Below are 115343 nucleotides of genomic sequence, written 5' to 3' on the forward strand. Positions count from 1 at the left end.
TGTAAGAGCGAAACCGCCAGCTGCCGCTACCGAAGAAACGGATATGTACACCATCCCATCAAGTCTAAGTGAACAGCATTAGGTTCAACACCGGGCTTTTCTATTTTCCACTCGTCAGGCGCTTGGTACCTTTTTTCCTCGCCAATCTTCCAAAGCAATCCCCCCTTCGCCAGCAAGACTCAAACTCCGGTGCCCATTCGCAAACCAAGGGGATCGCGACACCGATGGCTGAGCATTACCACCGCGCGCCCCAGCCCTTATAATCTGCAATGCGCACCCGTTTTTCTCTCGCCCGCGATTTGATGGGTAACCCTCCCCGCGCATCCTGGGCTAGTCTTTCCAGTCTTGGATAGAATCTTACGACCATTCCTTTTTCCCTTGCCTTTTGAGGATACGTGAACGTGAAAGGCAAATTGATTGGCACGACCGTCATCGTGACCCTTTTGGCTGCCGTGACTTACGGGTTCAGCACGTGGGAGGCCAGCAAGAATCGACGGCAGGAAGAGTTATGCAAAGTGGCGCAAGAGCATCTCAAGACCGTGGAGATCGAGGCACGCGCCATGGCAACCGGTTTGTCCGTCGAAGGCTACGCCGAAGCGGAAAAGGCCGAGGTGGGCAAACTCATCAATGCGCTGGATACCGCTAAAACCAATGAGGAAGTGGAGGCTGTCATCACCGAGCACTCCGCCACGGTCCAGGCGCAGGTGGCCGCCACGGATGCGGAAGTAAAATCCCGGGGCGAACAGCCCTTCCTTGGGCAACAGATGAAGGAGCAGCGGATAACGACTGACGTGAAACTGGAAATCCAGCGCGCCGAGAAAGCCGTCAGCACTGCGTGTGAATGAGGTAGGCCGAACCTTAAAATGTGAAACAACGAAGCCGGATCAAACCGGACGCTCGGATTACTTGAAAACCGGCACGCTCGCTGACGGGTTTGGTTTTTTCAGGTAGTCACGCAGCCGCGCACCAATCTCGGCAATTTTCGCCTCCCCCGCACGCAAGGCTTGCGGGTTGGTATGCACCGAGTAGTTACCCAACGCGAGATCATAAGGATGAGGCTGCGCGGAGCCGATCACGAAGACAGTATCGTTGTGCATGGCCTTGAGCGTAACGGTGCCGCTACCGGGTTCGAAAATGACCATTTCTCCCGCCAGGACCCTGTCCGGAGCGCAAAGGGATCCGCGACTGACACTCAACCACAACGACTCGTGCCCTTCGGGCGGAACATAACTCCAGGATTCTCCGGCAGGTAGCGTGACCAGCAGATAGTTCATGCCAGCGGGAGCACGGACCGGGCTTTGGACACCCAGATAGGAACCCAGAATCACACGTGCCGGCCCCACTTGCGGCATCACGCTTGACTCCAAGTACTGGCTGTCGACGGTGGCGTTTTCCAACGCAGGTGGCAGTGCCACCCACAGTTGAAAACCTTGAATGCGCCTTGAGGTACCGACCGACATTTCCTTGCCATGCCAGACCCCGCCACCCGCGCGCATCCATTCAACGCCGCCATAGTCAATCATCCCCGTACCCGACTCGGCATCCTCAAAACGCAAATTACCTTCGGTAATAACCGTGACCGTGGCGATGCCCGAATGCGGGTGCATCGGCATGCCGTTGATGAATGAACTCTCGCCTTCAAACAGGTCAAGGAACACAAAAGGCTTGAGCAGGTGGCCCAGGTCCGAGGGGCTCATCAGCCGGACAATCGCGCCATGCCCACTGCCGGTGGTGCGGTAGCGAATAGCCCGGTGCGCAGCGGTGTCCCGTACGCCGATCTGAGGTTGTTGCTGAAAAGGCATCATGATTACTCGAAGTTGGCAGCCTTTCGGCTCGATGTTCCACACAATAGGTCCAGGCTGATTACTTGATAAGCCGATACAATTGGATTGCACTCGTCCACCAGCATCAGGAATGATCCGCCATGCTCGACCTCAACGACATCGCCATGTTTGTGCAGGTAGTGCGCTGCGGCAGCTTCGCAGAAGCTGCGCGACGGCTGGGCATGCCACCCAATACCCTGAGTCGCCGCATCCAGCAGCTCGAAACGCAGCTCGGCACGCGGCTGCTGCAACGCTCCACTCGCAAGCTCACGCTCACCCAAGCAGGCCAAGGCTTTCATGAGCGTTGCGTGGGCGCCGTCGATGGCCTGCTCGAAGCGGGACAGGCGTTGATGACGGGCAGTGACGAGCCCAATGGCCTGGTGCGCGTGGCGGCTCCGGCCGACTTTTTCGACTTCTTTCAAATGACCTGGGTGAACGAGTTTCTGACTGCGCATCCGCGCGTGCGACTCGACTTCGTGCTGAGCGATGCGAAGGCCGATTTGATCGCCGAACAGATCGACGTCGCCTTTCGCGGCGGCCCCTTGCGCGACTCAGGTTATGTTGGTCGCCAGATCCTTGACCCGCGCAGCGTCGGAATGGTCGCCAGCCCCGCCTACATCGCAGCGCGCGGCTCACCCCGCACACTGCAGGACCTGGTGAGCCACGACTGCGTGATTTCCGCGCAACCCGGCGGCCACGCCACATGGCGCTTGATCGGCCCGATGGGTGAGGAAGAGATACAAGTGACCGGGCGCTTCAGCGGCAATACCGCTCAGGCACTACGTAAGGCAGCCGTGGCGGGCCTCGGCATCGCGCTGCTGCCGCCGGTGATGGCCCGGCTTGAAGTAGAGGCCGGCGTACTGGTCCCGGTGTTGCCTCAATACCAGCCGGTCGGCTACGGCCTGAACGTGCTGTATCCGAGCCGTCGGCAGTTGCCGCTGGCGGTATCGGCGTTCATCGGGTTGGTCATCCAGAAGATGAATGCGGTCGACGCACCGCAGGTGCATCGATAGATGCATCAGACGGGTGCCGGGATCTTGAAGTTTGCCCGAGCCCACGCGGCAAACTTTGTCGGCTGCCGGCCGGCAACGCTGTTGGCCAGCGCAATGGCGTCGCGCGAATCCGCACCGAGGTAAGTGTGGGCCGCGAAATAGGCGAGCATCTCTGCGATTTCCATGGCGCCAGGAAACCAGCCGGCAAACTCTGCTGCCGGGATGTGCTTGAACGAAAAGTGGTGACCCAGTCGATTCAGCTCGGTGATGACCTCGTTGAAGCTCAGGAAGTCGCCTACCAGTGGCAAATATTCGCCGTTTCCTGCCAGTGCAGGCTGCGCGAATGCGCCGGCCACGACGTGGCCGAGTTCACTGATGTCGCCCATATGAATGACGCGTTGCTCCGGATCGAGCGGTAGCGCCCAACCCATCGTCCCATCGGCTTGCTGCTTTGGCGCCATGACGCCGAGCAGATTCTGATAGAAGAACGGCGCTATCACGAAGGTGTGGTGCGAGAATCCGGCCTCACGCACGATACGGTCGATTTTTGCCTTGTCGGTAAAATGCGGGACATCGAGCTTGCCGCGACTGATGGTCTCCACGTTCGGCAGCGTCGACCAGATGAAGTGCTGAACGCCGGCACTTTTTGCCGCCTGGACGGCCGCCAGTGCCTGCGTGCGCTCGTCTGTACCCGCCTCCCAGAAGTTGGTGACCAGAAAGACCCCGTGTGCTCCAGCAAACGCGGCGTTCAGTGTTTGCGGCCGATTCAGGTCCGCCAGTACGACCTCGTCGGCCAACTGGGGATGTTCGACCGGATTGCGCGTCAATGCACGCACCTTGAATTGACCGCTCGCCTGCAACGCGCGCACAACGGCGCCGCCCTGATGACCGGTGGCGCCGACGACGGCGATGAGTTTTTGGGTGGATGACATGGTCGCTCTCCGAATCCGCGGCCTCTTGGCCCGATGCCTGGAAAAATAAGGCCGGGCCGATTGATTGACTAGCCGGAACAACTGGATTGCACTCGTCCACCAAAGACAGGAATGCCCCGCGACGACTTACCGGCTTGTATCGAGGACAAGCCGGCCCCGTAAATGACGGCCCATGCTTTTCTCGATCGCCACTTTCGCCTCACTCAACGGGTAGGCCTCGACGTCGACCGTGAGGTGGCCCTTGTCGAACAGTTCGGCAATGAGCGAAAGCTGTCGGCCATCGGAACGGGTGGCGAAATTGGCGGGGGTCACGCCATAGTCGTTGGCCAGCGACATGTTCGGCAGGCTCACGGGCGAGACCAGCACACCGTTTCTTTTCAGTACCTTGAACGAACGGGTTTGTGTGTCGCCGCCGACCAGATCCAGTACGACATCGACGCCGGACACCTGCTCGTCGAATGCCTGGGTCCTGTAGTCGATGATGTAATCGGCACCGAGGTCTTTCAGATAAGCATGATTGTCCGCGGAGGCCGTTGCGTAGACTTCAGCGCCCAAGTACTTGGCAATCTGCACGGCCATGCTGCCTACACCACCGGCCGCGGCGTGGATCAACACTTTCTGCCGCCGCTGCACGCCCGCATGCTCAGTGAGTGCCTGCCACGCCGTCAGCGCGGTTGCAGGCACAGCACCGGCCTGTAACAGACTGAGCGAGTGCGGCTTCAAGGCCAGCTTTGAAACCTGGGCGACGGCTTTGGTCGCATATCCGCCGACGATGTTGATGAAGCCGAACACTTCATCGCCAATGCTGAACTCTGTGACGCCCTGCCCCAGCGCAATCACGGTACCGGCCACTTCAACCCCCGAGGTGAAAGGCAGCGGCAGAGGGATGAACCCTTTCATGGCACCGGACAGGATCTTCCAGTCAATCGGGTTGACCCCGGCTCCGGCGACATCGATCAGCACTTCACCAACACCGGCCACCGGGTCTGCGATGTCTTCCAGACGTAAAACTTCAGGGCTGCCGTATTCGTACACGCGTATGGCTTTCATGGAGGTCTCGACTATTGAAAAGAAGGGAGGAAAACACTGCGCTGCGAGGGATTGGCCTTCGCAGCGCGGGGGGTATCAACGACGGCGGGCGTCGAGGCTGAAGCGACCGGCGCCGAAGGCCACGACTTGCAGCAGGCCACCGGCCATCGCGATGTTCTTGAAGAAGTGAATGAACTGGTTTTGATCGCCCAGCGCGTTGTGGAACGCCAGTGCGGTGAACACGCTGAACACGGCCAGGACTGCGGCGACGCTGCGGGTGCGATAACCGGCGATCAAGGCCAGGCCACCACCGATCTCAACCACGATCGCCAGCGCCAGCGCCAGTTGCGGAAGTGGAAGCCCTACCGAACCGATGTAGCCAACCATCATCGCGGGCGCGGCCAGTTTCGAAAAACCGGAGAGAATGAAGATTGCGCTAAGCAGTACGCGGCCGATCAACGAAGCCGAGGCTTGGGTCACGTCGGAACGGTTCTGGTCTGAGGCGGTGGATTGGGCGATGTTTGCAGAAGTGGTCATGAGGTATTTCCTTCAAAGTTTGCGCGATTCGCCATGAATCGCTGCTGTGAAGAAATCTTGCACCTTGACATCTAATCTGAATAGCCGACTAATTTAGATCATTAGGTTCGAATAAATAGGCAAGCAACTCACCTCATCGAAAGAGAGTTCAATCGCATGATTTCTGATCCCGGAACACCGACACTCGACCAACTGCGCGTGTTCCTGACCGTTGTTGAGGTCGGCAGTTTTGCAGCGGCTGCCAGAAAGCTGCACCGGGCCACTTCGGTCATCAGCTACTCGATTGCCAACCTCGAAATGCAGCTCGGCGTGTCGTTGTTTGACCGCCAGACCACCCGCAAACCCCAGCTCACCGATGCCGGCCGCACCGTGCTGGCCGAAGCCAGAACCATTGCCAACGGCATCCATGGTTTGCGCGCCAAAGTGAAGGGACTGCTTCAGGGGCTCGAAGCCGAAGTTCACGTGGTGCTCGATGTGATGCTTCCCCCGGAGCGCGTGGTGGACGCACTCAAATCCTTTCGGGAAGAATTCCCCACGGTTGCCCTGCACTTGCACATGGAAGCCCTCGGCGCCGTCACGGAACTGGTGATCAACCGTGGTGCCATCGTCGGCGTCAGTGGGCCGATGAACGAAGGCATCGACGGGATCGAAAGAATTGGCGTAGGCAGTGTCGAGTTGATTCCGGTGGCGGCGCCGAATCATCCGCTGGCTTCCAGCGACTCGAACGTTCCAGGTGCCGGGCGAGAGTTCACGCAACTGGTATTGTCCGACCGCTCGCGCCTGACCAAGGATAAGGATTTCGCCGTGCTCAGTAACCGCACCTGGCGCCTGGCGGACCTGGGCGCCAAGCACATGTTGCTGCGTGAAGGCATCGGTTGGGGCAACATGCCGGCGCCGATGGTCCGGGAAGATCTGGAGAGCGGCCGGCTCGTGCAGTTGAACATTCCGGAATACAAAAGCGGCCAATATTGCTTCGACGTCATCTACCGCACTGACCTGCCCCCGGGTCCGGCGGCAAGGTGGTTGATCGACCGCTTCGTGCAACAAGGCTCGGCGCCGGATGCCCCGGTTTGAAAGCGTTTTCGTTCAGATGAGCAAATCTTCGTAGAACGCGCCAAAGGGACGCTCGGGATGGGCAAGCTGGATTTCCAGAATCCACAGGCCGGTGTTCGGGTATCGATCCAGATCCCCGAGGTCGCCGCCCCGGTAAATCGCATGGGGGAAATCGCTGACCCTGTGGCCCTTGATGTCGAGGTTGAGCGTCCAGCCCATGACCTGTGCTTGAGCGGCTGCAAAGTCGTAAAGCGCCACGCCGGAAACCCGCTCGCTGCGCCAGAAGCTTTCGACCCGTTTGAACAGCTCCTTGGCTGCCGCCGCACAGGCGATCATTTCCGGATCTGAACCCGTGGTGAACGTCGCGCCGGCATCGCCTTCGTGCCCTTGCCACACCACGCCCAAGTCGATGAAGAAAATGTCCTCGGCCCCCAGCTCGGGATCGCCATCGGAACGCTGTTTGAAGGTCTTGAGCGTGTTGGCACCGAAGCGGATCAACAGCGGGTGCCAGATCCGGTCCATACCCAGTTCCGCCAAGATCTCTTTACCTCGCAACTGCGCCTCGGATTCGCGCATACCGGGCGTGATGACGCGGGCGATCTGATCAATGGCCTTCCAGGTCATCTGCTGTGCGTGACGCATCGTTTCCAGTTCGTAACGCTCACCTACCGCTTCTTTGCTGCTCAAGACCGTGCTCATCATTCATTCCCTTGGTAAGAAAGCGCAGGCCACGCGCTATGTAGATTTATATATTGCGATACCCGATATTAAAGATAAAGCCGTGATCGCGGCCAGTAGGCCCGGGGAAATCGACGCAATGGCATTAGCCCGCGGGCGGCCCTTTACAATCAGTCGCCCAGCGCTCGGTAGTACGCCACCGCCTGCTCCAGATTGAGAAACAGGCGCTGTTGCTCATCCATTGCCCGCCCCATTTGCGAATGCATCACCATGGCCTGCACGCTGGGGCTCATACCCACCAGCCACAGAGAGATGCCATGCTCCTGCAAGCGCCGGTCCGCCGCATCCAGCATCTTCAGTGCGGTGTACTCCAGGTCGAATACGCTGCGAAAATCAAATACCACGACTTGGGGATTGCTCACGACGATCGCCGCCTGGATTTTCGTGCTGATATGTTCGGCATTGGCGAAGAAGATGCGCCCCTCCGGCCTCAGCATCAGCAACCCGGCAAAGACTTCGTCCCTCGGGTGTTCGTCGCTTCCGGGGCGGAACACATTGGTGCCTGGCTTGCGACCCAGCACGTGCACCGGTGGATCGGAAACCTGATAGGCCAGCGCCAATAGCGAGACGATGATCGCCACCACAATGCCCTGCAGGGTGCCCAGCAACATGACCCCGGCCGTGGCCACCACGGCCCAGAGAAACTCGGTGCGGCGCACTGCCAGGATTTCGCGAAAGGCGGCTGGCTCGATCAGGCCTACGGAGTAGACGATCACCACCGCGGCCAACGTGGCATTTGGCATCAGACCAATGAAAGGCGCCAGCAACAGACAGGTGCCGAGCGCCAACGCAGCGGTCACCAGGCTCGCCAGCTGCGATTGGGCTCCTGCCAGGCGATTGACCGCCGTCTGGGTGGTGCCGCCACCAGCGGCCATGGCACCGAAAAACGCGCCGCCGATGTTGGCGATTCCCGTCGCCACCAACTCGCGGTTCGGCTGTGGCACGGGCTCGTGGCTACGGGCAAAGGCGCGTCCAGCAGCAATGGTCTCGGTAAAACTCATCAAGGCAATCCCTACCGCCGACGGCCAGAGTGCGTTTAACAACGACCCGTCAGGCAACGTCAGGACGGGCAATCCAGTGGGCACATTGCCTACCGAGGACACGCCGTAATCACCCAGGCCCAGCAGGCTCATGGCCGCTAACCCGAGCGCGACCGCCACCAACGGCGCAGGCACTCGCGGTGTGTAGCGCTTCATGCCGATCAGTAGCAATACCGTGGTCAGGCCCACCGCAACAGTGGGCAGTGATGCCTGGGGAATATTGACCGCTGTTGCCAGCAGATTATGGAAAAAACCGCCTTTTTCAAAATGAAGACCCAAGAGTTTAGGCAGTTGGTCAAGCACGATGACGATGCCAATGCCCGCCTTAAAGCCGACCAGCACGGGCTCCGAAATGAAACTCGCCACGAATCCCAGGCGCAGCAGCCCCGCCAGCGTCAGAATCGCACCCACCAGCAAGGTCAATGTGGCAGAAGTCACCAGCAGGTCGGCAGCGTCGGCAGAGGGGCTGACCTGAGCCAGCGCAGAACCGGCCAAAATAGCCAGCGTGGTGGTGGTACTGACACTGAGGGGGCGTGACGTGCCGAGCACCGCGTAGATTGCCATCGGCACCAGCACGGTGTAGAGCCCGACCTGCACCGGCAGGCCGGCAATGGTGGCGTAAGCCAGGGCCTTGGGGATCACCACCGCTGCTGCCGTCAGACCGGCGATGACATCGCCTTTGAGCCAACTACGCTGGTAACTACCGAGCCAACTCAACACCGGCCAACTACGCAGTGCACGCTGGATTTGAAGATTCATCACTGCCTCCAGGCGAGTGGTTATCTCCTGAAGTGTATGATCGAATCCGGCCCCATGCGCCTTGAAAGATTACCGCCCGGGCATGAATGACCTCTGGCTGCTAGATTGCATCAGACGCGATCGTAAGAGCGACAACAGCACCGATTTTTTCCTTACTGCGATCCACTGACGGTATGCGCAAGGAGATCAATACGTGCAGGCATTGTTCACGTTTCTCGATACAAACCCTTACATGCTGTTGTTCGGGGTCGTCAGCCTTGCGGTACTGATCGGGCGCATCACCATCAAAGGCTACGGTTTGGGCATGGTCGCCGCGGCCATCCTCGTCGGGTGTACGGTCGCCATCACAGGATCCCTGTATGGCGTTACCTTCAAGGTCGACACGTTCACCATGAACCTCTTTTACTATCTGTTCATGTATGGCGTTGGCTTGCGGGTCGGTCCCTCGTTCCTTAACAGTCTCAGGGGCGATGGACTCAAATTCACCCTGCTGGCGGTTATTTGCAGTGTTCTCAGTCTTGTCGTGGTAGTAGCAGGCACGCGGCTGTTTCAGCTCCCGACCGGGGCCGCCGGGGGAATACTCGCAGGCGCTACTACCATGTCTTCGGCCATCGGTTCGGCCGAACAGGCGGTGGCCTCGGGTGCCGTCAAGCTCCCGCCTGGCACCACCGCTGCAGACGTATCGGCAATGATTACGCTGAGTTATGGCATCACCTATTTGTGGGGAACGATCGGCATCGTCCTGATGTGCAAATACATGCCTCGCTGGTGGGGCGTCGATGCAAAAGCCGCGGCGCGCAGCTATGAAGCCGAACATGGCATTCATCAAGTCGACGACATGGGCCTGAACGGGTACACCGCCTTCGGTTTGCGCGCCTACCGCCTCGATAACCCCGAAACCGCCGGCCTGACCATCCAGGAATTTCGCGGTCGCTTCCCGGAGTACCGCATTGTAAATGTGCGACGGGGTGATGATTCGATTGGGGCCGACTCACTCATTCAACTGCAGCCAGGAGACGTCATCGCCCTGGGCGGGACGCACAAGGACCTTACTGCCAACATCGGGGTGATAGGTCCGGAAGTCGATGATCCCAAGGCACTAGGCGTGGTGCTGGACCAGGCGGAAATTCTGGTGACAGAGAAGGCCGTCATCGGCAGGAAACTCAAAGAGTTCCGCGGGGAAAACCTGGCCGGCCAGCTTCAACTGACCCGCCTTGAGCGCGGTGGCGTCCCTTTACCCGTGGGCCCGGAGACCCAATTGCAGCGCCGTGACGTATTGTTCGTCACAGGCCTGACCAGCGCCGTGCAACAGGCTGGCGAACGTTTCGGCCTCATCGCCCGTCCCAGCACCGTGACTGACTTGCTGACCTTGTTCGTCGGCATGACCCTGGGCCTGCTGATCGGCCTTATCCAGTTTCCCGCCTTTGGCGCTGCCGTGGGCCTGGGAAATGCGGGCGGTTTGATGGTGTCGGGGATCATCATTTCGTCGCTGTCCTCACGCTTGCGTTTTTTCGGCAACACGCCCAACGCCGCACGCAACATCCTTGAGGACATCGGCCTGCTGGTATTCGTTGCTATCGTCGGAATCAACGCCGGCGCCACCCTATTGAACCAACTCACCGGCACCCTCGCCGTGCAGATCTTCACAGTGGGGTTCTTCGGCTGCCTGCTGCCACCTATCGCCGTTTGGGTAATCGGTTACCACCTGATGAACATCAATCCAGCCGTGTTGATGGGCGGCATGGCCGGGGCCCGAAGCCACTCCGGTCCATGCCGCGAGGCAGCCGCCGAGATCGGCAGCAGCGCACCCTGGGTGGGGTTCCCGGTGGCGTTCGCAGTGTCGGGAATCCTGCTCACCGTCTTCGGCTACTTTGCCATGGTTTTCGCGGCCTGAAATATCAAGCCTGGACGGTGGGCAAGGGATCGGGAAGAAATAATTTACAGAGCCAAAAAATAAAGGCTTGCATGAGGTATCTCATGCAAGTCCTTGATATTCATGGTACCCGAAACCGGAATCGAACCGGCCACCCGCCTCATTGACAGGATTCAAAAAGCAGGCCATCTCCTGTTCGACAACATCGATCTGATTTAGCCCCCAATTGGTCAGGGGCGCGGAAGGTTTGCCGGTCGATGCGTAACTCGCCGCCAGCAGACGGGTCATCAACGCCTTTGCCAGGTCCAGTTGCCTCTGAAGCTCATGAGCCGCGCGATCAGCCTCGTCCAGGCGCTGTTGCAAGGCATCACGCTCGGCAGCGATCTGCCCGACACTGCCCATCGTTTCATGCGGGTCGACCATCACTGCTTCCTCACTAATGTGCTTGTTCACTCAGGTGTAGGCCGGACATGCTCAGGCCTTGCACCGCGGATATCGGCACGAGAGTTTTTTTCTACAGTGTCTATCGCAAGTCGCCGACCAGTGGCGATGTGGCCTTGGAGTAACCGGAGGCAAAGTTGGGACGGTGCCGAGACGTAGTCATCAGAGCTAAGGTCAAGTTGTCGCAAAATGATCTGAGGCGGAAGCAGGACGCCCCATGGTCACAGAAAACCTGACGGCTGGCCGAGGCACGATCACTCATCTTCATCTAATCGGAACCTGCTCAAGGCAGGGAAGCCCGGCAATTTGCCAGTCTCTACCTCAACATGCCTCCCACCACAGTGCTCGCAATTGAATACCTGGCTGTCGATGTCATCGTCAAAGCAAAGCTCTACAGACGTGTCTTGATTGCACTTCTGGCAGATCAGTTTTCTCGTCATGGCTGTACCCCTGAGATTTGACCGCCATGAGCTTAGCCAACTTTTCCTTTAACCACCGAGGCACATAATCATGCCCACAGAAAACAAACCGGCCGAGCCAGGATTTGACCTGAACACGCCAAATGGCGGGCGCGGTTACATCACAAATCTATTCAAGACCGTGCTCAAGCGTCTGCGGTTAACCCACGGCTGCGCAACTAGGTCGCCGTATGAACCGCCGCAGCGAGTTGCTGTAAGGAACCCAGCCCCGGTGTCAGAAACGCATTTTTTCCCCAATAACGGGGAATCCTCCTGAGGCAAATGGCACCTGCTCCGCTGTAGCAGGCTGTTTCATCACCCTGTCACATGTTGGTTCAGTTATTGCTCTGGCACCTGAAACCAATAATTCGACCCTGGAGATTAAAGCCGTGTGGAAAAACCCCTTACTACTCGTAATCACCTGCGGAATGGGAATCCTTACATTGGGTTTGGCCGCGACCGTGATCCTGATTCAGTTGCAGCTGGATTGACCAGCAACGCCATCGTGCAAACCCCTAGCTAAATTCAATATGCCCATTCACCTGGCCCTAAGGACGTGAGTCATGATTTCCACGCTTGAGCTTCGTCACATTATCGAATGTGGTTTCCAGCCTCTTTCTTGCACCTGCACAATCAATCCGGACGGATCATTGATGATCAAGGTGTTCGATCCGACGTCTGGGCGGGTCGATCTTCTGGTCACAGCGGTCACGACCAATCAATTGACGTCCAGCCGCGCCATTGCAAATTTGATTGGTGAGCTGCGCTCTGAAATGGCGGCGCGCCAAGCGACGGGCACAGGGGTTTCAGCGGGGAGCGATCTGGCTTAAGCCCGAGCCGAAACGCCATGGATAAGCGCTGGACTCGCTTCATAACTCTCTGCAGCTCAGTTGACGTGCACACGGCGGGTGGCACCGTCCAACAAAAAAGGCCTACGCCGCTAAGCGTAAGCCTTTGTTTTATGTGGTGCCCGAAGCCGGAATCGAACCGGCACGCCCTTACGAGCGGGGGATTTTAAGTCCCATGCGTCTACCAGTTTCGCCATTCGGGCGGTAGCGCGGTGAATCAGAGGGGGGAAATATATACATCCCGTCTCGGTGAAGCAAGGTCGCCGGTGCAATTTTCAAGGCTAAATCTTGCAGATTCCGAAAATAAAAAACTTCGTAAATCATGGACCTACGAAGCTTTCTTACAGCAGCCGCCAAGATCGGCATCGAATCGGCGACGGTTTTTTTGCAATCTCTCTATAAATCCCTGTCTTTCAATAGCTTAGCGCTACCTCCTCGACTCAGGCGCGGTGGCTGCACCTTTACCATCCGGTTACCGCTTTCCCAACCCTCGCAGCAGCCCAGTGAGCAACCGGTCATTTCGGAACAGGGACGTCTCGTGGGTCAGAAAGTGCTGCTGGTGGATGACTCCAGAGACGTCATATTCCCCCCTCGTGCCGAGGGGGATCCTCCATCCTTGGAGCCAGCAGAATCAACGTGAGCCTATCGCTCAACCGACGGGTCCTGAGGACGCCAGAACGGGTGGGTGCGAGCCAGGACCTCGGCACTGAAAAAGACGCTTTCACAACGCTCTGCCGTCTGCGCGCGCTCCCACTCCGCTGTCGAGATACAGGGACGTTCCACCAACATCTTCGTTGGCAATCGCGCCATTGGAGCAAGCAAGTCATGAAACAACTGACCCCGCTGGACGCCCAGTTTTTCTATTCCGATGCCCCCCATCAACCCATGGTGATTGGCAGCCTGTGGATCTGCGACCAGCGCAGCGCGCCGAATGGACTGGTTCGGCACAAAGACATCATTGGCTATTTCAGCAGCCGGCTGAGCAGTACTTCACTGTTCCGCCGGCGCCTGCAGCACGCCCCGTTCCGGCTGGACGATCCGTACTGGGTGGAGGACAAGAATTTCGACCTGGAGTATCACATCCGTCACGTCGGTCTGCCGCAACCCGGCGACTGGCGCCAGTTGTGCATCTTCACCGCACGCGCCATGTCGCGCACCCTGGATATGGAACGCGCGCCCTGGGAGCTGACCATCATCGAGGGCCTGAACAATATCGAAGGCGTGCCGCCGGGCAGCTTCGCCCTGCTGTTGCGCTTCCATCACTCCTACATCGATGGCAAGGCCGGCGTCGAGATCAATAACCTGTTGATGAGTGATCAGCCGGAATTCGACGAGAACACCTACCGTCAGCCCTTTGGCGAGCGCATGCCGAGCCGCGCACAAATGTGGGCCAGGACCGTACCGCGCCTGGCGACCCAACCTTTGCGCAGCCTGCGCGCCAGTGTCGGCATGAGCAAAGCGAGCCTGCGTTTGATCCGCAGGATGCGCGGCGAGGACAGACCCACGCAGAAACGCATTCCCACAACACTGTTCAATACTCAGGTGTCCCCGCACCGAACGTTCGGCGGGCTGTCGTGGAAGATCAGCGAGCTCAAGCAGGTGCGCCGCTGCGCCGAGGGAGCCACGCTGAATGACGTCATCATCGCCATCATTGGTGGCGGACTGCGCCACTACCTGCAGCGCCGCGAGGCATTGCCGGACATCGAATCACTGGTCGCGCTGTGCCCGGTGGCAATGCCGCCCGATCAGGACCAGCGCCAGACCGGCAACCTGCTCTCCGGCATGCTGATCGGCGTCGGCACCGATATCGAGGACCCTGTCGAGCGATTGCAGGCGATTCTCGAACGCACGCGATCAGGCACCGGGCTGGCGCGGGATGTGGTGCATGAACTGATCGTTTGCGCAGGTGATCTGGTTCCGGCTCCGATGCGCATGCTCGGCGGCTGGATGGGGACTCAACTGCGCTATACCGGCAAGTACCACCTGGCAAACACCCTGATTACCAACGTGCCCGGCCCCACCGGCGGCACCGACCGCAAATACGTTGCCGGTGCCGAACTACTGGCGCTGTACCCGATTCCCCCGGTGTTCGACGGCATGGCGCTGTGTCATGGCATCACCAGCCTCTACGGCGAACTCATTCTCGGCGTGGTCAGCGATCGCAACGTATTGCCCGACATGGACGTGTACATCGACTGTATCCAGCAATCTACCGAGCAATACCTGGCCCTGGCACGCCAGTCAGCGCAATCGCCGGCTCCCAAGGTTGGTCCGCAGTCATCGCGCAAACGGGCGCCCGCCGCGACATCCAGCACCGAGGAGCCCTCCCCATGACCGGCGCCACCCACGACTCGCCCAATCGCCCAGGCGCAATAGAGAGAATCAACATGTTCCGGTCCAAGACACCCACTGCTCAATTGCGGGCAAAAATGGAGCGTGCCCAGAACTACGAGGAGTGGGCCAAACACGCCGGCGCACTGGATCAGCAGAGCGGCATGGACGACTGGCGCGAAAATGAAGTCTGCAATGACTATGACTACCGCACGGTGCGCCAACGAATGGAGCGACTGCGCGGCCTGCGCACCACCGGCGCCTGGACTCATCTGATGTTCACCCTCAACGAGGGCATCCATGGCAATCTGGCCGGGATGGGCAAGGCAACCCTGTACAGCCATGCTCACATGGGCACCAAGCATCTGATCCACCAGTACATCGAAGAAGTCTGCCTGTCCCTGGAGGCCATTGATGACCTTGGCGATGAGGTGATTTCGCTGGAGGAACGCCGGGACTTCTTCGTTCGCGCCAGCCACTGCTTCGGTCGTTCGGCACTGATGCTCAGCGGTGGCGCTATGCTCGGTTACTTTCACGTGGGGGTGCTCAAGGCGCTCCTTGAACAGGACCTGTTGCCGAGGATCATTTCCGGCTCCAGTGCCGGCTCGCTGGTAGCGGCCATCGTCTGCACGCACCGCCCCGATGAATTGCTCGATCACCTGCAACCCGAACGGCTGACCATGACGTTCGACAACACCGCAGCTAAGCGACGCTCACGCTTGCCTTCGGTCCTGCAAGCCGAGGATATCGCCCGCTATGTGCAACGCCTGATTCCAGACCTGACCTTTGCCGAAGCCTACACAGTCAGCGGGCGTCACCTGAACATAACGGTGACGGGGCTCGAGCCGCAGCAGGCTCCACGCCTGTTGAATGCCATTACCGCGCCCAATGTGCTGATCCGTTCGGCCATTCAGGCCTCGGGGGCCGTCATGGGCATCTTCCCGCCGGTCACCCTGCAAGCAAAGGATGCCGCCGGCCAGCAAGTGCCGTACCTGCCGGAACAACGCTGGATCGACGGTTCCTTTATTGATGATCTTCCTGCCAAGCGCCTGGGGCGGCTGTATGGCGTCAACCACTTCATTTCCAGCATGGCCAATCCGGCGGCGTTGCTTTTCACACCTAACCCCAATGCCCATCCCGGCCTGTTTAAAATCGCAGTGGAGCAACAGATTCGCCTGGGCAAAGGTATCGCCACCCACCTGCTGCGCCTGTGCAGGAATCATCTACGCATCCGCAATCCCACCCTGGCCCGCTGGCAGCATCTTGGTTACAACATGCTGGTGCAGGACTACACCGCCGATATCAACATCTTTGTCAGCAAACGCTGGCACAGCCCGCTCAAACTGCTGTCGCCGTTACCTCTGCCCCAGATGCGACAACGGGTGCATGAAGGTGAACAGGCGACTTGGGAGCGTATGGAAATGGTGCGCAGTTGCACCGCAATCAGCAGAACCCTGGATCAAATCCTGACCCGCCGTGGGTGGCATGGCTGATCGCCTGTGCGCGGCCCATTCACATTCCACGACTTGAAGGACAGTGGTCGACCCGGCAGCGCTCTGCCGGGGCGGCCGCTGCGGGCTAACTACGACTTCATAGCCAACGACATCGTCTTGAGCACCTGGTCAGGACTCAATTCAGCCTGCTTTATGGCCTTAGCGAGTGCTGTGTTTGCAGTGATCAATCCCGCATTGAGGCCTGATATCGCCGCTTGTAGCGAACCCACTTTGGCTTTCACCTCTTCGGGGCTCAAACGGTTATCTGCCATCACCGCCTGCATTTGAGCCAATTTCTCAGCGATCTGCTGCTGCAGTTTGCGGATCATTTTCAAAATATGCTGAATGTCATTCGGCAATCCGCTTTCTTCGATATCACGGTTTTTACCGCTGGGGCCGGAAGCTTTCTGAATGCCAGCGCCGGACAGGGACACCTTGATGCCTTCTGTTGCCGCAGGGGGTGTTAACGCCGATGGCGTTACCTTTGAATCATCGCCCTTTTCTGCTTTGGTGAGATTCAACATCGAAGCCAGCCCGCTATTCCCTGAGGCAAGCGTATCTATGGTGGACATTCAGGGCACTCCTTGCTGTTGATCGGATACCGGGTTATCGGCCGTCGGGGCAAGAGGTTGACGGGTGCGAGGAAAACTCAGGCTTCCCTTAAAAATCCACGCCCCCTGGAAATGATCCATTGCAGGAGCGATCTTGCTCGCGAAAGTCGTTAGCGATGCCCCGTGTTTACTGACTAAACGCAGCGCACTTGAGTCCATCGCGAGCAAGCTCGCTCCTACAGAACTCACTTTTTCACAGGCAATAAAAAACCCCGTAGATCATCGATCTACGGGGTTGTTTATAGTGGAGGCCGAGGTCGGAATCGAACCGGCGTAGGCGGATTTGCAATCCGCTGCATAACCATTTTGCTACTCGGCCTCAAAACATTTGCTGTCAGTAGCGCGACATCAAATGTGTGCAAACTTGGAGCGGGAAACGAGACTCGAACTCGCGACCCCGACCTTGGCAAGGTCGTGCTCTACCAACTGAGCTATTCCCGCGTCTTGGTGTGGCGCATTCTATAGAATCCAGAAGCCCCGTCAACCCTTTGATTCAAAAAAGTTTTATTTCTTTTCAACGTCGGTCTTCAGATGCGGCCAGGCAGCCCGCAAGTATTGGACCATGGACCACAACGTCAGGCCTGCGGACACCATCAGCAAGGTATAACCCAACAATACCCAGAAGCTGAAATCCGACGGATTGGCCAGCAGGATCACCAGCGCCAGCATCTGAGCGGCGGTTTTCCATTTGCCCAGGTTCGACACGGCCACATGGGCACGGGCGCCGAGTTCGGCCATCCATTCACGCAAGGCGGAGACCACGATCTCGCGACCGATGATGACGGCAGCCGGCAGCGTGAGCCACAGGTTCCCGTGTTCCTGCACCAGCAGTACCAGTGCAACGGCAACCATCAACTTGTCGGCAACCGGATCGAGAAAAGCCCCGAACGGTGTGCTTTGCTCCAGACGGCGGGCCAGATACCCGTCCAGCCAGTCCGTGGCAGCGGCAAATGCGAAGACCGAGGCTGACGCCAGGTAGCTCCATTGGTAAGGCAGGTAGAACAGTAAAATGAAGATCGGTATGAGCAGGACGCGTAGAACGGTAATCAGATTAGGGATATTCATCGGCACAACTGGCTACGAGGTGAGGTGGCATTCTACTCGCTGTGCAGATTTGCATAAATCAACTCTGCGAGCTTTTTACTGATCCCGGGTGCTTTGGCGATCTCTTCGATGCTGGCACGAGACAGCTCCTGCAATCCACCAAAATGTTTCAACAAATCGCGCCGACGTGTCGGCCCGACACCGGCAATGCCTTCAAGCGTAGAGGTTCGACGGGTTTTGCCGCGTCGGGCGCGGTGCCCGGTAATGGCGAAGCGGTGAGCTTCGTCACGAATCTGCTGGATCAAATGCAGCGCGGGGGAATCACCGCGTAAAGTGAACTCATGGGCGGCGTCATTGAGGTACAGGGTTTCAAAACCGGCCTTGCGCGTCGCCCCCTTGGCCACGCCAAGGAGGATCAGATCCGGTACCGCCAGTTCATTGAGCACGTCGCGGGCCATGGACAACTGCCCCTTGCCGCCATCCACCAGCAGGATGTCCGGCAGCTTGCCCTCCCCGTCCTTCAACTTGCTGAAACGCCGGGTCAGCGCCTGATGCATCGCCGCATAGTCGTCCCCGGCCGTCACGCCTTCGATGTTGTAGCGACGGTAGTCGGACTTGATCGGACCTTCAGGGCCGAACACCACACAGGACGCCACGGTCGCCTCGCCGCTGGAGTGACTGATGTCGTAGCACTCGAGGCGCTGTGGCGGTTCGTCCAGCTTCAGCACGTCGGCCAGCGCATCGAAGCGTGCCGTGATGTGCTGACGATTCGCCAGGCGCGCACCCAGTGCCTGCTCGGCATTGGTCACCGCCAGTTGCTGCCAGCGTGCTCGCGTGCCGCGCACCCGGTGACTGATGGTCAATTCGCGACCACGCAGCTCGTCGATGGCGGCAATCAGGGTCGGGAAATCTTCGTGGACCACGTTGACGATCAGCTCGCTGGGCAAGTCGCGCTCAGGACTGCTGATGAAGTACTGGCCAAGAAACGCCGCCATGACTTCGGAAACGTCCTCCTCGATACCGACTTGCGGGAAGAAGTTCTTGCTTCCCAGCACCCGCCCACCGCGCACGCTGATCAAGTGGACGCAGGCACCGCCCGGGTTGACGAACGCCGCGATCACATCGACATCCCCCGTCCCGCCTTCCATGCTCTGCTGGTCCTGAACCCGCCGCAGCAGCGAGATCTGATCCCGCAATTCGGCGGCACGCTCGAACTCCAGGTTGACCGCGGCCTCTTCCATGGCAGCCGACAACTCATCGGTCAGCGCGTTGCTGCGACCTTCGAGGAACATCACCGAGCGCCGCACGTCTTCGGCATAAACCTCGGGTTCCACAAGACCGACACAAGGCGCCTTGCAACGCTTGATCTGGTATTGAAGGCAAGGTCGTGTACGGTTCTTGTAATAGCTGTCTTCGCACTGGCGAACGAAAAACGTCTTTTGCAGCAGGCTCAGGCTTTCACGAATCGCACCGGCGCTGGGATAAGGACCGAAATACTTGCCCTTGGCCTTTTTCGCGCCGCGATGAATGCTCAAGCGCGGGAACTGGCCATCGGACAGAAACACATAGGGATAGGATTTGTCGTCCCGCAACAGGATGTTGTACGGCGGACGCCATTCCTTGATCAGCGTCTGTTCAAGCAGCAGCGCTTCGGTTTCATTGGCCGTGATGGTCGTTTCGACCTGCGCGATACGTGCCACCAGCGCGGCGGTCTTGGGTGCCAGGCCGGTTTTGCGGAAGTAACTCGACAGGCGATTCTTGAGGTTCTTGGCCTTGCCGACATACAGCAGGCGTGCGTCGCTGTCGAACATGCGATACACACCGGGGCGCCCACTGACGGTTGAGAGAAAGGCACCTGGATCGAAGGTATCAGTCATTTTCAGAGGCTGGCATCAACCATGCCGTGACGAACCGCCAGCAGCGTCAACTCGACATCACTGCTGATCGAAAGCTTTTCGAAAATTCGGTAACGGTAGGTGTTCACGGTTTTTGGCGACAGGCACAGTTTGTCGGAAATGATCTGGACCTTCTGGCACCCGACAATCATCAACGCAATCTGGATTTCCCGCTCAGACAAGGCGTCGAAAGGCGAGTCATTGGTCGGCTGGAAGGACTTGATTGCCAGTTGCTGGGCAATCTGCGGACTGATGTAGCGCTGCCCGGCGAACACCAGGCGGATGGCCTGGACCATTTCCGGCAACCCCGCACCCTTGGTCAGGTATCCCGCTGCACCGGCTTGCAACAATCGAGTCGGAAACGGATCTTCCTCACACACCGTTACCGCGACGACTTTGATATCAGGATGACTGCGCAACAGTTTTCGAGTGGCTTCGAGACCGCCGATCCCCGGCATCTTGACGTCCATCAAGACCACATCGGGTTTAAGCTCACGCGCCTTGAGCAGGGACTCTTCCCCCGATTCCGCCTGGCCGACCACTTGCAGGCCATCGATGTCAGCCAGCATTCGTGTAATGCCTGTACGAACGAGATCATGGTCATCGACCACTAGCACCCTAATCAAGCAGACACCCCGCGATATGGTCTTATTGAGTTGCCGACACCTTAGCAAAAAAGCTTCAGGCAGACCTAGCGGAAAGCGTCAGATAAAAAGTTTCGATTTACTTTGAAACCCCGGTGGCAAGCGTGTTTCAGCGATGCGACCCATCGGTGTCGCGTTGCATTCGCAGAAAACACGCGTCCGTCCCCACTACCCGCAATCCCTTTCTTTCATATAACGCCCGCGCCGGATTGTTTTCAAAAACCGTCAAACGCAGTGCCGGGCGTCCCTCCAGGCAAGCCATGGCAAAAATCTGATCGATCGCCCAGGATCCGGCACCCTGCCGACGAAATGCCTCGGCGACCTGTAATTCGCGGATGTACAACGCCCTGGCGTCTCGACTCAAACTGACATACCCCACCGGACGCTCGCCACAGACAATCAAGCGGTTTTCACGCCCCGCCCAGGCAACATCGAACGCCTCGTCCTGCCACAGCAGACCGTGCTGGATGTAATAGCGCAGCATGTTCCGGCAGGTCAGCTCACGGGCAAAATCAAGTTCGCGGTCAGTGGCGGCATGCCATTCAAATTCCATTTCGCCTCGATTGTTGTTTGCGGGAGCAAGAAGTGTGTCACAACCGCCGGGCCGCTCAAGCGATAGAAAACGCCATCAATGCCCGATAGCATATTCTGATTGAATCCTCGTGCCGGGCTCTAGTAAGCTCGGCGCATCCATCGGAGACGCATCATGTTCAACGCCCTCTCACAGCTTCGTACCGCCAGCGCCCTGCGCTCGGTTGCGGCTGCCCCGGCGAACGACACTTGTGCTCCGGTCAGCTTTTATTTTGGGTATTGGTTTAGCCACTGGCGCGCCTGATACCCACACGGCGCCCACTTTGAACGGGTCGCCACCAGAGAATTCTCAACCCCCGGTCGGCCTCCCGACCGGGGGTTTTGTTTTTTCAGCCCTGAACAATTTTTAGCGACACACCAGACATACAGAGGATCAAGCACATGAACTACGCCACTTATTACCGTTACGACAGTTTTACCGCCTGGCGATTTACCACCCTCCGCTCGGGACAGCCTGCCGCCTCCGATCGGTCACCCACAGGTGGCAAGCACACGCACGCAGCCAATTTGGCCAATTGTCGAACACCCCAGTAGGGCCGAGCGCGCGGGAGCGAACCCGCCGCCAGCCCAGGAAGCCTGAATATGAACTCGTCCGTTTCTGCTCTGCCGCTGTCCACCCTGAGCCCTGCCAATGAAGCACTGACCCTGCGTCTGCCCAGCTCATTGCAACTCAAACAGCAATTGCCGCTCACCAACGCCTTGAGCCAACAAGTCGCCGCCCACCGCCAGGCGGTTCGCGCGATCCTCAACGGTGAAGATTCCCGCCTGCTGGTCATCGTCGGGCCCTGCTCGATTCACGACCCCAAATCTGCCCTCGAATACGCCGGCAATCTGGCCCGCCTGTCCGCCGAAGTCAGCGACACAATGCTGCTGGTGATGCGCGCCTACATTGAAAAACCCCGCACCACGGTTGGCTGGAAAGGTCTGGCCTACGATCCGCACCTGGATGGCAGCGATGACATGGCCGGTGGCCTGACCCTGTCGCGCGAGCTGATGCGCGAAATGCTCCTGCTGGGCTTGCCGGTGGCAACTGAACTGCTGCAACCCATGGCCGCCGGTTACTTCGACGATCTGCTCAGTTGGGTGGCCATCGGTGCCCGCACCACCGAATCGCAAATCCATCGGGAGATGGCCAGTGGCCTCTGCATGCCGGTCGGATTCAAGAACGGCACCGATGGCGGTGTCGCGGTGGCCAGCGACGCGATGCGCTCGGCCGCCCATCCGCATCGCCATTTCGGTGTGGATAGCCAGGGACACCCGGCGATCATCCAGACCCCGGGCAATGCCGACACCCACCTGGTATTGCGCGGCGGGCATCACGGACCCAACTACGACCGCGCCAGTGTGGCCAGGGTACACAGCGACTTGACCCGTCTGAAGATCCCGGCGCGCATCATGGTTGACTGCAGCCACGCCAACAGCGGTAAAGATCCGCTGCGCCAGCCGGCGGTGTTCAATGACGTGCTTGAACAACGCCTGCAGGGCGACCGCTCACTGATCGGCATGATGATCGAAAGTCATTTGTTCGAGGGCTGCCAGCCGCTGGGCTCTGCACTGAAGTATGGGGTGTCGATTACTGATGGTTGCCTGGGCTGGAGCGGGACGGAAGATCTATTGCGCGAGGCCGCAAAACGGCTTCGCACACTGTAGGACCGAGCTTGCTCGCGAAAAACGTCTGGACAACGCCATCATTCAGATTGAGCGCGTTATCGTTGGCGAACATCGCGAGCAAGCTCGCTCCCACAGGGTATGCGTACACCCGCGTTTTCAGCGTTGCCCTATTCCGTTTTCGCCAGATAACCGCGTCTTTTTCATACATCCCGCCACGTCCGAGTGTTTTAGAGTGAGGCCCGAAGCTCCTCCCTGACCGCTGAAAAAAGGACAAAAACATGCAAAGGAATGCAGACACTCACTATCCCATCCTTCTCGTTCATGGGCTCTTCGGCTTTGACCGGATCGGCACCTTCGAACTCTTCCATGACATTAAACAAGCGCTCAGAAACGCTGGCGCGAGAGTCTTTGTGCCACACCTGTCCGCCACCCACAGCAACGAAGTACGGGGCGACCAACTGCTGGCGCAGATGAAACGGGTTTTGCAAGGTACGGGCGCGAGCAAAGTCAACCTGATCGGACACAGCCAAGGGGCACTGGCCGCTCGCTATGCAGCAGCGGTAGCCTCTCATCGGGTGGCTTCGGTGACGTCCGTCAGTGGACCGAACCACGGCTCGGAGCTGGCGGACTTCCTGCGCAAGGCTCTCACGCCCGGTCACCTGCCGGAACAGATCGCCGAGACGGTCGCGACCCTGTTTGCCGATTTTTTGTCATCACTCAGTGGCAAGCGCGGCCTGGCGCAAGATGCCATCGCCGCACTGAATGCCCTTACCACGGAGGGTGTAGGCGTATTCAACGACAAGTATCCACAAGGGCTACCGAAAACCTGGGGTGGCAAGGGCTGCGAACAGGTCAATGGCGTGCGCTATTACTCCTGGAGTGGCGTCTTGCCGGAAAGCGCCCTGTCCGACGGCTTCCATTTGCTTGATCCGTTGCACGGATTCTTGCGGGCCTTTTCCCGATATTTCATCACCGAAGCCCGGCAGAACGATGGCATGGTCGGCCGCTTCAGTTCCCATCTGGGGACCGTCATCCGTTCCGACTATCCCCTCGATCATCTGGACACCCTGCGCCAGACCGGTGCTCCAGCGGCGAACTCTATCGACCCGATCGACCTGTACGTGCAGCACGCCGAACGCCTGAAAACAGCCGGTCTTTGATCGTGATACGGGTCATTTGCAGGCGCCGGGCTTGCTCACGATGGACATCAGCAATACCGCTGCCTGTCTGAATGCCCGCATTGCCCAAGCATTTTTCGCGAGCAAGCTCGCTCCTACAGGAGAAATAGCTCGCTGAATCCGGTAGGCTCAGCACTTTACCGAACATTGAAGGAGTATTTTCCCATGGCTAAAGCCACTGCCCGCCACATCCTCGTTGCCAGCGAAGCCAAATGCAACGAACTCAAGGCTCAAATCGAGGCTGGGGCAGACTTCGCCGAAGTCGCCAAAGCCAACTCCACTTGCCCTTCCAGCCGCCAGGGCGGTGACCTGGGTTCGTTCGGTCCGGGCCAGATGGTCAAGGAATTCGACACCGTGGTTTTCAGCGCACCGATCAACGTCGTGCAAGGCCCGGTGAAGACCCAGTTCGGCTACCACCTGCTGGAAGTGACCAGCCGTCAGGACTGATCGACGCCTGGCTTTGCTCCACAACGGCCCGCCTATTGGTGGGCCGTTGTGTTTCCAATACGTAATTCGGCTGGCGAGGGACGCGCCGCTAGCGTACAAATTGTCGTTAACGACCACCCGGCTCTAAGGCTGACAATGCGACCGGCTTTCCCTATTGTGCTATTCACTGTCGTGGCCCTGTTACTGGGCGCCGCCGGTGTGAACGCTGCACCGCAACATGCGCTGACCGTCTACGGCGAACCGGCCAAATACCCGGCGGGCTTCAGTCACTTCGCCTACACCAATCCGCAGGCCCCCAAGGGTGGCACGATGCGTCGCTCGGCGATCGAAATCGGGCATTTCGACCATGTGTTGCCGTACATCGACAAAGGCATTGGCGTCACGCAGATCGACGGCTTGCTCTATTCACCCCTGGCCCAGCGCTCGATGGACGAGCCTTACACCGTGTATGGCCTGGTGGCACAGCAGATGGAACGCTCCGATGACGGGCTGTCCCTGCGTTTTTACCTCAACCCCAACGCACGCTTTGCCGATGGCAAGCCCATCACTGCCGAAGACGTGCGCTACACCTTCGACCTGTTGATGACCCAAGGCAGCCTGCGTTATCGCACGCAATTCGCCGACGTCAAAGGCGTCGAAGTGGAGTCGCCACTGACCGTGCGCTTCGACTTCAAGAACAACGAAAACCGCACCCTGCCCCTGGACATCGCCACCCTGCCGGTATTTCCCGAGCACTGGTGGAAGACCCGCGATTTCGCTGGCGGTGGCGGTTACGAACCACCGCTGGGCAGCGGACCGTACAAGGTGGGCAAGGTCGATTCCGGGCGCAGCATCACCTTCGAACGTAACCCCGACTGGTGGGGCAAGGATTTGCCGGTCAGTCGCGGCCTCTACAATTTCGATCATTTCAGCATCGAGTACTTCGGCGATACCGACGTTGCCCGCCAGGTGCTGCGCGGCGGCGCCTACGACTACAACCGTGAGTTTTCCGCCACCGGCTACTCCATCGGCTATGAAAGCCCGGCCCTGAGCGACGGTCGCCTGCAAAAAGCCCACCTGGCAACACAAGCCCCGCAACCGAGCCAGGGCTTTGTGTTCAACCTGCAAAATCCGATGTTCCAGGATCGGCGGGTGCGTCAGGCGTTGGTCATGCTCTGGGATTTCGAATGGAGCAACCGGCAGATGATGCGCAACCTGTATATCCGCCAGCAGAGTTTTTTTTCCAACACCGAACTCGCTGCCCGGCAATTGCCGGATGCCGGCGAACTGGCGATTCTCGAACCCTTGCGCGGGCAGATCCCCGACGAAGTCTTCACCCAAGTGTTCGAGGCGCCGAAAACCGATGGCAGCGGCCTGATTCGCGACAAGCAATTGCAGGCCCTGGACCTGCTCGAACAGGCCGGCTGGAAACCCGATGGCGATCAACTGGTCAACGCCGACGGTGAGCCGCTGAGCTTCACCTTCCTGGTCAGCCAGAACGGCATGGACCGCTTGCTGCTGCCGTACAAGCGCACCCTGAAACAGATTGGTATCGACCTCAACATCCGTCGCATCGATGCCTCCCAATATGTCAACCGCCTGATGAGCCGCGACTACGACATGATCGTCACCGGATACCCGGTCACCACCTCGCCCGGGGGCGAACTGCTCAACTATTTCGGCTCGGCCGCGGCCACCGATCCCGGCGCCAACAACTACATGGTCTTGAAGAACCCGGCGGTCGATACCCTGATCAACGGACTGGTGCGCGCCAACAACAAGGCCGACATGCTTCGCTACGCTCATGCGCTGGACCGGGTGCTGCAATGGAACTACTACTGGATTCCCAACTATTACCCGCCGGGAACGTCCACGGTGTGGTGGAACCGCTTCGGCATCCCGAACGTGCAGGCCAGCAATGACGAAGCCATCGAGAGCTGGTGGGAGGTGAGCACAACGCCCCTCACCAACCAGGAAATGACTGCCGAGCGCATTCGCCGTGGCAGACCCGGAGGGCCGCATTGATGTGGGCTTACATACTGCGGCGCCTGCTGCTGATCATTCCGACGCTGGTGATCATTCTCCTGGTCAACTTCGTCATCGTCCAGGCTGCGCCGGGCGGCCCGGTGGAACAGGCCATCGCCCATCTGCAAGGCATTGGCGGCGCCCCTGTCGGCGGTGGCTCCGGCGAATCCATGGCTACCACCTCCCGGGCCAGTCGCGGCCTCGATCCGCAGCTGATCAAGGACATCGAAAAACAGTACGGCTTCGACAAACCGGCCCACGAGCGGCTCTGGCTGATGCTTACCAGTTATGCGCGCCTGGACTTCGGCAAGAGCTTCTTCCGGGGCGCCACTGTCACCGACCTGATCCTGCAGAAAATGCCGGTGACCATTTCCCTCGGGCTCTGGGCGACGCTGATTACCTACCTGGTGTCGATCCCGCTGGGCATCCGCAAGGCGGTGCACCATGGCAGTCATTTCGATATCTGGAGCAGTACCGCGATCATCATTGGCTACGCGATGCCGGCGTTTCTTTTCGCGATGTTCCTGATCGTGGTGTTCGCTGGCGGCACTTCGCTGAACTGGTTCCCCGTACGCGGACTGGTTTCGGACAATTTCGAGTCGCTGTCGACCCTGGGCAAAGTGGTCGATTACTTCTGGCACCTGGTGCTGCCGGTGACGGCATTGGTGATTGGTGGTTTCGCCACCCTGACCATCCTGACCAAGAACTCGTTCCTCAATGAAATCACCCGGCAGTACGTGGTCACCGCCCGTGCCAAGGGGTTGAGTGAACGCCGGGTGCTGTATGGCCACGTGTTTCGCAATGCCATGTTGCTGGTGGTGTCGGGAATACCCCAGGCCTTTATCAGCGTGTTTTTTGCAGGCTCCCTGCTGATCGAAGTGATCTTTTCCCTCGATGGCCTGGGCCGCATGAGCTACGAGGCGGCGGTTTCACGGGACTATCCGGTGGTGTTCGGCTCGTTGTTCATCTTCACTCTGTTCGGCCTCCTGATAAAACTGGTGGGCGACCTGTGCTATGTCCTGGTCGACCCGCGCATCGACTTCGCCGCGAGGAATGCCTGATGTTCACGCTTTCGCCGCTGGGTCGTCGTCGCTTTGAACGCTTCAAGAAAAACCGCCGGGGCTGGTGGTCACTGTGGTTGTTTGTCGGCCTGTTCATACTGACCCTGGGGGGCGAGCTGATCGCCAACGACAAGCCGCTGATCGTCAGCTATCAGGGCCAGTGGTACTTCCCTGCCCTCAAGCGCCACACCGAACTGGAGTTCGGCGGGCAACTGCCGTTCCAGGCCGATTACCGCAGCGACTATGTGCAGCAACTGATCAAGAAGGACGGCGGCTGGCTGCTGTTCCCGCCGATCCCCTTCAGCGACGACACGCCAAACTACGACCTGAACAAACCGGCCCCGAGCCCGCCCTCGAACGTGAACTGGCTGGGCACCGACGACCAGGCGCGGGATGTGCTGGCCCGGGTGATCTTCGGAGCGCGGGTGTCGATTCTGTTTGCCTTGATGCTGACCTTCGTCAGCGCGCTGATCGGCATTGCCGCCGGCGCCCTGCAAGGCTATTACGGTGGCTGGGTCGACTTGTTCGGCCAGCGGCTGATGGAGGTCTGGTCGGGGCTGCCAGTGCTCTATCTGCTGATCATCCTGTCGGGTTTCGTCGAGCCGAATTTCTGGTGGTTGCTGGGGATCATGGCGCTGTTTTCCTGGCTGGCGCTGGTGGATGTGGTACGCGCCGAGTTCCTGCGCGGGCGCAATCTGGAATACGTCAAGGCGGCCCGGGCATTGGGCCTGAGCGATCGCAAGGTCATCGTCCGGCATATCCTGCCCAACGCCATGAACGCGACCTTGAGTTACCTGCCGTTCATTTTGACCGGGGCCATTTCGACCCTCACCGCGCTGGACTTCCTCGGTTTCGGCATGCCGGCCGGCAGCGCATCCCTGGGTGAACTGATCGGCCAGGGCAAGCAGAACCTGCAAGCGCCGTGGCTGGGGCTGACGGCGTTTTTCACCCTGGCGTTGATTCTTTCCCTGTTGGTGTTCATCGGCGAAGCCTTGCGCGACGCGTTTGACCCGCGATCTTGATTCCCGTTTTTGAGAGCCGGACTGCTGACATGAGTAACCTGATCGAAATCCGTGACCTCAGCGTGGCCTTCAGCGGCCAGACCGTGGTGCGCAATCTGTGCCTGGACATCCGCCCCGGCGAATGCCTGGCCTTGGTGGGCGAATCGGGCTCGGGCAAGTCGGTGACCGCCCACTCGATCCTGCAACTGCTGCCTGAAGGCGGGACCGAAACCACCGGCAGCATCCGTTATCGCGGCCTGGAGCTTGTCGGCGCCGACACCAAAAGACTGCGCCAGTTGCGCGGTAATCGCATCGCGATGATTTTCCAGGAGCCGATGACCTCCCTCAATCCGCTGCACAGCATCGAAAAGCAGATTGGCGAAACCTTGCTGGTGCACAAGGGCATGGCGGGCAAGGCGGCGCAGGCGCGGATCCTTGAGTTGCTGCATCTGGTGGGCATCCAGAAACCCCAGGAGCGGCTCAAGGCTTATCCCCATCAATTGTCCGGCGGCCAGCGCCAACGGGTAATGATTGCCATGGCCCTGGCCTGCGAACCGGAGCTATTGATCGCCGACGAACCCACCACTGCCCTGGACGTCACGGTGCAGCGCAAGATTCTGCTGCTGCTCAAATCATTGCAACGACGGCTCGGCATGTCGCTGCTGTTGATCAGCCACGACCTCAACCTGGTGCGCAGCATCGCCCAGCGCGTCTGCGTAATGAAGGCCGGCGAAATCGTCGAGCAGGCTTCGTGCGAAACCATTTTTACCGAACCGGAACACCCGTACAGCCGCATCCTGCTCAACGCCGAGCCGGAAGGCGAAGCGTTGCCTCGTGACGAGCGCGAAAACGTGCTCGAAGTGGATAACCTGCGGGTGCAGTTTCCCTTAAGTGGCGGGTTGTTCCAGCGCAAGACTTACCTCAACGCCGTGGACGGCATCAGCCTGAATGTTCAACGCGGCAAGACCCTGGGCATTGTCGGCGAATCCGGTTCGGGCAAGTCCACGCTGGGCCAGGCGATCCTGCGCCTGCTCGACTCCGAAGGCGGCATTCGCTTCCAGGGTGAAGCGCTGGACAGCCTGACGCAGAAGCAGTTGCGGCCGTGGCGCAAGAAAATGCAGGTGGTGTTCCAGGACCCGTTTGGCAGCCTGAGCCCACGGATGTCCGTGGCACAAATCATCAGCGAAGGCCTGGAGGTGCATAGCCAAATGAGCATCGAGCAATGCAACGCCGAGGTGATACGGGCATTGCAGGAAGTCGGCCTCGACCCGCAAAGCCGCCATCGCTACCCACACGAATTCTCCGGCGGCCAGCGCCAACGCATCGCCATCGCCCGGGCGCTGGTATTGAAACCGGCGCTGATCCTGCTGGACGAGCCGACCTCAGCGCTGGACCGCACCGTGCAAAAGCAAGTAGTCGCCCTGCTCCGCCAGCTTCAGGAAAAACATGGCCTGACCTACTTGTTCATCAGCCATGACCTGTCAGTGGTTCGCGCACTCGCCCATGACATGATCGTGATCAAGGACGGCAAGGTGGTGGAAAGCGGCGCCAGCCACGAGGTGTTCGATTCCCCGCAGCATCCGTATACCAAGGAGCTGTTGGCGGCGGCGCATCAGGGGCAGGCATAATCCAAAAACGCGTCGCGGCCATCGCGGGCAAGCCTTGCTCCCACAGGCACGAGTTGCTTCTGTGGGAGCAAGGCTTGCCCGCGATGAGGCCAGCTCAAACACCACACATTCTGGACCTGAACCCCATGAACACCACCGAAAGCCTCAAGGACTACCAGCGCGTACGCCTGCTGGCGATCCGTTCGCTGTTCGAGATCATCGAGCAGTCGAGTGAAGGCACGGTGATCGTCGACCGCGATGCCAACATCGTCTGGATGAACGAGCGCTATGCCCGGCGCTTTGGCCTGTCATCAGCCGAGGGCGCCATCGGCAAGGCTTGCGAAAGCGTGATCCCCGGCAGCCTGTTGCGTGAGGTGGTGCGCACCGGCCGGCCGATTCTGCTCGACATGCAGGACACCCCAAAGGAACCGCTGGTGGTCATGCGCCTGCCGATTCACGACGACGCAGGCGAAGTGATCGGTGCCATCGGCTTTGCCCTGTTCGACGAATTGCGCAGTCTGTCGCCGATGCTCAAGCGCTACATGAGCATGCAGGAAGAGCTTGCTTCCACGCGCTCGCTGTTGCGGGCACGGCAGACCAAATACAACTTTGCCCACTTCATCGGCACCAGCGCCGCCAGCCTGGAAGTCAAACGTCGTGCCCGGCGCAGCGCCAGCACCGAATCACCGGTGCTGCTGCTCGGCGAAACCGGCACCGGCAAGGAATTGCTGGCGCAGGCGATCCACAATGCCTCGCCGCGTGCGCACAAGGCCTTTGTCAGTATCAACAGTGCGGCGATCCCCGAATCGCTATTGGAAGCCGAATTCTTCGGCACCGCCCCCGGCGCCTTTACCGGGGCCGACCGCAAGGGCCGCGCCGGCAAGTTGCAAATCGCCCAGGGCGGTACTTTGTTCCTCGACGAAATCGGCGACATGCCGCTGACGCTGCAAAGCAAGTTGCTGCGGGTGCTACAGGAAAAGGAATTCGAACCGGTCGGTTCCAATGATGTGATCCAGAGCGACGTACGCGTGATCGCCGCGACCTCTACCGATCTGGAAGCGGCGATCAAACGCGGCGAATTTCGCGCCGATCTGTATTACCGCCTCAACGTCCTGCCGATCCAGGTCCCCCCGCTGCGCGACCGCCTCGACGACCTGCCCGCCCTCAGCGAAGCGATCCTTGAAGAGTTGCGCAGCCAGCACGAACTCAACAGCGAAGCCCTGGAGTTGTTGAGCCAGCACGCCTGGCCGGGGAACATTCGCGAACTGCGCAACGTCCTGGAACGGGCGGCGCTGCTCGGTGACGACCTGCGGCTTTCGGCAGCGGATATCCGCGCGGCCATCGGGACGTTTACGCCGGTTCAACGCGTTGCGCCGTTGACCGTCGAACCTTTGGAGCATGAGACGTTCAGCGCGGCGCGGGAGCGTTTTGACCGCCAGTTGATCGAAAACGCCCTGGCGCAATGCGGGGGCAAGGTGATTGAAGCGGCAGCACGATTGGGGTTGGGGCGGTCGACGTTGTACAAGAAGATGGTGGCGTTGGGGATTGCAGAGTCTCAATAAAGAGACATGCATCTCTATTGGTAGATCTGGCCTCTTCGCGGGCAAGCCCGCTCCCACAGGGACCGCATTATTCTGGACGCGCCGAGGTACCTGTAGGAGCGGGCTTGCCCGCGAAAGGGCCAGTCCTGACAACGAAAGTCTCAGAACAGAGACAATACCGTTAAACCCAGCTCAAAACCATTCAATATATCTTTATATTTCAAACACTTACGCATCTGGCACGAAACTCGCTATAGCCCTCTCCTACACCGTTTCACCCTTACAAAAATAACAATCCCAGGAGACACACCATGAGTGTGATCATTGCCTTGGCAGCCCTCGCGCTGTTGATGCTGGCTGCTTACCGTGGCTACAGCGTTATCCTTTTTGCCCCGATTGCCGCCCTTGGCGCTGTTCTGCTGACCGACCCTTCCGCCGTCGCGCCCGCCTTCACCGGCGTGTTCATGGAGAAAATGGTCGGCTTCATCAAACTGTATTTCCCGGTGTTCCTGCTGGGTGCGGTGTTCGGCAAGCTGATCGAGTTGTCGGGTTTCTCGCGCTCCATCGTTGCCGCGGCGATTCGCTTGTTGGGCACCCGGCAGGCGATGCTGGTGATCGTGCTGGTCTGCGCCTTGCTCACCTATGGTGGCGTGTCGCTGTTTGTGGTAGTGTTCGCGGTCTATCCGTTTGCCGCTGAAATGTTCCGCCAGAGCAACATTCCCAAGCGCCTGATTCCGGCGACCATCGCCCTCGGTGCTTTCTCGTTCACCATGGACGCCCTGCCCGGCACCCCGCAGATCCAGAACATCATTCCCAGCACCTTCTTCAACACCACGGCTTGGGCGGCGCCCTGGCTGGGGGTGATCGGCACGATCTTCGTATTCTGCGCCGGCATGCTGTTTCTTCAGCGTCAGCGCAACAAGGCCCAGCGCGCCGGTGAAGGCTATGGCACTGACCTGCGCAATGAGCCGGAAACCGCGGCCGACATCAAGCTGCCCAACCCCTGGATCGCCCTGTCTCCGCTGTTGGCCGTGGGCCTCATGAACCTGCTGTTTACCCAGTGGATTCCGCAGTGGTACGGCAAGACCCACAGCCTGGCGCTGCCGGGCATGGCCGCACCAGTTACCACCGACATCGCCAAACTCACGGCGATCTGGGCGGTTCAGGCCGCACTGTTGGTGGGCATCCTCATGGTGCTCGCGTTCGGCTACAAGGCGATCAGCCGCAAACTGGCCGAAGGCAGCAAAAGTGCGGTCAGCGGTGCTTTGCTGGCGGCGATGAACACCGCCTCGGAATACGGTTTCGGCGCGGTGATCGCGTCCCTGCCGGGTTTCCTGGTGTTGGCCGACTGGCTCAAGAGCATTCCCAATCCGCTGGTCAATGAAGCGATTACCGTGACCTTGCTGGCCGGTATCACCGGTTCTGCGTCGGGCGGCATGAGCATCGCCCTGGCGGCGATGTCCGAGCAGTTCATCAGCGCCGCCCACGCCGCCAATATTCCGCTGGAGGTGCTGCACCGGGTGGCGGCGATGGCCAGTGGCGGCATGGACACCCTGCCGCACAACGGCGCGGTGATTACGTTGCTGGCGGTCACCGGGCTGACCCATCGCGAGGCTTACAAAGACATTTTTTGTATTACGCTGATCAAGACCCTGGCGGTTTTCGTGGTAATCGGCACTTTCTACGCCACTGGCATTGTGTGAGGTATTCATGACGACTCTTACGGGCAAGACCGCACTGGTCACCGGTTCCACCAGCGGCATCGGCCTGGGCATCGCCCTCAGCCTGGCCAAGGCTGGCGCCAACCTGATCCTCAATGGTTTCGGCGATGCCTCAAAGGTGATCGCGGAGGTTGAACAGTTTGGTGGCAAAGTCGGCCACCACCCCGCCGACGTCAGCGACCCGGCGCAGATCGCCGACATGATCGCCTACGCCGAGCGTGAATTCGCCGGCGTCGACATTCTGGTCAACAACGCCGGCATCCAGCATGTGGCGCCGGTGGACGAGTTCCCGGTGGAGCGCTGGGATTCGATCATTGCCATCAACCTGTCGTCGGTGTTTCACAGCACCCGCCTGAGCCTGCCGGGCATGCGCGCCAAGGGATGGGGCCGGGTGATCAACATCGCCTCGGTGCATGGCCTGGTCGGTTCGACGGGCAAGGCCGCTTATGTCGCGGCCAAGCATGGCGTGATCGGGCTGACCAAAGTGGTCGCCCTGGAAACCGCCACCAGCAACGTCACCTGCAATGCGATCTGCCCGGGCTGGGTGCTGACGCCGCTGGTGCAGAAACAGATCGATGATCGCGCCGCGACCGGCATTGATCCGCAGCAGGCACAGCACGACTTGCTGGCGGAGAAACAGCCATCGCTGGAATTCGTGACCCCGCCGCAATTGGGTGAGCTGGTGCTGTTTTTGTGCAGCGAAGCCGGTAGCCAGGTGCGGGGCGCGGCGTGGAATGTGGATGGCGGGTGGTTGGCGCAGTGATCAAGCGCTAGACCGCGTTATCGTTCATCGCGGGCAAGCCTTGCTCCCACAAGAGCGCCTCGGACCTGTGGGAGCAAGGCTTGCCCGCGATCGAGTGCGCAGCACTCGCCAACAAGAAGAGGCAAATCATGTCCGAAATACTGTGGCAACCCAGCCCCGAACGCATCGGCAAGACCCGCATGGAAGCCTTTCGGCGCTTCATCATTGCGCGACATCACCTGCACCTCGACGACTACCCCGCCCTGCACCAATGGTCCATCGACCATCGCCAGGACTTCTGGCAAGCGATCGTCGACTTCTTCGATATCCGTTTTCACCAACAACCCGATGCGGTACTGGTGGAAGGCCGGCAAATGCCCAGCGCCGAATGGTTCCCCGGCGCAACCCTGAACTTTGCCGAGCACTTGTTGCAGCGCCGCGACGATGCCGTGGCAGTGGTCGCCGTGGCGGAAAACGGTCAGCGCGAACACTTGACCTGGGCCGAACTGGCCGAGCATGTCGCCGGTTTCCAAAACGGTTTAATTGCGTCGGGGGTGGGCCTGGGCGACCGGGTCGCCGCGTGCATGCCCAACACCTGGCAGACCCTGGTGGCCATGCTCGCCACCACCAGTCTCGGGGCGATCTGGTCTTGCTCATCGCCGGACTTCGGCACCCAGGGGGTGATCGACCGATTCGGCCAGATCGAGCCGAAAGTGCTGGTCACCTGCGCCGGCTACCGCTACGCCGGCAAGGCGATCGACCAGACCGTCAAGGTCAACGAAATCCTCGAACGCCTGCCGTCGTTACGCCAGTTGGTCATCGTGCCTTACGCACGCCCTGAAGCGCGCATCGAGGACTTCCGCACCCAGGCCAATGTCACGCTATGGGACGATTTCTACTTCCCCGGCGGCGATCCGGATTTCGTCGCCGTCCCCTTCGCCCATCCCCTGTATGTCCTCTATTCCAGCGGCACCACGGGCGTACCCAAATGCATCATCCACAGCACCGGCGGCGTACTGCTGCAACACGTCAAGGAACACGGCCTGCATTGCGATCTGGGTCCCGGCGAGCGTTTGTTCTACTACACCACCTGCGGCTGGATGATGTGGAACTGGCTGGTCTCGGCCCTGGCGGTGGGCAGTTCCGTGGTGCTGTACGACGGTTCGCCGTTTCACCCCAATCCCGAACGCTTGATCGACCTGATCGACGACGAACGCATCAGCGTCTTCGGCACCAGCCCCAAGTACCTAGCGACTCTGGAAAGCAGCGGCGTGAAGCCAAGGCAAAGCCATGACCTGGGCAGACTGAAAACCCTGCTTTGCACCGGTTCCGCGCTGTCGCCGCAAAGCTACGACTACGTCTATCGCGACTTCAAGGTTGATGTGTGCCTGGCGTCGATGTCGGGCGGCACGGATATCGTCTCGTGCTTCGTCAATGGCAACCCGTGGCAGCCGGTCCGTCGTGGTGAAATACAGGGCAAGAGCCTGGGTATGGCCGTGGAGGTGTGGAACGACGAGGGTCAGCCGGTGATAGGCGAAAAAGGTGAACTGGTGTGCACCCGGCATTTCCCGGCAATGCCCATCGGTCTTTGGCACGATCCTGACGGCGAAAAGCTGCGGGCCTCGTATTTCAGCCAGTTTCCCGGCGTCTGGGCCCAGGGCGATTACGCCGAACAACTGCCCCATGGGGCCATGATGATCCATGGGCGCTCCGACGCAGTGCTCAATCCCGGTGGCGTGCGCATCGGCACGGCGGAAATCTATCGCCAAGTGGAAAAAGTCCCGCAGGTGCTCGACAGCGTGGCCATCGGTCAGCAATGGCAGGACGACGTGCGGGTGGTGCTGTTCGTTCGCTTGCATGACGGCGTGGCACTGGATGAAGCGCTGCAACAGCAGATCCGCCAGGTCATTCGCGCCAACACCACACCGCGCCATGTGCCGGCGAAGATCGTTGAGGTCACGGACATCCCCCGGACAATCAGTGGCAAAATCGTCGAATTGGCGGTGCGCAATGTGGTGCACGGGCAGAAGGTGAAAAACACCGATGCACTGGCCAACCCCGAGGCACTGGAGCAATTTCGCGAGCGTCCTGAACTCAAGGATTGAACACCGCCCCCCCTGTAGGAGCTGGCTTGCCAGCGAAGAGGCCCTGAAAAATGATGCAAGATTCAAGGCCGCCTTCGCTGGCAAGCCAGCTCCTACACAGAGTATGTATCAGTCCATGAGTCCCCAATCACCCGATGGTGCGTGCGTACCGGGTGAGGTTTCAGCGTGCAGTTTCAACCGCAAGCGCAAATTGTTGGCCGAATCCGCATGCTTCAACGCCTCTTCCTCTTCAATGACCCCTTCTGCAACCAACTCGAACAACGCTCCGTCAAACGTCTGCATCCCCAACGCCGCTGATTTTTCCATCACCCCCTTGAGTTCGGAAAACTGGTTAAGCCGGATCAGATCGCCAACGGTTGGTGTCCCCAGCATCACCTCCACCGCCACCCGTCGTTGCCCGTCACGACTGCGCACCAGCCGTTGGGATACACAGGCCTTGAGGTTATTGCCCAGGTCATGGAGCAGTTGCCCGCGGCGCTCTTCGGGGAAGAAGTTGATGATGCGGTCAAGCGCCTGGTTGGCGTTATGGGCGTGCAGCGTGGAGATCACCAGATGCCCGGTGTCGGCGAAGGCCAAGGCATGTTCCATGGTCTCGCGGTCGCGGATTTCGCCGATCAGCACCACGTCCGGCGCCTGACGCAGGGTGTTTTTCAACGCACTATGGAAGCTGCGGGTGTCGACGCCGACCTCACGCTGATTGATGATCGATTGTTTGTGCCGGTGGATGTATTCGATCGGGTCTTCGATGGTGACGATATGACCACGGCTGTGACGGTTGCGATGATCGATCAGGGCCGCCAGCGACGTGGACTTGCCCGAGTCGGTGGCGCCGACGAACAGCATCAGGCCTTGCTTGAGCATCACCGTTTCAAGCAATACCGGTGGCAACTTGAGGTCTTCGAAACGCGGTATGTCGAGCTTGACGTTGCGCACCACCATGGACACATCGTTGCGCTGCTTAAAGATATTGACCCGGAAGCGTCCAACCCCCGCCCGGGAGATCGCCAGGTTCATTTCCAGCGCCCGGTCGAACTCCCGGCGCTGTTCGGCGTCCATGATGGACGCGGCAATCGCCGCGATGTCCCCCGGCTTGAACGCCTGGTCCGCCAGGGGCGTGAGAACACCGTCGAACCGCGCACTGGGTGGCGCACCGGTGGACAGATAAAGGTCGGAGCCATCCTGGCTGGCCAGGCGTTTTAACAACGCATCGATTTCCATGGCAAAAAGCACCCGCGAAGCATTCAATTGGCAGAAATGACCCGGACCGGGTCAAAGCAGTGATTGCCTGGCAAGCATAGTAGACGCCGCCACCCCGACTTATGTGCAGGACACCTTGATGAACGCATCACCCAACGCCAGCGATGCCCAGGCCTTGATTGCCCGACTGGACTGGACAAACACGCCGCTGGGCGAGGCCAGTACCTGGCCGCAGAGCCTGCGCACCGCCGTGGACATCGTGATCCATTCGCCGATGCCGATGCTGTTGCTCTGGGGGCCACAGCTGACGCAGATCTACAACGACGGCTTCGCCCTGATGGCGGGCAGCAAGCATCCGCACGCTTTCGGACAGCCAACACACCAGATCTGGCCAGAACTCAGAGACTTTACCGACCCGATTTACAGCGCCGTCCTACAGGGCCAGGTGCGGACCTACAGCGAACAGCGCTTCACCCTGCAGCGCGATGGCAAGGATTCCGATTTCTGGCTCGACCTGACCTACAGCCCCATCCGCGATGAAAATGCGGAAGTCGCCGGGATCCTGGTCACCGCCATCGAAACCAACGAACGCCGGCGCATTGCCCTCGAACTGGAACAACGCTCAGCTGCCAGCCTCAAGGCGCAACAGGACACCGAAGAACGCCTGCAACTGGCCCTGTCTGCCACCGACGCGGTCGGCACCTGGGATTGGGATATCAGTGAGGACCGTTTCATTGCCGACGCGCATTTCGCGCAATTGCATGGCATCGATCCGGCCATGTCTGGCCAATTGCCAATCAGCGCGTATCTGCACGGTGTTCACCCCGAAGACCGCGCCTTGATCGCCCGCAGCATCAAGCATTGCATCACCCAAGGCAGCGAATACGCCGAGGAATATCGCCTGTTGCAACCCGACGGTCAGCTGCGTTGGGTGTTCGCCCGCGGGCGTTGCTACAAGGACCACCATGGCCGGCCGATCCGCTTCCTTGGCGCCGCCCTGGACCTGACCGATCGCAAAAACACCGAGCAGGCCCTGCGCCAGAGTCAGACCGAGTTGCAGTTGATCATCAATGCCATGCCGATCCTGATCAGCTACGTCGACCGCGAGGAACGCTTTCGCCTGAACAATTCCGCTTATCTGGACTGGTACGGCCTGACGCCCCAGGAGCTCTACGGCAGGACGATTCGCGAGGTGTTGGGCGATGAAGCCTACGCCTTGCGCGCTGAGCACATCGCCCAGGCGCTGGCCGGCAGGTCCTGCTCTTTCAGCATCGACACGCCGCACCGTGACGGCAGTATCCGGCACGCCCTGATGAATTATTTACCGCGCCACGGCGCGGACGGCGCGGTGAACGGTTTTTATATCTTTGTGATCGACGAAACCGAACGCAAAAAGACCGAAGAAGCCCTGCTCAACCTCAACGAAACCCTCGAAGAGCGGGTTGCCGCCCGCACCCAACAACTGGCGGAAACCAACCAACGCCTGCAAAACGAGATGTACGAACGCGAACGTGCCGAAGACGCCCTGCGCCATGCGCAGAAAATGGAAGCGGTCGGCCAGCTCACCGGCGGCATCGCCCACGACTTCAACAACATGCTCACCGGGATTATCGGCAGTCTCGACCTGATGCAACGCTACCTGGCCGATGGGCGCACCGAGGACATCGGCCGTTTCGCCGAAGCCGCCGTGTCTTCGGCGAAACGCGCCGCCGCCCTGACCCATCGCCTGCTGGCATTCTCCCGGCGTCAATCGCTGGACCGCAAGCCAATCAATGCCAACGATCTGATCCATTCCCTGGAAGACCTGTTCAGCCGCACCAAGGGCGACCATATCCAGCTCAAGCTGCAACTGGCCGAGGACGCCTGGCCGGTCAGCACCGATGTCAGCCAACTGGAAAACGCGCTGCTCAACCTGGTCATCAATGCCCGGGACGCCATGCCCGATGGCGGCGAATTGTGCATCGAAACCGCCAACGTCTATCTCGACGGCAGCGACGTCTACATTCTGGAGCCGGTCAAGGCGGGCGATTACCTGATGATCGCTGTCAGTGACAACGGCACCGGCATGACGCCGAAGATATTGGCCAAGGCCTTCGATCCTTTCTTCACCACCAAACCCATCGGCCAGGGCACGGGGTTGGGTCTGTCGATGATTTACGGGTTTGCCCAGCAGTCGGGCGGCCACGTCAGCCTGTTCAGCATGCCCGGCCAGGGCACCAGCGTGCGCCTGTACCTGCCGCGCCTACACACCATGGAGCCGGTAGACGACCTGTCGCCCGACATCGGCGAAGCGCCGCCGGCGATTGCCGGGGAAACCGTGGTGCTGGTGGAGGACGACCCGGCGGTGCGCATGCTGGTGCTCGACCTGCTCAAGGAACTGGGATATCACGCCCACGAAGCGGAAGATGCGAAAACCGCCCTGCCCTTGCTCGAATCCGATTTGCGGGTTGATCTGCTGGTCACCGATGTCGGCCTGCCGGGCATGAATGGCCGACAACTGGCGGAAATCGCCCGCCAGCATCGCCCGCAACTCAAAGTGCTGTTCATGACCGGCTACGCGCAAATGGCTGCCGAACGCCAGGGTTTCCTCGAGGAAGGTATGGACATGGTGGCCAAACCGTTCTCCATTGATCTGTTGGCCAACAAGATTCGCACGATGATCGGCCAGGCCGAGTGACTTAGGGCATAATCGCGCGCTCTTTTTTCCGTCAGTGTCACCACCGTTGCAAGGTAATCGTTCCATGAAAGCTCAGGCCCGCCACATTCTGGTGAAAACCTCGGAAGAAGCCGAGCAGCTCAAACAACGCATCGCCAAGGGCGAAGCCTTCGACGTGCTGGCCAAAAAATATTCCACCTGCCCCTCCGGCAAACGCGGCGGCGACCTGGGTGAAGTGCGGCCGGGGCAGATGGTCGGGGTGATCGATGCGGTGATCTTCAAAAAGCCGCTGCGGGTGGTGCATGGGCCGATCAAGAGTAAGTTCGGGTATCACCTGGTGCAGGTGTTTTACCGGGATTGATGGGTTGGCTTGAGGGCCTTTTCGCTGGCAAGCCAGCTCCCACAGGATCTGTGCCATGGCTACTATCTACGGCAACTTGTAATCCCTGTGGGAGCTGGCTTGCCAGCGATCCGATGGCGCAGCCAGCGGCCATACCCCATTACTTGGGGATGAGTGCACCGGGCACCTGAATCACCCGGCTCGCCAACAAATGCCCTGCCTCGGCCGCCTCCACCGGACTCCCTCCCTTGAGCCGACTGGCCAGATACGCCGCGCTGAACGAATCCCCCGCCGCCGTGGTGTCCACCACCCGCTCGACTTTCTGCGCCGGCACTTCAAATGATTCGCCGTCACAAAAGATCAGACAGGCCTCGGAGCCGCGCTTGAGCACCACTTCAGGCGTGCCAATCTGCTCGTACGCGGCAAACACCGCCGCGCAATCGGCAAAATGGAACAGCGCCTGCTCGTCATCCACAGTCAGCAATGCCAGGTCGACATAAGGCAGCACGCGGCGATAAGCGGCCCTGGCCTCTTCGACCGAAGCCCACAGCCGTGGCCGGTAGTTGTTGTCGAAGACGATCCGCGCATCCCGTTGCCGGGCCTCGATCAGGGTTTCCAGCAACTTTTCCCGACCTTGCACGCCCAGCACCGCCAGGGTGATGCCGCTGAAGTACAACACGTCGTAATCCGGCAGCGCCGCCAGGATCGGCACGGCCGCCGGGGTGGTGAAGCAATCGCGCACCGCCGCCTCGTTGCGCCAGTAGAGAAAACGTCGTTCGCCGGCGGCGTCGGTCTGGATGCAATACAGACCCGGCAAGCGGCCAGGCAAGCGTTGGACCATGTCCAGGCCGATATTCTCGTCGGCCCAGCTCTGGCACATGGCATCGCTGAAACTGTCATCGCCCAGGGCGGTGACGTAATCCACGCTGCCGGCTGCGCCCAGCTCACGGGACAGATAGACCGCGGTATTCAAGGTATCGCCGCCGAAACTCTGTTGCAGGCTGCCATCGGCGCGATGTTGCAACTCGATCATGCATTCACCGATCAGGGCGATGCGTGGGGCATCGGGCCCCAGGGTGTTGATGGTGTTCATGGGTGCCGGGTCTCTGATGTTTCTTTGTTGTCTGGGCCGGCCTCATCGCGGGCAAGCCTTGCTTCCACAGGACTGGTGTCGCTCTTGTGGGAGCAAGGCTTGCCCGCGATGGCCGCACCTCGGTTTCAAGGTTAGAAACAGGTTTCCATGTTCTCGATGACGTTCAATTGCTCATCCACCAGACACCCCGTGCGCCATTTGTCGAACGTCAGGCACGGGTGCGAGGTGCCGAACGAAATGATGTCGCCCACGCGCAATTCAATCCCCGGCGCCACCGTCATGAACGCATGCTGGTCCATCACTGCCGTCACCTTGCAGGCGCCAACATCGTCACCCTTGGCCGGCACCACGCCGGCTTTATAGCGCATCAGCGGCACCGGCAAACCGGCGTCGTAGGCCACGTCGCGCTTGCCCAGGGCGATCACTGCGAAGCCCGGCTCCGGCAACGACTGCACATGGGCCCAGACTTCCAATGCCGGACGCAGGCCTTCATGCAGATCGCTGCGACGGTCGAGCACGCAGCATTGCGCCTCTTTGTAGATACCGTGGTCGTGGGCCACATAACTGCCCGGACGCAACACGCTGAGGAAACGCCCGGCGGCGTTCTGCGCCTCAAACTCCTCGGCAATCAAGTCGTACCAGGCCGAGCCGGAAGCGGTGATGATCGGTTTGGCGATGGCAAACGCGCCGCTGTCCTGCAACTGCACCGCCAGACGCACCAGTGAGCCGGCGAACGCGCGAATGCCGCTGACAGCGTGATCGCCATGGATCACCCCTTCGTAACCTTCGATGCCGGTCAGGGCCAGTGCCGGTTGTGCGGCGATAGCCTTGGCCAGGTCCAGTACTTCCTGTTCGCTGCGGCAACCGCAACGACCGCCGACCACGCCGTACTCGATCATCACGTTCAGGCGCACGCCACGGGAGGCGAAGTAGGCGCCCAGATCCGCCACGTTGTCCGGGTGGTCGACCATGCAATAGAAGTCAAACGCCGGGTCGGCCAACAGGTCGGCGATCAATGCCATGTTCGGCGTGCCGACCAGTTGGTTGGCCATCAATACCCGACGTACTCCATGGGCATACGCCGCACGGGTTTGCGTGGCGCTGGCCAGGGTGATGCCCCAGGCACCGGCGTCCAGTTGGCGGCGGAACAGCGCCGGGGTCATGCTGGTCTTGCCATGGGGCGCCAGTTCCGCGCCGCTGTCGCTGACGAAGGCCTGCATCCAGCGAATGTTGTGTTCCAGCGCCTGGCGATGCAGCACCAGTGCCGGCAGGCTGACGTCACGGACCAGGTTGGCGCCGGTCTGGGCAAAGCCCTTTTCCACGGCGGCAGTATTAGGGGCAGAAGACATGGTTGAACTCCTCACATTCGCGGCCGCAAGCAGCCGCTGTTATTCGTTGATGCGACGGGCCAGGCTGTTCGCACTGTCGATCAGCACCCGGCGGTAATCGTTGAAATGAGTCTTGGCATCGGCACGCGGAGCGACGATGCACAGGGTGCAAATGGCCACGCCATTGGGGTCTTTGACCGGGGCGGCGAAGCAATGGGTAAAGGTGTCGGCAACGCTGTCGAAAGAGAAAAAGCCGTCGATGCCGGCCTGGCGGATTTCCTGCAGGAACTGCTCAAGCGGCAAGCGTTCGCCGTTGGGCAGGATGAAGTCGTCGTGGTCGATCAGGTCGACGATTTCCTCATCGCTCAGGTGCGCCAGCAGCAGGCGCCCGGACGCGGTCCAGGGGATCGGCGCGTTCTCGCCGATGTCCGAGGAAATACGAAAATGCCGCTCGCCCTCCTTCATCAGCGCCACGGTGTATTTGCGCCCGTTGAGCAAGCACATCTGCGCCGTTTCGCGGGTCTGGCTGACGATCTCCTGCAAGGCATGATCGGCCTCGCGGGTCAGGTCGAAATGGCGCAAATGCGCCTGGCCGAGGAAGTACAGTTGACGGCCGAGGTAGACGTGGCCGTCCTTGCCGACCGGCTCCAGAATCCGTCGTTCCAGCAGCGAGGCAACCAGTTCATAGACCGTGGATTTGGGGCTTCCGATGCCGCTGGCGATTTCATTCGGGCGCAGGGGCTGGCCGATCTCCTTGAGGAAGTCGAGGATATCGAACGCCCGGTCCAGACCGCGTGCCCGGCGCTTGATGGTGTCTTCGGTCATGTCAGTGGTTCCCCTTGAAAATGCCGGGAGTTTAACCAGAGTGCTGCGGCGACTGTTAGGCCGCCATCGCGAGCAAGCATTGCTCCCACAAGATCGGCGAAAAACCTGTGGGAGCAAAGCTTGCTCGCGATGGGCGCGACTCGGTTCAGGCCTTTTTCTTGTAGGCGATGCAGTCGATCTCGACCTTGCAGTCGACCATCATGGTCGCCTGCACACAGGCCCGGGCCGGTGCGTGTTCAGACTTGAAGTACTCGGAGAAGACCTTGTTGAAACTCGTGAAATCCCGCGGATCTTCCAGCCACACGCCAGCACGCACCACATCTTCCAGGCCATAACCGGCCTCTTCCAGAATCGCGATCAGGTTCTTCATGGTCTGGTGCGTCTGCTCGACGATGCCACCCACAATGATCTCGCCATCCTTCGCCGGCACCTGGCCGGAGACGTGCAGCCAGCCATCGGCTTCAACGGCGCGGGCGAAAGGACGCGGCGTGCCGCCAGCGGCGGTGCTGCCGGTGCCATAACGAGTAATGCTCATGAGTGTTTCTCCTGATTGAAAATTGAGTGTTTAAAACCGCGTGCTTTTGAGAAATTCAGCCAGACGCGGCGATTGCGGGCGCTCGAACAGGTCCTTGGGCGGCCCCTGCTCTTCGATGCGCCCCTGATTCATGAAAACGATCTTGTCCGAAACCTCGAAGGCGAAGCGCATTTCGTGGGTCACCAGCAGCATGGTCATGCCATCGTCCGCCAGCCCCTTGATCACGTTGAGCACTTCGCTGACCAGCTCCGGGTCCAGCGCCGAAGTCACCTCGTCGAACAGCATCAGGCTCGGGTTCATCGCAATCGCCCGGGCAATCGCGACGCGTTGTTGCTGACCGCCGGACAACTGGCCGGGGTAGTGATCGCGACGCTCTAGCAGGCCGACTCGCTCCAGCCACTTTTCCGCCAGGGCCACCGCCTCGTCCTTGTGCAGCTTTTTCACCTTGAGCAAGCCCAGGGTGACGTTCTGCAACGCGGTGAGGTGCGGGAACAGGTTGAACTGCTGGAACGCCATGCCGGTCATGGCGCGATGGCGGGCAATGACTTTTTCCGGGTGGCGGATGCGTTTGCCGTTGACCTCGTCATAACCGATGGATTCGCCGTCGAGCAGGATCTGCCCGCCCTGGAACTCTTCGAGCATGTTCACGCAGCGCAGCAGCGTGGTCTTGCCCGAACCGCTGGATCCGATCAGCGTCACAACGTTACCGCGCTGCATGGTCAGATCGACGCCCTTGAGCACTTCGAGGTGGTCGTAACGTTTGTGCAGGCCGCGAATGTCCAGCAGGGGCTGGCCGTTCTGTGGGTTGATTTGAGTCTGAGTCATGGCAAGGCCACCCGCTTTTCAATGTGCCGGCCGAGTAATTCGATGCCGTAGTTGATGACGAAGAACAGAAAACCGGCGAACAGGTAGAACTCCAGGGTCATGAAGGTCCGGGCGATGATCTGCTGGGTGCTGAGCAGCAACTCGGCCACGCCGATCACCGACAGCAGCGTCGAGGCCTTGACGATCTCGGTGGACGAGTTGACCCAGGTTGGCAAAATCTGCCGCATCGCCTGGGGTAGCAGCACGTAACCGAGCGCCTGAAAAAACGTCAGGCCGATGGCCTTGCTCGCTTCCATCTGCCCGCGCGGCAATGCCTGCAATGCACCGCGCACGATCTCGGCGACGTGGGAGCCGCAAAACAGCGTCAGCCCCAGGGCTCCAGCCTGAAATGCGCTGATCTGCCAGCCCAGCGCCGGCGCCATATAAAAGCAGGCCAACACCAGCACAAACACCGGCGTGCCGCGAATCACATCGACATAGAAACGAAACGGCGCGCGCATCCAGAACTTGCCGTAGGTCAGCACCAGTCCCGCGAAAACGCCCACCACTGTGCCCAGCAAAATCGACAGCGCCGATACCTGCACACTGGTCAGAAAACCTTGCCACAAGGGTTCCCGCGCCACCCACAACTCATGCAACCAACTGGGGGATTCGTACATGGGGCCTCCTATCGGCGGATCGCCAGGCGCTGTTCGAGGTAGCGCAGCATCATGGCAATGAGGTAACAGGCCGCCACATAGAGCGCCGTGGTCACCAACCAGGTTTCAATCACCCGGTAGCTCTCGACATTGATCTTGCGCGCGTAATAGGTCAGCTCCGGCACGGCAATCGCCGCTGCCAGCGAGGTGTCCTTGAACAGCGAAATGAAGTTGTTCGACAAGGCCGGCAAGACATTGCGCAACATCACCGGTACGGTGACGTAGGCCTTGACCTGCCACTCGCCCAAGCCAATCGCCAGACCGGCTTCACGCTGGCCCTTGGGAATGCTCAGCAGGCCACCGCGGAACACTTCGGTCAGGTACGCCCCGGCATACAGCGACAGGGTGATGATGAACGAGGGAATCTTGTCCAGACGAATCCCCAGGCTCGGCAACGCGAAGTAGATCAACAGAATCAACACCAGAATCGGCGTGTTACGGATCACCGTGACATACACCGATGCCAGCACCCGCAAGGCGCGGTGCTTCGACAACAAAGCAAACGCCATCAGCAGGCCGATCACGCAGCCGATGGCGATCGACACCAGCGCCAGTTCGAGACCCAGACCGAGCCCCGCCAGCAAGGTGTCGAAATCGCGCCAGACGGCGGCAAAGTTCAACTGATAGTTCATGGTCGGCAGTACCTTGAGCGGGGCGATCAGAGTCGCCCCACTCTCACGGGATCATTTGAATTCGACGGGGAAACCGATGGCCGGGGTCGGCAGGTCTACACCGAACCATTGCTTGAACGATGCCGCGTAGGTCGGGAATTCAACGCCGGTCATGGCTTCATGCAGGGTGGTGTTGACGAAGTTCAGCCAATCCTGATCGCCGCGCTTGACCGCACAGGCATAGGTTTGCGGGCTCCAGGCATAAGCCGGGCTGCGATAGCGCCCCTGGTTCTGCACCATCAGGTATTTGACCGACGACTGATCGGTGGCCGCCGCGTCGGCGCGTCCCGAGTTCACCGCCTGGTACATCAGGTCCACGCTGTCGTACTGATCGACCTTGGCCTTGGGCAATGCCTGGTGCACCAGCTCTTCGGCATACACGTTTTGCAGCACCGCCACGGTCAGGCCATCGCCGGCGGCTTTCATGTCGTCGATTTCCTTGTACTTGCTGTTGGCCGGCAACAGCAGGCCGACGCCTTCGCGGTAGTACGGCAGGGTAAACGCCACCTGCTGGGCACGGCTGGCGGTCACGGTGATGAACTGGCAGCTCATGTCGACCTTGTCGGTCAGCAAGTTGGGAATCCGTGCATCGGACGACTGCACCACGAACTCGACCTTGCTCGGATCGTTGAACAGCCCCTTGGCCACCATGCGCGCGATATCGATATCGAAGCCCTGCAACTTGCCATCCGCGCCCTGGAAGTGCCACGGCGCATTGGTGCTGCCGGTGCCCACAATCAGTTTGCCGCGGGCCAGAACACTATCGAGCTTGCTGTCCGCCGCCTGGGCCACGCCCATGACAGCAGCTGATGCTGCGAAAACAAAAACACACGCATTGAACAAGGATGGTCGGCGATGCATGGCAAGCACTCCAGGATGATGTTTATTCCGCTATACCGGAACTTGGTATGTAACAACGGAATAGACAGCAGAAAGTGTGCCATAGGTTGTGGGAGGTGTGTTGGGGAGATTGAAAAGTGTTTTGAATCAGATGGATGCGTATAAACGCAAAGTGGTGTTACGTAATGCACAGTTTTCGGATGCGCTACCGTTGGCTACGGAAGGCGGGTATCAGGTTCACAATTGGAGCGTGATGGAATGAAACGGAACATTAATGTCTACGTACCTTTCAGATGACCCAATTCATAAATCATCGATTGAAACCTTAATGGTGGGGTCGGTTTCTCGCTCTACACACAACGCAATCAACTCCAAATCCTCCATGTAATTCGTAATAGCCTCATGCTCATTGGCAGCGACAGAACAGACCGCTCGACCGCTACGCTTTAGGATCACAACAGATAGGCCTCTGCCGATGGCGACAGTACTCCGATGAACATCGGACCTCTTACCTTTTTGCATACAAAGCCTCGGCCGCTATCTGTAAGTGATGTAAAAAAGTATCACATCACACTCTTCCTGCTTTCCGAGTTTCCCATCGGGCAGATCCCTCTACCCCGTAAGGAATGTCCGGACTCTTGTGAGAAGAATCCCCCCGACAGTCAGGATCAATCACTCCCAACCAGCATTGGACAACCCCCCATCCGACTGCTTTATTCAATACTCAAGTGATAAGCGCTCTTAACAGCTGCGGCGCTTCTGGCGTGAGTTGTCCCGGGAGGGTTCATGTCCTTCAAAGTCATGATGGTGTTCGGAACACGGCCCGAAGCCATCAAGATGGCCCCTCTTGCACGGGTGCTGCGCAACTGGCCGGGTATCGAACTGAATATCTGCTCGACCGGCCAGCACCGGGAAATGCTCAAGCAGGTGCTCGACTCTTTTGAACTGACGGTCGATGAAGACCTGCAAGTGATGACCCAGGGGCAGACCCTCAATGGACTCTCCGAACAACTGCTCGAGCATCTGGACCACGCCTACGAACGGGTGCAGCCGGATATCGTGCTGGTCCACGGCGACACCACCACCAGCTTCATCGCCGCCCTCGCCGCGTTCAATCGCCAGTTGCCCATCGGTCATGTCGAGGCCGGCCTGCGTACCGGCAACTTGCGCGCACCCTGGCCGGAAGAAGCCAATCGACGCCTGACCGGCGTCATTGCCGACCTGCATTTCACCCCGACCACCAAGGGCGAAGCGAACCTGCTGGGCGAAGGCGTGCCCAAATCCCATATCGAGGTCACCGGTAACACGGTGATCGATGCGCTGCTATGGATGCGCACGCATCAGCGCGACGTTCATTGGCTGCCGGCCACGGATTCGCCGTTGGCGGTGCTGGACGACAACCGGCGCATGGTGCTGATCACCGGGCACCGCCGGGAAAACTTCGGTGGCGGCTTTCGCAATATCTGCCTGGCCCTGGCCAACCTCGCCGAGCATTACCCGGATGTGCAATTCGTCTACCCGGTGCACCTCAATCCGCAGGTGCAAAAGGCCGTCTACGGCGTGCTGTCGGACAAGCCGAACATCTACCTGGTCGCGCCGCAAGATTATCAGCACTTCGTCTGGTTGATGGACCGCGCGCATTTCATTCTCACCGATTCCGGCGGCATCCAGGAGGAAGCCCCGGCCATCGGCAAACCGCTGCTGGTACTGCGCGACGTTACCGAACGGCCTTCGGCACTCGAAGGCGGAACCGTGCTGTTGGTGGGCACCGACACTGACCGTATCGTCAAGGAAGCCAGCCTGTTGCTCGATGACGATGCCACGTTCCAGCGCATGAGCCGCGTCCATAGTCCTTACGGCGACGGTCATGCCAGCGAACGGATTGCCAACCGTCTGTGTACCTGGCTCAAACAACAAGCGCGGTCGGGAAAAACGGTATGAGCCTGGGTTTGGTCGATTTTTTTGCCTACCTGCTGTTCGGCCTCAAATACCTTGCAATCATCCTGGCGCTGTTGATGTTCGTGCTCGGGCTCGATGACCTGTTCATCGACCTGGTGTACTGGACCCGCAAGCTGATCCGCCGCTGGCGGATCTATGAAAAATTCAAGCGTGCCGATGAGCAGCGCCTGTACACCATCGGTGAAAAGCCCTTGGCGATCATGGTGCCGGCGTGGAACGAAGTCGGCGTGGTCGGCGAAATGGCGCGCCTGGCCGCCTCGACCCTCGATTACGAGAACTACCAGATTTTCGTCGGCACCTACCCCAACGACGCCGAGACCCAGGCCGATGTCGACGCGGTCTGCCAGCACTACCCCAACGTGCACAAAGTGGTCTGCGCGCGCCCCGGCCCCACCAGCAAGGCCGACTGCCTGAATAACGTGATCGACGCGATCCTGCGTTTTGAAAGCGATGCGAAGATCCAGTTCGCCGGGTTCATCCTGCACGATGCCGAAGACGTGATCTCCCCCATGGAGTTGCGCCTGTTCAATTACCTGCTGCCGGGCAAGGACCTGATCCAGATTCCGGTCTACCCCTACGCGCCTGAATGGAGAGGGTTCACCGCCGGGCACTACGTCGACGAGTTCGCCGAAAACCACGGCAAGGACGTGATCGTGCGCGAGGCCCTGACCGGCCAGGTACCCAGCGCCGGCGTCGGCACTTGCTTCAGCCGCAAGGCCATCAGCGCGCTGCTTGAGGATGGCGATGGCATTGCCTTCGATGTACAGAGCCTGACCGAAGACTACGACATCGGTTTTCGCCTCAAGCAAAAAGGCATGAAGTGCATCTTCGCCCGCTATTCGGTGACCGACCCGAAACTGGCGCTCGAACAGCCCTGGGCGTTCGGCATGAATCGCGCGTTTTCCCAGGTGATCTGTGTTCGCGAACATTTCCCCCGCGACTGGCAACACGCGATCCGGCAAAAATCCCGCTGGATCGTCGGCATCGTTTTCCAGGGCACGAAGAACCTTGGTTGGAGCCCCACCGGGTTGCTCAACTATTTTCTGTGGCGCGACCGGCGCGGCATGATCGCCTACCTGCTGAGTTTCATGGTCAACCTGCTGTTTCTGGTGTTGCTGGCAATGTGGCTGGTGACGGTGATAGCGCCGAACGCCTGGCGCTATCCGTCGATTCTCTCCGACAGCCCGTTGCTCAAGACCCTGCTGTGGCTAAACGGCCTGATGTTGATCAACCGGCTGTTCCAGCGCGGCTGGTTCGTCACCCGTTTTTACGGACTGGGCGAAGGCCTGCTGTCGGCGCCCCGGATGATGTGGAGCAACTTCATCAACTTCTTCGCCAACGTACGGGCGCTGCGCCAGGTCATGGAAATGGGCGACTCCCGTCGCGTGGCCTGGGACAAAACCACCCATGAGTTTCCGGCCCTGACCAAGGCCCAGCGCACACCCTTGGGTCATCGGCTGGTGGAAAAAGGCCTGCTCAGCGAAGAACAGCTGGAAGCGGCGATCACCAACCCGGTACGCCGACGCCTGGGTCATGAGCTGTTGCTGCGCGGACACATCGACACCACGCAACTGGTGCAGACCCTGGCCGAGCAACTGGACATGGAATGGGCGCCGCTCAACCCCTTTCAGCTCGACAAGCGCCTGATCGCGCAGGTGCCACGCAAGGTCGCCTCCCACTACGGCGTGCTGCCCGTGGCCGAGGAAGGCAATACCCTGGTGCTCGCCTCCGAAGGGCCGGTCAGCCAGGTTTCACTGGGTGCCATCAGCCGCCAACTGAAGCGCCCCGTGCGCTGTCGCCTGGCCCCTCAGGGCCGGGTCACACTGGGGATCCGCTACTGGTACGCCAGCCCCCGGCAAAATGCCGACGTCCAGCACATGCTCGAGGTGCTTGAGCGTCATCAGGTCGATGAAGCCTTGCTCGAGCGCGTCAGCCATCACCAGATATTGCTCGGCAATCTGCTGCAAGTGCGCGGGATGGTCCCGGCGAGCCTGTTCAATCAGGCATTGATCGACTTCGATGCCGAGCACATGTCGTTGGGCCAACACCTGATATCCCGCGGCATGATCACCCAGGCAGTGCTCGAACAGGCTTTGGTCGAACAGGCCAGCGAACAGCAAGCCGCCTACCGCATTGCCCGGGAGGTCGAATGAAGCCTCATGCCGCGCTCGTTGGGTGCCTGTTGTTGAGTCTGGGCACCGCCACTTGGGTGCAAGCCGAACCCTTGACTGACTTCGAACAATTTCGCAGCTTCCCCTACATGGACCGCAGCTACCGCGAAGCGAAAAAAGGCAACTGGGCCGAAGTCGAGCGTTTGATGCGCCACCTGCTGAGCAAGGTGCCCAAGAATGATGAAGCGCGGGCGCTGCTGGTGCAGGCGCTGGCCAAGCAACGGCGCTACAAGGACGCACTGCAAGCATTGCCGGACAACCCGCAAAACAGCGAGGCCTTGCTCAACCTGCGCCTGACCTGGATCGAGCAGGATCCGCCAGGCAGCACCCAGGTGGAACAGTGGATCGCCACCAGCAACCTCAACCAGCGCGTGCGCCTGTGGCAGGCCTACAGCCTGAGTCTCGCCAAGTTTGGCGGCGCAGGCCGGGCTCACGACTGGCTGGCGCAATTGAAGCCCAAAGGTGATGAGCGAATTCTGCACCTGGCCCTCTCCAACTGGTCCGAGCAACTGCGCGACTGGAACGGCACCATCGAACAACTCGCGCCTCTCGCCGCCAGCCACCCACTGAGCGCCGAGGATTGGCAGCGGCTGGCCAATGCCTATGTGCAACGCCTCGACGAAAAACCACTGGAGCAATTACTGCAGCAGGCACCCAACCCGCAGGCCGCGCGCAAGGCTCGCCTGGCCATGGTCGATCGCGCGATAGCCATGGGTCACACCGAACAGGCCCAACGCTGGATGCAGTCGCTGCCGCCGGACGATCTCGCCGATCCCGCACAACGCCAGCGCCTGTGGGAATTGGCGCGGCAAACCGGCGATAGTGCAACCGTGCAGCGCTTGAGTGGCGAATTGCAGCGGCCGTGCCTGGAGACCGCCGACTGGCTGTCCCGCCGCGACCCGGATGCAGCGCTTGCGCAATTGCGTAACTGCCCAGCCGACGACGACCCATTGACCTGGCTGGTCCTTGTCCAGCGCCTGCACGCCACTGAACTCTTGCAGAGCACGCGTCTGCCCGAACCTTGGGACAGCCAGCGTCAGCAACGCTTGCTGGACGTCTGGCAAGAAGAAGGCCGCAGCGACAAGATCATGGCCTGGCTCGCCGGCCAGCCGCAGACCGCCGAAGTGCTCAAGCGTCGGGCCGAACTGACGCAGGCGCAGGGTCGCACTACCGAAGCGGCGACACTCTGGGAGCGGCACTACCAACAGACCGGCAACCTTCGTTCCCTCGATCAGGCCACCTACCTGGCGCTCAATGCCGGGCAGCGGGAACACGCACAACAACTGCTGGAAAACGCTTACGACCGTCAGGGCGGCAAACTTCCCAATGCTCTGTTACAACGATTGGCGACCCTCTACGCCTCGTCAACGCCGACAGCTTCACAGCAACAGCGCATGGTGTCGCTGCTCAGTCATGTTGACCCCACCACCCGTGGTCAACTGCTGGCGCAACTGGCCGAGAACGGTCAATGCACCGCCGTGCAACACGCCATTGGCGCGCAACCGCAGGCTGCCGGCGACTACCGCGCACTGGGGCGCTGCGCCATGCCGGATCGTCCGGGGGAAGCGGTCGTCTATTTCCAGCAGGCGGAAAAAACTGGCGACCGAAGTAGCCGCGTGTCCATGGCCTATGCCCTCGAAGCGGCCGGCGATTCGGCCGGGGCGCTGGCGATCTGGCGCAGCCTGCCCGATGCCGAACTCAGCGACAACGCCCGCCTCACAGCCAGTCGCAGCGCCCTGAACGCCGGTGATCTGTCAGCCGCCGAACGTTACTGGCAGCAAAGTCACAGCCGTGGCGCCAACGAATGGGCGCTGGGTGCGGCGATTGCCGATGCGCAAGGCAATCATGAACGGGCCCTGCAACGACAACGTTCGGCCCTGCAACAGTCACCGGATGCCGGGCATTTCTACGCCGCGTCGGTCACCGCGCAAAAGGCCGGCGAACCTGCACAAAGCACGACGTGGCTGGCCGAAGCGGTACGACTCGATCCGGACAACCCGCGTTATCGCGCCGACTACGGTATGAGACTGGCTGGAGCAAAAACCAAAGAGGAACGCGCCAAAGCCATTCCTTACCTGCAAACCGCCACCCGGGACTTTCCCGAGGATTACCGCCTGGGCGAAACCCTCGCCCTGCGCTATGACGAAGTCGCCGACAGTGCTGCGGCACGCAAGGAACTGCACCGGGTCATCGACCTTGAGCAGTATCCAGTGGCGGCCGACGACAAGGACGGCAGCATGGAAGCCCGGCGTTATCGCCAGCGCCGCGCCCATGAAACCCTGTCTCGCCGCGACTCCCGTACCGTCGCCAGCACCTGGTCACCGGCCGGGGTTTCGACCAACGACTTCTTGCGGTCCGATGACACCACCGGCTCTCGACGCCGCTCCACTTCACAAAACGTGCAACTGGCCATGTGGGACCACGCGCTGGGCGAGGAACCGAGCCGCGCCGGCAGTACGCTGTCGGTCTATGGTCGTGTGCTGCTCGGTGGCCAGGGTCGATCGAGCTACGCAGAATCCCTGGGTACCGGTGTGGGGTTGCGCTACAAACCCTGGGGCACGGCGAACATCAACTTCTACGGCGAAATCTACAAACAGAGCCAGTTCGATGACCAGGACAATCACGGTCTGAGCCTGGGCCAGATGCTGGTGCCGGAAAAGCTGTCGGACCAGGTCGATGATCACCGCCAGGACGGGCACACCACCACCGACTACCTGTTGCGCAGCACCGCTTCGTTCCTTGATCAGGGCAGGTTTCGCAACGACTGGCGCATCGATGAAAGCGATTGGGAGGAACGTTTTCTCTATCTGGACGCCGCCTGGTGGACCAAGGCCGGCGACCATCAATGGTTGTCGCGGTTCCAGCAGGGCCATGCCTGGAAGCTGCCGTTCAACGGCGCACAAACCCTCATGCCCTATGGCTTTGTCGAATTTTCCAGCCAGGACCCGAGCAACGACTGGCGCCAGGACTTGCGCACCGGCATCGGCCTGCGCTGGCAATGGTGGTTCGACGATGACCTCTACAACGCCTACCGCGCGCACCTGACGGTTCGCAGCGAATATCAGCAATGGTTGGGGGGCAATCTGTATGAGGGCGGCAATGGCGTGCTGCTGGGCGTGGAGATGAATTTCTGATGAAGCGATTGCTACTGGTGGTGTGCCTGTTACTCAGCAGTGCATGGGGCCGCGCCGACGAACGGATTTTCTATCAACCGCTGAACGTCGACGCCAGCCTCAGCCAGACGCAATGGCGCCAGATCTGGCAGGACACCGCCAGACAGGGTGCCCACACCGTGATCGTGCAGTGGACCGCCTACGGCGATTCGGACTTCGGCGGCGCCAACGGCTGGCTTGCCGACAGCCTGAAGCTGGCCCAGGCCCAAGGCCTGAAACTGGTGCTGGGGCTCTACATGGACCCTGCCTATTACCAACGCATCGACGAACTGGACAGCGCCGGGCTGGCGACTTACTGGCAAGCGCAACTGGGCCGGTCGCTGGCCCAACGGCAAAAGCTGTGCAAGGACTGGAAGCTCATGGTCACGGGCTGGTATGTGCCGATGGAGCTGGATGATCTGCACTTCCTCGCCGCTGATCGCCGACAGGCCCTGCAACGTCAACTCAAGGACTTCGCCAGCCAGCTCGATGCGCCGCTGCATATCAGCGCCTTCAGCGCCGGCAAACTCGCGCCACGGGTCAATGGCCAGTGGCTGGCGGATTTGGCCGGTCAGGGGATTCAGGTCTGGTGGCAGGACGGTGCCGGTACCGGACGTTTGCCGGCATTGGTGCGCGATGGCTACGCCGGTGCGCTGCCCTGCTCCGTCGGCATCGTTCAGGAAGCGTTTCGTCAGATCAGCGCGGCGGGCAAAGCCTTTGGCGCTGAACCGGCCAACCCGGACAAGACGTCGTTGGGTTGCCATCCCACTGCGGTGTTTTCCCTGCGCTACCGGCCCTGGGGCAAGGTGATTCTTGATAACCAACGCAAAAACAAGGTCGACGATGTACAAAACCATTGAAGATGAAGTGCTGAAAAAAGCGGCGCCTACCGAGTTGAAAGCCGAGTTCATCCAGCATGAATTCCAACGGTTGCACGCCTTTTGTCTGCTGATCTATCTCGCCAGTATCGCGATGTGGGTCGTGTTCGACCTGATCATCAGCTACCTCGGTGGCCAGGGGTTTACCTGGCTTTCAATGCTGTTTATCGGGCTCTTTGCGATCTTCGCGATCATTCTGATGTTCACCCGCAAGGCCCGTCATTTCGATGTACTGAATCTGCTGTTTGCCTTCACCATCACCCTTGGTGTTCGCCTTTTGATTGAAGGCCTTCCCGAAGATTTACAGCCGGCCTGGCTGATACTGGCCGCCACGAGCATCTTGTACAGCGCCTCCATGTTGCCGCTGGGCCGCGGGTCTTTTTTCGGCACGCAGATCATTGCCTGGCTGATGCTCAATCCTTTCTTCGACAGTGATGTGGCGGTGTTCGACCTCAGGGGCATGCTGATGGTCTGCTACATGGGCTTTTTCTGTGCGCTGACCCTTTATGTTTTCCTCACCCTGCGCAAAGCCAAGCTCTATAACTTCATCGTGTCCAGGCTGCTGCTGGACCAGGCGTACCTCGACACCCTCACCGAAATCCCCAACCGCCGCTCGTTCATGACCCGCGCCGACAAACAGCTGCACGCCGTCCCGCGCGAGCACGACCATTACCTGGCGATGATCGACATCGACAACTTCAAGAAGGTCAACGACGTCTACGGCCACGACATCGGCGATGAAGTGCTCAAGCGCATCGCGGCGAACATCAAGGCGGTGATGAGCCACTTCGAGTACGCGCGCCTGGGTGGCGAAGAGTTTGCGATTTACCTGGCCGGGGTGCGCCGCGAAGATGTCGAGGCCCTGGCCGGTGAACTGTGCCGGGTGGTGCGCGAACAACCGAGCCGGCACCCGGTGACCATCAGCATCGGCCTGGCCAGGGTGCTGGAGGGCGACACCCTGAATCAGGCGTTGGTCAAGGCGGATGCGGCGTTGTATGAGTCAAAACATACGGGGAAGGATCGGTATACCTTTCATCAGTGAGGTTTGTAGCGCTTTCCCGGCCGCCTTCGCGAGCAGGCTCACTCCCACAGGTGAATGCATTTCAAATGTGGGAGTGAGCCTGCTCGCGATGCTTCTAGCCTTTTTTCACACGCTCGATGTATTTGTTCACTGCCGGAGATTTCTCAAACCGCCGGTGAACCAGCGCCAGCCACGACGACGCATCGCAATCCTCGATCTGCCGATACACCACATTCGGCAAACTCACATGGCCGACCACTGACTCCGGCACCACCGCCACGCCCTGCCCCAGTGACACCAGGGCAATCACCGCCACCAATCCACCGGGTTGCGCCCCCAGTTTCGGCACGAAATCGCCCTGACTGGCGACTTGCAAAGTGCCGACAACTTGTTCGGGGAGAATGAAGTTTTCGTTTTGCAGATGTGCCGAGTTGATGACCGGCAAGCGGTTCAGCCATGAGTCCACCGGCAACGCCAACACAAAGCCTTCGTCGATCAGGCGCACAGCCTCGACCCCTTCCGGCAAGGCCAGCGGGCAGCGGATGTAACCCAGATCGAAGCGCCCTTCGAGGATCATGTTGGGCAGGCTGGCCATGGGGCTTTCCCGCACATTGAGGCTGACATCCGGGTATTGGCCGGTAAAACCCTGCACCTGTTTTTGCAACAGCCCCGAATACACAGCTGAGGCCACGTAACCCAATTCGATATGGCCGATGTCGCCGCGGCCGGCGCGTTGGGCGTTGCGCTGGGCCGACTCGAACTGCCGAACCGTGGCCTCGGCCTCGATCAGCAATGCCGCGCCGGCTTCGGTCAGGCTGACATCCCGCACCTGGCGCAGAAACAGACGCGTCCCCAGCTCCGCTTCCATGTCCTGAATCTGCCGGGTCAAGGTCGGCGGCGCAATGCCCAGTTGCTCGGCGGCACGGGTGAAATTGCGCTGCCGGGCAACGGCAAGGAAGTAGCGGAAGTGGCGAATGTCCATCGGCACGTTAGCTCAAAGGTAATGAAGTGATGATAGCGGCCTAACAACAGCAGGATCCGCCAGCGGTAAGCTGGGCGCAACCTCACAGTAGAGAAGCCCTGCCATGCCCGTCAAACCCAATGTGAGTCCCCGTCTGACCTTGCTCACCGCCTCTGCGGTGTGCTCGCTGATCGTGCTCGACACCAACATCGTCGCCGTTACCTTGCCCAGCATCGCCCGGGATCTGGGGGCGAATTTCGCCGACATCGAATGGGTCGTCAGCGCTTACATGCTGGCCTTCGCTGCCTTGCTGCTGCCCGCCGGAAGTCTGGCTGACCGCTTTGGCCGGCAGAAAACCCTGATGTGGGGCCTGGGCATCTTCATCCTCGCCTCGCTGGGTTGCGGTGCGGCACCGAACGCCCTGTTTCTCGACATCGCCCGTGCGATCAAAGGCGTCGGCGCTGCGCTGTTGCTCACCTCCGCGCTGGCCTCCATCGGCCACACTTTCCACGACGAAGTGGAACGGGCCAAGGCCTGGGCGTTCTGGGGCGGGTGCATGGGCGTGGCCATGACGGCGGCGCCGACCCTGGGCGGCCTGATCACCGAATACGTGGGATGGCGCTGGATTTTCTACCTCAACCTGCCGGTCGGCCTGTTCCTGATGATCATGGTGTGGCGTGCAGTGCCGGAGTCCCGCGATGCCCAGGCGGCGCGCCTCGACCCTTGGGGCAGCCTCGCCTTCAGCGCCAGTCTGTTGTGCCTGATCTGGGGTTTGATCGAAGCCAACCGGATCGGCTGGAACAACCCCGCCACCTACGCCCGCCTGGTGGGTGGTGCCCTGTTGCTGGGGTTGTTCGTGGTGATCGAGCGCCTGCAGCAACGGCCGATGATCGATCTGCAACTGTTCAGGCATCCGCGCTTTATCGGCGCCCTGCTTGGCATGTTCTCCTACGCCGCGTGCGCCCAGGTGATGATGACCCTGCTGCCGTTCTACTTGCAGAACGGCCTGGGCTTTACCGCCATTTGCGCCGGGTTGGGCATGTTGCCCTTTGCCGTGACCATGTTGATTTTCCCGCGCATTGGCGTGCGGCTGGCAGGACGCGTAAGCCCCGCGAACATGATGGCGATCGGGCTGACGCTGGTAGGCGGCGGCAACCTGCTCAGTGCCTGGGCGGTCAACTGTGGCGGTTACCTGCCCTTCGCCCTGGCGATTGCCGTGACCGGTGCCGGCGCCGGGTTGCTCAACGGCGACACCCAGAAAAACATCATGGCCTGCGTGCCTCGGAGCCGTACCGGCATGGCGTCGGGAATGAGCACCACCATGCGCTTCAGTGCAGTGATGCTGGCGATCGGGGTGTATGGCGCCTTGCTGTCGGGTCATAGCGAACAGCTGCTGCACGACCATCTGTCGGCACAGGGCGGACAGTGGCTCGAACACACACAAGGCGTCGCCTCGCGGGTAGTGGCCGGTGACATGCTGGCCGCGATGAGCCTGCTGCCACAAGCCGCACGGCCGGTAGTCGAACCGCTGGCGCGCCAGGCGTTCGTCGGAGGCTTCAGCCTGTTGCTGTGGGTTGCGGGGCTGGCGGGATTACTCGCTGCGCTGGTAGTCGGTACGCTGATGCGCAATCCGATCCCAACGCCTCACACGGCCTTGGTGCTTGAGTGACGTGCAGATGTAGGCTTCGACCTGCTCGATTCATTGCCTGCTTGACATTAAAGCTGACTTTAAGCTTAGCCTCTCCCCATCACTGATGAGGAGTCAACTATGTCGCCCTTCCAAACATTGAATCTGCCCAACGGCCAGATTCTCGGCAATCGCATCGCCAAAGCCGCGATGGAAGAAAACCTGGCCGACAGCGACCAGGCGCCCGACCGCGCGTTGTTGCGCCTGTATCAAGCCTGGGCCGAGGGCGAAACCGGGCTGCTGTTGACCGGCAACGTGATGATCGACCGTCGTGCCATGACCGGTCCTGGTGGTGTGGTTTTGGAAGACGAACGCCACCTGGACCGCTTCCGCCAATGGGCCAGCATTGGCCGGGCCGGTGGCGCGCACTTCTGGGTGCAACTCAATCATCCGGGCCGCCAGACCATGGCCAACCTCGGCCAGCAAGCCTTGGCGCCTTCTGCAGTGGCGCTGGATCTGGGTCAGTTCTCGAAGATGTTTGCCGAGCCCAAACCCATGAGCGAAGCCGACATCGAGGACGTGATCCGACGTTTCGCCAACAGCGCGGCACTGGCTGAAAAGGCCGGTTTCACCGGTGTGCAGATTCATGCCGCGCACGGCTACCTCCTCAGCCAGTTCCTCTCGCCGCTGACCAACCGTCGCACCGACCGCTGGGGCGGCTCGCTGGAGAATCGCGCACGCTTGCTGCTGGCGGTGGTCGACGCGGTACGCAATGCCGTATCGCCGCAGTTTTGCGTGGCGGTGAAACTCAACTCGGCGGACTTCCAGCGCGGCGGCTTCGATGCCGACGACGCCCGGCAAGTGATCCAGTGGCTCAACGAGCAACAGATCGACCTGCTGGAGCTGTCCGGGGGCAGCTACGAAGCACCGGCCATGCAAGGTGAAGCCCGTGATGGCCGGACCCTGGCCCGGGAAGCGTACTTTCTGGAAATGGCCGGCGATTTGGCCAGCGTGGCGCGCATGCCGGTCATGGTGACGGGCGGGATCCGCCGCCTGGCGATTGTCGAACAGGTACTCGACAGCGGCATCGCGATGGCCGGGATCGGCACCGCGCTGGCTGTTGAACCGCAGTTGGTCAAACACTGGCGCGAAGGCCAGAACAGCCATCCGCAGCTACCGCCGATCCGCTGGAAGCGCAAACCGCTGGCGGCACTGGCAAGCATGGCCGTGGTGAAGTTCCAGCTCCATCGCTTGAGTCGCGGGCACAAGACCCGACCCCAGGTGTCGGCGTTGTGGGCGTTGATTCTGGACCAGTTGTACATCGCCCGGCGGACCCGGCAGTATCGGCAGGCGATGGGTAAGTAATTCAAAATTTTTGGCGGCTGATACACCGCTTTCGCGAGCAGGCTCGCTCCCACAGAGGAATGCATTCCAAGTGTAGGAGCGAGCCTGCTCGCGATGAGGCCCGCACACACAACACAGCACTCAGCCCGGAAACAGCTCATCGATATGCCGATACTCAGCCTGCATCTGCGCAGCCAACACCCTGCTGCGCCCAAGCCGAATGGGCCCGCGCTCGATGTCGATCACTAGCCCCGGACAGTCAATGGCGGGCAACGCTGCCCATTCCTTCAACCGGCCATCGGTCAATACCAGCAAGCGCTGCTGCTCCGCCGGAAATCGCTTTTGCCGCGAAGCCAGCCACTGCCCCGCTTCACCCAGCGCCGCCAGCAACGGCGTGCCACCCCCTGCGCCGAGCCCATCGAGCCAGTGGCGCAAACCACTGGACGCTTTCAATCCTTGCACCTGCCACTTCGGCACGGCACCGCTGGCCGTCAGCAGGGCCAGACGCGCGCGTTGGCGGTAGGCGTCATCGAACAGATTCGCCAACAACCCTTTGGCGTCACTCAAGGATTGATGACGGCGGGTCGAGGCGGAAGCATCGACGATCACCAGCCACAACTCATGGGGCGAACGGGTGCGCAGTTGAAAAAGCACATCGGTGCGCTGACGTGGGCGGCCATTGAGCAACGTGCCGGGCCAATTGATCGAACCGCTGCGGGCGGTGTGACGCTTGCCCTGCCTGCCGTTGTCCAGTCGTCCGGCGCGGGGTCTGGCATTCGCCCCCGCGTCAGATCGAGGGCGAATGCCTAGGGCTTTTTTGGCCAGCTCGGCACTTCACGCCGGGCGCCGGTCGGCAGTGCCTGGGCTGGCATTTCTCCCCATTGGCCCTGGCCTTCGCTCGGGTTGGCAGTCTGCTTCGATGGCGACGGGTTGGGCGGTGATGCCGGTGGCGTGTGCTCGCGACGACGATGACGCAAGGCAAACTCCGCGACCGCGTCGATGTCTTCCTCGGCAATGGCGCCCGCTCCGCGCCAGGCGGCATGGGCACGGGCCGCGCGCAGCCAGACCAGATCGGCGCGCAAGCCATCGACGCCGGCAGCGAAACAACGCTCGGTGATCTGCCCCAGCGCTGCATCGTCGAGGGGAATGCTGGCCAACGCACTACGCGCCGTCTGGCAACGCTCGCGCAAGGATTGCTGCTGGCGCTCCCACTCAGCGCAAAAGCCTTGTGGATCGCTGTCGAAATCCAGACGTCGACGAATGATCTGCCCCCGTTCAGCCGGTGCAGTGTGCCCGCTAAGGGCGACGTTCAAGCCAAAACGGTCGAGCAGCTGCGGACGCAGCTCGCCCTCCTCCGGATTCATGGTGCCGATCAGCACGAACTTCGCCGAATGCCGATGGGAAATGCCGTCGCGCTCCACCAGATTGGTGCCGCTGGCGGCGACGTCGAGCAGCAGGTCGACCAGGTGATCCGGCAGCAGATTGACTTCATCGACGTAAAGCACACCGCCATCGGCCTTGGCCAACACGCCGGGGGAAAATTGTGCGCGGCCTTCGCTCAGGGCAGCATCCAGGTCGAGGGTGCCAACCAGGCGCTCTTCGGTGGCGCCCAATGGCAACGTGACGAACTGGCCACTGGCGAGCAGGTCTGCCAAACCTCGGGCCAGGGTCGACTTGGCCATGCCACGCGGGCCTTCGATCAATACACCGCCGATTTTCGGGTCAATGGCGGTCAGGTACAACGCCAGTTTCAAGTCGTCGGCGCCGACCACGGCGGAGAGGGGGAAATGCGGGGTGTCGGTCATTATCAAATCTCGGTCATGGTCGGTGATCTCACAAACACCGTCATCCCTGTAGGAGCGAGCCTGCTCGCGATGGTGTGTCAGCTACATTAATGTCAACTGACACACCATCGCGAGCAGGCTCACTCCTACAGGGGTTCGTGGTGTTTCAGGTGTCTTCTTCTATATCCAGCAGCAAATTTTCCAAGGCCTCGCGATACTCCCCCGGCTCTTTCCACATCCCCCGCTGTTGCGCCTCGAGCATCCGCTCGGTCATGTCGCGCAAGGCATGGGGGTTGTGCTCGCGCACGAAATCCCGGGTGCCCGGGTCGAGCAAATAGGCATCGGCCAGCAACGCGTACTGATGATCGTCGATCAACCGGGTGGTCGCGTCGAAGGCGAACAGGTTGTCGACCGTCGCCGCCATTTCGAACGCACCTTTATAGCCGTGGCGCTTGACGCCTTCGAGCCATTTCGGATTGGCCGCCCGGGAGCGGATGACCCGATTCAGTTCTTCCTTCAGCGTGCGGATCTTCGGCAAGTCAGGCTGGCTGTGATCGCCGTGATAACTCGCCGCTGCTTCGCCGCGCAGGCTTTCCACGGCAGCGAGCATGCCACCCTGGAATTGGTAATAGTCATTGGAATCGAGCAGGTCGTGTTCGCGGTTGTCCTGGTTTTGCAGCACCGCTTGCACCTGGCTCAATCGCCGGGCGAACGGTTCACGGGCCACCGTACCTTCGTCGGAACCGCCATAGGCATAACCACCCCAGTTCAGGTAAACCTCGGCCAGATCCTCGCGGCTCTGCCACAGGCGAGCATCGATGGCACCCTGTACCCCCGCGCCATAGGCACCGGGTTTGGCGCCGAAAATGCGCCAACCGGCCTGACGCCGCGCGGTTTCTTCGTCGAGCCCCGATTGCAGCAAGACTTCACGTTCGGCACGCACCTTGGCCGCCAATGGATTGAGATCGTCTGGCTCATCCAGCGCGGCGACCGCCTGGACAGCGGCGTCGAACAAGCGGATCAGGTTGGCGAAGGCATCGCGGAAGAAACCCGAGACCCGCAAGGTGACGTCCACTCGCGGCCGGTCAAGCAGGCTCAGCGGCAGAATTTCAAAGTCATCGACCCGTTGACTGCCGGTGGCCCACACCGGGCGTACGCCCATCAGCGCCATGGCCTGGGCGATGTCATCGCCGCCGGTGCGCATGGTCGCCGTGCCCCACACCGACAGGCCGAGCTGACGCAGATGATCGCCGTGGTCTTGCAGGTGGCGCTCGAGAATCAGGTTGGCCGACTGGAACCCGATGCGCCAGGCCGTGGTGGTGGGCAGGTTGCGCACGTCCACCGAATAGAAGTTGCGCCCGGTGGGCAGCACATCCAGACGACCGCGACTCGGTGCGCCGCTGGGACCGGCCGGAACGAAACGACCGTCGAGGGCATCGAGCAAGCCGCGCATTTCTGCCGGGCCGCAAGCGTCCAGCCTTGGCGCGACCACTTCGCGCAGGTTGTCGAGGATGGCGCTCACCTCAGACCAACCCGCTTCCTGTGGGAGCTGGCTTGCCAGCGATGGAGTGTCAGTCGAGATCAATGCAACTGACACACCATCGCCAGCAAGCCGGCTCCTACAGGGGTCGGCTAATGCCTGTGAGATCAGTTGTGCGGCGAACAATTCGAGGCGTTCGCGGGTGTCGCCGGTAGTACGCCAGAGTTCGTCACTGATCGACAGCAATGCTTCGGGTCGAGGCCCGGTCCAGGGCTCGGCCAATGCACAATCCAGCGGATCAAACCCCAGTTCGAAGGCCTTGGCCAACGCCCGCAGCAGACTCGATTGCGCCCCACGGCCATCGCCCCGGGGAATGCGCAGCAGCGCGAGCAAGGTATCGATGCGTAATCGACCGGTCGGTGACTCGCCGAACACGTGCAAGCCGTCGCGGATCTGCGACTCTTTCAGGTCGCACAGGTACGTATCCAGCCGTGGCAGCCAGATCGCCGCATCGGCGTCGCTGTCGAGCTGTTCGTCCAGTTGCAGTTCGCAGTCGATGTGCGTGTCGCGCACCAGTTGCAGGATGTCCCGTTGCAATTCACGGGCACGACGCGGATCGAGCAGTTGCGCTTCGTAATACTCGTCGGCCAGCAGTTCGAGGTTGCGTAATGGACCGTAGGTTTCGGCGCGCGTCAGGGGTGGCATCAAGTGGTCGATGATCACTGCCTGGGTGCGACGCTTGGCCTGGGCGCCCTCGCCCGGATCATTGACGATGAACGGATAGATGTTCGGCAACGGCCCGAGCAGCGCGTCCGGCCAGCAACTTTCCGACAGCCCGACGCCTTTGCCCGGCAGCCATTCGAGATTGCCGTGCTTGCCGACGTGGATGACCCCGTGGGCGCCGTAGGTGTTGCGCAGCCAGAAATAAAACGCCAGGTAACCGTGGGGCGGAACAAGATCCGGGTCGTGATACACCGCGCTCGGATCGACCTGATAACCCCGCGCCGGTTGAATGCCGACGAAGGTCAGGCCGAAACGCAGGCCGGCGATCATCAATCGTCCGCCTCGGCACATCGGATCGTTTTCCGGCGGCCCCCAACGCTCCAGCACCGCCGCGCGGTTGGCTTCGGGCAGTGCATTGAACATCACCAGATAGTCGTCCATGGCCAGGCTTTGCTGGCAAGGGCGCTGGTCGATTGTGTCAAGATCGTTGCTGACGCCGCCGAGCAATTGCTGGATCAAATCGGTGCCGCTCTCCGGCAAATCGGCCGGTAGCGGATACCCTTCTTGATGAAGCGCACGCAGAATATTCAGCGCAGCGGCCGGAGTATCCAGGCCCACGCCATTGCCGATGCGACCATCACGGGTCGGGTAGTTGGCGAGGATCAGCGCCACCCGCTTTTCAGAGTTGTGCAGGCGCGCCAGATCGATCCAGCGTCGTGCCAATTCCGCGACAAAGTCCATGCGTTCCGGTTGTGGTCGGTAGCAGACCACATCGGACTGACTGCGCTCGCTGCGCCAGGCCAGGTCCTTGAAGCTGATCGGCCGGCTGATGATCCGCCCGTCCAGTTCCGGCAGCGCGATGTGCATCGCCAGGTCACGGGGCCCGAGACCCTGCTCGCTGGCGCGCCAACCCGGTTCGTTGTCCTGGGCGCAGATTGCCTGAATCACCGGGATATTGCGGCGAAACGGCCGCAGATGCGGCGCTTCGGGGCTCGATTGCGCGAATCCGGTGGTGTTCAGAATCACCCCCGCCTCGACTTCATCCAGCCAGTCCTCGACCACCGACAGGCAGCCGGGTTCTTTCAGACTGGCCAGCGCAATCGGCAACGGGTTCAGCCCCGCCACCTGCAAACGCTGGCAGAAAACATCGATGAATCCGGTGTTCGCCGCCTGCAGGTGCGAGCGGTAGAACAGCACCGCCGCTACCGGCTGACCGGCCTGCCAGTCAGCCTGCCAATCCTTCAGGGTCGCGGGGCTTTTTCGTGGGTGGTAGACCGCCGTGCGCGGCAGGATTTGTGGCTCGGCCCAGGCGTAATCACGGCCCAGCCAACGGTTGGCCAGACAGCGAAACAGGTCCAGCGCATTGGCCATGCCGCCCTGGCGCAGGAAGTGCCAGAGCCGGTCGCGATCCTCGGGAGTCACGGTACTCAGGTCGCTGAGCTCCGGGTCCGGACGATCATCGCCCGGCACCAGGATCAGTTGCACGCCACGTTGCGACAACTCAACCAGGCGCTCGACACCATAGCGCCAATAAGCGATGCCGCCATGCAGCGAGATCAATATGACCTTGGCATGGCGCAGCACCTCATCGACGTACAGATCGACCGAAGCGTGATTCTGCACCTGCATCGGATTGGCCAGGCGCACGCTCGGGTAATCGTCGGGCAACTGCTGCGCCGCTTCGGCGAGCAGCGCCAGGCTGGAATCGCCGCTGCACAGGATCACCAGCTCGGCGGGGGTTTGTCCAAGGTCGGCAATGTTGTCATCCGACACGAATCCGCCGGGCTGGGTCCTGAGCAGGTGCATGGATTACACGCTGAGCGCGGCGCGCAATTGCGCTTCGAGTGCGGCAGCGTCCAGCTCCTGGCCGATCAACACCAGACGCGTAGTGCGCGCTTCTTCGGCGCCCCACTGACGGTCGAAGTGCTTGTCGAAACGGGTGCCCACGCCCTGGATCAGCAGGCGCATCGGTTTGTTCGGGATCGCCGCGAAACCTTTGACCCGCAGGATGCCGTGCTGGACCACCAGTTGCGTCAGCGCGTCCAGCAGCAGGCTCTCGTCAGAGGCCGGCAGTTCGATGGAGATGGAATCGAACGCGTCATGATCGTGATCGTCTTCACCTTCATGGTGGTGATCGTGATGGCTGTGACGGCTGTCGATGTGTTCCTCGGAACCGGCGCCGAGGCCGATCAGCACGTCCAGTGGCAGGCGACCGTTGCTGGCTTCGATGACCTTCACCGCCGGTGGCAGCTCTTCGGCGACTTCCAGGCGCACGCGGGCCAGGTCTTCCGGGTTGATCAGGTCGGCCTTGTTGAGGATCACCAGGTCGGCGCTCGACAGTTGGTCGGCGAACAGCTCGTGCAGCGGCGACTCGTGGTCCAGGTTCGGGTCCAGTTTGCGCTGGGCATCGACTTGGTCCGGGAACGCAGCGAAAGTGCCGGCGGCCACAGCCGGGCTGTCGACCACGGTGATCACCGCGTCAACGGTGCAGGCGCTGCGGATTTCCGGCCACTGGAAGGCCTGGACCAAGGGTTTTGGCAAGGCCAGGCCCGAGGTTTCGATGAGGATGTGATCGAGATCGCCGCGCCGGGCGACCAGTTCGCGCATCACCGGGAAGAACTCTTCCTGCACGGTGCAGCACAGGCAGCCGTTGGCCAGCTCGTAGACGCGGCCGTTGGCTTCTTCTTCGGTGCAACCGATGGAACATTGCTTGAGGATTTCGCCGTCGATGCCCAGCTCGCCGAACTCGTTGACGATCACCGCGATACGGCGGCCCTGGGCGTTGTCGAGCATGTGCCGCAGCAAGGTGGTTTTGCCCGAGCCGAGGAAGCCGGTGACGATGGTGACGGGGAGTTTGGCCAGTGTTTTCATCGGATGCCCTTTGGCAAGGTGGCGGGCATACGGGACGAGAACCGACTACGCGCCTGCGCGCCGGAAGCATTCGCCACCGGATCACCCCGCCCGGTTGTAGTGAGAATCTGTATCGAGGCAGGTCTCCTGGCTGACGGTGTGCCAATCATCGAATTGGCATTTGCTGCGCCTTCCCGCGGGCTCAGGACCTGAGCGTGCAGTGGCGTGGCAGCGAACATCACCGTTCACAGTTGCGGGGGCAGCCGCGGCATCGACCGCGTTCCCTTCTTAGCTTCGACAAATGCCGAAGAACCTCGAAAGCGCAAGGCTACGCATCGTATTGGGGCGGGTCAATGATCATGCTGAGTTCGGTGGTGGCCGGGATGCCGCCATCGCGAGCAAGCTTTGCTCCCACAGGTTGTCGGTGTCCTTGTGGGAGCAAAGCTTGCTCGCGATCGGGGCAACTCGGTCTCAAGATGAGAACCGGTGCCAATTGACGCCCCACCCCCGCCCATGCTCTCCTACACACCTTGTTACGGGTGCCCTTCACAGGGTGAAACGGGAAACCGGTGAATCATGTGCTTTACTCTAAAGCCATGTCAGTCCGGTGCTGCCCCCGCAACGGTAAGCGAGCGAAGCGTCAGATCCACTGTGCCGACGTGGCATGGGAAGGTGATGCTTGAAGGTCAAGGCAGTTGCCTGCGCCCCTCGTGAGCCCGGAGACCGGCCCGCAACACGAAGTGATCAAACTTCACTGAATGACAAACCCGCGGTGGGCGGGCGCTGTTCGAATCGCTGCGCGCCCGTTCGTGCAGTGACTCTGCATGCGCTTTTTATTCCCCCGCTGACAGAACAGAGGGAAACGCCATGTCGATCATCAGCAGCACCGGCCACACAGCCTCCTCCAGCACGACTTCCACCCTTGCCCAACGCATCACTGCCGCCGTCTGCGCGTCGATCCTCGGTGCATGCCTTGTGTATTTCGCCGGTTTCTCGCACATCGAAGCGGTCCACAACGCCGCCCACGATACCCGTCACAGCTCCGCGTTCCCGTGCCATTGAGACCTGCCGACATGATCAAGCGTATTGCGCAAACTGCAGGGTTCACCGGCTTGCTGGCCGCCCTGTTGCTGACGCTGTTGCAAAGTTTCTGGGTCGCCCCGCTGATTTTGCAGGCTGAAACCTACGAAAAAGCCGAGCCAGCGGTCGTGGAAGTTCATGAACATGCCGCCGGCGTCGCCGCCCATACCCACGATGCCGAGGCCTGGGAGCCGGAAGATGGCTGGCAGCGCGTGCTGTCGACCACGGGCGGCAATCTGGTCGTAGCCGTTGGCTTCGCCCTGATGCTCGCCGGTCTCTACACCCTGCGCGCGCCAACCAAAACCTCCCAGGGTCTGCTCTGGGGCCTGGCCGGTTACGCCACCTTCGTACTGGCGCCGACCCTCGGCCTGCCACCGGAATTGCCGGGCACCGCTGCCGCCGACCTGGCACAACGGCAAATCTGGTGGATCGGTACGGCCGCCTCCACCGCTGTCGGTATCGCGCTGATCGTGTTCAGCCGCCACTGGCTGATGAAAGTCCTCGGCGCGGCGATCCTTGCCGTTCCTCATGTGATTGGCGCACCGCAACCGGAAGTGCACTCGATGCTCGCCCCGGAAGCCCTCGAAGCCCAATTCAAAATCGCTTCGCAGCTGACCAACATGGGGTTCTGGCTGGCCCTGGGCCTGATCAGCGCCTGGTTGTTCCGCCGCAAAAGCGATGGCCAATACCACGCATGACTGATGCAAGCACAGCGCCGACCCTGGTGGTCGGCCTGGGCTGCCAGCGAGGCTGCCCCGTCAGCACGCTGCGGGCGCTGCTCGATCAGGCATTACAGGCCAACCAGATCGAACTCCATCAGATCAAGGCACTGGCCAGCATCGACTTGAAACGCGACGAACCGGCCCTGATCGAACTGGCCGAGCAGCTTGGCTTGCAAATGATGTATTTCAGCAGCGAACAATTGGCGGTTTATCAACCGCAGCTTAGCCACCATTCGCAGATCGCCTTCGAACGCACCGGTTGCTACGGCGTGGCGGAAAGTGCCGCGCTGGCCCTCGCCGAACAACTGGCCAATACCCCTGCCAAACTGCTGATCCCGCGACAAAAATATGCCCAGGCGACTCTGGCATTGGCCGGCGCCGCGTAAAATCCACGATAATCCCCGCCTTCGATCATGAGCAATCTTCATCTGAAGCTTGCCTGGCCCTCTTTACTGACCCTCTTTTTCACAGGAACTGACGATGACCGTCTATTTCATTGGCGCAGGTCCCGGCGACCCGGAACTGATCACCGTAAAGGGCCAGCGGCTGATTCGCAGTTGCCCGGTGATCATCTATGCCGGCTCGCTGGTGCCCACTGCGGTACTGGAAGGCCATTGCGCCGAACAGGTGGTCAATAGCGCCGAATTGCATCTGGAACAGATCATCGAACTGATCAAAAACGCCCATGCCAACGGCCAGGACGTGGCCCGCGTCCATTCTGGCGATCCGAGCCTGTATGGCGCCATCGGCGAACAGATTCGCCACCTGCGTGAACTCGGTATTCCTTTCGAAATCATTCCCGGCGTGACCGCGACGGCAGCGTGCGCGGCGCTACTGGGCGCAGAGCTGACGTTGCCGGATGTGTCACAAAGCGTGATCCTGACCCGCTACGCCGACAAAACCGCCATGCCGGCGGGCGAAGAGCTGGGCAGCCTGGCGCAACATGGGGCAACCATGGCGATTCATTTGGGGGTCAATCATCTGGAGAAGATCCTGGCCGAACTGCTGCCACATTACGGCGCGGATTGTCCGATTGCGGTGATACACCGGGCGACATGGCCGGATCAGGATTGGGTGGTGGGGACGCTTGAGGACATTGCCGGGAAGGTTGCCGCCAAGGGGTTTCGACGTACGGCGTTGATTCTGGTGGGTCGGGTGTTGGGTAGCGAAGTGTTTGGAGAGTCATCGCTGTATCGCGCAGGGCATGCGCATTTGTATCGCCCATAGGGCCCCAATCGCTGGCAAGCCAGCTCCTGTAGGAGCTGGCTTGCCAGCGATGGCGTCACTGAATTTCACGCATAAAAAAACGGCGCTCACGGGGCGCCGTTTTTCATGTTTGCAGCGAACACCTTAGTAGTAGGCGTTTTCTTTCTGCGTGTGGTCAGTGACGTCACGGACGCCCTTGAGTTCGGGAATGCGCTCGAGCAAGGTGCGCTCGATGCCTTCCTTCAAGGTCACGTCTGCCTGGCCGCAGCCCTGGCAACCGCCACCGAACTGCAGAACGGCGATGCCGTCCTCGACCACATCGATCAGGCTGACCTGGCCGCCGTGGCTGGCCAGTCCCGGGTTGATCTCGGTTTGCAGGTAATAGTTGATGCGCTCGTTGACCGGGCTGTCGGCGTTGACCATCGGTACTTTGGCGTTGGGCGCCTTGATGGTCAGCTGGCCGCCCATGCGGTCGGTGGCGTAGTCGACGACGGCGTCGTCCAGGAAGGCTTCGCTGAAGTGATCGATGTAGGCGGTGAAGCTTTTCAGCCCCAGCGCAGTGTCTTCAGGTTTTTCTTCGCCCGGCTTGCAGTAGGCAATGCAGGTTTCGGCGTACTGGGTGCCAGGCTGGGTGATGAAGACGCGGATGCCGATGCCCGGGGTGTTCTGCTTGGAGAGCAGATCAGCCAGGTAATCATGGGCGGCGTCGGTGATGGTAATAGCGGTCATGGAAACTCCTCGCAGGCTTGGGCGCAGTTTACGCCAATCATCGCCGCGCACAAAGTCCTAGTATTTTCGTCGGGAAAGATTCCGCTGGCCCCCTGTAGGAGCAAAGCTTGCTCGCGATGACGGCGGCACATTCAGCCTCAATGTTTGCAGGCATTCCGCCATCGCGAGCAAGCTTTGCTCCTACAGGTTGATTACAGGTTTTCGTAGCGATTCATGTCCAGCACGCCCTCTTCCACCGGGTCGGTCTCGTGGATATAGCGGCTCAGGTCATGAAAGTACTGCCAGAACTGCGGATGGCTGCGCCGAATCCCCCAGCGTTCGACGATTTTTTCGAATTGATCGGCATCCTTGGCGTTTTCCATCGCATCCACGAACGCCGGAACTTCCCCGGCCGGAATATTGAACATGAAGTTCGGGTAACTGCTGAGTACGCCCGGGAAAATCGTCAAGGTATCCAGCCCCGGCTGATAACGCAGCGACTCGCCGAGCAAAAACGCCACGTTGCTGTGCGCGCGGTTGCGCAGCAGGCTGTACACCACACGCTGCCCGCCTGACGTTTCGACGCGCAGCAGGGTTGCTTCCGGCAGTTGATCAATGACCTTGAGCCCGGCCGCCGGGCGGGAAGCCAGGCGACTCAAGGCCTGCTCGGCACTCTGCAACGCCAGGTCGATGTTCGGTCGCGAACAGTAGGCGCCGTCGCAGCGATTGATCGGATCGGGCTTGGCGTTGAGCTCGCCATAGCGCGTCAGCAACTGCAGGGCGAAGTCGCGTTTCGGGTCCTTTGCATCGAGCTTCAGCGCGGTCGGCTTGTCGTTGTCGATGGACTCATAGTCCAGCCACATCTTGAATTTGCCGCTGCTCTGGTACCAGTCGTCAAGGTAGCCGTCCCGGGAATCGGCGGGCATCAAACGCAGGAAATTCTGCTCGGCGCCATTGCGAATCAGGTCGAAGTACAGGCGCGTCTGGGCTTGATGAGAAACATTGCCGAACACGTCGAAATTCACCGCCAACTGATAATACGTCCGCTCCAGCAGCGGATAGTCGAACAGCCACATCGTTTGCGGCACATCGCCGATCAGGCCCTTGGTCACCGAGGCACTGTCGAAGTGCCGGAAGATGCTCAGCAACGCATTATCGTTGCCTGCCCACAGGGTCGACCAGCTCGGCGCCGGCAGTTCGGCGTAGCTGTCACGGCGCAAGGCTTCGTACTGGTTTCGCTTGTCACGGTAGTCGTGCCACAGGCTCAGGACACTGCCGACATCGTCGTTCTGCCCCGGCATCGCCAGCAGCGGCGTGGCCTGGCCGCGATAGTTCGGGTCGGTGATGTAGAGGTCATGCTCAGGTGCCTGAAACAGCGCCCAGAAGTTGTCGCGGATCACGTCCGTGGCGATCTGCCCACGGCAGACCGGGCCGCGAATAAAGGTACGCACAAAATACTCGGCGTTATCGAGCATGAACTGATAACGCGCCTGGGCCGGAATCGCTTCGAAGGTGGCAAAGGGATTGGCCCGGCTCTGCGGCCCATAGCCCGGCAAGGCGCTGACTTGCCACTTGCCGTTATAGAACAGGCTTTTGACCCGAGCCATTTTCGCCGCACTGAGCGGATAGGTGATGTGAGTCTTGTGCACGATCACCCCCTGCACCGGCCACAAGCGGTAGTAAAACTGCGCGCCCGGATCGTCGTTCGGGCGGCGGGTATTGATCAGGTCGATGGGCTGGCCGGTGGGCGTGCGCGAACGCACCCACTGGAAGAAATGCCCCGGCTCGCCCTCCTTGAAGTAAATGTGTGCGAGAAACCAGTGCTCGAACAACCAGCGCCCCACCAGGCTCTGCCGGGCGCCCGGTGCGTTGAGCAGGTTTTCCCACTGCACCACTTGCAACGCCTCCCTGGTGCTGGGCACCAGGCCCTGCTCATCAATGGGCGCGCCGGAAGCCAGCCAGCGTTGCAGGGTCTGGTATTGCTGGTCGGTCAAGCCGGTGACCGCCAGCGGCATGCCCTGTTTCGGATGGGAGCTGGCGTAGCCGTCGAACTCCGCCGGCATGGCGCACTGGTTGTCGCGGTTAAGGCCCAGGACGATGTCGTCAGGCAGTTTGGCATTGGGTTGCAAGGGCGTCCGGTGGCCCAGTTCGAGCATGCGCGCCATCAATGCCGCCTGACTGCCCTGGGCATCGAGTACTGAATAGAAGCCCTTCTGCTGCCAGGCACGCTTGCCGAAGGCGTCATAAAACAGCCGGGTCGGTGCGGCGGCCTGGCTACGATCGCCGTCGTACACAGGAGTTTTGCTCGCGCCGCGTGCCGCACCTTCGCCACTGCCCAGGTTGAGCTGACAGGCGGAGTCGTAGCAGGCATGGCAGGCCACGCACTTTTCGGTGAAGATCGGTTGAATGTCGCGGGTGTAGGAAATGACTGGCGTCTGCGCCAGCGCGCCCCAGCTTAAAAACAGCAACACACTGCTGAAGACGACGCGATACGACATGTCCCTGATCCCGATCCTGGAAAAAACGCCGCGATTCTACCGGGCTGGCGCACGGCCCAACATGAGCGATATTCATGCAAAACCCGCACATGCTCCAAAAGCACACAGGTTTGCTATGATCCCGGCCCTTCGTCATGGTCTTTTCGAGTAGTCCCAATGTCCGATCGCAGTGTTCGCCTTCAAGCTCTCAAGCACGCCCTCAAAGAGCGCATCCTGATTCTCGATGGCGGCATGGGCACGATGATCCAGAGCTATAAGCTCGAAGAACAGGACTACCGGGGCAAACGCTTCGCCGACTGGCCGAGCGATGTCAAAGGCAACAACGACCTGTTGGTGCTGACCCGCCCGGACGTGATTGGCGGCATCGAGAAGGCCTACCTGGATGCCGGCGCCGACATCCTGGAAACCAACACCTTCAACGCCACCCGCATTTCCATGGCCGATTACGGCATGGAAGCACTGGCCTACGAACTGAACGTAGAAGGCGCTCGCCTGGCGCGCAAGGTCGCCGATGCGAAAACCCTCGAGAACCCGGAGAAGCCGCGCTTCGTCGCCGGCGTGCTCGGCCCGACCAGCCGTACCTGCTCGCTGTCACCGGACGTGAACAACCCCGGCTATCGCAATGTGACCTTCGACGAACTGGTGGAAAACTACACCGAGGCCACCAAAGGCCTGATCGAAGGCGGCGTCGACCTGATCCTGATCGAAACCATTTTCGACACCCTCAACGCCAAAGCCGCGATCTTCGCCGTGCAAGGCGTCTATGAAGAACTGGGCGTCGAATTGCCGATCATGATTTCCGGCACCATCACCGACGCCTCCGGCCGTACCCTGTCCGGCCAGACCACCGAAGCCTTCTGGAACTCCGTGGCCCACGCCAAACCGATCTCGGTCGGCCTGAACTGCGCCCTCGGTGCCCGCGAATTGCGCCCGTACCTGGAAGAGTTGTCGAACAAGGCGGGCACCCACGTTTCCGCGCACCCGAATGCCGGCCTGCCGAACGAATTCGGCGAGTACGACGAACTGCCGTCGCAGACCGCCAAGGTCATCGAAGAATTCGCCCAAAGCGGCTTCCTGAACATCGTCGGCGGCTGCTGCGGTACCACGCCAGGCCACATCGAAGCCATCGCCAAGGCCGTGGCCGGCTATGCGCCGCGCCAGATTCCGGAAATCCCCAAGGCTTGCCGCCTCTCGGGTCTGGAGCCGTTCACCATCGATCGCAACTCGCTGTTCGTCAACGTCGGCGAGCGCACCAACATCACCGGTTCCGCCAAGTTCGCCCGGCTGATCCGCGAGGACAACTACACCGAAGCCCTGGAAGTCGCCCTGCAGCAGGTCGAGGCCGGCGCCCAGGTGATCGACATCAACATGGACGAAGGGATGCTCGATTCGAAGAAGGCCATGGTGACCTTCCTCAATCTGATTGCCGGCGAACCGGACATCTCCCGCGTACCGATCATGATCGACTCCTCGAAGTGGGAAGTGATCGAAGCCGGCCTCAAGTGCATCCAGGGCAAGGGCATCGTCAATTCGATCAGCATGAAAGAAGGCGTCGAGCAGTTCATTCATCACGCCAAGCTGTGCAAGCGCTATGGCGCCGCCGTCGTGGTCATGGCCTTCGACGAAGCCGGCCAGGCCGACACCGAAGCGCGCAAGAAAGAAATCTGCAAACGCTCCTACGACATTCTGGTCAACGAAGTCGGCTTCCCGCCGGAAGACATCATCTTCGACCCGAACATCTTCGCCGTGGCCACCGGTATCGAAGAACACAACAACTATGCCGTGGACTTCATCAACGCCTGTGCCTACATCCGCGACGAGCTGCCCTACGCACTGACCTCGGGCGGCGTGTCCAACGTGTCGTTCTCGTTCCGTGGCAACAACCCGGTGCGCGAGGCGATCCACTCGGTGTTCCTGCTGTACGCGATCCGCGCCGGCCTGACCATGGGCATCGTCAACGCCGGGCAGCTGGAAATCTACGACCAGATTCCGGTGGAGCTGCGCGACGCTGTCGAGGACGTGATCCTCAACCGCACCCCGGAAGGCACCGACGCCCTCCTCGCCATCGCCGACAAGTACAAGGGCGACGGCAGCGTCAAGGAAGCCGAGACCGAAGAGTGGCGCAACTGGGACGTCAACAAGCGTCTGGAGCATGCGCTGGTCAAGGGCATCACCACGCACATCGTTGAAGACACCGAAGAATCCCGCCAGTCCTTTGCCCGCCCGATCGAAGTGATCGAAGGCCCGCTGATGTCCGGCATGAACATCGTCGGTGACCTGTTCGGCGCCGGCAAAATGTTCCTGCCGCAGGTGGTGAAATCCGCCCGCGTCATGAAGCAGGCCGTAGCCCACCTGATCCCGTTCATCGAACTGGAAAAAGGCGACAAGCCGGAAGCCAAGGGCAAGATCCTGATGGCCACGGTAAAAGGCGACGTGCACGACATCGGCAAAAACATCGTGGGTGTGGTGCTGGGCTGTAACGGTTACGACATCGTCGACCTCGGCGTGATGGTGCCGGCGGAGAAAATCCTCCAGGTGGCCAAGGAAGAGAAGTGCGACATCATTGGCCTGTCTGGCCTGATCACTCCGTCACTGGATGAAATGGTCCACGTTGCCCGTGAGATGCAGCGCCAGGATTTCCATCTGCCGTTGATGATCGGTGGCGCCACTACCTCCAAGGCGCACACGGCGGTGAAGATCGAGCCCAAGTACAGCAACGATGCCGTGGTGTATGTCACCGACGCTTCCCGCGCGGTGGGCGTGGCCACGCAGCTGCTGTCCAAGGAACTGAAGGCCGGTTTCGTCGAGAAGACCCGCGAGGAGTACATCGATGTCCGCGAGCGCACCGCCAACCGCAGCGCCCGTACCGAACGCCTGAGCTACGCCGCCTCCATTGCTAAAAAACCGCAGTTCGACTGGAGCACCTACACGCCGGTCAAACCGACGTTCACCGGCTCCAGAGTGCTGGATAACATCGACCTCAAGGTGCTGGCCGAATACATCGACTGGACGCCGTTCTTTATCTCCTGGGACCTGGCCGGCAAGTTCCCGCGCATCCTCCAGGACGAAGTGGTCGGTGAAGCCGCCACCGCGTTGTACGCCGATGCCCAGGAAATGCTCGCGAAACTGATCGACGAAAAGCTGATCAGCGCCCGTGCGGTGTTCGGCTTCTGGCCGGCCAACCAGGTACGCGACGATGACATCGAGCTTTACGGCGATGACGGCAAGCCATTGGCCAAGCTGCATCACCTGCGCCAGCAGATCATCAAGACCGACGGCAAACCGAACTTCTCCCTGGCCGACTTCGTGGCGCCGAAGGACAGCGAACTCACCGACTACGTGGGTGGCTTCATCACCACCGCCGGCATCGGTGCCGAAGAGGTGGCCAAGGCCTACCAGGACGCCGGCGACGACTACAACTCGATCATGGTCAAGGCCCTGGCCGACCGTTTGGCCGAGGCCTGCGCCGAGTGGCTGCACCAGCAGGTGCGTAAAGAGCACTGGGGTTACGCCAAGGACGAAACCCTGGACAACGAGGCGCTGATCAAAGAGCAATACACCGGCATCCGCCCTGCCCCGGGCTACCCGGCCTGCCCGGATCACACCGAGAAAGCCACGCTGTTCGCCCTGCTCGACCCCGAGGCCGCCGAAATGCGTGCCGGCCGCAGCGGCGTGTTCCTCACCGAACACTATGCGATGTTCCCGGCCGCGGCAGTCAGCGGCTGGTACTTCGCTCACCCGCAGGCGCAATACTTCGCCGTGGGCAAGATCGACAAGGACCAGGTGCAGAGCTACACATCGCGCAAAGGCCAGGAGTTGAGCGTGACCGAACGCTGGCTGGCGCCGAACCTGGGTTACGACGAGTAATCCTTCTGCCGGCCACAATATTGTGGTCGGCAGAGATCCCTGTGGGAGCGGGCTTGCCCGCGATGAGGCCTTTCCAGTCAACATTATGGGTGACTGCCAGCCCGCCATCGCGGGCAAGCCCGCTCCCACAGGTTTTGTGTCGCCCCAAGGTTGATTGTCTATGCTTACTTTTCACACACAGGTGACGAGGGGTTTATGGACGATCCAGCCGACAACAAGCCGCCGACCTTCTGGCAGATGCTGCAAAGCGTCATGGCCGCGGCGTTCGGGGTACAGAGCGGGAAGAACCGGGCGCGGGATTTCACCCACGGCAAGCCCAGTCATTTCGTGATTCTGGGGATCCTGTTCACGGTCGTGTTTGCGTTGACGCTCTACGGCATCGTGCAACTGGTGGTGCATCTGGCAAAGGTTTAGTGCATCAGGGTTTGCAGGCTGAACGGATAACGATAGGACGTCGGTCGTCCCTTGGCGGAAAGCTTGTGAAAGTCCACACCGAAATCCTGTGAGGCGCCCATCGCCAGCAGTTGCCGGGCTTGTGCCCGATCAATCAGCTGCAACAACGGAATCTGTCGGTCACGACCGCCATACTGGCTGATGTCGACGCCCTCGTCGTAGTCGTGCAACTGCACCAGGGCCCAGCCACCCAGGCTGAAATGCCCGCCCAGCAATACGCTCAATCGGTTGTCCAGCAACGCGTGCAATGCCGCCGGTGAATTGTTGATGGTACCGAACAGCGCATCCTTGCCGGGTTTACCGCCCGACTCTTCAAACGCGCGCATCACACCGAAGCCCATTTCGTCATTGGCCGACCAGACCAGCGATGTCTGCGGATAACGCTTGAACAACAGCTTGGCCTGTTCATAGGCGCGCTCCCGGGTCCAGCCGCCGTATACCAATTGGCGCAGATGCACTTCAGGGTGCTCGGCCAACGCCCGGCGCATGCCCCTTTCACGCAACTGCGCGGACGGTGTGATTTTCAGCCCGGAGAAGGCCAGCAGGTCGATGGATTGACCGGGAGCGACCGGGGGGTGCAGACGGATCAGCTCCTTGAGCATCAGGTAGCCGCCCTCCTCGTCGTTGGGCACCAGGCTGCCCACCCAATCGGGGTACTTGTCGGGCCGGGCACCGAGCAGGCGCATCTGGTCCGGGGTCAGGGCGTTATTGACGATAAACAGCTTCACCCCGCTGCCGTGGGCCAGGCGCAGGATCTCGGGGGCGATATATTGCTCGTTGACGAATACCAGGTAGTCGGGACGCTTTGGCCCTTGCAGGGCTTCGCGTGCCTGCGCGAGGGTGATTTCAGAGTTGCGGTCGGAGTACTCGATGCGCAGCTCCATGCCCAGGTCCCTGGCAGCGGCCTGCATGAATTGCGAGTAACTGACCCAGAACGCTTCCCGGGTGTTTCCCGGATTGAGGAACAGCACCGACGCGGCCTGAGCACAAGGTGCAATGACCATGAACATGACCATACCCAGCGTCAGCAATACGCCACACAGAAACTTCAACATTGGTCGTCCGAGCCCCCGGAAATTCGCCGCGCATTATAGCCAGCGAACGCCCGCAAAACGGCGTTTATTCCGGTTTTTGTCCGACAATCGTCGGAACGGGACCCGGACGGGGTCGCTTATTGATGACTGACCCAAAATACCGCTGTGCCGACGACCAGGATAATCAGAAACAGAATCGCCCAGGCATCGACGGTACTATCGCTTTTCCTTGCTTTGGTTGGGTTGCTCATTGCATCGCCTCTTGTCGGTTTTATCGGTGATTGCAGAAAGACTCGACCAGAGTTAAGACGATGATTGCCCGCACGACAAATGTGGGTTAGCCGACAACTATTCTCGTTAGGCGATTTGGTTCTTTACATATATTGAAACATCACTTTTGCGCATAACTGCAAACTGGTATCTTGCCCCGGCTCCGTAGGGAGTGCGCGGCCGTGCGCGCAGAATTGCAGAGGCTCCTGGACTGCGGCAAGCACAAAAACGCAGCTGTATCCGAGCGACCCAAGCCTGAGAACAGGACTTATATGTACGTATACGACGAATACGATCAGCGGATCATCGAGGACCGCGTCAAGCAGTTCCGTGATCAGACCCGACGCTATCTGGCAGGCGAGCTGAGCGAAGAAGAATTCCGCCCCCTGCGCCTGCAGAACGGGCTTTATATCCAGCGCTTCGCGCCGATGTTGCGGGTAGCGGTGCCATACGGCCAACTGACTTCGCGCCAGATGCGAATGATGGCGAAAATTGCCCGTGACTACGACAAGGGCTATGCCCACATCAGTACCCGGCAGAACGTGCAGTTCAACTGGCCGGCCGTGGAAGACATCCCGGACATCCTGGCTGAACTGGCCACCGTGCAGATGCACGCGATCCAGACCAGCGGCAACTGCCTGCGCAACGTCACCACCGACCAGTTCGCCGGTGTTGCCGCCGACGAATTGATCGACCCGCGCCCATGGTGCGAGATCGTTCGTCAATGGACGACTTTCCACCCGGAATTCGCCTACCTGCCGCGCAAATTCAAGATCGCCGTCAACGGTTCGACCTCCGACCGCGCCGCCATCGAAGTCCATGACATCGGCCTGGAGCCGGTGCACAACGCCGCTGGCGAACTGGGTTTCCGTGTGCTGGTCGGCGGTGGCCTGGGCCGTACCCCGGTGGTGGGTGCGTTCATCAATGAATTCCTGCCATGGCAGGACCTGTTGAGCTACCTCGACGCCATCCTGCGGGTCTACAACCGCTACGGCCGTCGCGACAACAAGTACAAGGCGCGGATCAAGATTCTGGTCAAGGCGCTGACGCCTGAAGTCTTCGCGCAGAAAGTCGATGCGGAAATGGAGCACCTGCGCGGTGGCCAGACCACGTTGACCGAAGCCGAAGTGCATCGCGTCGCCAAACACTTCGTCGATCCGGACTACAAGGCCCTGGACAACCAGAGCGCCGCACTGGCCGAACTCGACAAGGAACACCCGGGCTTTGCCCGCTGGCGTACCCGCAATACCCTGGCCCACAAGAAGCCGGGTTATGTGGCGGTAACGCTGTCGCTGAAGCCGACCGGCGTTGCACCGGGCGACATCACCGACAAGCAGCTCGACGCCGTGGCCGATCTGGCCGAGCGCTATAGCTTCGGCCAATTGCGCACCTCCCACGAGCAGAACATCATCCTGGCCGACGTCGAGCAGGACAAGCTGTTCACCCTGTGGGGCGAGTTGCGCGAGAAAGGTTTCGCCACGCCGAACATCGGCCTGCTGACCGACATCATCTGCTGCCCGGGCGGCGATTTCTGCTCCCTGGCCAACGCCAAGTCGATCCCGATCGCTGAATCCATCCAGCGCCGCTTCGACGACCTGGACTACCTGTTCGACATCGGCGAACTGGACCTGAACATCTCCGGCTGCATGAACGCCTGTGGTCACCACCACGTCGGCCACATCGGCATCCTCGGGGTGGACAAGAAAGGCGAAGAGTTCTACCAGGTGTCCCTCGGCGGCAGCGCCAGCCGTGACGCCAGCCTGGGCAAGATCCTCGGCCCGTCCTTCGCGCAGGAAGCCATGCCCGACGTGATCGAGAAGCTGATCGACGTGTACATCGAACAACGTACCGAAGACGAGCGCTTCATCGACACTTATCAGCGTATCGGCATCGACCTCTTCAAGGAACGCGTCTATGCAGCGAATCATTAAGAACAACGAAGTCGTCGACGAAACCTGGCACCTGCTGCCCAAGGATTTCAACATCGACGAGATCACCAACTGCGACGACTACATCGTCCCGTTGCAGTTGTGGCGTGAACACAGCCGCATGCTTCTGGCCCGCGACGGCGGCCTGGGCGTGTGGCTGGATGCCGATGAAGAAGCCGAAGAAATCGGTGAAGACGTGGCAAGCTTCCAGGTCATTGCCTTGAACTTCCCGGCCTTCACCGATGGCCGCAACTACTCCAACGCCCGCCTGCTGCGTGACCGTTATGGTTTCAAAGGCGAACTGCGGGCGATTGGCGATGTGTTGCGCGACCAATTGTTCTACATGCACCGCTGCGGTTTCGATGCATTTGCCATCCGCGCCGATAAAGACCCGTACGAAGCCCTTGAAGGTCTCAAGGACTTCTCGGTGACCTATCAGGCCGCCACTGACGAACCGCTGCCGCTGTTCCGTCGTCGCTGAAGTCTGCGCTTGAATGAAAAAACCTGGCTCCAAAACGGAGCCAGGTTTTTTTGTTTTCAGGGCTGATGCTCCCCGACCGGAAACGGTTGCCCCATCGCCACCCAGTGGGCGTGAAGCCTCGCGCGGTCCTCCATGGCCGTGAATACAACAAACGGATTATCCGTTGATGCCAATGCCCGAGGAACAACCTGCACCAATTGCTCCCAGAGCTGGTCCGACGTATCCGCCTCATTCAACAGTCGCCATACCCGTGCCTGAAGCCCTGGATAACCCACGAGGAAATCCGGGGTAAGGCTCAGTGTATTGATCGTCCCCAAAAATCTCATGCCGGAACGTTTGAGCGCCAATCGGTGCCAGATTTGCAGGTGGGCATCCTGCTGCTCTCCCGGCAGGTCGCGCAACCAGGCAGCCGGATCTGAATAGCTGGCTCCTGGACTGCTCAGCCACAGGTTGATACCGGTTTGCTCCCGGTGCCTGACCAGCCGCTGCAAGGTGTCCTCGTCGGTCAGGGGATTGTTCCACAGCAGCACTCGATCCCTGGCGATGGCCTGATTCAGTACAGCTTGCGGAACACGGTTAATCTGGTTGTTACGCAAATCCAGCGTGGCCAGGTATGGCCGCTCCATAATCCCGACCGGGCAATTCCTGATTCTTGTGTCGTTCAGTTTAAGCGTTCGCAACTGGTCCATGCCCAATACGACGGGAGGCACACCCAACGGGTTTTCACTTAAATCCAGTGACTGAAGATTAATCAATTGGCTTAGTTGCGCCGCGGTATTTTCCTGGAACCTCAGCTCGGTAGAACTCAAATTCAACGAAACGAGATGCCGCAATTGAGGAATCGTGGACGGCAATGAACTCTCCAGCTCCCCATTGTCGTTGGGCAATCGCAAGTCAGTGCCTTCCAGATTCAGGCTACGCAGTTTTGGAAAGCACCCCAGGAAGCCATTCAGGGTTTCGCGTTCGAACAAGTGGAAATTTTCAAGATTGAGTTCGACCACATCGTTGAAGCGCGCATTCAACTCCGGGAGTCGATGAAAGTCCTCGTGGCTCATATTCATCGTAAAGCCATCAATATGATTTCCTGAGTAATGGCTATTTCGTTGAGGGGGCCGTTTTTGAAATATAGCCACCAGCTCATCACCGAGTTCACCCCGGACTTCTCGTTCATACGTGATCGTTTCTTGCAGCCGTTCAGCATTGCGCATTTCGATCTGCTGTTGCGTAAGACCCTCTGTACCGGGATCCCCCATCTGCAGGTGATCGATATCCAGGTCCTCGACGTCGTCCGCCACCAGATCGACCCAGGTATCCAGATCCACGTACAGCTGTTGCAGCTCGCGCCTTGACCTGTCGATATGCGCCTGAGCCTCTCCACCCAGTTGCTGCAACATTGCATCCGCTTCTTCGTCGGTAAACTCGGGGTAAATATCCTTGAGCTGCAGCCTCATCACCGAGTGTGTCAAGGCACTTTCCTGAGGCGTTCCCGGGTAACCTCCCCCCCTGAGGCCCTGTGCTTCGAACGGCAAACCGGAATCCTTCCTGCCCAACCCGAGGGCTAGTTCTGAACGAGACAATGGATGATCGCTGATCGCAAGCTTCAATCCAGCAGCGGGGGGTCCCGACAACAGTTGCAAAGCCGAATGTTCTTCCTCTGTCAGGATGCCGACAAGCGCTTCATAAAAATCAGTACCTACTGAGGTTTGGGTTGACAAGCCGAAGGGCTGATAACGATCCCCCATCTTGATCAGACGCCGACCGTCACGCGCCTCCAGTGGGCCGCAACGATCCAGAACCCGTCCACCCGGCGAACCGTCCAGCACCTCGATCCGCAGTGTTTTCGGCCATCCGGGCAGATTCTTCAGTGAGTGCAAGGCCAGGGTGTCCGATTCAGGACTGGCCACCGAACGAAGATACAACCCTTCATAAGCACGATTGAGGCGCACATGCTGTTGGTATTGGCGAGCCTTGCTGTCCAGCTGCCTGAACAGTTGCCTTGCCCGGGCAACCTCCGGCGCAGCCTTGAAGTCCACACCATAACGATCGAGCATCTGCTCAACGGCAGCCTTGGGCAAACCGGGATACTGTCGCTGAAACAGTCGCACCCATTCATGCTCCGAACGTTGCAGTGCCTGGTATCGGCGGTTGAACAACTCGCTGGGTGCGATAGAGGGTTCGCTCAACCCCGCAACCTCCTGATCGATCCTGAAACGATCAATCGTGTCGGCCAGCAGCGGGGTCGGCTCCCGTCCCGCCTGCATCAGGCGCAACATGTCGTCATCGACTGCGCTGACCCTGCCGATCTGTGCCAGCACTTCATCGCTGAACGTGCCTGCCGGGGCGCCGACGCCCCGCAAGAGGTCGATGCGCGACGGCAGTGGCAGGACCGGCTGCACGGGAACGCCTGTTTCCACTGATCCGGGGAGCGGCCCCGCCGAGGGCTCTCCACCCGTCGCCTCTGTCTTCGCCAGCCTGGCCACATCCACTCCTTCGCCGCTCAACGAAGCGACGCCCGCGGCCAACGGCAGCGCATTGAGCAGGCCGAATACAGTGCGAGTAACGCCTTGCGAACGCATATCGGCGGTCTCCCCATTGATGGCCTGGTCAAGGCCAAAGCCGGCGTCGATAAGCCCGGCCAGGACCAACAAGCCCTCGCCTCCCGGCACAAACAACGCCAAGGGACCAAACTGATTCACCCACTGGACGATCGGCTCTATGACCGCGCTCAAGTCGTCGCGATTGACTTGCGCATCATCGCGGATGGTTTCGACACTGGCTTGGGCGGCCCGCTTCATGGCCCACACCATTTGCGCAAAGGGATCGGTTTTTTCCGAGGCAAGGTCGTAGCCGATGTAATCGTCGGGATCCCAATAACCGTCGTCATTGAAAAAGCCGGCCTCCCGGGTCAGGTGATGCTGGCGCGGGTAAACGACCATGCCATCCAGCGCGGTGAGCACTCCAGCGTGAAACGTACCGTCAGTACGGTCCTCTTCTTCAAAGTGAGCCGCCAAGGCTTGCTTGGTTTCCGGCACCTTTCCCTGCTCGATAATCCAGCGGCGCAGTTGTTTGCTGTCGGCAAAATCGTGCAGAGGCGAGGAATTTCCGGGGATGTACAACAACACCCTGCCACTGGCTCGATCACGGAAACACCAGATATCCGTCGCGGTGTACCGATAGAGCTTCAGACGGCTAGTCTCGACACTCGAAGGTATACGGGTCGGTGCTTGCAGCTGTTGCATCGTCAGTGCTTCCCATGCCTGATCCGGGGGCAAACCCGCCGCCCGCATCGCGAGCCCCAGAGCTTTGCGGGACAGGCTGTTTTCATGACGCTGCAGCCAGGCCGACATGATAAAGGCTGCTTTGGCCGATATTCTCAGCGGATAGGAACTGACACCAAGGAGTACCTCGTCAGACGGCCAGGCCTTGTCGACATAGGCCTGGTACAAGTCCTTGAAATTCAGCGCCCATATCCATTGTTTGAAGTCGGCGGGACGCAGATTGATCTGCGTCTTCGGCCCATAGGATTGGGGCACCGTGCTCCGGTAAATGCCTTCATAGGTTCGCAAGTCGTCATTCAGGGACTCCTTGTCCACCAGGTGTACGGACGGTCCGACATCGGGCGGCGTGTACAAACCAAATGCCGTTTCGCCGAAGCGGCCATCGCCAACGGTCTGGTAATCGGACAACAGCGCCTGCACCAGGGAGCGCGAACGCGCCACGTATCCCTGATGGCTGCCGTCCGGATCCGGATAATGTCTGTAGTCGTAATGCAGCGTGACCAATTGCGCTGTCTGCGGATCAAGGTCTCGCCCCCACTTTTCCTTGATCATCTGTTCGCCAAATTGCGATGGGGTTTGTGGCAGGTCGGTCTCCACGGCGGATTTAAGTTCGTCACGCACGTGCGGATGGGAGATGGGGTTGTCGGAAAACTCGTTCATTTTGCAGTCCGTTGCAGATTGAGGAACCTCACCCTAACCAATCCGGGTGATCTGCAACGTGGGAGTGATCGACAGCAACTTTAGGAAAGTTCGCCGTTTCCGGATAGAAACGGCTATGTAGGAGCGAGCTTGCTCGCGATGAACCTGAGAGCACCGCGGGGTGCCAGGCCTCCAGCGGTATCGTTGACGTCCATCGCGAGCAAGCTCGCTCCTACAGGCGAGTTACCAGAAGCGTTGCTGGGTCAGTCGGCTCCACCAGCTCAGCAATACGCGGTCGACCGACCCGCTGGCCGCCATGCCGATGCGTTCCGGCAGGCTTTTGCGTTCGGCGTAGTGCAAGTGATAAAGCTCCGACTGTTTGGCGCGTTCGGCCAGGTATTCGTCGCTGGTCTTGAGTTCGTCCACCAGTTGTTTGTCGAGTGCCGCGACACCGAGCCAGATTTCCCCGGTGGCCACTTCGTCGATGGCCAGTTGCGGGCGGTAGCGGGAAACGAAGTTCTTGAACAGTTGATGGGTGATGTCCAGGTCTTCCTGGAACTTCTCGCGGCCCTTCTCGGTGTTTTCGCCAAACACCGTCAGGGTGCGTTTGTACTCGCCGGCGGTCAGCACTTCGAAATCGATGTCGTGTTTTTTCAGCAGGCGATTGACGTTGGGCAACTGCGCCACTACGCCGATGGAACCGAGGATCGCGAACGGTGCACTGATGATCTTCTCGCCAATGCACGCCATCATGTAGCCGCCGCTGGCCGCGACCTTGTCGATGCATACGGTCAATGGAATGCCGGCCTGACGGATGCGCGCCAGTTGCGAGGATGCCAGGCCGTAGCTGTGCACCATGCCGCCGCCGCTCTCCAGGCGCAGCACGACTTCATCCTTGGGCGTGGCGAGGGTCAGCAGCGCGGTGATTTCGTGACGCAGGCTTTCAGTGGCCGAGGCCTTGATGTCGCCGTCGAAATCCAGCACGAACACCCGCGGCTTGGCCTCGGGCTTTTTCTTCTGTTTTTTCTCGGTTTTAGCCTGGGACTTGCGCAAGGCCTTGAGCTGGTCCTTGTCGAGCAAGGTTTGTTCCAGGCGCTCGCGCAGCCCTTTGTAGAAATCATTGAGCTTGCTGACCTGCAACTGGCCGGCGGACTTGCGTCGACCTTTGCTGCGCAATGCCGCGAAACTGGCCAGGACCACCAGAATGGCGATCACCAGGGTCACGGTCTTGGCCAGGAAAACGGCGTACTCGGACAAAAACTCCACAGGGACTCCTTAAACGATGCGCGGTATGGAAGCGCGCGGGATACCTCCAGCATACCCATGCGCCGCCCTTGCGGCCAGCCGTGAAACCTCCGGCAACGGGCCTGCAACGGACATTTCAAACAAGCGTATGTTTTTTCATTGACAGCTCACCGCCATCCTCATAACCTCGCCAAACCTTCAACGTACCGGGACGACGCGGACGTGGGCAGCATCTATTTGATTCGACATGGCCAGGCCTCCTTCGGTGCAGACGACTATGACGTCCTGTCGCCCATCGGTATTCGCCAGGCGGAAATCCTCGGCCAGCACCTGGCCGAGCTCGGTATCAGCTTCGATCGCTGCCTGGCGGGCGACCTGCGCCGCCAGCAGCACACGGCCAGCAGCGCCTTGGCACAGTTCGCAGCCGTGGGCCTGCCGGTACCGATCCTGGAAACCGATTCCGCCTTCAATGAATTCGATGCCGACGCGGTGATCCGCGCGCTGTTGCCGGCCATGCTGCCGGACGAACCCGAAGCCCTGAACATCCTGCGCAATGCCGCGCAAAACCGCGCCGAGTTCCAGCGCATCTTCGCCCTGATCATCGAACGCTGGCTGGCCGGCACCTACGACACGCCAGAGCTGGAAAGTTGGCTGGGCTTTGTCGAACGGGTTCGGGCGGGTCTGCACAGAATCCTTGAAAGCGCCGACAACACCCAGAAAATCGCGGTGTTCACCTCCGGCGGTACCATCACCGCCCTGCTCCACCTCATCACGCAAATGCCTGCCCGGCAGGCCTTTGAACTGAACTGGCAAATCGTCAACACCTCGCTCAACCACCTGAAGTTTCGTGGTCGCGAGGTGGCCCTGGCTTCCTTCAACAGTCATGCGCACCTGCAACTGCTGAAGGCCCCGGAACTCATCACGTTTCGCTGAGTCCGGACTATTGTGACCCTGGCTGTAATCACCCAGCTCTTATTACCCTGCTCTAATGACCAAAAAAAGGATCAAACCATGACCTCCGTAGCTGATGCCGTACAAGCAATGAAAGCCAAGTTCAACCCAGCCGCTGCTGCCGGTCTGGACCTGGTCTTCGGTTTCCGCATCGACGACACCAAGAACTTCTCGCTGATCGTCAAGGACAGCACCTGCGAGTTGCAGGAAGGCGAGAACCCGGACGCCCAGGTGACCCTGGTGATGGACGGCGAAACCCTGGAAGGCATCGTCAGCGGCGAAACCGACGGCATGCAGGCGTTCATGGGTGGCAAGCTGCGCGCCGAAGGCGACATGATGCTGGCAATGAAACTGTCCGAGCTGTTCCCGGCCTAAGACGGCGGCTCCCTTTTTCGGGAGCCTCCCTGGCTGCATACGAATCCCGCCCCTTGTGGCGGGATTCGTCGTTTTCGGCGCCGGGAAACGACTCGCCATGGATTTGCCGTCTATATTCCTTCTGGCCGCCTGTGTCAGCCAGCGGTTGATTGTCCTCGACTCAAGTTGCGGAGAGCACAGGCATGAGCCCATCTGACAACCACAATGGCATCCACCGCCGCCACGTACTTCAAGCCCTTTCTGCGGGCGCCGTCGGTGCCTGGGCCAGCCCACTGTTCGCAGGGAGTAAAACGATGCCGCAAGTACCCGCCGACCTCATCCTGTACAACGGACGCCTGCACACCGTCGACCGCAAGAAACCCCAGGCCAGTGCCGTCGCGATCAAGGACGGGCATTTCGTGGTGGTCGGCAATGACGCCCAGGCCATGGCCTTGCAAGGTCCTGCTACGCAAGTCATCGACCTGCATGGGCGCACGGTGATTCCCGGCCTCAACGACTCGCACTTGCACCTGATCCGTGGCGGCCTCAATTACAACCTCGAGCTGCGTTGGGAAGGTGTTCCGTCGCTGGTCGACGCCTTGCGCCTGCTCAAGGAACAGGCCGACCGCACACCAACGCCACAATGGGTGCGCGTGGTCGGTGGCTGGAACGAATTCCAGTTCGCCGAAAAGCGCCTGCCGACCCTCGACGAACTGAACAAGGCCGCGCCCGACACCCCGGTGTTTGTCCTGCACCTCTACGACCGCGCCCTGCTCAACCGCGCCGCCCTGAAAGTGGTGGGCTATACCCGCGACACGCCGAACCCGCCGGGCGGCGAAATCCAGCGCGATGCCAATGGCGACCCCACCGGCATACTGATCGCCCGACCCAACGCGATGATTCTGTACTCGACCCTGGCCAAGGGGCCGAAGCTGCCGTTGGAGCACCAGGTCAACTCAACTCGTCAGTTCATGCGCGAACTCAATCGCCTGGGGGTCACCAGCGCCATCGATGCCGGCGGTGGCTATCAGAACTACCCGGACGACTATCAGGTCATCCAGCAGTTGGCCAGGGACCAGCAACTCACGGTGCGGATCGCCTACAACCTGTTCACCCAGAAACCCAAGGAAGAGCTGACGGATTTCCAGAACTGGACCGGCAGCGTCAAGTTGCATCAGGGCGATGATTTCCTGCGACACAACGGCGCCGGGGAGATGCTGGTGTTCTCGGCCGCCGACTTCGAGGACTTCCTCGAACCGCGCCCGGACCTGCCGGCCGGCATGGAGCAAGACCTGGAACCGGTGGTCCGTCATCTCGTGGAACAACGCTGGCCATTCCGCTTGCACGCGACCTACAACGAATCCATCAGCCGCATGCTCGACGTGTTCGAAAAGGTCAATCGCGACATCCCGTTCGATGGCCTGCCATGGTTTTTCGACCACGCCGAAACCATCACCCCGCAAAACATCGAGCGGGTCAAAGCCCTGGGCGGTGGCATCGCGATTCAGGACCGCATGGCGTTTCAGGGCGAGTATTTCGTCGAACGCTATGGCGCAAAAGCCGCCGAAACCACGCCGCCGATTGCCCGCATGCTGGCCGAAGGCGTGCCGGTGGGTGCCGGCACCGACGCCACGCGGGTGTCGAGTTACAACCCCTGGACTTCATTGTACTGGCTGGTCAGCGGCCGCACCGTCGGCGGGTTGGAGCTGTATCCGCACGGCTTGAGCCGCGACACCGCCCTGGAACTGTTCACCCACGGCAGCGCCTGGTTCTCCTCCGAGCAAGGCAAGAAGGGCCAGATCAAGGTCGGGCAACTGGCGGATCTGATTGCGCTGTCGGCGGACTATTTCCACATCGAGGACCACGCCATCAAGGACATCGAAGCGGTGCTGACCATCGTCGATGGCAAGATTGTCCATGGCAGCGCCGAATTCGAAAAACTCGGGCCGCCGCCGATCCCGGTGGTGCCTGAGTGGTCGCCAGTGGCCAAGGTGCCGGGGCATTGGAAAGCGGCACCGCTGACTGCGCAGATTCATCAATGCGTCGGCGCATGTGCGGTACATGCACACCGTCATGAACGTGCGCGATTGTCGAATGCGCCGGTCAGTGACTTCCGGGCGTTCTGGGGAGCGTTTGGCTGTTCGTGTTTTGCGTTTTAACGGTGATCCGACGGATACCAATAATCCATTGTAGGAGCGAGCCTGCTCGCGAAAGCGGTGAGACCGTCAACGTTGATGTTGACTGACACTCCGTCTTCGCGAGCAGGCTCGCTCCTACAAGTGCAGGCCCTTTGTCCCGCTCGCCACAGTTCAGCGGTGCTCTTACAATGCCAGCACTTCCAATACCGGCCACCCCATGGACATCGATCTCGCCCGCACCTTTCTGGAAATCGTCCGCCACGGCAGCCTCGCCGCGGCCGCCGACAAGCTCCACGTCACCCAGACCGCCATCACCGCGCGGGTGCAGAAGCTCGAAATCCAACTGGGCAGCACCCTGTTTGTGCGCAACCGCGCCGGAGCCCGACTGACACCCAACGGCGAAGCCTTCGTGGTGTATGCCAATCAACTGGTGGAGACCTGGGACGCCGCGCGGCGGGATCTGCCCTTGCCCGAGGGTTATCACGACGTGCTGCACATCGGCGGCGAGATCAGCCTGTGCAACCCGTTGATGCTCAGTTGGGCCGGGCAACTGCGGGAGAAAATCCCCGGCCATGCCCTGCGCATGGAGATCCGCGACGGTGAAAACCTGCTGCGCCAACTGGAGCTGGGGGTGCTGGATGCGGCGCTGGTCTATCAGCCGGAGTACTGGCCGCGTCTGCAAGTCGAGCAAATCCTGGAAGAGAAACTCGTGCTCGTACGCTTGCCCGGGCGCCCCGATCCTTACGTCTACATCGACTGGGGCCAGGACTTCCGCCGCCGCCACGATGCCGCCCTGCCGGAAAAGGCCAGGGCGGCCCTGAGTTTCAATCTCGGTCCGCTGGGTTTGCAGTACATTCTGGAAAACGGTGGCAGCGGTTACTTCCGTACCCGCGTCGTGCACAGTTACCTGGAAAGCGGCGTGCTGGAGCAAGTGCCCAAGGCCCCGGAATTCAACTACCCGACCTACCTGGTCTACTCCCGCGACCGCGACTCGCCAACCCTGCAAAAGGCTTTTGATCTGCTGCGCGAAGTGATCAAGACCAATGACGACTGGTCGCAACGCTGGGACCCACTCACCTGAATACGGTTTGCACCGGATCATGGCCAATGTGTCCTCAAGGTTCGGCCAGCCAAAACGCCTGAATCGACTAATCTGCTGGAGATAACAATAACGACAGGTGATTGCAGTGAGGCAGACCACCGAAGCATTCCGCAGCCGTTATCGCGCCAACATTCATCCGCTCTACAACCCGTGGCTGCATGGCATTTTTGTGCTGCTGTTCGGCATCGGGGCCATCGCCGCGTTCTGGAGCACCGTGCACCAGGCTCAACCCCGGGAGTGGCTGGCGGTGCCGTTGAGCATGCTGTTCTTCAACTTTGTTGTGTACATGGTGCATCGGCACCTGGGCCATCACAAAAAAGCCTTTGCTCGAATGTTCTATGCCCGGCATGCCGGCGACCACCATAACTTTTTCGCTCCCGGGCACATGACCTACGACAGTGCCCGCGACTGGCGGGTGATTCTGTTTCCGGCCTGGCTGATTGTCCTGCACACCCTGGTCGTTACCCTGCCGATCTGGTGGCTGCTCAAACCGTTCGATGCCAACGTTGCCGGACTGGTCGGCGGCTGCCTGGTCCTCGGGTACCTGGCCTATGAAGTGTTCCATGCCTGCGAGCATCTGCCGCCGCACAATCCGCTGACACAGTTGCCGTGGATCCGCCAGATGCGGCGCCTGCATGAACTGCATCACCGTCGCGAGATGATGCGCGAACGCAATTTCAACATCGTTTTTCCGTTGATGGATTACCTGTTCGGCACCCTGTACTGGGAACCGGATCAGGCCACCCCGTATCTGCCGAGAACGCCCATGACCCGCCTGCAGCATCAGATCGTCATTGCCGCAAACCCTGTCGCCGTACTCGCCTACGCCAGCACCGTGACCCGATGGCCGGAGTGGCATCCATCGTCCCTCAAGATCAATGGTCAAAAAGGCTCATTGCATGCCGGTGCGCGGTTCGACGAGGACATCCGCGCCGGTGGACGTGACGGGCATTTGACCTGGGTGGTGGACGAGTATTTGCCGGGACGGCGCTGGATTGCCCAGGCCCAGGGCGACCACGGCCTGTCGTTGCTACTGACTTATGAGTGTGAGGCCGAGGGCGACGGCACGCGATTTACCCGCACCCTGGAGTATCAATTCAGCGGCCTGATAATGCGCATCGCCAACAAATGGCTGCTCAGGCGGCGGATTGATCGCGAATCGGCCGCGTCGATGCTGGCTTTGCGGGAGATGGCGCAAAAACACCTGGCACAGTCGGGAGCCAAAGTGTGAGTCGGTGGATCCGGTTCCGTCATTGGCTGTTGCTGGTAATCATCGCCATCGGCGTATTCCTGCTGCTGATGCCGACCAAAGTACGGCCGGTGGCCTGGACGCCGCCGCCAGCGCCCTCCCTCACCAGCGGCATCTATGCCGATAATCAGCGCCTCAAGGGCGTGGAGCGGGTCGGTGCCGCCGACATTGACGGCCCGGAAGCACTGCTGCTGGAAGGCGATACGCTGATCACCGGTTTGCATGACGGCCGCCTGATCCGCACCAGCCTCGATGGCAAGGTCACCAAAGTCCTGGCCGATACCGGTGGCCGCCCCTTGGGGCTGGCTCGCCATCCCAACGGCTTGCTGGTAATCGCCGATGCGGTCAAGGGCTTGCTGTCACTGGACGCCCAGGGGCGTCTGGTGGCCATGACCACGGCGGCTGACGGCGTGCCCTTCGGGTTCACCGACGACGTGGCCATCGACAAGCCCGGGCACTACGCCTATTTCAGCGACGCCTCCAGCCGCTTCGGCTACGGCAAGGACGGCGAGGCGATCATCGAGCATGGTGGCGATGGTCGCTTGCTGCGTTACGACTTCCAGACCGGAGCGACCTCGATGCTGCTGGACAAGCTGGAGTTTGCCAACGGCGTCACCCTGGGGCCGGACGATGCCTTTGTGCTGGTCAACGAAACCGGCGCCTATCGCATCAGCCGTTACTGGCTGAGCGGTCCGAAAGCTGGCACTCACGATCTGTTCATCGACAACCTGCCAGGTTTGCCGGACAACCTTTCGTTCAATGGCCACGACCGAATCTGGGTGGCGCTGTACGCACCGCGCAGCGCTCTGCTCGACGCCACCGCAAAGCATCCATTCGTACGCAAGATGCTCGCGCGCGCCATGACCGTCCTGCCCAAACCGGTGGAAAAGCGCGCCTTTGCCCTGGGCCTGAACGTCGAGGGCAAGGTGATCGCCAACCTTCAGGATGGCAGCAGCGACAGCTACTCGCCGATCACCACTGTGCGTGAGTATGGGGAGTGGTTGTATTTCGGGTCGCTGAAGGCGCAGAACATGGTGCGGTTGCCGTTGAGTACGGCGCTGGAGAAATAACGCGGATCATACAAGCTCGCGACCCGCTTCCCTGTAGGAGCAAAGCTTGCTCGCGAAGGCGTCGTGTCAGGCGACATCAATGTTGAATGCCAGTGCGCCTTCGCGAGCAAGCTTTGCTCCTACAGGGGATCGTCGTCACATACCCGCTCCGGATCGTTGTCCGGCAACTCGTCGATACCCGGTTCTTCTTCGGGATGGACGGCTGTGCGTCCTGGACTCAAGGGTTCGGGATGGCTAGGGATCGGGTCGAAACCGCCCTGTTCTTCGCTGGGATATTTCTGCTTCATGGGGCACCTCGTATCGAGCCCGATGTTCGGACTCTGAACATTCGAGGTGCCGGTTTTTTTCGCCGTTCCAATTATTCAGTCACCGGTCGTCGGTGACTCATTACCCTGAATCAGGACGACGACTGGAGTTGTCTGACGATCTTGTCCTTGACCTCCAAGCGCTTCGCCTTGAGCTTCGTCACCGCGTCATCGCTGGATTTGGCTTCCTCCGCCTTCACCACTTCGGCATCCGCCTGGGAATACTTGTTGATCAGTGAATCCAGTAACGGATCCTTGGAGCGTTTCTGCTGGATTTCTTCCTTTGTGCAACTCAGATCCAGAAAAAGGTTATGGGGCACCGGCATGGAACACCTCCGTTTGATAATCGGCAGCAAACGCGACTGATTGCGTTCACCAACTATCAGAATGGCCTCGGTTGGCCGGTTGTGTCGACCATCTGTCCGACCGGCGGTGCCCGTTCGTCGCCCTGTCTCAAAAACGATAAAACCTTTGCCCGGGCGCCAGCCTCCACAGGTTAACCATTACCTCGATCACCCGTGTGGAGAAGCACTTATGGACGGATTCGACTTACGCCATCTCGTTCTGGCCGTTGCCTTGAGCAGCAGCATGGGTACGGCATTCGCGGCGACTTCCAATGACTTTGTCGACAAGGCAGCCGCCGGCGGCATCGCCGAAATCGAAGCCAGCCGCCTGGCCCTCGAAAAGAGCCAGTCAGCGGACGTCAAGGCCTTCGCCAACATGATGATTACCGATCATGGCAAGGCCAACGATGAACTGGCCACCATCGCGAAAAAGCATGACATCAAAGTGCCGGACAGCACGACGCTGGTGAAGCAGGCCAAGGAAAAAATCCTCGACATGCGGGACGAGTCGTTCGATGCAGCGTATGCCAATAACCAGGTCAAGGCCCATGAAGAAGCCTTGGACTTGTTCAAGAAAGAAGCCAACACGGTGACGGATGACAGGACCAAAGGCGCTACGGAGCTGAAAGGCTTTGCACAGAAAATGTTGCCGGGGCTGGAAAAACACCTCGATATGGCAAAAAAACTCCAGGCCGCTCATCCGGGCAAATAGCAGGACTGCAAAACCGGAAGCCGCATCCTGGATGCGGCTTTTTGTTGACTGATTTGCAACGAAAAAACCGCTGCCACTGCGGGTGCCGGCTACAGTCCATAGGCAGCGGATGAAAACGTCTGTCTAAAACGAACAACTATTTCATCCGTCAAATGTCACTGACTTGCGCCGGTTACTTTTTGGGGAATCGGTGCCTACCTTCCAGGAGTCAAAAATCATGGCGGCACTGCAATCCAGCACGCTCGATGCGATGAAAAAAAACCAGACGCAATTGCTTGCCGAATGGACAACGGGCCTCGAAGCCAGTGGCGCCACGCGTAATCTCAAGGAACAGGACCTGCAACAGCAGACCTCGGAATTCCTGCATCTGGTGCTCACCGGACTGCAGAACGGCCACGGCCAGAACATCGCGACACCTGGCTGGGACGAGATTCGCCAGTTCCTGGACAAGCTTTCCCACAGCCGTGCCCTGCTCGGCCAGGACTCGCAGCAGACCGCCAGTTTCATCTTTTCGCTCAAGGGCCCGGTGTTTGCACTGCTACAGAACCACTACCAGGACAGCCCCGCCTTGCTCGCCGAACAGCTCTGGGAAATTTCCGAGCTGCTCGATGCCTTGGGCCTGCACACCATTCGCACCTTCCAGAAATCCCGCGAGGCTGTGATCAAGCGTCAACAGGAGGAGTTGCTGGAACTGTCGACCCCGGTGGTCAAGCTCTGGGATGGCGTTCTGGCGCTGCCGATGATCGGCACCCTCGATTCGCAACGTACCCAGGTGGTGATGGAATCGCTGTTGCAGCGGATCGTCGACACCGGTTCCGAGATCGCCATCATCGACATCACCGGCGTGCCGACCGTCGATACCCTGGTGGCGCAGCACCTGCTCAAGACCGTGACCGCGATTCGCCTGATGGGCGCTGATTGCATCATCAGCGGCGTGCGTCCGCAGATCGCCCAGACCATCGTGCACCTGGGGCTGGACCTGCAAGGCGTGGTGACCAAGGCCAATCTGGCCGATGCCCTGAAGCTGGCCCTGACCCGGCTGGGAATGACCATCAGCAAGGCGGACTGAGCCCATGGAGCGCATTCCGATATTGCAAATGGGCGACTTCCTGCTGGTGACGATCCAGGTCGACATGCATGACCAGTTGGCCCTGACCCTTCAGGACGATCTGTCTGAACGTATCAGCAAGACCACCGCCCGTGGTGTGTTGATCGATATTTCCGCGCTGGACATGGTGGACTCCTTCATTGGCCGGATGATCGGAACCATTTCCGGCCTGTCGAAAATCATGGATGCCCGGACCGTGCTGGTCGGCATGCAGCCCGCGGTGGCGATCACCCTGGTGGAGCTGGGCCTGACCCTGCCCGGGGTCAGTACCGCGCTGAACGTCGAGCGCGGGATGAAACTGCTTCAGGATCGAGTACATGAGCAATGAACACGCGCAGCAGCGGCACTCATCCGATCCATATCGAGCAGGATGTCGTCCTGGCGCGGCAACTGGCACGCAAGCTCGCGCAAGAGTGTGGCATGCGCTTGATCGACCTGACCAAACTGGTCACAGCCGTCAGCGAACTGGCGCGCAACACCATGGTGTATGGCGGTGGCGGCGACATGGACTGGCAAATCCTCGACGAAAACCCGCGTACCGGCTTGCGCCTCACGTTCCGTGACGAAGGGCCGGGTATCGCCGACATCAAACTGGCGATGACCGACGGCTGGACCTCGGGCGCCGGACTGGGGCTGGGCCTGACGGGGGCCAAGCGCCTGGTGGACGAATTCGAAATCGACACCGCGCCGGGCCGGGGCACTCGTGTGACGATCACCCGATGGACATGAACATCGTCGGTACGATGACGCAGGTACTGGTGGTCGAAGACATCAGCCAGGTCGGTCACGCCCGGCGCACCGCGCAGCAACTCGCGGAAAAATGCGGTTTCGACAGTAACGATGCCGGGCGCGTGGCGCTGGTGGCGACCGAGCTTGCCAGCAATATTCTCAAACACGCCAACCGTGGCGAACTGCACCTGAGGGCCTTGCCCCGCGCGACTGGCATCGGCATCGAAATCCTCGCGATCGACCGCGCCCAGGGATTTGATTTACAGGCGTGCCTGACCGATGGCTTTTCCACCGGTGGTACCCAGGGCATCGGACTGGGGGCCGTATCGCGCCAGGCAGAGGTGTTCGACGTTTATGCCGATTCACGGGGTGCCGTGCTGCTCACGCGGTTGTACCCGCGCCAGGACAAGGCCCCTGACCGGCGCATCGGCATCAGCCAGCATTCGCTGCACAATGACCCGGCCTGCGGCGATGTCTGGCACCTGGCATTCGACGGGCCACGGATCAGTGCGCTGGTGATCGACGGCCTGGGCCATGGCGAAGACGCCGAACGCGCCGCCCGCGCCGGTGAAAAAGCCTTCGCGCAACTGCCGTTTGCCTCGCCGCTGGTGGCGCTGGAGGACATTCATCTGGCCATGACCGCCACCCGTGGCGGGGCGCTGGCCATCGCGCAATTCGACGGCGGCAGCGACACCTTGACATTCGTCGGCATCGGCAATATCGGTGCCTGCCTGGTCGCGGCAGACAAGTCCCGAGGCCTGGCCTCCCATCCGGGTATCGTCGGTGGCCAGTATCGCAGGGCGCAACCCTTTGACTATGCTCAGGTGAACGGACAGCTGTTGATCATGTACAGCGACGGCCTGCAGTCCCGCTGGAACCTGCAGGATTACCCCGGTCTGGTGCACCGCCATCCCGCCGTGATTGCCGCCATTTTGCACCGTGATTTCTGTCGTGGACGGGACGACGTCACGGTGCTGGTCATTGCTCTGGAGGCAGCCCATGCCTGAAGCACCCATGAGTCAGATTGACGAACAAGCGGCGCAGATCGCGCAATTGCAAGGTGAAGCCGATGCCCTGCGCGCCGAGCTGGATGAAACCAACCAGGGCGTGCTGGCGTTGTATGCCGAACTCGACACCCAGGCCGAAGAATTGCGACAGGCCTCGGATCTGAAAAGCCGTTTTCTGTCCTACATGAGCCACGAGTTTCGCACGCCGCTGGGCTCGATCCTGAGTATCGCCAGCCTGTTGAGCGACGAACTTGACGGGCCCTTGAGTCCCGAACAACACAAGCAAGTGGCCTTTGTCAGCAGCTCCGCGCGGGAGCTGAGCGACATGGTCGACGACCTGCTGGACCTGGCGAAGATCGAAGCCGGGCGCATCACCATTTCCCCGGCCTGGTTCGACATGCTCGACCTGTTTGCGGCCCTGCGCGGGATGTTTCGCCCGATTGTCGATGCCACGGCCGTGGACCTGATTTTCGAAGAACCGGTGGGACTGCCGCGGTTGTACACCGACGACAAAAAACTTGCGCAGATCCTGCGCAACTTCATTGCCAATTCGCTGAAGTTCACCACACGCGGGGTAGTCCGGGTCTCGGCGCAGCTGGAAAACAGCTCTCATGTGCGCTTTGCCGTCAGCGACACCGGAATAGGGATCGCTCCCGAGCTGCATGGCGCCTTGTTCGAAGACTTTTCCCAGGTCGACTCACCGCTGCAAAAACGCCTGCGCGGAACCGGGCTCGGACTGTCCCTGTGCAAACGCTTCGCCGGGTTGCTGGGTGGCGAAGTCGGGATGCAAAGCACGCCGGGCACCGGATCGACCTTTCACGTAATCATCCCGCTGGCCATCAACCTGGAGCCTGCCGATGAAACATGACCTGCGGCTGCTCATCGTCGACGACAACGTCGCCACGCGCTACGCCCTGCGCCGGCGCCTGGAGCGTCATGGCTATGAAGTGCTCGAGGCCGGGACCGGCCGCGAGGGCCTGGAATTGATTGATAGCGTCGACCTCGACGCGCTGGTGCTCGATGTCAATCTGCCGGACATGAGTGGTTTCGACATTGTGCGCAAACTGCGCTCCGACCCGGCCACCGCCTTGCTGCCGGTGATTCACGTGTCGGCCGCTTCGATCCAGAGCGGCGACATTATCACCGGCCTCGACGCCGGAGCCGATGCCTACCTGATTCACCCAATAGACCCGGATGTACTGCTGGCGACCCTGCGCACCCTGCTGCGGGTGCGGGATACGGAAAACGCCCTGCGTGAAAGCGAGGCACGCTTTCGCGAGATTTTCGCCAACGTGTCGGCACCCATCGCCGTGCTCGATGCCGGCCTGAACGTTCATGAGTGCAATCACGCATTTTCCCAGCTGATTCAGGACAACCTCGACGCTGGCACTTTGCGCGAGTGCTTTGCCGACGACCAACTCGCGGTCATCGAAGAACTGCGTCTGCGCCTGGCCTATGGCGAACGCTGGAAAGGCACCTTGAGCATGCGCGTCGCGGGTGAAGTTCGCGAAACCGAGTGGCAGATTTCGCCCTATCGCACCCCGCAATTGAGCCTGGTGTTCGTCGAAGACGTCACCGAGCACCGTCACCGCGAACGCTCGCACCTGGCGCGGCTGGACGATGCCACCACACAACTGGCCAAGGAAGTCGCCGAACGCGTGCGCACCGAAGCTCAATTGTTGCAGGTGCAGAAAATGGATGCCCTGGGCAAGCTGACCGGCGGCATTGCCCACGACTTCAACAACTTGCTCACCGGCATCATCACCAGCCTGGAACTGATCCAGAAGCGCGTCGCCGATTCGCGCACCGACAAGGTGGAGTTCTACGCCGAAGCGGCCTTGAACTCGGCCATGAGTGCGGCCGCCCTGACCCATCGACTGCTGGCCTTCGCCCGGCAACAGCCCCTCGATACCCGGCCCGTGGACATCAACGAACACATCCGCTCCCTCGAAGAACTGCTGGTGCGCACCATCGGCGAACGCATCGCCCTGAAGCTTGAGCTCACGAGCAAAGCCGCCATCGCGCTGGTCGACCCGATCCAGCTGGAAAGTGCCGTGCTCAATCTGGTCATCAATGCGCGCGATGCCCTGCCCCAAGGCGGCAATATCTGGGTCAACACCTATGCCGCGTACTCCCATGGCGATCCCAACCTGGCCGATGGCGCCTATGTCGCGTTGTCGGTGCGCGATGACGGCACCGGGATCGAGCACAGCGTGATCGACAAGGTATTCGACCCGTTCTTCACCACCAAGCCCCTGGGCCAGGGCACCGGGCTCGGTTTGTCGACCATCTACGGTTTTGCCCGGCAGTCCGGGGGCGATGCCCACATTCGCAGCGTAGCGCGGCGCGGCACCGAAGTGACCATCATGCTGCCAGCCAGCTCCGACCCCACGGCCAGCGAAGTCACACCTTCCACCGTCGATCCTCAAGGGGCCGGCGAGCATGTGCTGATCGTCGAGGACACACCGTCGGTGCGCATGTTCGTGGCCGAAGTGCTGGTGGACGCCGGTTACCGCTGCACCCAGGTCGGCGAAATTGAAACCGCGCTGGAACGCCTGCAGAACGATGAATCCATCGATCTGCTGCTGACCGATGTCGGCCTGCCACGCATGAGCGGCCGCGAGTTGGCCGACATTGCCCGAGGCTGGCGCGAGAAGTTGCCAATCCTGTTCATGACCGGCTACGCCGAGACCGCGATCAATCGTCAGGTATTTCTTGGCGAAGGCATGGAAATGCTGATCAAGCCGTTCCAGATCAATGAATTGCTGGACAAGGTAAGGCGCACCCTCGACGGCGCCTGACACAAAACCTGTGGAAGCAAAACCTGTGGGAGCAAGGCTTGCCCGCGATTGAGACGACGCGGTTCGTCAGGGATACCTCGTCATCGTTCATCGCGGGCAAGCCTTGCTCCCACAGGTTTGCGGATCATTCCCCGAGGACTTTCGCAAGGAAGGGCGCCGTCCTGCTTTTCTTGCTCTTCGCTACTTTCTGCGGCGTCCCGGCAACCACGATTTTCCCACCCTGATCCCCCGCCCCTGGCCCGATATCGATCACCCAGTCGCTCTGCGCCACCACACGCATTTCATGTTCGACCACGATTACCGTGTGCCCCGCCGTCACCAGGTTGTTCAACTGCTCCAACAGACGGTCAACGTCTTGAGGGTGCAGCCCGGTGGTGGGTTCGTCGAGCACGTACAGCGTCGCCCCGCGCTGGTTGCGCTGCAGCTCCGTGGCCAGCTTGATGCGCTGGGCCTCGCCGCCGGACAACTCCGTTGCCGGTTGACCAAGGCGCAGATAACCCAGGCCAATATCACGCAGCACCTCCAGCGAGCGGCGCACGACGGCTTGTTCGGCGAACACCTCCACCGCTTGATCCACCGTCAGTTGCAGCACCTGGGCGATGTTGCGGCCCTGCCAGGTGATCGCCAGCGTTTGCGGGTTGTAACGAGCGCCATGGCAGGTCGGGCATGGTGCATAGACACTGGGCATGAACAGTAACTCGACACTGACAAAGCCCTCGCCTTCGCAGGTCGGGCAACGGCCCTTGGCGACGTTGAAGGAAAACTGTCCGGCGTCGTAACCCGCCGCCTGGGCTTCAGGCGTGGCGGCGTAGAGCTTGCGCACGTTGTCGAACAACCCGGTGTAGGTTGCCAGATTGGAGCGCGGGGTGCGGCCGATGGGTTTCTGGTCGACCTGCACCAGACGCTTGATCGACGCCAGTCCCGCCGTAACCTGGCCACCGCTGGTTTGTGGCGCATCGTCTTCCAGGCTCGGCTCTTGCGAGTCGCCGTCAGTGGCCGGGCGACCGAGGTGCGCGCCGACCAGCTCCAGCAAGGCCTGGCTGACCAGGCTCGATTTGCCTGAACCCGAAACGCCGGTGACCGCGGTAAAACAGCCCAGCGGAAACTCGACATCGAGATTGCTCAGGTTATTGCGGGTGATGCCTTGCAGGCGCAGCCAATCCCTTGGCTTGCGCAAGGGTTGCGACTTGGCGATGTGCTCGGCGAACAAATAGGCCCGGGTCTGTGAATCAGCCACATCGGCCAGTCCCGCCGGCGCACCGCTGTATAGCACCCGACCGCCATGCTCGCCCGCCGCCGGACCGACATCGATCAACCAGTCGGCGCGGCGCATGGTTTCCAGGTCGTGCTCGACCACAAACAGGGTGTTGCCGGCGGTTTTCAAGCGTTGCAGGGCTTCGAACAGCGCCTCGCCATCTGCCGGGTGCAAGCCCGCCGAGGGCTCGTCCAGTACATAAATCACCCCGAACAACTGCGAACCCAACTGCGTCGCCAGGCGCAAGCGCTGCAACTCGCCGGACGACAGCGTCGGCGTACTGCGCTCCAGGGCCAGGTAACCAAGGCCCAGGTCAGTCAGGGTGCTGACCCGCTCCAGCAGGTCCTGGGCGATCCGTTGCGCGGCCAGGCGTTTTTCCACCGACAGGTTCGGCGTGTGGCGCACATCCGGCGCATTCGCATGGCCACTGGCGCCGTGGGCTACACGCTGTTCGCGAGCCTCGCGAGTCTGGCTGTGGGTCAATACCTCGCCCGCCTCTTCGCCCTCCTGCAAATAATGCTCGGCCGCCACCGGCTTGAGGACTTCGGCCACTTGCAGCAACGGCATCTGCGACAATTCGCCGATGTCGTAACCGGCGAAGGTCACTGACAACGCCTCACGCTTGAGGCGTTTGCCATCACACAACGGACAAGGGCTGCCGAGCATGAACTGCGAGACGCGCTTCTTCATCAGCGCACTTTGCGAGTGGGTGAAGGTGTGCAGGATGTAGCGCCGCGCGCCGGTGAAGGTGCCCTGGTAACTGGGTTCCATCTTGCGTTTGAGGGCGACCCGGGTTTCTTCCGGGGTGAGCCCGGCATACACCGGCACCGTCGGGGTTTCTTCGGTGAAGAGAATCCAGTCGCGCTGTTTTTTCGGCAGGTCGCGCCAGGGGATATCGACGTCGTAGCCCATTGTCACCAGGATGTCCCGCAGGTTCTGGCCCTGCCAGGCCAGCGGCCAGGAAGCGACCGCACGCTGGCGAATGGTCAGGCTCGGGTCCGGCACCATCAATGCTTCGGTGACTTCATACACCCGGCCCAGGCCGTGGCATTCGGTGCACGCACCCTGGGGCGTGTTCGGTGAAAAGTCTTCGGCGTACAGCATCGGCTGCCCCGCCGGGTAACTGCCGGCGCGGGAGTACAACATGCGGATCAGGCTCGACAACGTCGTTACGCTGCCCACTGAAGAACGTGTGCTCGGCGTGCCACGCTGTTGCTGCAAGGCCACCGCCGGCGGCAAGCCTTCGATGGAATCGACATCCGGCACGCCGACCTGATCGATCAGGCGTCGCGCATAAGGCGCCACGGATTCGAAATAGCGGCGCTGCGCCTCGGCGTAGAGCGTTGAAAACGCCAGGGACGACTTCCCGGAACCGGACACCCCGGTGAACACCACCAGGGCATCGCGGGGGATATCGACATCGATGTTCTTGAGGTTGTGTTCCCGGGCGCCGCGCACCCTGACCATGCCTGAGGGAGGGTTAAGGGAGCGCGTTGAAGTCATGAGCGGCCTTTAATGGAAGGTTCAAAGGAGTAACGCGAACCTGTAGGAGCAAAGCTTGCTCGCGATAGCGTACTGCCTGACACACCGCTATCGCGAGCAAGCTTTGCTCCTACAGGTTTGGTGTGTTTAAGCATTGAGGACTATGCGGATCATTTGGGTCAACGCTTGCGGGCTATACGGCTTGCTCAGCAAATGGGTGTCGGGGCTGAGCTGGTGGTTGCGCGAGATAATGTCACGGGTGTGGCCGGAGGTGAATAGCACGACCAATGGCGGGTTCTGCACTTTTGCCCACGCCGCGAGGTCCGAACTCTTGATCAGGCCGGGCATGACCACATCGGTGAAGATCAGGTCCACCACCTCGCCTTCCAGCAACATCTGCATGGCGGTGTCGGCATTGGCGGCGGTCAGCACCTGATAACCCTCTTCGCGCAGCAGCTCCACGGTCGAGGTGCGCACCGCTTCATTGTCCTCGACCACCAGAATCCGTTCGTGTCCGCCCCGTGGCTGCACGTCCGGAACCGTTGTTTCACTGTCCACCGGCCGCAGGCTGCGCGGGAAGTACAGCTGAACCCGGGTGCCCTCCCCGACGACGCTGGCGATCTCGATATGCCCGCCGCTCTGTTTGACGAAACCGAACACCATGCTCAGGCCCAGCCCCGTACCCTGGCCGTCGGGCTTGGTGGTGAAAAATGGTTCGAAGGCCTGGTCGAGCACCTGCGGCGGCATGCCAGTACCGGTGTCAGCCACGGTCACGCACACGTAGTCGCCGGCGACGATGCCCCTACCCGCGCAGAACGCAGGCTCGAGGGTGATGTTTTCGGCGTTGAGCTCGATGGTTCCCTCGCCGCTCATCGCATCACGGGCATTGATCGCCAGATTGAGGATGGTGTTTTCCAGTTGATTGCGATCGACGAATACCGGCCAGGGGTCCGCCACGGCGCTCATCTGGATCTGGATGGTTTCCCCCAGTGCGCGCTGCAACAGTTCGCCAAGACCGTCGAAAATCTGCTGCGGCGTGCAAATCGCCGGGGACAACGGCTGGCGCCGCGCGAAGGCGAGCAATTGCGAAGACAGTTTGGCGCCGCGCTCGACGGCGGCAATCGACGCTGTTACCCGCCGTTGCACGTTGGCATTGTCCGGCTCATGGCGCGCGAGCAAGTGCAGGTTGCCGGCGATGACCTGCAACAGGTTATTGAAGTCGTGGGCCACGCCACCGGTCAGGCCGCCGATGGCTTCGAGCTTCTGTGACTGACGCAGTTGCTCTTCCGCCGCCAGCCGCGCTTCCACTTCGTCCGCCACGCGCTGCTCCAGATTTCGGGTGAACTTGAGCAGGGAATCTTCGGCGGCCTTGCGCTCATGGATGTCGATCAACACCCCGGGAAAGCGAAACGGTTCGCCCAGCTCATTGAACTCGCAGCAACCACTGGCGAGCACCCACAGGTAACTGCCATCCGGGCGCAATACCCGGTATTCGGCGTTATAGGGCACAGCCGTTTCCATGGATTGTTTGATCTGCTCCTGAACCCAGCTGCGATCATCGGGATGGATGTGCGCTTCGGCGATGTCCTGGGGCAAGTTGTCCAGGTTCTGCCCGGCGGGATAGGAAAACGTGCGGGCGAAGCGCTCATCGCCGCTCAGTACATTGGCCTTGATGTCCCAGACGAACGAGCCGAGCAAGGCCCCGGCATTCAATGCCAGGCGCACCCGTTCGTTGTCGGCGCGATAAGCATTTTCGGCAGCCTGGCGCAGGCGTTCGGAAATTACGAATTCAGTGGTTTCGACCACCATCGCCATGACCCCGGCCGGACAGCCGTCATCATTGGCGACAGGGCTGTAATACAGATCCAGCCAGACGTCTTCAGGCACCCCGTCGCGTAACAGCACCAGCACTTTATTGCGATAGGACAAGGTGCCGCCGGCCAGGCAGGTATCGACCACATGCCGGTTGAAATCGGCGACTTCCGGCCAGCCCAGTTCCACCGGTGAACCCAACAGATAGGGATGGCGCCCGCCGGCGAACTTCGAATAGGCGTCGTTATAGATCATGTAGCCTGGCCGGCCCCAGAGCATCACCATCGGCAGCGGTGAAGCGAGCATCAACTGCACCGTGCTGTTCAGGCTCCTGGGCCAGGTGTCGATGGCACCCAGTTCGGTACGGCTCCAGTCGAACGCACGAATACGCCCGGCCATTTCGCCGCACCAGCCGGCACACCCGTGGCTATCGTCTAGAAACTGCATTGGCTGGCTCTATATCTGCACCCGTTTGTTTCGAGCATCGCGGATGCCAATGGTTTCATAGAGGTATAGCTGATTCTCGTGGGGCAACCAGAGATCCCTGTGGGAGCGGGCTTGCCCGCGATAGCGGTGTAACAGCCGATAAAGATGTTGACTGTCAGGCCCTCATCGCGGGCAAGCCCGCTTCCACAGGTTGTAGTTTTGGATTCAGGATTGGTGGCTACACCTCTATCAAATGCTTGAGCGGGTTGTAGCTGGTTTTCAAGGTGGCGGCCACGTCGAGAATCGCTTTCTCAATGCCATTCAAGTGCATGCAGGTCAACTCGATCGCCGCACTCTGGTTACCCGCCTCGATGTACTCGATCAAGCGCAAATGCTCGTCGTCGCGACAGGCTTCGTGGCTGTCGTCATCCAGCGCGGCAGCATATAGCGAGGCGCGGGAAATCAGCTTCTGGAACCAGTCGAGCAACACCGGATTGTTCAGGCTGCGGGCGAGTTTGATGTGGAACTCGCCGAGCAGATGAATCAGTCGCTCATGGTCGCCGCTCTGGTGCGCTTCGTCCTCCAGCAATAAATGATCGCGCAGATCCCGGGTGACGGCGGTGTCGCGACGCCGGCACAACTCGCTGACGATGCCGATCTCGACCAGGCGCCGGGTTTCGAACAGCGAACGGATTTCTTCGTCACTGGGCAACGACACCGACGCCCCTTTATTGGGCTCGGTGGTGACCAGGCCATCGGCTTCCAACTGTTTGAGGGCGGCACGAACCGACGTGCGGCTGACATTGAAAAGTTCAGCCAGCGAAGCCTCACCGAGTTTCATGCCGGGCCGCAGGGTGCGCTTGCTGATCGCTTCGTAAACCCCTTGGTAGACGCGATCGACCGTTGTTTCCAATTTCTTTTCCGCCATTCGAAGACTCCTTCAGCGCTATGCGACCGACTCAAGGCGAATGAACAGCCTTGAAAAGGGGGTTGCAAGAGCAGGTTAATCCGGGTATTTCTAAATTGCATCCAGATTTTGCATACAATAATTAGAGGAATGCACCATTATGGGTCATCCAGTTGCAATCGAAGTGCGTAACGTCTCCAAGCGGTATTCCGACGATCCAGGACTGGCTCCAGCCCTGGACAACGTCTCGGTCGACATTGCCGACAACGAGTTCTTCACCCTGCTCGGCCCCTCCGGCTGTGGCAAAACCACCCTGCTGCGCACCATCGCCGGCTTCGAGCATGTCAGCGACGGTGAAATCCGCCTGGCCGGCGAGCCGGTCAACGACCTGCCGCCCTTCAAGCGCCGGGTCAACACGGTGTTCCAGAGTTACGCGCTGTTTCCGCACATGAGTGTTGCGCAGAATATCGCCTTCGGCCTCGAGATGCAGGGTCTTGATCGCAAGCAGATCCCGCAGCGGGTCGATGAAATGCTGGCGCTGGTGCAGATGCAGCACCTGGCCAAGCGCAAACCGGCGGAACTGTCCGGTGGCCAGCAGCAACGGGTGGCTCTGGCGCGGGCCCTGGCGCCAAAACCGAAAGTACTGTTGCTCGACGAACCGCTGTCGGCGCTGGACCTCAAGTTGCGCAAGGAAATGCAGGTCGAACTCAAGCGCGTGCAGAAAGAAGCCGGGATCACCTTCATTTTCGTCACCCACGATCAGGAAGAAGCCCTGACCCTGTCCGATCGCATTGCCGTGATGTCCGCCGGCAAGATCCTGCAGATCGGTACCCCCAACGACATCTACGAACGGCCGCAGCACCAGTTTGTCGCCCAGTTCATCGGTGACATCAACTTCCTGCCCGGCCACCTCAAGCGCGGCCAGCACAACGAGAACCTGTTCGTACCCAGCGGCATGCCGGTGGAAATCCCTTGCCCGCCCCAAGGCATCGACGGCAAGGTGCAACTGGCCTTCCGCCCGGAGCGTTCGCAACTGGTGGACCCGGCGCAACCGCATCACCTGCGCGGGGTGATCGAAGCCGTGCTGTACGTCGGCACCGCGACGCTTTACCAGTGCCGCCTGAACAACGACATCAAGGTCATGCTGCGCGAGAACAACGAAGGCCTGAACCGCAACCGCGGGGTCGGCGATCGCGTGGCGGTCAACCTGCCGCCCCACGCCTGCCTGCTGATGGAGGCCTGAGATGAGCGTCAGCAGCACTTCTCCCGCCCTCAACCGCGCGCTGTTGCTCAGCCCGGTGGTATTGACCCTGCTGGCCCTGATCGCCATTCCGCTGGGCATCATGGGCTACATCAGCCTGTTGCCGCGCAACGTCTATGGCGGCGTCGACTGGCAGGCCAACTGGCAATTGCAAAGCTATGTGCAGCTGTTTTTCCAGGAAGGCTTCGACGGTGAGCTTGAGCTCAATTGGGTCTACGCCCAGGCGCTGATCCGCTCGGTGTTCCAGGCCGGCGGCACCACAGTGTTGTGTTTCCTGTTCGGCTTTCCGGTGGCGCTGTGGATGTCGAGTCTGACACCGCGCCGGCGCAACCTGATGGTGTTGCTGATCACCATCCCGTTCTGGACCAACCTGCTGATCCGCAACTACGCCTGGCTGATCATCCTGCGCGAACAGGGCTGGGTCGCCCAGAGCCTCAACGCGCTGTTCCCCAGCGTCGGCGGCATCACCCTGCTCTATAACGACTTCGCGGTCAGCGTCGGGCTGGTCTACAGCTTTCTGCCGTTCATGATTTTGCCGATCTATTCAACCCTGGAAAAACTCGACTGGCGCTTGGTGGAAGCCGCCTATGACCTGGGCGCCAATCGCTGGCACGCCTTGCGGCGGATCATCCTGCCGTTGTCGATGCCGGGGGTGATTGCCGGCTCGCTGCTGGTGTTCGTGCCGAGCCTCGGTGCGTTCATCACCCCGGCGATTCTCGGCGGTGGCAAGACCCTGATGATCGGCAACCTGATCCAGCAACAGTTCGGCACCGCGCGCAACTGGCCGCTGGGCAGTTCACTGTCGTTCCTGCTGCTGGGCATCATGTTGCTGTCCCTGGTGCTGTACGCCCTCTATAGCCGCAATGCCGCCAAGACCCTGCGTCGGGGAGCCCAAGCATGATCGCCCTGCACCTGAAAAAACTGCCCCTGACCCGTGAAGTCAGTCTGTTGATGCTGGCCTATCTGTACCTGCCGATTTTTGTGCTGATCGCCTACAGCTTCAACGCCAACCGCTCGGCGACGGTATGGACCGAGTTTTCGCTCGATTGGTATGGGCGGATTCTGGCCAACCCTTCAATTCAGACCGCGGCGCTGAACTCGATCATCGTCGCCAGTATTGCCACGGTTTGCGCTACAGCGATTGCGCTGCTGGCGGCGCTGGCGACCTACCGGCCGTTCTACGGGCAGAAGATGGTCGAGGGCGGGATCAACCTGCCGCTGATCCTGCCGGAGATCGTCACCGCCGTCGCCACCCTGCTGCTGTTCATGGCGTTGGGCATCAAGCTCGGTTTGCTGACGGTGATCGTTGCGCACGTCGGCTTCTGCATTCCTTTTGCCTACCTGCCGATCCGCGCGCGGCTCAATGACCTGGACAAAAGCCTGCTGGAAGCGGCGAACGATCTGTATGCCAATCCGTGGCAGGTGTTCCGCCGGGTGACGCTGCCGCTGCTGTGGCCGGCGGTGCTGTCCGGTTCGGTGCTGGCATTCGTGGTCAGCCTCGACGATTTCATCATGACGTTCTTCGTGGCCGGTCCCGGTTCCACGACCTTGCCGGTGTACATCTTCTCGGCGATCAAGGCCGGCGTGACGCCGGAGATCAACGCGATCTCGACCCTGATGCTGGTGATTTCCATTGTGCTGGTGGTGCTGGCCTTCTGGCTGGGACAGCGCGGCAAAAACCAATAAACCCTGGAGCGCTTCAAACATGAAAACAAAAAGTCTGCGTTTCGCCGTTGCCAGCCTGGCCCTGAGTTGCTTCACCGCCTTCAGTGCCCAGGCCGCCGAGCCCAAGGAACTGTTCTTCTACAACTGGACCGACTACTACCCGGTGGACCTGCTGGCCAAGTTCGAAAAGGAGACCGGGATCAAGGTCACCATGGACGGCTACGACAGCAACGAAACCCTGCTGGCCAAGTTGCAGGCCGGTGGCGCCGCCTATGACGTGATCGTGCCGTCGCAGTCGATCATGCGCACGTTGATCAACCAGAACCTGCTGCTGGAAATCGACACACCGACCCTGCCCAACTTCCAGTACGTGAAACCGGCGTTCCGCGACCCGAGCTTCGACCCCGGCCGCAAGTTCTCGGCGCCGTACCTGTGGGGCACCACCGGGTTCTCCTATGACAGTGCCCGGGTACCCGGCGGCAAACTGGATGACTCGTGGAAAGAATTCTTCGAGCCGCGCAAGGAATTGCAAGGCCAGCTCGCTGCCCTCGACACCTCCAGCAGCGTGATCAATGCCGCCAGCCACTACCTGAATGTCGACGAATGCAGCGAAAACCCGCAGGACGCCAAGCGCATCCTCGAACTGCTGCAAAAACAGAAACCGTTCCTGAAGATGTACAGCTCGGACAACACCGTCGACCGCATGGCCTCCGGTGAAGTGATCATGATGCAGAACTGGAACGGCTCCACCGCCCGGGCCACCTTGCAGAAGAGCACCATCAAGTACGTGTACCCGAAAGAAGGCCTGGCGATGTTCCAGGACAACTTCGCCGTACCGAAAAGCGCACCGCACCCCGGCAACGCGAAAATCTTCATCGACTGGATGATGAAACCGGAAAACGCCGCCGCCGTGTCCAACGCCATCGCCTATGCCAACGGCATCCAGAGCGACAAGCTGATCGACGCCAAATGGCGGGTGATGGACGCCATCAACATGCCCGACGAATTCGCCTCGCGCCTGCGCCCTGAAAAGGAATGCAGCAACAAGGCGCGGGAACTGCAGGACCGGATCTGGGCGAAGCTCAAGGGCTGATCCGAAACCGAGTCGCGGCCATCGCGAGCAAGCATTGCTCCTACAGGTATTGCGTAAAACCTGTGGGAGCAAAGCTTGCTCGCGAAGAGGCCCTCCCACACAACACAGAATTTGAGGTAAGCAATGACCCAACCCCGCTGGCTACGCAACGTGCGCCCCTACGGCGCCCCCGCCGAGGACCTGCTGATCGACAATGGCCGGTTCACCCAACGTCGCCCGGCTTCGACCACTGAACTGCTCGCCACCGACATCGACGGCCACAACCAACTGCTCACCGCTGCCCTGGTCGAAAGCCACGTGCACCTGGACAAAACCCTGTACGGCCAACCCTGGCGCCCGAACAGCGCCGGCCCGACGCTCAAGGACTACATTGCCAACGAGCGCCGTGTGCTGCGCGAAGTCGAAGCCCCCATCGCTCAACGCGCCGGCGCCCTCCTGGAAAACTGCATCGCCCGTGGCTCGCTGACCCTGCGCTGCCACGTCGACATCGATCCCGAATTCGGCCTGCGTCATGTCCAGGCCATGCAGCAACTGCGTGAAAAATACCGCGACCTGATCGACCTGCAACTGGTGGTCTTCCCGCAAACCGGCCTGATCAGCCGCCCCGGCACTGCCGAGCTGATGCGCGAAGCCATGGCCCTGGGCGTGGAAAACGTCGGTGGTCTCGACCCCTGCGGCATCGACAACGACCCCATCGCGCAATTGGACTTCGTATTCAACCTGGCCCGCGAGTTCGACCGTGGCGTCGACATTCATCTGCACGACAAGGGTGAACTGGGTCTCTGGCAGATCAAATTGATCGCCGACTACACCGAGCGCTTCGGGCTTCAAAATCGCGTCATGATCAGTCACGCGTATTGCCTGGGCATGCTGCCGTGGAGCCAGGTCAAACCCGTCGCCGAACGCCTGGCCGTATTGGGGATTTCGTTGATGAGTTCGGCGCCAGCCGATTGCGCGGTGCCGCCATTCCTCGCCTTGCGCGAAACCGGGGTGAATGTCTGCCTGGGTTCGGACGGCATTCGTGACGCGTGGTCACCGATGGGCAATGGCGACATGCTGGAGCGGGCGATGTTGCTGGCCTTCCGTTTCGACTTGAACAAGGACGAAGAACTGGCGGCGGCGTTCGATGCGGCGACCGTGAATGGTGCCCAGGCGCTGGGTATCGAAGGCTATGGCGTGGAGATCGGTCGGCCAGCGGACTTTTTGCTGATGCCGGTGCAGACCCTGGGTGAAGCCGTGGTGTCGCGACCGGTGCGTCAGGTGTATCGCGGCGGGCAATTGATTGCTTCGGGTGGCTGCTTGCTGGACAGTCGTTTGTGAAGCGCATCGGCTTGCGAGCCAGCTGCGTGGTCGGTTTCGACGGCACGCAGCATGTGCTGTGGCGCAATGGCGAAGTGGTCTTCGAAGGCTCGCGCATTGTCTTCGTCGGACGCGATTATCCGGGGCCGGTGGATCAATGGATCGACTACGGCAACGCGCTGATCGGCCCCGGCTTCATTGATCTCGATGCCCTGGGCGATCTCGACTCCACGGTGCTGACCCTGGACAACGGCGACGAGCGCGACATGGGCCGTATGTGGTCCGCCGAGTATCTGGCGCGCGGTCCACGGGAGAGTTACAGCCCGGACGAAGAGGTCTTCAAGTACCGCTACGCCTTCACTCAGTTGATCCGTAACGGCATCACCACCGCCATGCCGATCACCTCGATGTATTACCGCGAGTGGGCGGAAAACTACGATGAATTTGCCGCGGTGGCCGGCGCCGCCGCCGAGCTGGGACTGCGCACCTACCTCGGCCCCTGCTACATGAGCGGCATGAGTTACTGGCAGGCCGACGGCACGCTGGCCCACCACTGGGACGAAGCCCGGGGCCTGGCCGGACTCGATGCGGCCGAGCGTTTTTTCCGGGATTTCGACGGCGCCAACGGCGGCCTGATTCGCGGTGCGCTGCTGCCGGATCGCATCCAGACTTGTACACCCGCATTGTTGCAACGTACGGCAGCGCTGAGCCGCGAGCTGAATGCACCGATGCGTTTGCACTGTTGCCAAGGGCTCGGCGAAGTGGCGATGGTCGAACACCTGCGCGGCGCCTCACCGTTGGGCTGGTTGCAGCAACTCGACCTGCTGACCCCGCGCAGCCTGTTGCCCCACGGCATTTACACCCACGGCGACGATGACTTGCAACGGGTGGTGGACGGCGGCGCCAGCCTGGTGCATTGCCCGGTGGTGTTTGCCCGGGATGGCGAGGCGCTGGTCTCGTTCGGTCGTTATCAGGCCAAGGGCATCAACTTCGCCCTGGGCACCGACACCTGGCCGGCGGATTTACTGGACAACATGCGCCAGGGCCTGAACGTCGCGCGATTGATGGAAGGCGGTAACTCGCTGACCAGTACGCTCGATCTGTACAACGCCGCCACCCTCGGCGGCGCCAAGGCCCTGGGCCGCGATGACCTTGGGCGTCTGGCGCCGGGGGCCAAGGCCGACATCACCGTGTTCAACCTGCGTGGCCTGCACCTGGGGCCGCTGTTCGATCCGCTGAAAAACCTGGTGCTGGCCGGTCGCGGTGACGATTGCATCGCCAGTTGGATCGACGGTCGCTGTGTGATGCAAGACGGTCAGGTCAAGGGCATCGACTACCCCGCCCTGCAACGCCAGGCCCAACGACAATTCGAAAAACTGATGCGCAGTCACAGCGATCGGGCCTTCGGTCAACCGGACTGGAAAAGCCTGTTCCGACCGGCCATTCCGTTCGCCGACGACTACAGCGCACAGGCGCCATTGTGCGCCAGTGATCCCCTTCTTTAGAGAACGCTGCCTATGCAAAGCTTCGACTTCAGCCAACTGAGCCCACGGGACAAATACAAGATTCTGATCGGCAGCGTGATGCCACGCCCGATTGCACTTGTCACCACCGTCGACGGTGAAGGTCGCGTCAACGCCGCGCCGTTCAGCTTCTTCAATGCGCTGTCGGCCGACCCGCCGATCCTGGCGCTGGGCGTGGAAAACTATGGCGACCAGAGCCCGAAAGACACCACGCGCAATATCCAGCTCAACCAGGAATTCACCGTCAACATCGTCAGCGATGCCCTGGTGGAGGCCATGAACGTCTGCGCCGTGCCCTTTGCGCCCGGTATCGATGAACTGACCGCCGCCGGCCTCACCGCCATCCCCGGCACCACGGTCAAATGCCCGCGCATCGGCGAAGCCCCGGTGGCGCTGGAATGCCGACGGATGATGGCGCTGTCCATCGGCCAGTCGCGGGAGATCATTTTTGGCGAAGTGCTGATGGCCCATGTGCGGGACGAATTGATCGATCCGAACACCCTGTACATCGATCAATTGGGGCTTGATGCCATCGGCCGCATGGGTGGCCATGGTTATGCGCGTACACGGGATTATTTCGACTTGCCAACCCGCTCGTTGCAGGCCTGGACGGAGGCGCCGGGCGGTGGGGAGCGGTTTTGGCCCATCGCCAAATAACCTGCTGCGCATAGACCTGTAGGAGCGAGCTCTGCTCGCGATGGACGACAGGGCGCCGCGGGGTGTCAGGCTGCCAGCGTCATCGTTGACCTCCATCGCGAGCAGAGCTCGCTCCTACAGAAGATGGGGGTTCAGTGGAAATCCCGGCTGCGCACGGTGATGCCGTCGAGCAGTGGACTGAGGTCACTCAAGCGTCCGGCGATCAGGTGCCGCACCTCGCCCTCTTTTTCCCAGCGCCCGTCGACCCTGAGCAACTGCGAGCCGACCAGCACCTTGCGTTGCCGGTCGGCCAGGTCGCGCCAGACCACGACGTTGACGTTGCCGAACTCGTCTTCCAGGGTGACGAAGGTCACGCCGCTGGCGGTGCCTGGCCGTTGTCGACCGGTCACCAGTCCGGCAACGCTCACCGGTCGCCCATGCTCGACCTCCAGCAGTTCCTTCGAACTGCGGCAACGCCGGGCTTTCAATTCAGCGCGTAGCAAGGCCAGCGGATGGGGTCCGAGGGTGGTGCCGACACTGGCGTAATCGGCGCGCAGGTCTTCGCCGACCGTGGGTCTGGGTAGCGCCACCGGGCCCTCCTCCTGACGGGGCAAACCGGCAAACAGCCCGAGCTGTTTCTCCACCCCCGCCACTTCCCAGCGCGCCCGATGGCGGTCACCCGCCAAGCCTCGCAACGCACCGGCATCGGCCAGTTGCTCCTGGGCACGGGCGTCCAGTTGCGCCCGTTCGCCAAGGTCGGCGATGTCGGCAAAGGCGCCTCTGGATCGCGCCGTTTCGATACGTCGGGCATCGTCCTCGCGAAAGCCCTTGATCATTCGCAAGCCCATGCGAATCGCCGGTTGGGCGCCGGTGATCGGTTCCAGGCTGCAATCCCAGTCGCTGGCCCGCACGTCCACCGGGCGAATCTGCAAATGATGGCGCCGTGCGTCCTGCAGAATCTGGTCCGGACTGTAGAAACCCATGGGCCAACTGTTGATCAGCGCACAGGCGAACGCCGCCGGCTCATGGCATTTCAGCCAGCAACTGGCGTAGGTCAGCAAGGCGAAACTGGCGGCGTGGGACTCGGGAAAACCGTAGCTGCCAAAGCCCTTGATCTGTTCGAAGATCTGCGCGGCGAATTCGGCGCTGTAGCCGTTTTTTTTCATACCCGCGGCCAGTCGGTCCTTGTGCGGTTCGAGCCCGCCGTGACGTTTCCAGGCCGCCATCGAGCGGCGCAACTGATCGGCCTCGCCGGGGCTGTAGTCAGCGGCGACGATGGCGATCTGCATCACCTGTTCCTGGAACAGCGGTACGCCAAGGGTTCTTTCCAGTACCACCTTGAGCTCTGGCGACGGATAGCTCTCTGGCTCCTCCTTGTTTCGCCGTCGCAGGTACGGATGCACCATGCCGCCCTGAATCGGCCCCGGACGAACGATGGCCACCTCGATCACCAGGTCATAGAACTTGCGTGGCTTGAGCCTGGGCAGCATCGACATCTGCGCCCGTGACTCGATCTGGAACACGCCGATGGTGTCGGCGCGGCCAATCATGTCGTAGGTTTGCGAGTCTTCGGAGGGGATCGTCGCCAGGCTCAAAT

General features: G+C 60.7%; 92 protein-coding genes, 3 tRNA genes and 2 riboswitches (1 of these 97 cut by a window edge). Of the genes, 55 read left to right on the forward strand and 40 right to left on the reverse strand.

The window, feature by feature from the left end; all coding sequences use genetic code 11:
• Positions 1-401: 401 nt before the first annotated feature.
• Positions 402-845 (forward strand): hypothetical protein, encoded by a 444-nt coding sequence (locus tag GPL81_RS12940; protein WP_246218921.1) that lies wholly within the window; start codon positions 402-404, stop codon positions 843-845.
• Between the two features lie 57 nt (positions 846-902).
• Here the strand turns inward: GPL81_RS12940 and GPL81_RS12945 are convergent, their stop codons facing one another.
• Positions 903-1802, reverse strand: a complete 900-nt coding sequence (locus GPL81_RS12945) for a pirin family protein (protein WP_160107165.1) — start codon at positions 1800-1802, stop codon at positions 903-905.
• 122 nt (positions 1803-1924) lie between these two features.
• Between GPL81_RS12945 and GPL81_RS12950 the strand changes: the two genes are divergently transcribed.
• The gene (locus GPL81_RS12950; protein WP_160107030.1) at positions 1925-2836 is read left to right on the forward strand and encodes a LysR family transcriptional regulator; all 912 of its coding nucleotides are present in this window, start codon (positions 1925-1927) and stop codon (positions 2834-2836) included.
• 5 nt (positions 2837-2841) lie between these two features.
• Here GPL81_RS12950 and GPL81_RS12955 read toward each other — a convergent pair whose 3' ends face one another.
• From GPL81_RS12955 to GPL81_RS12965, 3 genes are all read right to left on the reverse strand, one after another.
• Entirely contained in the window at positions 2842-3747 is a 906-nt protein-coding gene (locus GPL81_RS12955; RefSeq protein ID WP_160107031.1) for an NmrA/HSCARG family protein, read from the reverse strand.
• 126 nt (positions 3748-3873) lie between these two features.
• The gene (locus tag GPL81_RS12960; protein ID WP_160107032.1) at positions 3874-4797 is read right to left on the reverse strand and encodes an NADP-dependent oxidoreductase; all 924 of its coding nucleotides are present in this window, start codon (positions 4795-4797) and stop codon (positions 3874-3876) included.
• 75 nt (positions 4798-4872) lie between these two features.
• Positions 4873-5313 (reverse strand): DoxX family protein, encoded by a 441-nt coding sequence (locus GPL81_RS12965; protein ID WP_160107033.1) that lies wholly within the window; start codon positions 5311-5313, stop codon positions 4873-4875.
• Between the two features lie 156 nt (positions 5314-5469).
• Between GPL81_RS12965 and GPL81_RS12970 the strand changes: the two genes are divergently transcribed.
• A complete protein-coding gene (locus GPL81_RS12970; RefSeq protein ID WP_160107034.1) occupies positions 5470-6387 on the forward strand; it encodes a LysR family transcriptional regulator in 918 nt (305 codons plus the stop codon).
• Positions 6388-6399: 12 nt separating this feature from the next.
• On the opposite strand, the gene GPL81_RS12975 is transcribed toward GPL81_RS12970, so the two are convergent.
• Together GPL81_RS12975 and GPL81_RS12980 are read right to left on the reverse strand one after the other, a co-directional pair.
• A complete protein-coding gene (locus GPL81_RS12975; protein ID WP_160107035.1) occupies positions 6400-7065 on the reverse strand; it encodes a M24 family metallopeptidase in 666 nt (221 codons plus the stop codon).
• A 149-nt stretch (positions 7066-7214) separates the two neighbouring features.
• Positions 7215-8903 (reverse strand): SulP family inorganic anion transporter, encoded by a 1689-nt coding sequence (locus tag GPL81_RS12980; RefSeq protein ID WP_160107036.1) that lies wholly within the window; start codon positions 8901-8903, stop codon positions 7215-7217.
• A gap of 193 nt (positions 8904-9096) precedes the next feature.
• On the opposite strand from GPL81_RS12980, the gene GPL81_RS12985 reads away from it, so the two are divergent.
• On the forward strand, positions 9097-10797 hold the full coding sequence (locus GPL81_RS12985) for an aspartate:alanine exchanger family transporter (protein ID WP_160107037.1): 1701 nt from the start codon (positions 9097-9099) through the stop codon (positions 10795-10797).
• Positions 10798-10878: 81 nt separating this feature from the next.
• Here the strand turns inward: GPL81_RS12985 and GPL81_RS12990 are convergent, their stop codons facing one another.
• Positions 10879-11199: a restriction endonuclease subunit S domain-containing protein gene (locus GPL81_RS12990; RefSeq protein ID WP_160107038.1), complete on the reverse strand. Its 321-nt coding sequence runs from the start codon at positions 11197-11199 to the stop codon at positions 10879-10881.
• A 1039-nt stretch (positions 11200-12238) separates the two neighbouring features.
• Here GPL81_RS12990 and GPL81_RS12995 point away from each other — a divergent pair.
• The gene (locus GPL81_RS12995; protein ID WP_160107039.1) at positions 12239-12505 is read left to right on the forward strand and encodes a DUF1652 domain-containing protein; all 267 of its coding nucleotides are present in this window, start codon (positions 12239-12241) and stop codon (positions 12503-12505) included.
• A gap of 134 nt (positions 12506-12639) precedes the next feature.
• On the opposite strand, the gene GPL81_RS13000 is transcribed toward GPL81_RS12995, so the two are convergent.
• A tRNA-Leu gene (locus GPL81_RS13000) sits at positions 12640-12726 on the reverse strand.
• A gap of 622 nt (positions 12727-13348) precedes the next feature.
• Here GPL81_RS13000 and GPL81_RS13005 point away from each other — a divergent pair.
• Together GPL81_RS13005 and GPL81_RS13010 are read left to right on the forward strand one after the other, a co-directional pair.
• Complete coding sequence (locus tag GPL81_RS13005; protein ID WP_160107040.1) at positions 13349-14857, forward strand: wax ester/triacylglycerol synthase family O-acyltransferase; 1509 nt, start codon at positions 13349-13351, stop codon at positions 14855-14857.
• 53 nt (positions 14858-14910) lie between these two features.
• Complete coding sequence (locus tag GPL81_RS13010) at positions 14911-16347, forward strand: DUF3336 domain-containing protein (RefSeq protein WP_218585645.1); 1437 nt, start codon at positions 14911-14913, stop codon at positions 16345-16347.
• Between the two features lie 89 nt (positions 16348-16436).
• Here the strand turns inward: GPL81_RS13010 and GPL81_RS13015 are convergent, their stop codons facing one another.
• From GPL81_RS13015 to GPL81_RS13045, 7 genes are all read right to left on the reverse strand, one after another.
• The gene (locus GPL81_RS13015; protein ID WP_160107042.1) at positions 16437-16919 is read right to left on the reverse strand and encodes a hypothetical protein; all 483 of its coding nucleotides are present in this window, start codon (positions 16917-16919) and stop codon (positions 16437-16439) included.
• 284 nt (positions 16920-17203) lie between these two features.
• A tRNA-Cys gene (locus GPL81_RS13020) sits at positions 17204-17277 on the reverse strand.
• Between the two features lie 46 nt (positions 17278-17323).
• Positions 17324-17399: transfer RNA gene (locus GPL81_RS13025), tRNA-Gly, on the reverse strand.
• 63 nt (positions 17400-17462) lie between these two features.
• Entirely contained in the window at positions 17463-18023 is a 561-nt protein-coding gene (gene pgsA / locus GPL81_RS13030) for a CDP-diacylglycerol--glycerol-3-phosphate 3-phosphatidyltransferase (RefSeq protein WP_060540641.1), read from the reverse strand.
• Between the two features lie 32 nt (positions 18024-18055).
• On the reverse strand, positions 18056-19879 hold the full coding sequence (uvrC, locus tag GPL81_RS13035) for an excinuclease ABC subunit UvrC (protein ID WP_160107043.1): 1824 nt from the start codon (positions 19877-19879) through the stop codon (positions 18056-18058).
• A 2-nt stretch (positions 19880-19881) separates the two neighbouring features.
• Positions 19882-20523 (reverse strand): response regulator transcription factor GacA, encoded by a 642-nt coding sequence (gene gacA / locus GPL81_RS13040; RefSeq protein WP_008015884.1) that lies wholly within the window; start codon positions 20521-20523, stop codon positions 19882-19884.
• Between the two features lie 127 nt (positions 20524-20650).
• Positions 20651-21094 (reverse strand): GNAT family N-acetyltransferase, encoded by a 444-nt coding sequence (locus tag GPL81_RS13045; RefSeq protein WP_160107044.1) that lies wholly within the window; start codon positions 21092-21094, stop codon positions 20651-20653.
• Positions 21095-21714: 620 nt separating this feature from the next.
• Here GPL81_RS13045 and GPL81_RS13050 point away from each other — a divergent pair.
• The 11 genes from GPL81_RS13050 to GPL81_RS13100 all read left to right on the forward strand — a co-directional run bounded on the left by GPL81_RS13050 (position 21715) and on the right by GPL81_RS13100 (position 36150).
• Positions 21715-22782 (forward strand): 3-deoxy-7-phosphoheptulonate synthase, encoded by a 1068-nt coding sequence (locus GPL81_RS13050; RefSeq protein WP_160107045.1) that lies wholly within the window; start codon positions 21715-21717, stop codon positions 22780-22782.
• 239 nt (positions 22783-23021) lie between these two features.
• Entirely contained in the window at positions 23022-23903 is an 882-nt protein-coding gene (locus tag GPL81_RS13055; protein WP_160107046.1) for an esterase/lipase family protein, read from the forward strand.
• Between the two features lie 132 nt (positions 23904-24035).
• A complete protein-coding gene (locus tag GPL81_RS13060; RefSeq protein ID WP_425502573.1) occupies positions 24036-24368 on the forward strand; it encodes a peptidylprolyl isomerase in 333 nt (110 codons plus the stop codon).
• Positions 24369-24503: 135 nt separating this feature from the next.
• Positions 24504-26372 carry an extracellular solute-binding protein gene (locus GPL81_RS13065; RefSeq protein WP_160107047.1) on the forward strand — a complete coding sequence of 623 codons (1869 nt, stop codon included), beginning with the start codon at positions 24504-24506 and terminating at the stop codon, positions 26370-26372.
• The gene (locus GPL81_RS13070) at positions 26372-27433 is read left to right on the forward strand and encodes a microcin C ABC transporter permease YejB (protein ID WP_160107048.1); all 1062 of its coding nucleotides are present in this window, start codon (positions 26372-26374) and stop codon (positions 27431-27433) included. The genes GPL81_RS13065 and GPL81_RS13070 overlap by 1 nt, the downstream gene beginning before the upstream one ends.
• Positions 27433-28455: an ABC transporter permease gene (locus tag GPL81_RS13075; protein WP_160107049.1), complete on the forward strand. Its 1023-nt coding sequence runs from the start codon at positions 27433-27435 to the stop codon at positions 28453-28455. The genes GPL81_RS13070 and GPL81_RS13075 overlap by 1 nt, the downstream gene beginning before the upstream one ends.
• Before the next feature lie 29 nt (positions 28456-28484).
• Positions 28485-30062 (forward strand): ABC transporter ATP-binding protein, encoded by a 1578-nt coding sequence (locus GPL81_RS13080; RefSeq protein WP_160107050.1) that lies wholly within the window; start codon positions 28485-28487, stop codon positions 30060-30062.
• A 125-nt stretch (positions 30063-30187) separates the two neighbouring features.
• Entirely contained in the window at positions 30188-31603 is a 1416-nt protein-coding gene (locus GPL81_RS13085) for a sigma-54 interaction domain-containing protein (RefSeq protein ID WP_160107051.1), read from the forward strand.
• Between the two features lie 290 nt (positions 31604-31893).
• Positions 31894-33285, forward strand: coding sequence for a GntP family permease (locus tag GPL81_RS13090; RefSeq protein ID WP_096511852.1), 1392 nt, complete (start codon positions 31894-31896; stop codon positions 33283-33285).
• 7 nt (positions 33286-33292) lie between these two features.
• Positions 33293-34066, forward strand: a complete 774-nt coding sequence (gene hbdH / locus GPL81_RS13095; protein WP_160107052.1) for a 3-hydroxybutyrate dehydrogenase — start codon at positions 33293-33295, stop codon at positions 34064-34066.
• A gap of 128 nt (positions 34067-34194) precedes the next feature.
• Positions 34195-36150, forward strand: a complete 1956-nt coding sequence (locus tag GPL81_RS13100; RefSeq protein ID WP_160107053.1) for an acetoacetate--CoA ligase — start codon at positions 34195-34197, stop codon at positions 36148-36150.
• 108 nt (positions 36151-36258) lie between these two features.
• On the opposite strand, the gene GPL81_RS13105 is transcribed toward GPL81_RS13100, so the two are convergent.
• Positions 36259-37368, reverse strand: coding sequence for a PilT/PilU family type 4a pilus ATPase (locus GPL81_RS13105; RefSeq protein ID WP_160107054.1), 1110 nt, complete (start codon positions 37366-37368; stop codon positions 36259-36261).
• A 118-nt stretch (positions 37369-37486) separates the two neighbouring features.
• On the opposite strand from GPL81_RS13105, the gene GPL81_RS13110 reads away from it, so the two are divergent.
• Entirely contained in the window at positions 37487-40024 is a 2538-nt protein-coding gene (locus GPL81_RS13110; protein WP_160107055.1) for a PAS domain-containing hybrid sensor histidine kinase/response regulator, read from the forward strand.
• A gap of 64 nt (positions 40025-40088) precedes the next feature.
• Complete coding sequence (locus tag GPL81_RS13115) at positions 40089-40364, forward strand: peptidylprolyl isomerase (protein ID WP_007898282.1); 276 nt, start codon at positions 40089-40091, stop codon at positions 40362-40364.
• Between the two features lie 139 nt (positions 40365-40503).
• Here GPL81_RS13115 and GPL81_RS13120 read toward each other — a convergent pair whose 3' ends face one another.
• The 8 genes from GPL81_RS13120 to GPL81_RS13155 all read right to left on the reverse strand — a co-directional run bounded on the left by GPL81_RS13120 (position 40504) and on the right by GPL81_RS13155 (position 47179).
• Positions 40504-41436, reverse strand: a complete 933-nt coding sequence (locus GPL81_RS13120) for a sugar kinase (RefSeq protein ID WP_160107056.1) — start codon at positions 41434-41436, stop codon at positions 40504-40506.
• 131 nt (positions 41437-41567) lie between these two features.
• Positions 41568-42785, reverse strand: a complete 1218-nt coding sequence (locus tag GPL81_RS13125; RefSeq protein WP_160107057.1) for an amino acid deaminase — start codon at positions 42783-42785, stop codon at positions 41568-41570.
• 39 nt (positions 42786-42824) lie between these two features.
• Positions 42825-43589, reverse strand: a complete 765-nt coding sequence (locus tag GPL81_RS13130; RefSeq protein WP_160107058.1) for an IclR family transcriptional regulator — start codon at positions 43587-43589, stop codon at positions 42825-42827.
• 145 nt (positions 43590-43734) lie between these two features.
• Complete coding sequence (locus tag GPL81_RS13135; RefSeq protein WP_160107059.1) at positions 43735-44124, reverse strand: RidA family protein; 390 nt, start codon at positions 44122-44124, stop codon at positions 43735-43737.
• A 30-nt stretch (positions 44125-44154) separates the two neighbouring features.
• Positions 44155-44949 (reverse strand): amino acid ABC transporter ATP-binding protein, encoded by a 795-nt coding sequence (locus tag GPL81_RS13140; RefSeq protein WP_096511861.1) that lies wholly within the window; start codon positions 44947-44949, stop codon positions 44155-44157.
• The gene (locus GPL81_RS13145; protein ID WP_160107060.1) at positions 44946-45608 is read right to left on the reverse strand and encodes an amino acid ABC transporter permease; all 663 of its coding nucleotides are present in this window, start codon (positions 45606-45608) and stop codon (positions 44946-44948) included. The genes GPL81_RS13140 and GPL81_RS13145 overlap by 4 nt, the downstream gene beginning before the upstream one ends.
• Positions 45609-45616: 8 nt before the next feature.
• Positions 45617-46279 carry an amino acid ABC transporter permease gene (locus GPL81_RS13150; RefSeq protein WP_007941741.1) on the reverse strand — a complete coding sequence of 221 codons (663 nt, stop codon included), beginning with the start codon at positions 46277-46279 and terminating at the stop codon, positions 45617-45619.
• 51 nt (positions 46280-46330) lie between these two features.
• Positions 46331-47179, reverse strand: a complete 849-nt coding sequence (locus GPL81_RS13155; RefSeq protein ID WP_160107061.1) for a transporter substrate-binding protein — start codon at positions 47177-47179, stop codon at positions 46331-46333.
• A gap of 765 nt (positions 47180-47944) precedes the next feature.
• On the opposite strand from GPL81_RS13155, the gene wecB reads away from it, so the two are divergent.
• Genes wecB through GPL81_RS13180 form a run of 5 tightly spaced genes read left to right on the forward strand, consistent with a single transcriptional unit; the run spans position 47945 to position 56360 of the window.
• Positions 47945-49099: a non-hydrolyzing UDP-N-acetylglucosamine 2-epimerase gene (gene wecB, locus GPL81_RS13160; RefSeq protein WP_160107062.1), complete on the forward strand. Its 1155-nt coding sequence runs from the start codon at positions 47945-47947 to the stop codon at positions 49097-49099.
• Positions 49096-51270, forward strand: a complete 2175-nt coding sequence (gene nfrB / locus GPL81_RS13165) for a cyclic di-3',5'-guanylate-activated glycosyltransferase NfrB (protein WP_160107063.1) — start codon at positions 49096-49098, stop codon at positions 51268-51270. Before wecB ends, nfrB begins: the two co-directional genes overlap by 4 nt.
• Positions 51267-54422 carry an NfrA family protein gene (locus GPL81_RS13170; RefSeq protein WP_160107064.1) on the forward strand — a complete coding sequence of 1052 codons (3156 nt, stop codon included), beginning with the start codon at positions 51267-51269 and terminating at the stop codon, positions 54420-54422. The genes nfrB and GPL81_RS13170 overlap by 4 nt, the downstream gene beginning before the upstream one ends.
• On the forward strand, positions 54422-55300 hold the full coding sequence (locus tag GPL81_RS13175; protein WP_160107065.1) for a DUF4434 family protein: 879 nt from the start codon (positions 54422-54424) through the stop codon (positions 55298-55300). Before GPL81_RS13170 ends, GPL81_RS13175 begins: the two co-directional genes overlap by 1 nt.
• Complete coding sequence (locus tag GPL81_RS13180) at positions 55284-56360, forward strand: GGDEF domain-containing protein (RefSeq protein WP_160107066.1); 1077 nt, start codon at positions 55284-55286, stop codon at positions 56358-56360. The genes GPL81_RS13175 and GPL81_RS13180 overlap by 17 nt, the downstream gene beginning before the upstream one ends.
• A 94-nt stretch (positions 56361-56454) precedes the next feature.
• Here GPL81_RS13180 and GPL81_RS13185 read toward each other — a convergent pair whose 3' ends face one another.
• The gene (locus GPL81_RS13185; protein WP_160107166.1) at positions 56455-57321 is read right to left on the reverse strand and encodes a LysR family transcriptional regulator; all 867 of its coding nucleotides are present in this window, start codon (positions 57319-57321) and stop codon (positions 56455-56457) included.
• Between the two features lie 103 nt (positions 57322-57424).
• Here GPL81_RS13185 and GPL81_RS13190 point away from each other — a divergent pair, with 103 nt between their 5' ends.
• Positions 57425-58969: an MFS transporter gene (locus tag GPL81_RS13190; RefSeq protein WP_160107067.1), complete on the forward strand. Its 1545-nt coding sequence runs from the start codon at positions 57425-57427 to the stop codon at positions 58967-58969.
• 99 nt (positions 58970-59068) lie between these two features.
• Positions 59069-60292, forward strand: a complete 1224-nt coding sequence (locus GPL81_RS13195) for an NADH:flavin oxidoreductase/NADH oxidase family protein (RefSeq protein WP_160107068.1) — start codon at positions 59069-59071, stop codon at positions 60290-60292.
• Positions 60293-60412: 120 nt separating this feature from the next.
• Here the strand turns inward: GPL81_RS13195 and GPL81_RS13200 are convergent, their stop codons facing one another.
• The 4 genes from GPL81_RS13200 to cobW form a co-directional block, all read right to left on the reverse strand.
• The gene (locus GPL81_RS13200) at positions 60413-60958 is read right to left on the reverse strand and encodes a vWA domain-containing protein (protein WP_343038524.1); all 546 of its coding nucleotides are present in this window, start codon (positions 60956-60958) and stop codon (positions 60413-60415) included.
• 119 nt (positions 60959-61077) lie between these two features.
• Entirely contained in the window at positions 61078-62076 is a 999-nt protein-coding gene (locus GPL81_RS13205) for a magnesium chelatase ATPase subunit I (protein ID WP_160107069.1), read from the reverse strand.
• A 145-nt stretch (positions 62077-62221) separates the two neighbouring features.
• Positions 62222-66064, reverse strand: a complete 3843-nt coding sequence (gene cobN / locus GPL81_RS13210) for a cobaltochelatase subunit CobN (RefSeq protein ID WP_160107070.1) — start codon at positions 66062-66064, stop codon at positions 62222-62224.
• A gap of 3 nt (positions 66065-66067) precedes the next feature.
• On the reverse strand, positions 66068-67129 hold the full coding sequence (cobW, locus tag GPL81_RS13215; protein WP_096511968.1) for a cobalamin biosynthesis protein CobW: 1062 nt from the start codon (positions 67127-67129) through the stop codon (positions 66068-66070).
• A gap of 99 nt (positions 67130-67228) precedes the next feature.
• Positions 67229-67440: riboswitch (cobalamin riboswitch) on the reverse strand.
• 188 nt (positions 67441-67628) lie between these two features.
• Positions 67629-67854: riboswitch (cobalamin riboswitch) on the forward strand.
• 121 nt (positions 67855-67975) lie between these two features.
• Here cobW and GPL81_RS13220 point away from each other — a divergent pair.
• The 4 genes from GPL81_RS13220 to cobM all read left to right on the forward strand — a co-directional run bounded on the left by GPL81_RS13220 (position 67976) and on the right by cobM (position 70137).
• Positions 67976-68170 carry a CbtB domain-containing protein gene (locus tag GPL81_RS13220; protein ID WP_121105316.1) on the forward strand — a complete coding sequence of 65 codons (195 nt, stop codon included), beginning with the start codon at positions 67976-67978 and terminating at the stop codon, positions 68168-68170.
• Positions 68171-68181: 11 nt separating this feature from the next.
• On the forward strand, positions 68182-68886 hold the full coding sequence (locus GPL81_RS13225; RefSeq protein WP_160107071.1) for a CbtA family protein: 705 nt from the start codon (positions 68182-68184) through the stop codon (positions 68884-68886).
• Positions 68883-69296, forward strand: coding sequence for a cobalamin biosynthesis protein (locus GPL81_RS13230; RefSeq protein ID WP_096511971.1), 414 nt, complete (start codon positions 68883-68885; stop codon positions 69294-69296). Before GPL81_RS13225 ends, GPL81_RS13230 begins: the two co-directional genes overlap by 4 nt.
• A 94-nt stretch (positions 69297-69390) precedes the next feature.
• Positions 69391-70137: a precorrin-4 C(11)-methyltransferase gene (gene cobM / locus GPL81_RS13235; protein ID WP_160107072.1), complete on the forward strand. Its 747-nt coding sequence runs from the start codon at positions 69391-69393 to the stop codon at positions 70135-70137.
• A gap of 123 nt (positions 70138-70260) precedes the next feature.
• On the opposite strand, the gene nfuA is transcribed toward cobM, so the two are convergent.
• Complete coding sequence (nfuA, locus tag GPL81_RS13240) at positions 70261-70845, reverse strand: Fe-S biogenesis protein NfuA (protein ID WP_007912592.1); 585 nt, start codon at positions 70843-70845, stop codon at positions 70261-70263.
• Between the two features lie 191 nt (positions 70846-71036).
• Positions 71037-73322, reverse strand: coding sequence for a fatty acid cis/trans isomerase (locus tag GPL81_RS13245; protein WP_160107073.1), 2286 nt, complete (start codon positions 73320-73322; stop codon positions 71037-71039).
• 156 nt (positions 73323-73478) lie between these two features.
• On the opposite strand from GPL81_RS13245, the gene metH reads away from it, so the two are divergent.
• Both metH and GPL81_RS13255 read left to right on the forward strand, forming a co-directional pair.
• Complete coding sequence (gene metH / locus GPL81_RS13250) at positions 73479-77189, forward strand: methionine synthase (protein ID WP_160107074.1); 3711 nt, start codon at positions 73479-73481, stop codon at positions 77187-77189.
• A gap of 195 nt (positions 77190-77384) precedes the next feature.
• Entirely contained in the window at positions 77385-77603 is a 219-nt protein-coding gene (locus GPL81_RS13255; RefSeq protein ID WP_160107075.1) for a DUF2970 domain-containing protein, read from the forward strand.
• On the opposite strand, the gene GPL81_RS13260 is transcribed toward GPL81_RS13255, so the two are convergent.
• Positions 77600-78697: an ABC transporter substrate-binding protein gene (locus GPL81_RS13260; RefSeq protein ID WP_096511976.1), complete on the reverse strand. Its 1098-nt coding sequence runs from the start codon at positions 78695-78697 to the stop codon at positions 77600-77602. The genes GPL81_RS13255 and GPL81_RS13260 overlap by 4 nt on opposite strands.
• Before the next feature lie 521 nt (positions 78698-79218).
• Between GPL81_RS13260 and GPL81_RS13265 the strand changes: the two genes are divergently transcribed.
• Together GPL81_RS13265 and GPL81_RS13270 are read left to right on the forward strand one after the other, a co-directional pair.
• Positions 79219-80877, forward strand: a complete 1659-nt coding sequence (locus tag GPL81_RS13265; protein WP_160107076.1) for a nitrite/sulfite reductase — start codon at positions 79219-79221, stop codon at positions 80875-80877.
• On the forward strand, positions 80861-81355 hold the full coding sequence (locus tag GPL81_RS13270) for a DUF934 domain-containing protein (RefSeq protein ID WP_096511978.1): 495 nt from the start codon (positions 80861-80863) through the stop codon (positions 81353-81355). Before GPL81_RS13265 ends, GPL81_RS13270 begins: the two co-directional genes overlap by 17 nt.
• Positions 81356-81411: 56 nt before the next feature.
• Here GPL81_RS13270 and GPL81_RS13275 read toward each other — a convergent pair whose 3' ends face one another.
• On the reverse strand, positions 81412-85293 hold the full coding sequence (locus GPL81_RS13275; protein ID WP_160107077.1) for a leucine-rich repeat domain-containing protein: 3882 nt from the start codon (positions 85291-85293) through the stop codon (positions 81412-81414).
• 222 nt (positions 85294-85515) lie between these two features.
• Entirely contained in the window at positions 85516-86538 is a 1023-nt protein-coding gene (gene sohB, locus GPL81_RS13280; RefSeq protein ID WP_160107078.1) for a protease SohB, read from the reverse strand.
• 201 nt (positions 86539-86739) lie between these two features.
• On the opposite strand from sohB, the gene GPL81_RS13285 reads away from it, so the two are divergent.
• The 6 genes from GPL81_RS13285 (at position 86740) to GPL81_RS13310 (ending at position 93381) form a co-directional block, all read left to right on the forward strand.
• Entirely contained in the window at positions 86740-87450 is a 711-nt protein-coding gene (locus GPL81_RS13285; protein WP_160107079.1) for a histidine phosphatase family protein, read from the forward strand.
• Positions 87451-87528: 78 nt separating this feature from the next.
• Positions 87529-87843, forward strand: a complete 315-nt coding sequence (locus GPL81_RS13290) for an SCP2 sterol-binding domain-containing protein (RefSeq protein WP_008154977.1) — start codon at positions 87529-87531, stop codon at positions 87841-87843.
• Positions 87844-88136: 293 nt separating this feature from the next.
• Positions 88137-89981: an amidohydrolase gene (locus GPL81_RS13295; RefSeq protein WP_160107080.1), complete on the forward strand. Its 1845-nt coding sequence runs from the start codon at positions 88137-88139 to the stop codon at positions 89979-89981.
• A gap of 196 nt (positions 89982-90177) precedes the next feature.
• Positions 90178-91041, forward strand: coding sequence for a LysR family transcriptional regulator (locus GPL81_RS13300; protein WP_160107081.1), 864 nt, complete (start codon positions 90178-90180; stop codon positions 91039-91041).
• A 106-nt stretch (positions 91042-91147) separates the two neighbouring features.
• Positions 91148-92293: a sterol desaturase/SRPBCC family protein gene (locus GPL81_RS13305; RefSeq protein ID WP_160107082.1), complete on the forward strand. Its 1146-nt coding sequence runs from the start codon at positions 91148-91150 to the stop codon at positions 92291-92293.
• Entirely contained in the window at positions 92290-93381 is a 1092-nt protein-coding gene (locus tag GPL81_RS13310) for an SMP-30/gluconolactonase/LRE family protein (RefSeq protein ID WP_160107083.1), read from the forward strand. Before GPL81_RS13305 ends, GPL81_RS13310 begins: the two co-directional genes overlap by 4 nt.
• Positions 93382-93500: 119 nt before the next feature.
• Here the strand turns inward: GPL81_RS13310 and GPL81_RS31080 are convergent, their stop codons facing one another.
• The gene (locus tag GPL81_RS31080) at positions 93501-93668 is read right to left on the reverse strand and encodes a hypothetical protein (protein ID WP_178122587.1); all 168 of its coding nucleotides are present in this window, start codon (positions 93666-93668) and stop codon (positions 93501-93503) included.
• Positions 93669-93778: 110 nt separating this feature from the next.
• A complete protein-coding gene (locus GPL81_RS13315; RefSeq protein ID WP_096511987.1) occupies positions 93779-94012 on the reverse strand; it encodes a DUF465 domain-containing protein in 234 nt (77 codons plus the stop codon).
• Between the two features lie 208 nt (positions 94013-94220).
• On the opposite strand from GPL81_RS13315, the gene GPL81_RS13320 reads away from it, so the two are divergent.
• From GPL81_RS13320 to GPL81_RS13350, 7 genes are all read left to right on the forward strand, one after another.
• Positions 94221-94742 carry a DUF4142 domain-containing protein gene (locus GPL81_RS13320; protein ID WP_160107084.1) on the forward strand — a complete coding sequence of 174 codons (522 nt, stop codon included), beginning with the start codon at positions 94221-94223 and terminating at the stop codon, positions 94740-94742.
• A 217-nt stretch (positions 94743-94959) separates the two neighbouring features.
• Positions 94960-95811, forward strand: coding sequence for an STAS domain-containing protein (locus tag GPL81_RS13325; protein WP_160107085.1), 852 nt, complete (start codon positions 94960-94962; stop codon positions 95809-95811).
• A gap of 4 nt (positions 95812-95815) precedes the next feature.
• Complete coding sequence (locus GPL81_RS13330; protein WP_160107086.1) at positions 95816-96178, forward strand: STAS domain-containing protein; 363 nt, start codon at positions 95816-95818, stop codon at positions 96176-96178.
• Positions 96175-96579, forward strand: a complete 405-nt coding sequence (locus GPL81_RS13335; protein WP_096511991.1) for an anti-sigma regulatory factor — start codon at positions 96175-96177, stop codon at positions 96577-96579. Before GPL81_RS13330 ends, GPL81_RS13335 begins: the two co-directional genes overlap by 4 nt.
• Positions 96576-97586: an ATP-binding protein gene (locus GPL81_RS13340; protein WP_160107168.1), complete on the forward strand. Its 1011-nt coding sequence runs from the start codon at positions 96576-96578 to the stop codon at positions 97584-97586. The genes GPL81_RS13335 and GPL81_RS13340 overlap by 4 nt, the downstream gene beginning before the upstream one ends.
• On the forward strand, positions 97579-98454 hold the full coding sequence (locus GPL81_RS13345; RefSeq protein WP_160107087.1) for a sensor histidine kinase: 876 nt from the start codon (positions 97579-97581) through the stop codon (positions 98452-98454). The genes GPL81_RS13340 and GPL81_RS13345 overlap by 8 nt, the downstream gene beginning before the upstream one ends.
• Entirely contained in the window at positions 98444-100387 is a 1944-nt protein-coding gene (locus tag GPL81_RS13350; protein ID WP_160107088.1) for a response regulator, read from the forward strand. Before GPL81_RS13345 ends, GPL81_RS13350 begins: the two co-directional genes overlap by 11 nt.
• 124 nt (positions 100388-100511) lie before the next feature.
• Here GPL81_RS13350 and GPL81_RS13355 read toward each other — a convergent pair whose 3' ends face one another.
• The 3 genes from GPL81_RS13355 to GPL81_RS13365 form a co-directional block, all read right to left on the reverse strand.
• On the reverse strand, positions 100512-103145 hold the full coding sequence (locus tag GPL81_RS13355; RefSeq protein WP_160107089.1) for an excinuclease ABC subunit UvrA: 2634 nt from the start codon (positions 103143-103145) through the stop codon (positions 100512-100514).
• 126 nt (positions 103146-103271) lie between these two features.
• Positions 103272-105335 carry a hybrid sensor histidine kinase/response regulator gene (locus GPL81_RS13360; RefSeq protein ID WP_160107169.1) on the reverse strand — a complete coding sequence of 688 codons (2064 nt, stop codon included), beginning with the start codon at positions 105333-105335 and terminating at the stop codon, positions 103272-103274.
• A 265-nt stretch (positions 105336-105600) separates the two neighbouring features.
• Positions 105601-106290 (reverse strand): GntR family transcriptional regulator, encoded by a 690-nt coding sequence (locus GPL81_RS13365; protein ID WP_160107090.1) that lies wholly within the window; start codon positions 106288-106290, stop codon positions 105601-105603.
• Positions 106291-106429: 139 nt separating this feature from the next.
• On the opposite strand from GPL81_RS13365, the gene GPL81_RS13370 reads away from it, so the two are divergent.
• From GPL81_RS13370 to GPL81_RS13400, 7 genes are all read left to right on the forward strand, one after another.
• A complete protein-coding gene (locus GPL81_RS13370; protein WP_160107091.1) occupies positions 106430-107512 on the forward strand; it encodes an ABC transporter ATP-binding protein in 1083 nt (360 codons plus the stop codon).
• A gap of 1 nt (position 107513) precedes the next feature.
• Positions 107514-108431 (forward strand): ABC transporter permease, encoded by a 918-nt coding sequence (locus tag GPL81_RS13375; RefSeq protein WP_160107092.1) that lies wholly within the window; start codon positions 107514-107516, stop codon positions 108429-108431.
• Entirely contained in the window at positions 108428-109216 is a 789-nt protein-coding gene (locus GPL81_RS13380) for an ABC transporter permease (RefSeq protein ID WP_096511999.1), read from the forward strand. The genes GPL81_RS13375 and GPL81_RS13380 overlap by 4 nt, the downstream gene beginning before the upstream one ends.
• Before the next feature lie 19 nt (positions 109217-109235).
• Entirely contained in the window at positions 109236-110288 is a 1053-nt protein-coding gene (locus GPL81_RS13385) for an extracellular solute-binding protein (protein ID WP_096512000.1), read from the forward strand.
• Positions 110289-110411: 123 nt separating this feature from the next.
• The gene (locus tag GPL81_RS13390; RefSeq protein WP_160107093.1) at positions 110412-111608 is read left to right on the forward strand and encodes an amidohydrolase family protein; all 1197 of its coding nucleotides are present in this window, start codon (positions 110412-110414) and stop codon (positions 111606-111608) included.
• Positions 111605-113092, forward strand: a complete 1488-nt coding sequence (locus GPL81_RS13395) for an amidohydrolase family protein (protein ID WP_160107094.1) — start codon at positions 111605-111607, stop codon at positions 113090-113092. Before GPL81_RS13390 ends, GPL81_RS13395 begins: the two co-directional genes overlap by 4 nt.
• A gap of 12 nt (positions 113093-113104) precedes the next feature.
• Positions 113105-113767 carry a flavin reductase family protein gene (locus GPL81_RS13400; RefSeq protein ID WP_160107095.1) on the forward strand — a complete coding sequence of 221 codons (663 nt, stop codon included), beginning with the start codon at positions 113105-113107 and terminating at the stop codon, positions 113765-113767.
• A 131-nt stretch (positions 113768-113898) separates the two neighbouring features.
• On the opposite strand, the gene GPL81_RS13405 is transcribed toward GPL81_RS13400, so the two are convergent.
• Positions 113899-115343 carry the end of an error-prone DNA polymerase gene (locus GPL81_RS13405; RefSeq protein WP_218585646.1) on the reverse strand. It continues 1654 nt past the right edge of the window, so the window shows 1445 of its 3099 coding nt (coding positions 1655-3099); its start codon lies beyond the right edge, outside the window; the stop codon is at positions 113899-113901.

This window comes from Pseudomonas izuensis, from assembly GCF_009861505.1.
GTDB lineage: Bacteria > Pseudomonadota > Gammaproteobacteria > Pseudomonadales > Pseudomonadaceae > Aquipseudomonas > Aquipseudomonas izuensis.

Excerpts from the sequence above, each read along its gene's own strand:
- GPL81_RS12945 (WP_160107165.1), bottom strand. The coding sequence starts at position 1,802 with ATGCCTTTTCAGCAACAACCTCAGATCGGCGTACGGGACACCGCTGCG.
- GPL81_RS12950 (WP_160107030.1), top strand. The coding sequence starts at position 1,925 with ATGCTCGACCTCAACGACATCGCCATGTTTGTGCAGGTAGTGCGCTGC.
- GPL81_RS12955 (WP_160107031.1), bottom strand. The coding sequence starts at position 3,747 with ATGTCATCCACCCAAAAACTCATCGCCGTCGTCGGCGCCACCGGTCAT.
- GPL81_RS12960 (WP_160107032.1), bottom strand. The coding sequence starts at position 4,797 with ATGAAAGCCATACGCGTGTACGAATACGGCAGCCCTGAAGTTTTACGT.
- GPL81_RS12965 (WP_160107033.1), bottom strand. The coding sequence starts at position 5,313 with ATGACCACTTCTGCAAACATCGCCCAATCCACCGCCTCAGACCAGAAC.
- GPL81_RS12970 (WP_160107034.1), top strand. The coding sequence starts at position 5,470 with ATGATTTCTGATCCCGGAACACCGACACTCGACCAACTGCGCGTGTTC.
- GPL81_RS12975 (WP_160107035.1), bottom strand. The coding sequence starts at position 7,065 with ATGAGCACGGTCTTGAGCAGCAAAGAAGCGGTAGGTGAGCGTTACGAA.
- GPL81_RS12980 (WP_160107036.1), bottom strand. The coding sequence starts at position 8,903 with ATGAATCTTCAAATCCAGCGTGCACTGCGTAGTTGGCCGGTGTTGAGT.
- GPL81_RS12990 (WP_160107038.1), bottom strand. The coding sequence starts at position 11,199 with ATGGTCGACCCGCATGAAACGATGGGCAGTGTCGGGCAGATCGCTGCC.
- GPL81_RS12995 (WP_160107039.1), top strand. The coding sequence starts at position 12,239 with ATGATTTCCACGCTTGAGCTTCGTCACATTATCGAATGTGGTTTCCAG.
- GPL81_RS13005 (WP_160107040.1), top strand. The coding sequence starts at position 13,349 with ATGAAACAACTGACCCCGCTGGACGCCCAGTTTTTCTATTCCGATGCC.
- GPL81_RS13010 (WP_218585645.1), top strand. The coding sequence starts at position 14,911 with ATGTTCCGGTCCAAGACACCCACTGCTCAATTGCGGGCAAAAATGGAG.
- GPL81_RS13015 (WP_160107042.1), bottom strand. The coding sequence starts at position 16,919 with ATGTCCACCATAGATACGCTTGCCTCAGGGAATAGCGGGCTGGCTTCG.
- pgsA (WP_060540641.1), bottom strand. The coding sequence starts at position 18,023 with ATGAATATCCCTAATCTGATTACCGTTCTACGCGTCCTGCTCATACCG.
- uvrC (WP_160107043.1), bottom strand. The coding sequence starts at position 19,879 with ATGACTGATACCTTCGATCCAGGTGCCTTTCTCTCAACCGTCAGTGGG.
- GPL81_RS13045 (WP_160107044.1), bottom strand. The coding sequence starts at position 21,094 with ATGGAATTTGAATGGCATGCCGCCACTGACCGCGAACTTGATTTTGCC.
- GPL81_RS13050 (WP_160107045.1), top strand. The coding sequence starts at position 21,715 with ATGAACTCGTCCGTTTCTGCTCTGCCGCTGTCCACCCTGAGCCCTGCC.
- GPL81_RS13055 (WP_160107046.1), top strand. The coding sequence starts at position 23,022 with ATGCAAAGGAATGCAGACACTCACTATCCCATCCTTCTCGTTCATGGG.
- GPL81_RS13065 (WP_160107047.1), top strand. The coding sequence starts at position 24,504 with ATGCGACCGGCTTTCCCTATTGTGCTATTCACTGTCGTGGCCCTGTTA.
- GPL81_RS13070 (WP_160107048.1), top strand. The coding sequence starts at position 26,372 with ATGTGGGCTTACATACTGCGGCGCCTGCTGCTGATCATTCCGACGCTG.
- GPL81_RS13075 (WP_160107049.1), top strand. The coding sequence starts at position 27,433 with ATGTTCACGCTTTCGCCGCTGGGTCGTCGTCGCTTTGAACGCTTCAAG.
- GPL81_RS13080 (WP_160107050.1), top strand. The coding sequence starts at position 28,485 with ATGAGTAACCTGATCGAAATCCGTGACCTCAGCGTGGCCTTCAGCGGC.
- GPL81_RS13085 (WP_160107051.1), top strand. The coding sequence starts at position 30,188 with ATGAACACCACCGAAAGCCTCAAGGACTACCAGCGCGTACGCCTGCTG.
- GPL81_RS13090 (WP_096511852.1), top strand. The coding sequence starts at position 31,894 with ATGAGTGTGATCATTGCCTTGGCAGCCCTCGCGCTGTTGATGCTGGCT.
- hbdH (WP_160107052.1), top strand. The coding sequence starts at position 33,293 with ATGACGACTCTTACGGGCAAGACCGCACTGGTCACCGGTTCCACCAGC.
- GPL81_RS13100 (WP_160107053.1), top strand. The coding sequence starts at position 34,195 with ATGTCCGAAATACTGTGGCAACCCAGCCCCGAACGCATCGGCAAGACC.
- GPL81_RS13105 (WP_160107054.1), bottom strand. The coding sequence starts at position 37,368 with ATGGAAATCGATGCGTTGTTAAAACGCCTGGCCAGCCAGGATGGCTCC.
- GPL81_RS13110 (WP_160107055.1), top strand. The coding sequence starts at position 37,487 with ATGAACGCATCACCCAACGCCAGCGATGCCCAGGCCTTGATTGCCCGA.
- GPL81_RS13115 (WP_007898282.1), top strand. The coding sequence starts at position 40,089 with ATGAAAGCTCAGGCCCGCCACATTCTGGTGAAAACCTCGGAAGAAGCC.
- GPL81_RS13120 (WP_160107056.1), bottom strand. The coding sequence starts at position 41,436 with ATGAACACCATCAACACCCTGGGGCCCGATGCCCCACGCATCGCCCTG.
- GPL81_RS13125 (WP_160107057.1), bottom strand. The coding sequence starts at position 42,785 with ATGTCTTCTGCCCCTAATACTGCCGCCGTGGAAAAGGGCTTTGCCCAG.
- GPL81_RS13130 (WP_160107058.1), bottom strand. The coding sequence starts at position 43,589 with ATGACCGAAGACACCATCAAGCGCCGGGCACGCGGTCTGGACCGGGCG.
- GPL81_RS13135 (WP_160107059.1), bottom strand. The coding sequence starts at position 44,124 with ATGAGCATTACTCGTTATGGCACCGGCAGCACCGCCGCTGGCGGCACG.
- GPL81_RS13140 (WP_096511861.1), bottom strand. The coding sequence starts at position 44,949 with ATGACTCAGACTCAAATCAACCCACAGAACGGCCAGCCCCTGCTGGAC.
- GPL81_RS13145 (WP_160107060.1), bottom strand. The coding sequence starts at position 45,608 with ATGTACGAATCCCCCAGTTGGTTGCATGAGTTGTGGGTGGCGCGGGAA.
- GPL81_RS13150 (WP_007941741.1), bottom strand. The coding sequence starts at position 46,279 with ATGAACTATCAGTTGAACTTTGCCGCCGTCTGGCGCGATTTCGACACC.
- GPL81_RS13155 (WP_160107061.1), bottom strand. The coding sequence starts at position 47,179 with ATGCATCGCCGACCATCCTTGTTCAATGCGTGTGTTTTTGTTTTCGCA.
- wecB (WP_160107062.1), top strand. The coding sequence starts at position 47,945 with ATGTCCTTCAAAGTCATGATGGTGTTCGGAACACGGCCCGAAGCCATC.
- nfrB (WP_160107063.1), top strand. The coding sequence starts at position 49,096 with ATGAGCCTGGGTTTGGTCGATTTTTTTGCCTACCTGCTGTTCGGCCTC.
- GPL81_RS13170 (WP_160107064.1), top strand. The coding sequence starts at position 51,267 with ATGAAGCCTCATGCCGCGCTCGTTGGGTGCCTGTTGTTGAGTCTGGGC.
- GPL81_RS13175 (WP_160107065.1), top strand. The coding sequence starts at position 54,422 with ATGAAGCGATTGCTACTGGTGGTGTGCCTGTTACTCAGCAGTGCATGG.
- GPL81_RS13180 (WP_160107066.1), top strand. The coding sequence starts at position 55,284 with ATGTACAAAACCATTGAAGATGAAGTGCTGAAAAAAGCGGCGCCTACC.
- GPL81_RS13185 (WP_160107166.1), bottom strand. The coding sequence starts at position 57,321 with ATGGACATTCGCCACTTCCGCTACTTCCTTGCCGTTGCCCGGCAGCGC.
- GPL81_RS13190 (WP_160107067.1), top strand. The coding sequence starts at position 57,425 with ATGCCCGTCAAACCCAATGTGAGTCCCCGTCTGACCTTGCTCACCGCC.
- GPL81_RS13195 (WP_160107068.1), top strand. The coding sequence starts at position 59,069 with ATGTCGCCCTTCCAAACATTGAATCTGCCCAACGGCCAGATTCTCGGC.
- GPL81_RS13205 (WP_160107069.1), bottom strand. The coding sequence starts at position 62,076 with ATGACCGACACCCCGCATTTCCCCCTCTCCGCCGTGGTCGGCGCCGAC.
- cobN (WP_160107070.1), bottom strand. The coding sequence starts at position 66,064 with ATGCACCTGCTCAGGACCCAGCCCGGCGGATTCGTGTCGGATGACAAC.
- cobW (WP_096511968.1), bottom strand. The coding sequence starts at position 67,129 with ATGAAAACACTGGCCAAACTCCCCGTCACCATCGTCACCGGCTTCCTC.
- GPL81_RS13220 (WP_121105316.1), top strand. The coding sequence starts at position 67,976 with ATGTCGATCATCAGCAGCACCGGCCACACAGCCTCCTCCAGCACGACT.
- GPL81_RS13225 (WP_160107071.1), top strand. The coding sequence starts at position 68,182 with ATGATCAAGCGTATTGCGCAAACTGCAGGGTTCACCGGCTTGCTGGCC.
- GPL81_RS13230 (WP_096511971.1), top strand. The coding sequence starts at position 68,883 with ATGACTGATGCAAGCACAGCGCCGACCCTGGTGGTCGGCCTGGGCTGC.
- cobM (WP_160107072.1), top strand. The coding sequence starts at position 69,391 with ATGACCGTCTATTTCATTGGCGCAGGTCCCGGCGACCCGGAACTGATC.
- nfuA (WP_007912592.1), bottom strand. The coding sequence starts at position 70,845 with ATGACCGCTATTACCATCACCGACGCCGCCCATGATTACCTGGCTGAT.
- GPL81_RS13245 (WP_160107073.1), bottom strand. The coding sequence starts at position 73,322 with ATGTCGTATCGCGTCGTCTTCAGCAGTGTGTTGCTGTTTTTAAGCTGG.
- metH (WP_160107074.1), top strand. The coding sequence starts at position 73,479 with ATGTCCGATCGCAGTGTTCGCCTTCAAGCTCTCAAGCACGCCCTCAAA.
- GPL81_RS13255 (WP_160107075.1), top strand. The coding sequence starts at position 77,385 with ATGGACGATCCAGCCGACAACAAGCCGCCGACCTTCTGGCAGATGCTG.
- GPL81_RS13260 (WP_096511976.1), bottom strand. The coding sequence starts at position 78,697 with ATGTTGAAGTTTCTGTGTGGCGTATTGCTGACGCTGGGTATGGTCATG.
- GPL81_RS13265 (WP_160107076.1), top strand. The coding sequence starts at position 79,219 with ATGTACGTATACGACGAATACGATCAGCGGATCATCGAGGACCGCGTC.
- GPL81_RS13270 (WP_096511978.1), top strand. The coding sequence starts at position 80,861 with ATGCAGCGAATCATTAAGAACAACGAAGTCGTCGACGAAACCTGGCAC.
- GPL81_RS13275 (WP_160107077.1), bottom strand. The coding sequence starts at position 85,293 with ATGAACGAGTTTTCCGACAACCCCATCTCCCATCCGCACGTGCGTGAC.
- GPL81_RS13290 (WP_008154977.1), top strand. The coding sequence starts at position 87,529 with ATGACCTCCGTAGCTGATGCCGTACAAGCAATGAAAGCCAAGTTCAAC.
- GPL81_RS13295 (WP_160107080.1), top strand. The coding sequence starts at position 88,137 with ATGCCGCAAGTACCCGCCGACCTCATCCTGTACAACGGACGCCTGCAC.
- GPL81_RS13300 (WP_160107081.1), top strand. The coding sequence starts at position 90,178 with ATGGACATCGATCTCGCCCGCACCTTTCTGGAAATCGTCCGCCACGGC.
- GPL81_RS31080 (WP_178122587.1), bottom strand. The coding sequence starts at position 93,668 with ATGAAGCAGAAATATCCCAGCGAAGAACAGGGCGGTTTCGACCCGATC.
- GPL81_RS13315 (WP_096511987.1), bottom strand. The coding sequence starts at position 94,012 with ATGCCGGTGCCCCATAACCTTTTTCTGGATCTGAGTTGCACAAAGGAA.
- GPL81_RS13320 (WP_160107084.1), top strand. The coding sequence starts at position 94,221 with ATGGACGGATTCGACTTACGCCATCTCGTTCTGGCCGTTGCCTTGAGC.
- GPL81_RS13325 (WP_160107085.1), top strand. The coding sequence starts at position 94,960 with ATGGCGGCACTGCAATCCAGCACGCTCGATGCGATGAAAAAAAACCAG.
- GPL81_RS13330 (WP_160107086.1), top strand. The coding sequence starts at position 95,816 with ATGGAGCGCATTCCGATATTGCAAATGGGCGACTTCCTGCTGGTGACG.
- GPL81_RS13335 (WP_096511991.1), top strand. The coding sequence starts at position 96,175 with ATGAACACGCGCAGCAGCGGCACTCATCCGATCCATATCGAGCAGGAT.
- GPL81_RS13340 (WP_160107168.1), top strand. The coding sequence starts at position 96,576 with ATGAACATCGTCGGTACGATGACGCAGGTACTGGTGGTCGAAGACATC.
- GPL81_RS13345 (WP_160107087.1), top strand. The coding sequence starts at position 97,579 with ATGCCTGAAGCACCCATGAGTCAGATTGACGAACAAGCGGCGCAGATC.
- GPL81_RS13350 (WP_160107088.1), top strand. The coding sequence starts at position 98,444 with ATGAAACATGACCTGCGGCTGCTCATCGTCGACGACAACGTCGCCACG.
- GPL81_RS13355 (WP_160107089.1), bottom strand. The coding sequence starts at position 103,145 with ATGACTTCAACGCGCTCCCTTAACCCTCCCTCAGGCATGGTCAGGGTG.
- GPL81_RS13360 (WP_160107169.1), bottom strand. The coding sequence starts at position 105,335 with ATGGCCGGGCGTATTCGTGCGTTCGACTGGAGCCGTACCGAACTGGGT.
- GPL81_RS13365 (WP_160107090.1), bottom strand. The coding sequence starts at position 106,290 with ATGGCGGAAAAGAAATTGGAAACAACGGTCGATCGCGTCTACCAAGGG.
- GPL81_RS13370 (WP_160107091.1), top strand. The coding sequence starts at position 106,430 with ATGGGTCATCCAGTTGCAATCGAAGTGCGTAACGTCTCCAAGCGGTAT.
- GPL81_RS13375 (WP_160107092.1), top strand. The coding sequence starts at position 107,514 with ATGAGCGTCAGCAGCACTTCTCCCGCCCTCAACCGCGCGCTGTTGCTC.
- GPL81_RS13380 (WP_096511999.1), top strand. The coding sequence starts at position 108,428 with ATGATCGCCCTGCACCTGAAAAAACTGCCCCTGACCCGTGAAGTCAGT.
- GPL81_RS13385 (WP_096512000.1), top strand. The coding sequence starts at position 109,236 with ATGAAAACAAAAAGTCTGCGTTTCGCCGTTGCCAGCCTGGCCCTGAGT.
- GPL81_RS13390 (WP_160107093.1), top strand. The coding sequence starts at position 110,412 with ATGACCCAACCCCGCTGGCTACGCAACGTGCGCCCCTACGGCGCCCCC.
- GPL81_RS13400 (WP_160107095.1), top strand. The coding sequence starts at position 113,105 with ATGCAAAGCTTCGACTTCAGCCAACTGAGCCCACGGGACAAATACAAG.